Origin of the sequence: Streptomyces sp. NPDC058257, from assembly GCF_042881845.1 — a bacterium.
Taxonomy (GTDB): Bacteria; Actinomycetota; Actinomycetes; order Streptomycetales; family Streptomycetaceae; genus Streptomyces.
Genome location: NZ_JBHVXJ010000009.1, coordinates 140,762 through 255,727 on the forward strand (window position 1 = coordinate 140,762; position 114,966 = coordinate 255,727).

General features: G+C 68.9%; 93 protein-coding genes and 8 pseudogenes (2 of these 101 only partly in view). 40 read left to right on the forward strand and 61 right to left on the reverse strand.

Going from position 1 to position 114,966, the window contains the following annotated elements:
- Positions 1–247, reverse strand: the beginning of a protein-coding gene (locus tag ACFVXC_RS22475) for a long-chain-fatty-acid--CoA ligase (RefSeq protein WP_389907725.1). The gene continues 1,346 nt to the left of window position 1, outside the view; 247 of the gene's 1,593 nt are visible here — the first part of the coding sequence; the start codon lies at positions 245–247; its stop codon lies beyond the left edge, outside the window.
- Between the two features lie 211 nt (positions 248–458).
- Between ACFVXC_RS22475 and ACFVXC_RS22480 the strand changes: the two genes are divergently transcribed.
- Positions 459–1,631, forward strand: coding sequence for a TetR/AcrR family transcriptional regulator (locus ACFVXC_RS22480; protein ID WP_389907727.1), 1,173 nt, complete (start codon positions 459–461; stop codon positions 1,629–1,631).
- Between the two features lie 176 nt (positions 1,632–1,807).
- Here ACFVXC_RS22480 and ACFVXC_RS22485 read toward each other — a convergent pair whose 3' ends face one another.
- The gene (locus ACFVXC_RS22485) at positions 1,808–3,016 is read right to left on the reverse strand and encodes an oxygenase MpaB family protein (RefSeq protein WP_389907729.1); all 1,209 of its coding nucleotides are present in this window, start codon (positions 3,014–3,016) and stop codon (positions 1,808–1,810) included.
- 250 nt (positions 3,017–3,266) lie between these two features.
- Between ACFVXC_RS22485 and ACFVXC_RS22490 the strand changes: the two genes are divergently transcribed.
- From ACFVXC_RS22490 to ACFVXC_RS22505, 4 genes are read left to right on the forward strand one after another with little or no spacing between them, the layout of a single operon-like run.
- A complete protein-coding gene (locus ACFVXC_RS22490; RefSeq protein WP_389907731.1) occupies positions 3,267–4,913 on the forward strand; it encodes a succinic semialdehyde dehydrogenase in 1,647 nt (548 codons plus the stop codon).
- Positions 4,914–4,921: 8 nt separating this feature from the next.
- Positions 4,922–5,389, forward strand: coding sequence for a DUF4334 domain-containing protein (locus ACFVXC_RS22495; RefSeq protein ID WP_389907733.1), 468 nt, complete (start codon positions 4,922–4,924; stop codon positions 5,387–5,389).
- Positions 5,386–6,438, forward strand: a complete 1,053-nt coding sequence (locus tag ACFVXC_RS22500; protein WP_389907735.1) for an alcohol dehydrogenase catalytic domain-containing protein — start codon at positions 5,386–5,388, stop codon at positions 6,436–6,438. The genes ACFVXC_RS22495 and ACFVXC_RS22500 overlap by 4 nt, the downstream gene beginning before the upstream one ends.
- Before the next feature lie 51 nt (positions 6,439–6,489).
- The gene (locus ACFVXC_RS22505; RefSeq protein WP_389907737.1) at positions 6,490–7,653 is read left to right on the forward strand and encodes an acyl-CoA dehydrogenase family protein; all 1,164 of its coding nucleotides are present in this window, start codon (positions 6,490–6,492) and stop codon (positions 7,651–7,653) included.
- 78 nt (positions 7,654–7,731) lie between these two features.
- On the opposite strand, the gene ACFVXC_RS22510 is transcribed toward ACFVXC_RS22505, so the two are convergent.
- Complete coding sequence (locus ACFVXC_RS22510) at positions 7,732–7,953, reverse strand: hypothetical protein (protein WP_389907739.1); 222 nt, start codon at positions 7,951–7,953, stop codon at positions 7,732–7,734.
- Positions 7,954–8,479: 526 nt separating this feature from the next.
- A complete protein-coding gene (locus ACFVXC_RS22515; RefSeq protein ID WP_389907741.1) occupies positions 8,480–8,674 on the reverse strand; it encodes a hypothetical protein in 195 nt (64 codons plus the stop codon).
- A gap of 290 nt (positions 8,675–8,964) precedes the next feature.
- Here ACFVXC_RS22515 and ACFVXC_RS22520 point away from each other — a divergent pair, with 290 nt between their 5' ends.
- Positions 8,965–9,339: a VOC family protein gene (locus ACFVXC_RS22520; RefSeq protein ID WP_389908067.1), complete on the forward strand. Its 375-nt coding sequence runs from the start codon at positions 8,965–8,967 to the stop codon at positions 9,337–9,339.
- A 228-nt stretch (positions 9,340–9,567) separates the two neighbouring features.
- Here ACFVXC_RS22520 and ACFVXC_RS22525 read toward each other — a convergent pair whose 3' ends face one another.
- Complete coding sequence (locus ACFVXC_RS22525; protein WP_389907743.1) at positions 9,568–9,927, reverse strand: DUF6479 family protein; 360 nt, start codon at positions 9,925–9,927, stop codon at positions 9,568–9,570.
- A gap of 196 nt (positions 9,928–10,123) precedes the next feature.
- Positions 10,124–10,603, reverse strand: coding sequence for a VOC family protein (locus tag ACFVXC_RS22530; protein ID WP_389907745.1), 480 nt, complete (start codon positions 10,601–10,603; stop codon positions 10,124–10,126).
- Positions 10,604–11,101: 498 nt separating this feature from the next.
- Between ACFVXC_RS22530 and ACFVXC_RS22535 the strand changes: the two genes are divergently transcribed.
- Positions 11,102–12,406: a lipase family protein gene (locus ACFVXC_RS22535; RefSeq protein WP_389907747.1), complete on the forward strand. Its 1,305-nt coding sequence runs from the start codon at positions 11,102–11,104 to the stop codon at positions 12,404–12,406.
- A gap of 495 nt (positions 12,407–12,901) precedes the next feature.
- Here the strand turns inward: ACFVXC_RS22535 and ACFVXC_RS22540 are convergent, their stop codons facing one another.
- Positions 12,902–13,762 carry an SDR family oxidoreductase gene (locus ACFVXC_RS22540; RefSeq protein ID WP_389907749.1) on the reverse strand — a complete coding sequence of 287 codons (861 nt, stop codon included), beginning with the start codon at positions 13,760–13,762 and terminating at the stop codon, positions 12,902–12,904.
- Between the two features lie 89 nt (positions 13,763–13,851).
- On the opposite strand from ACFVXC_RS22540, the gene ACFVXC_RS22545 reads away from it, so the two are divergent.
- Positions 13,852–14,580 (forward strand): TetR/AcrR family transcriptional regulator, encoded by a 729-nt coding sequence (locus ACFVXC_RS22545; protein ID WP_389907751.1) that lies wholly within the window; start codon positions 13,852–13,854, stop codon positions 14,578–14,580.
- 255 nt (positions 14,581–14,835) lie between these two features.
- Here ACFVXC_RS22545 and yicI read toward each other — a convergent pair whose 3' ends face one another.
- Complete coding sequence (yicI, locus tag ACFVXC_RS22550; protein ID WP_389908069.1) at positions 14,836–17,073, reverse strand: alpha-xylosidase; 2,238 nt, start codon at positions 17,071–17,073, stop codon at positions 14,836–14,838.
- Positions 17,074–17,481: 408 nt separating this feature from the next.
- Here yicI and ACFVXC_RS22555 point away from each other — a divergent pair.
- From ACFVXC_RS22555 to ACFVXC_RS22580, 6 genes and pseudogenes are all read left to right on the forward strand, one after another.
- Positions 17,482–17,628: pseudogene (locus tag ACFVXC_RS22555) on the forward strand (xylose isomerase); the annotation flags it as partial.
- Between the two features lie 11 nt (positions 17,629–17,639).
- Positions 17,640–17,906, forward strand: a complete 267-nt coding sequence (locus tag ACFVXC_RS22560) for a hypothetical protein (RefSeq protein ID WP_389907753.1) — start codon at positions 17,640–17,642, stop codon at positions 17,904–17,906.
- A gap of 135 nt (positions 17,907–18,041) precedes the next feature.
- Positions 18,042–19,307 carry an ABC transporter substrate-binding protein gene (locus ACFVXC_RS22565; RefSeq protein WP_389907755.1) on the forward strand — a complete coding sequence of 422 codons (1,266 nt, stop codon included), beginning with the start codon at positions 18,042–18,044 and terminating at the stop codon, positions 19,305–19,307.
- Between the two features lie 10 nt (positions 19,308–19,317).
- Positions 19,318–20,277: a carbohydrate ABC transporter permease gene (locus tag ACFVXC_RS22570; RefSeq protein ID WP_389907757.1), complete on the forward strand. Its 960-nt coding sequence runs from the start codon at positions 19,318–19,320 to the stop codon at positions 20,275–20,277.
- 5 nt (positions 20,278–20,282) lie between these two features.
- On the forward strand, positions 20,283–21,155 hold the full coding sequence (locus tag ACFVXC_RS22575; protein ID WP_389907759.1) for a carbohydrate ABC transporter permease: 873 nt from the start codon (positions 20,283–20,285) through the stop codon (positions 21,153–21,155).
- 27 nt (positions 21,156–21,182) lie between these two features.
- Positions 21,183–22,562, forward strand: a complete 1,380-nt coding sequence (locus ACFVXC_RS22580) for a GH1 family beta-glucosidase (protein ID WP_389907761.1) — start codon at positions 21,183–21,185, stop codon at positions 22,560–22,562.
- A 62-nt stretch (positions 22,563–22,624) separates the two neighbouring features.
- Here the strand turns inward: ACFVXC_RS22580 and ACFVXC_RS22585 are convergent, their stop codons facing one another.
- The 7 genes from ACFVXC_RS22585 to ACFVXC_RS22615 all read right to left on the reverse strand — a co-directional run bounded on the left by ACFVXC_RS22585 (position 22,625) and on the right by ACFVXC_RS22615 (position 30,164).
- A complete protein-coding gene (locus ACFVXC_RS22585; RefSeq protein WP_389907763.1) occupies positions 22,625–23,869 on the reverse strand; it encodes an ROK family protein in 1,245 nt (414 codons plus the stop codon).
- 134 nt (positions 23,870–24,003) lie between these two features.
- The gene (locus ACFVXC_RS22590) at positions 24,004–24,975 is read right to left on the reverse strand and encodes a fumarylacetoacetate hydrolase family protein (protein WP_389907765.1); all 972 of its coding nucleotides are present in this window, start codon (positions 24,973–24,975) and stop codon (positions 24,004–24,006) included.
- Between the two features lie 90 nt (positions 24,976–25,065).
- A complete protein-coding gene (locus tag ACFVXC_RS22595; RefSeq protein ID WP_389907767.1) occupies positions 25,066–26,004 on the reverse strand; it encodes a VOC family protein in 939 nt (312 codons plus the stop codon).
- Between the two features lie 5 nt (positions 26,005–26,009).
- Positions 26,010–27,014: an amidohydrolase family protein gene (locus ACFVXC_RS22600; protein WP_389907769.1), complete on the reverse strand. Its 1,005-nt coding sequence runs from the start codon at positions 27,012–27,014 to the stop codon at positions 26,010–26,012.
- Positions 27,011–28,147: an FAD-dependent oxidoreductase gene (locus ACFVXC_RS22605; RefSeq protein ID WP_389907771.1), complete on the reverse strand. Its 1,137-nt coding sequence runs from the start codon at positions 28,145–28,147 to the stop codon at positions 27,011–27,013. The genes ACFVXC_RS22600 and ACFVXC_RS22605 overlap by 4 nt, the downstream gene beginning before the upstream one ends.
- A 50-nt stretch (positions 28,148–28,197) precedes the next feature.
- Positions 28,198–29,154 carry a cyclase family protein gene (locus ACFVXC_RS22610; RefSeq protein ID WP_389908071.1) on the reverse strand — a complete coding sequence of 319 codons (957 nt, stop codon included), beginning with the start codon at positions 29,152–29,154 and terminating at the stop codon, positions 28,198–28,200.
- Positions 29,155–29,165: 11 nt separating this feature from the next.
- Positions 29,166–30,164: a fumarylacetoacetate hydrolase family protein gene (locus ACFVXC_RS22615; RefSeq protein ID WP_389907773.1), complete on the reverse strand. Its 999-nt coding sequence runs from the start codon at positions 30,162–30,164 to the stop codon at positions 29,166–29,168.
- 136 nt (positions 30,165–30,300) lie between these two features.
- Here ACFVXC_RS22615 and ACFVXC_RS22620 point away from each other — a divergent pair, with 136 nt between their 5' ends.
- Entirely contained in the window at positions 30,301–31,218 is a 918-nt protein-coding gene (locus ACFVXC_RS22620; protein WP_389907775.1) for a LysR family transcriptional regulator, read from the forward strand.
- Between the two features lie 517 nt (positions 31,219–31,735).
- On the opposite strand, the gene ACFVXC_RS22625 is transcribed toward ACFVXC_RS22620, so the two are convergent.
- The gene (locus tag ACFVXC_RS22625; protein ID WP_389907777.1) at positions 31,736–32,245 is read right to left on the reverse strand and encodes a MarR family winged helix-turn-helix transcriptional regulator; all 510 of its coding nucleotides are present in this window, start codon (positions 32,243–32,245) and stop codon (positions 31,736–31,738) included.
- 128 nt (positions 32,246–32,373) lie between these two features.
- Between ACFVXC_RS22625 and ACFVXC_RS22630 the strand changes: the two genes are divergently transcribed.
- Positions 32,374–32,799 carry a Rid family hydrolase gene (locus ACFVXC_RS22630; RefSeq protein WP_389907779.1) on the forward strand — a complete coding sequence of 142 codons (426 nt, stop codon included), beginning with the start codon at positions 32,374–32,376 and terminating at the stop codon, positions 32,797–32,799.
- A gap of 219 nt (positions 32,800–33,018) precedes the next feature.
- On the opposite strand, the gene ACFVXC_RS22635 is transcribed toward ACFVXC_RS22630, so the two are convergent.
- Positions 33,019–34,275: an SLC13 family permease gene (locus ACFVXC_RS22635; RefSeq protein WP_389908073.1), complete on the reverse strand. Its 1,257-nt coding sequence runs from the start codon at positions 34,273–34,275 to the stop codon at positions 33,019–33,021.
- Between the two features lie 78 nt (positions 34,276–34,353).
- Positions 34,354–35,463 carry a PrpF domain-containing protein gene (locus ACFVXC_RS22640; RefSeq protein ID WP_389907781.1) on the reverse strand — a complete coding sequence of 370 codons (1,110 nt, stop codon included), beginning with the start codon at positions 35,461–35,463 and terminating at the stop codon, positions 34,354–34,356.
- A gap of 128 nt (positions 35,464–35,591) precedes the next feature.
- Between ACFVXC_RS22640 and ACFVXC_RS22645 the strand changes: the two genes are divergently transcribed.
- Entirely contained in the window at positions 35,592–36,557 is a 966-nt protein-coding gene (locus ACFVXC_RS22645; RefSeq protein ID WP_389907783.1) for a LysR family transcriptional regulator, read from the forward strand.
- Positions 36,558–36,888: 331 nt separating this feature from the next.
- Here the strand turns inward: ACFVXC_RS22645 and ACFVXC_RS22650 are convergent, their stop codons facing one another.
- A complete protein-coding gene (locus tag ACFVXC_RS22650; protein WP_389907785.1) occupies positions 36,889–37,863 on the reverse strand; it encodes a zinc-binding dehydrogenase in 975 nt (324 codons plus the stop codon).
- Between the two features lie 204 nt (positions 37,864–38,067).
- Between ACFVXC_RS22650 and ACFVXC_RS22655 the strand changes: the two genes are divergently transcribed.
- A complete protein-coding gene (locus ACFVXC_RS22655; RefSeq protein WP_389907787.1) occupies positions 38,068–38,967 on the forward strand; it encodes an LLM class F420-dependent oxidoreductase in 900 nt (299 codons plus the stop codon).
- Between the two features lie 335 nt (positions 38,968–39,302).
- Here the strand turns inward: ACFVXC_RS22655 and ACFVXC_RS22660 are convergent, their stop codons facing one another.
- The 4 genes from ACFVXC_RS22660 to ACFVXC_RS22675 all read right to left on the reverse strand — a co-directional run bounded on the left by ACFVXC_RS22660 (position 39,303) and on the right by ACFVXC_RS22675 (position 44,772).
- The gene (locus tag ACFVXC_RS22660; protein WP_389907789.1) at positions 39,303–39,710 is read right to left on the reverse strand and encodes a hypothetical protein; all 408 of its coding nucleotides are present in this window, start codon (positions 39,708–39,710) and stop codon (positions 39,303–39,305) included.
- Between the two features lie 718 nt (positions 39,711–40,428).
- The gene (locus tag ACFVXC_RS22665; RefSeq protein ID WP_389907791.1) at positions 40,429–41,655 is read right to left on the reverse strand and encodes an FAD-dependent monooxygenase; all 1,227 of its coding nucleotides are present in this window, start codon (positions 41,653–41,655) and stop codon (positions 40,429–40,431) included.
- Between the two features lie 108 nt (positions 41,656–41,763).
- Positions 41,764–42,867, reverse strand: a complete 1,104-nt coding sequence (locus tag ACFVXC_RS22670; protein ID WP_389907793.1) for an NAD(P)/FAD-dependent oxidoreductase — start codon at positions 42,865–42,867, stop codon at positions 41,764–41,766.
- 618 nt (positions 42,868–43,485) lie between these two features.
- Positions 43,486–44,772: a PAS domain-containing protein gene (locus ACFVXC_RS22675; protein WP_389907795.1), complete on the reverse strand. Its 1,287-nt coding sequence runs from the start codon at positions 44,770–44,772 to the stop codon at positions 43,486–43,488.
- Between the two features lie 377 nt (positions 44,773–45,149).
- Between ACFVXC_RS22675 and ACFVXC_RS22680 the strand changes: the two genes are divergently transcribed.
- The 4 genes and pseudogenes from ACFVXC_RS22680 to ACFVXC_RS22695 form a co-directional block, all read left to right on the forward strand.
- A complete protein-coding gene (locus ACFVXC_RS22680; RefSeq protein ID WP_389907797.1) occupies positions 45,150–46,328 on the forward strand; it encodes an acyl-CoA dehydrogenase family protein in 1,179 nt (392 codons plus the stop codon).
- A 464-nt stretch (positions 46,329–46,792) separates the two neighbouring features.
- The gene (locus tag ACFVXC_RS22685) at positions 46,793–47,425 is read left to right on the forward strand and encodes a DUF1345 domain-containing protein (protein WP_389907799.1); all 633 of its coding nucleotides are present in this window, start codon (positions 46,793–46,795) and stop codon (positions 47,423–47,425) included.
- Positions 47,426–47,699: 274 nt separating this feature from the next.
- Positions 47,700–47,843 (forward strand): annotated as a pseudogene (locus ACFVXC_RS22690) (serine/threonine-protein phosphatase); the annotation flags it as partial.
- A 35-nt stretch (positions 47,844–47,878) separates the two neighbouring features.
- Positions 47,879–48,204: pseudogene (locus ACFVXC_RS22695) on the forward strand (Dyp-type peroxidase domain-containing protein); the annotation flags it as partial.
- 1,019 nt (positions 48,205–49,223) lie between these two features.
- Here ACFVXC_RS22695 and ACFVXC_RS22700 read toward each other — a convergent pair.
- The 4 genes and pseudogenes from ACFVXC_RS22700 to ACFVXC_RS22715 form a co-directional block, all read right to left on the reverse strand.
- Entirely contained in the window at positions 49,224–50,141 is a 918-nt protein-coding gene (locus ACFVXC_RS22700; RefSeq protein ID WP_389907801.1) for an LLM class F420-dependent oxidoreductase, read from the reverse strand.
- Between the two features lie 459 nt (positions 50,142–50,600).
- Positions 50,601–51,497, reverse strand: coding sequence for an alpha/beta hydrolase (locus tag ACFVXC_RS22705; protein WP_389908075.1), 897 nt, complete (start codon positions 51,495–51,497; stop codon positions 50,601–50,603).
- A 646-nt stretch (positions 51,498–52,143) separates the two neighbouring features.
- Positions 52,144–53,145: pseudogene (locus ACFVXC_RS22710) on the reverse strand (glucose-6-phosphate dehydrogenase); the annotation flags it as partial.
- A gap of 22 nt (positions 53,146–53,167) precedes the next feature.
- Positions 53,168–54,631, reverse strand: a complete 1,464-nt coding sequence (locus tag ACFVXC_RS22715) for a sugar porter family MFS transporter (RefSeq protein ID WP_389907803.1) — start codon at positions 54,629–54,631, stop codon at positions 53,168–53,170.
- A gap of 108 nt (positions 54,632–54,739) precedes the next feature.
- Between ACFVXC_RS22715 and ACFVXC_RS22720 the strand changes: the two are divergent.
- Positions 54,740–54,850, forward strand: a pseudogene (locus ACFVXC_RS22720) (adenylyl-sulfate kinase); the annotation flags it as partial.
- Positions 54,851–55,057: 207 nt separating this feature from the next.
- Here ACFVXC_RS22720 and ACFVXC_RS22725 read toward each other — a convergent pair.
- A complete protein-coding gene (locus tag ACFVXC_RS22725) occupies positions 55,058–55,822 on the reverse strand; it encodes an SDR family oxidoreductase (RefSeq protein WP_389907805.1) in 765 nt (254 codons plus the stop codon).
- A 149-nt stretch (positions 55,823–55,971) separates the two neighbouring features.
- On the opposite strand from ACFVXC_RS22725, the gene ACFVXC_RS22730 reads away from it, so the two are divergent.
- On the forward strand, positions 55,972–56,895 hold the full coding sequence (locus ACFVXC_RS22730; protein ID WP_389907807.1) for a LysR family transcriptional regulator: 924 nt from the start codon (positions 55,972–55,974) through the stop codon (positions 56,893–56,895).
- Between the two features lie 488 nt (positions 56,896–57,383).
- Here the strand turns inward: ACFVXC_RS22730 and ACFVXC_RS22735 are convergent, their stop codons facing one another.
- From ACFVXC_RS22735 to ACFVXC_RS22775, 9 genes are all read right to left on the reverse strand, one after another.
- The gene (locus ACFVXC_RS22735; protein ID WP_389907809.1) at positions 57,384–57,824 is read right to left on the reverse strand and encodes an OsmC family protein; all 441 of its coding nucleotides are present in this window, start codon (positions 57,822–57,824) and stop codon (positions 57,384–57,386) included.
- 274 nt (positions 57,825–58,098) lie between these two features.
- Positions 58,099–59,634, reverse strand: coding sequence for an alpha/beta fold hydrolase (locus ACFVXC_RS22740; RefSeq protein ID WP_389907811.1), 1,536 nt, complete (start codon positions 59,632–59,634; stop codon positions 58,099–58,101).
- Positions 59,635–59,887: 253 nt separating this feature from the next.
- Positions 59,888–60,853: a DUF4331 family protein gene (locus ACFVXC_RS22745; protein WP_389907813.1), complete on the reverse strand. Its 966-nt coding sequence runs from the start codon at positions 60,851–60,853 to the stop codon at positions 59,888–59,890.
- Positions 60,854–61,215: 362 nt separating this feature from the next.
- Complete coding sequence (locus tag ACFVXC_RS22750) at positions 61,216–64,029, reverse strand: TIM-barrel domain-containing protein (protein WP_389907815.1); 2,814 nt, start codon at positions 64,027–64,029, stop codon at positions 61,216–61,218.
- Positions 64,030–64,124: 95 nt separating this feature from the next.
- Positions 64,125–65,966 (reverse strand): RICIN domain-containing protein, encoded by a 1,842-nt coding sequence (locus tag ACFVXC_RS22755; protein WP_389907817.1) that lies wholly within the window; start codon positions 65,964–65,966, stop codon positions 64,125–64,127.
- Positions 65,967–66,031: 65 nt separating this feature from the next.
- Positions 66,032–68,038: a hypothetical protein gene (locus ACFVXC_RS22760; protein WP_389907819.1), complete on the reverse strand. Its 2,007-nt coding sequence runs from the start codon at positions 68,036–68,038 to the stop codon at positions 66,032–66,034.
- Positions 68,035–68,940: a carbohydrate ABC transporter permease gene (locus ACFVXC_RS22765; RefSeq protein WP_389907821.1), complete on the reverse strand. Its 906-nt coding sequence runs from the start codon at positions 68,938–68,940 to the stop codon at positions 68,035–68,037. Before ACFVXC_RS22765 ends, ACFVXC_RS22760 begins: the two co-directional genes overlap by 4 nt.
- Positions 68,937–69,917: a carbohydrate ABC transporter permease gene (locus ACFVXC_RS22770; protein WP_389907823.1), complete on the reverse strand. Its 981-nt coding sequence runs from the start codon at positions 69,915–69,917 to the stop codon at positions 68,937–68,939. Before ACFVXC_RS22770 ends, ACFVXC_RS22765 begins: the two co-directional genes overlap by 4 nt.
- 11 nt (positions 69,918–69,928) lie before the next feature.
- On the reverse strand, positions 69,929–71,236 hold the full coding sequence (locus ACFVXC_RS22775; RefSeq protein WP_389907825.1) for an ABC transporter substrate-binding protein: 1,308 nt from the start codon (positions 71,234–71,236) through the stop codon (positions 69,929–69,931).
- A 171-nt stretch (positions 71,237–71,407) separates the two neighbouring features.
- On the opposite strand from ACFVXC_RS22775, the gene ACFVXC_RS22780 reads away from it, so the two are divergent.
- On the forward strand, positions 71,408–72,700 hold the full coding sequence (locus tag ACFVXC_RS22780; protein WP_389907827.1) for an ROK family protein: 1,293 nt from the start codon (positions 71,408–71,410) through the stop codon (positions 72,698–72,700).
- 160 nt (positions 72,701–72,860) lie between these two features.
- Positions 72,861–73,061 (forward strand): hypothetical protein, encoded by a 201-nt coding sequence (locus ACFVXC_RS22785; RefSeq protein WP_389907829.1) that lies wholly within the window; start codon positions 72,861–72,863, stop codon positions 73,059–73,061.
- A gap of 48 nt (positions 73,062–73,109) precedes the next feature.
- Here the strand turns inward: ACFVXC_RS22785 and ACFVXC_RS22790 are convergent, their stop codons facing one another.
- Positions 73,110–75,209, reverse strand: a complete 2,100-nt coding sequence (locus tag ACFVXC_RS22790) for a multicopper oxidase family protein (protein ID WP_389907831.1) — start codon at positions 75,207–75,209, stop codon at positions 73,110–73,112.
- Between the two features lie 294 nt (positions 75,210–75,503).
- On the opposite strand from ACFVXC_RS22790, the gene ACFVXC_RS22795 reads away from it, so the two are divergent.
- Together ACFVXC_RS22795 and ACFVXC_RS22800 are read left to right on the forward strand one after the other, a co-directional pair.
- Positions 75,504–76,694 carry a sensor histidine kinase gene (locus tag ACFVXC_RS22795; protein ID WP_389907833.1) on the forward strand — a complete coding sequence of 397 codons (1,191 nt, stop codon included), beginning with the start codon at positions 75,504–75,506 and terminating at the stop codon, positions 76,692–76,694.
- The gene (locus tag ACFVXC_RS22800) at positions 76,691–77,371 is read left to right on the forward strand and encodes a response regulator (protein WP_389907835.1); all 681 of its coding nucleotides are present in this window, start codon (positions 76,691–76,693) and stop codon (positions 77,369–77,371) included. The genes ACFVXC_RS22795 and ACFVXC_RS22800 overlap by 4 nt, the downstream gene beginning before the upstream one ends.
- A gap of 524 nt (positions 77,372–77,895) precedes the next feature.
- Here ACFVXC_RS22800 and ACFVXC_RS22805 read toward each other — a convergent pair.
- Positions 77,896–78,348, reverse strand: a complete 453-nt coding sequence (locus tag ACFVXC_RS22805) for a MarR family winged helix-turn-helix transcriptional regulator (RefSeq protein WP_389907837.1) — start codon at positions 78,346–78,348, stop codon at positions 77,896–77,898.
- A 92-nt stretch (positions 78,349–78,440) separates the two neighbouring features.
- Between ACFVXC_RS22805 and ACFVXC_RS22810 the strand changes: the two genes are divergently transcribed.
- The 3 genes from ACFVXC_RS22810 to ACFVXC_RS22820 all read left to right on the forward strand — a co-directional run bounded on the left by ACFVXC_RS22810 (position 78,441) and on the right by ACFVXC_RS22820 (position 81,298).
- Positions 78,441–79,154, forward strand: a complete 714-nt coding sequence (locus ACFVXC_RS22810; RefSeq protein ID WP_389907839.1) for an SgcJ/EcaC family oxidoreductase — start codon at positions 78,441–78,443, stop codon at positions 79,152–79,154.
- Positions 79,151–79,336, forward strand: a complete 186-nt coding sequence (locus tag ACFVXC_RS22815; RefSeq protein WP_389907841.1) for an SDR family NAD(P)-dependent oxidoreductase — start codon at positions 79,151–79,153, stop codon at positions 79,334–79,336. Before ACFVXC_RS22810 ends, ACFVXC_RS22815 begins: the two co-directional genes overlap by 4 nt.
- Positions 79,337–79,795: 459 nt before the next feature.
- Positions 79,796–81,298 carry an RICIN domain-containing protein gene (locus ACFVXC_RS22820; protein ID WP_389907843.1) on the forward strand — a complete coding sequence of 501 codons (1,503 nt, stop codon included), beginning with the start codon at positions 79,796–79,798 and terminating at the stop codon, positions 81,296–81,298.
- Between the two features lie 175 nt (positions 81,299–81,473).
- Here the strand turns inward: ACFVXC_RS22820 and ACFVXC_RS22825 are convergent, their stop codons facing one another.
- Positions 81,474–82,592, reverse strand: a complete 1,119-nt coding sequence (locus ACFVXC_RS22825; RefSeq protein WP_389907845.1) for a fatty acid desaturase family protein — start codon at positions 82,590–82,592, stop codon at positions 81,474–81,476.
- A gap of 7 nt (positions 82,593–82,599) precedes the next feature.
- Entirely contained in the window at positions 82,600–83,655 is a 1,056-nt protein-coding gene (locus ACFVXC_RS22830; protein WP_389907847.1) for a ferredoxin reductase, read from the reverse strand.
- A gap of 87 nt (positions 83,656–83,742) precedes the next feature.
- Between ACFVXC_RS22830 and ACFVXC_RS22835 the strand changes: the two genes are divergently transcribed.
- Both ACFVXC_RS22835 and ACFVXC_RS22840 read left to right on the forward strand, forming a co-directional pair.
- Entirely contained in the window at positions 83,743–84,882 is a 1,140-nt protein-coding gene (locus ACFVXC_RS22835) for a PucR family transcriptional regulator (RefSeq protein ID WP_389907849.1), read from the forward strand.
- 121 nt (positions 84,883–85,003) lie between these two features.
- Positions 85,004–85,342 (forward strand): thioredoxin family protein, encoded by a 339-nt coding sequence (locus ACFVXC_RS22840; protein WP_389907851.1) that lies wholly within the window; start codon positions 85,004–85,006, stop codon positions 85,340–85,342.
- Positions 85,343–86,176: 834 nt separating this feature from the next.
- On the opposite strand, the gene ACFVXC_RS22845 is transcribed toward ACFVXC_RS22840, so the two are convergent.
- The 4 genes from ACFVXC_RS22845 to ACFVXC_RS22860 all read right to left on the reverse strand — a co-directional run bounded on the left by ACFVXC_RS22845 (position 86,177) and on the right by ACFVXC_RS22860 (position 90,394).
- Positions 86,177–87,187, reverse strand: a complete 1,011-nt coding sequence (locus ACFVXC_RS22845; RefSeq protein WP_389907853.1) for a TauD/TfdA family dioxygenase — start codon at positions 87,185–87,187, stop codon at positions 86,177–86,179.
- A gap of 41 nt (positions 87,188–87,228) precedes the next feature.
- A complete protein-coding gene (locus tag ACFVXC_RS22850; RefSeq protein WP_389907855.1) occupies positions 87,229–88,398 on the reverse strand; it encodes a hypothetical protein in 1,170 nt (389 codons plus the stop codon).
- Between the two features lie 502 nt (positions 88,399–88,900).
- Positions 88,901–89,050, reverse strand: a complete 150-nt coding sequence (locus ACFVXC_RS22855) for a hypothetical protein (RefSeq protein WP_389907857.1) — start codon at positions 89,048–89,050, stop codon at positions 88,901–88,903.
- A 246-nt stretch (positions 89,051–89,296) separates the two neighbouring features.
- Positions 89,297–90,394 (reverse strand): amidohydrolase family protein, encoded by a 1,098-nt coding sequence (locus tag ACFVXC_RS22860; RefSeq protein ID WP_389907859.1) that lies wholly within the window; start codon positions 90,392–90,394, stop codon positions 89,297–89,299.
- A 200-nt stretch (positions 90,395–90,594) separates the two neighbouring features.
- Here ACFVXC_RS22860 and ACFVXC_RS22865 point away from each other — a divergent pair, with 200 nt between their 5' ends.
- Entirely contained in the window at positions 90,595–90,948 is a 354-nt protein-coding gene (locus tag ACFVXC_RS22865; RefSeq protein WP_389907861.1) for a hypothetical protein, read from the forward strand.
- Here ACFVXC_RS22865 and ACFVXC_RS22870 read toward each other — a convergent pair.
- Both ACFVXC_RS22870 and ACFVXC_RS22875 read right to left on the reverse strand, forming a co-directional pair.
- Complete coding sequence (locus ACFVXC_RS22870; protein ID WP_389907863.1) at positions 90,900–91,997, reverse strand: FAD-dependent monooxygenase; 1,098 nt, start codon at positions 91,995–91,997, stop codon at positions 90,900–90,902. The genes ACFVXC_RS22865 and ACFVXC_RS22870 overlap by 49 nt on opposite strands.
- 423 nt (positions 91,998–92,420) lie before the next feature.
- Positions 92,421–92,672 (reverse strand): annotated as a pseudogene (locus ACFVXC_RS22875) (phosphotyrosine protein phosphatase); the annotation flags it as partial.
- 296 nt (positions 92,673–92,968) lie between these two features.
- Between ACFVXC_RS22875 and ACFVXC_RS22880 the strand changes: the two are divergent.
- Positions 92,969–93,775, forward strand: coding sequence for a dienelactone hydrolase family protein (locus tag ACFVXC_RS22880; RefSeq protein ID WP_389907865.1), 807 nt, complete (start codon positions 92,969–92,971; stop codon positions 93,773–93,775).
- On the opposite strand, the gene ACFVXC_RS22885 is transcribed toward ACFVXC_RS22880, so the two are convergent.
- Positions 93,703–93,996: a DUF1330 domain-containing protein gene (locus ACFVXC_RS22885; RefSeq protein WP_389907867.1), complete on the reverse strand. Its 294-nt coding sequence runs from the start codon at positions 93,994–93,996 to the stop codon at positions 93,703–93,705. The genes ACFVXC_RS22880 and ACFVXC_RS22885 overlap by 73 nt on opposite strands.
- Before the next feature lie 911 nt (positions 93,997–94,907).
- Here ACFVXC_RS22885 and ACFVXC_RS22890 point away from each other — a divergent pair.
- Positions 94,908–95,135: pseudogene (locus ACFVXC_RS22890) on the forward strand (transposase); the annotation flags it as partial.
- 352 nt (positions 95,136–95,487) lie between these two features.
- Here the strand turns inward: ACFVXC_RS22890 and ACFVXC_RS22895 are convergent.
- The 12 genes and pseudogenes from ACFVXC_RS22895 to ACFVXC_RS22950 all read right to left on the reverse strand — a co-directional run bounded on the left by ACFVXC_RS22895 (position 95,488) and on the right by ACFVXC_RS22950 (position 107,658).
- Complete coding sequence (locus ACFVXC_RS22895; RefSeq protein WP_389907869.1) at positions 95,488–95,808, reverse strand: cupin domain-containing protein; 321 nt, start codon at positions 95,806–95,808, stop codon at positions 95,488–95,490.
- 268 nt (positions 95,809–96,076) lie between these two features.
- Positions 96,077–96,438 (reverse strand): annotated as a pseudogene (locus tag ACFVXC_RS22900) (transposase); the annotation flags it as partial.
- Positions 96,439–96,620: 182 nt separating this feature from the next.
- Positions 96,621–97,124, reverse strand: a complete 504-nt coding sequence (locus ACFVXC_RS22905) for a GNAT family N-acetyltransferase (protein WP_389907871.1) — start codon at positions 97,122–97,124, stop codon at positions 96,621–96,623.
- 39 nt (positions 97,125–97,163) lie between these two features.
- A complete protein-coding gene (locus ACFVXC_RS22910; RefSeq protein ID WP_389907873.1) occupies positions 97,164–97,424 on the reverse strand; it encodes a UTRA domain-containing protein in 261 nt (86 codons plus the stop codon).
- A gap of 130 nt (positions 97,425–97,554) precedes the next feature.
- A complete protein-coding gene (locus tag ACFVXC_RS22915) occupies positions 97,555–97,722 on the reverse strand; it encodes a hypothetical protein (protein ID WP_389907875.1) in 168 nt (55 codons plus the stop codon).
- A gap of 123 nt (positions 97,723–97,845) precedes the next feature.
- Positions 97,846–99,006 (reverse strand): acyl-CoA dehydrogenase family protein, encoded by a 1,161-nt coding sequence (locus ACFVXC_RS22920; RefSeq protein WP_389907877.1) that lies wholly within the window; start codon positions 99,004–99,006, stop codon positions 97,846–97,848.
- A gap of 44 nt (positions 99,007–99,050) precedes the next feature.
- Positions 99,051–99,974, reverse strand: a complete 924-nt coding sequence (locus tag ACFVXC_RS22925) for a thioesterase II family protein (protein WP_389907879.1) — start codon at positions 99,972–99,974, stop codon at positions 99,051–99,053.
- Positions 99,971–101,422: an FkbM family methyltransferase gene (locus ACFVXC_RS22930; RefSeq protein ID WP_389907881.1), complete on the reverse strand. Its 1,452-nt coding sequence runs from the start codon at positions 101,420–101,422 to the stop codon at positions 99,971–99,973. Before ACFVXC_RS22930 ends, ACFVXC_RS22925 begins: the two co-directional genes overlap by 4 nt.
- Positions 101,419–102,669, reverse strand: a complete 1,251-nt coding sequence (locus tag ACFVXC_RS22935) for an alpha/beta fold hydrolase (RefSeq protein ID WP_389907883.1) — start codon at positions 102,667–102,669, stop codon at positions 101,419–101,421. Before ACFVXC_RS22935 ends, ACFVXC_RS22930 begins: the two co-directional genes overlap by 4 nt.
- 58 nt (positions 102,670–102,727) lie before the next feature.
- The gene (locus ACFVXC_RS22940) at positions 102,728–103,696 is read right to left on the reverse strand and encodes a chlorinating enzyme (RefSeq protein ID WP_389907885.1); all 969 of its coding nucleotides are present in this window, start codon (positions 103,694–103,696) and stop codon (positions 102,728–102,730) included.
- Positions 103,693–105,537 (reverse strand): amino acid adenylation domain-containing protein, encoded by a 1,845-nt coding sequence (locus ACFVXC_RS22945; protein WP_389907887.1) that lies wholly within the window; start codon positions 105,535–105,537, stop codon positions 103,693–103,695. The genes ACFVXC_RS22940 and ACFVXC_RS22945 overlap by 4 nt, the downstream gene beginning before the upstream one ends.
- 405 nt (positions 105,538–105,942) lie before the next feature.
- On the reverse strand, positions 105,943–107,658 hold the full coding sequence (locus tag ACFVXC_RS22950) for a hypothetical protein (RefSeq protein ID WP_389907889.1): 1,716 nt from the start codon (positions 107,656–107,658) through the stop codon (positions 105,943–105,945).
- Positions 107,659–108,451: 793 nt separating this feature from the next.
- Here ACFVXC_RS22950 and ACFVXC_RS22955 point away from each other — a divergent pair.
- A complete protein-coding gene (locus ACFVXC_RS22955) occupies positions 108,452–109,564 on the forward strand; it encodes an acetate/propionate family kinase (RefSeq protein ID WP_389907891.1) in 1,113 nt (370 codons plus the stop codon).
- A 109-nt stretch (positions 109,565–109,673) separates the two neighbouring features.
- On the opposite strand, the gene ACFVXC_RS22960 is transcribed toward ACFVXC_RS22955, so the two are convergent.
- Positions 109,674–111,398 (reverse strand): PucR family transcriptional regulator, encoded by a 1,725-nt coding sequence (locus ACFVXC_RS22960; RefSeq protein ID WP_389908077.1) that lies wholly within the window; start codon positions 111,396–111,398, stop codon positions 109,674–109,676.
- 618 nt (positions 111,399–112,016) lie between these two features.
- On the opposite strand from ACFVXC_RS22960, the gene dnaK reads away from it, so the two are divergent.
- The 3 genes in view from dnaK to ACFVXC_RS22975 are tightly spaced (at most 7 nt apart) and all read left to right on the forward strand, a layout consistent with a single transcriptional unit that may run on beyond the window.
- Entirely contained in the window at positions 112,017–113,915 is a 1,899-nt protein-coding gene (dnaK, locus tag ACFVXC_RS22965; protein WP_389907893.1) for a molecular chaperone DnaK, read from the forward strand.
- A gap of 7 nt (positions 113,916–113,922) precedes the next feature.
- Positions 113,923–114,528, forward strand: a complete 606-nt coding sequence (locus ACFVXC_RS22970) for a nucleotide exchange factor GrpE (protein ID WP_389907895.1) — start codon at positions 113,923–113,925, stop codon at positions 114,526–114,528.
- Positions 114,529–114,534: 6 nt separating this feature from the next.
- On the forward strand, positions 114,535–114,966 hold the 5' portion of the coding sequence (locus tag ACFVXC_RS22975; RefSeq protein ID WP_389907897.1) for a DnaJ C-terminal domain-containing protein. Its footprint extends 522 nt past the window's final position; only the first 432 of its 954 coding nucleotides appear in the window; it begins with the start codon at positions 114,535–114,537; its stop codon lies beyond the right edge, outside the window.

Sequence of the window (114,966 nt, forward strand, 5' to 3'; positions counted from 1 at the left end):
CCGCGAACAGGCTTTCCACGAACCAGGGGTGGTTCAGCGTGAGCATGGCCACGCGGTCACCGGCGGCGACCCCGCGGTCGGCGAGGGCGGCGGCCAGTTGGAGCGAGCGGCGCGACAGCTGGGCCCAGGTCGTGGTCTTGCCGAGGTGGCGCAGGGCGGGCTTGTCGGGTCGCATCACAGCGTGGGTGGCCGTATGGGCCATCCAGTGGTGGCGAAAAGTCCATGCAGGAGCCGAATCAACGGGCATGCCACTCCTCGGGTTCCGGATGGGCGGGGGAGGGGTCGGCGGCCATTATGCCCGCGATACGACCGCTCAAGAAGCTTTTTGTTAATGAGGAATCACATCGCGGTGCAGGAGCGTCCGCACCGGGGGCAGGCGGAGCAGTGGCTTCTGACCGCGGATCGTCTTGTGATTCACTGACGCTCATGGCCCTGTCTTCCCGTTTGTGTGCCCGCCGGTGAGCGCCGATCCGATCGCGGCCGTGCGACCGCGCAACCGCAGGCAGCTCATCGTCGAGGCGGCCGGCCGGGTGTTCAGCGAGCACGGCTATCACGCGGCGTCCATGGAGGAGATCGCCTCCGCGGTGAGCATCAGCGCGGCGGCCCTGTACCGGCATTTCCCCAACAAGTACGCCCTGTTCGCCGAGTGCGCCAACGTCATGGTCGACCGGCTCGTCGCCGTGCTCGACGAGGTCGCGCCTGACGCCGGCCCTGCCGAGGTGCTGGGCGCCGTGACCCGGATCGCGGTCAACCACCGTGCCTCGGGCGGCCTCTACCGGTGGGAGGCCCGCTACCTCGAGCACGAGGATCGCCGGCTCCTGCGGGGCAAGTTCGCCCGAGTCGTCGCCCGGGTCGGCGAGAGTGTGCAGCGCGACTGCCCCTCGCCGCGGGCGGAGTTGCGCGCCGCGGCGTCCCTGGGTGCGATCGGGTCCATCACGACCCACCACGTCTCCATCGCCCAGCGCCGGGCCGAGGAAGTGCTGCTGGCTTCCGCCCTGCGCACGGCCGCGACCGATCCGGCGACGGCGCGCGGCCGGGCGCGCCTGGTCGAACTGCCCGCCCAGCCGGTGCCGCGCACCCGGCGTGCGCAGATCCTCGCCGCCGCCATCCCGCTGTTCGCGCGCGACGGGTTCGCCAAGGTGACCAACGGGCGGATCGCCGAGGCGGTGGGCCTGGTCCCCTCCGCCATCTACCGCCACTACCCCAACAAGGTGGACATCCTGGCGGCGGCCTGTCTGCAGGCGGCCGGACTCCTGGACCAGGCGGTCGACCGCAACCTCGACGGGGTGAGTGACCCGCACGACGCCGTGGTGGCACTGGCGGCGACCTATGTGGCCTACAGCTTCGAGCACACCGCGCTCACATGCGTCGCCGAGGCCGAAGTCATCGGTTTGCCGACCGATCTGCAACAGCCCCTGATCCGCGCACAGCGCGACCACATCGCCGTGTGGGAGCAGCAACTGCGATTGGTGCGACCTGAGTTGGACCCGCGGCAGGCGCGCGTCGTGGTGCATGCGGGGTTCGGCGTCGTGGTCGAGGCGGGCCGCCGACTGCGCTGGCAGGACACCCCCGAACACCGCAGCGCCGTCACGGCTCTGGTCGTGGCCGCCCTGGGGGTGGGCTGCCGCTGACCGCTGACCGCTGACCGCTGACCGCGCTCTGCGCCGCATCACCCCAGGAGCGACGGAGCGGAATCCGCGGTCGGCTCCGGGGAGGGCGAGCAACCCCCTGGGCCGGATCGGTGGGCGCAGGACCCCGCGATCCGTTCCGGGAGGTCGCGGGGCGTGACGCGCAGGGGGCCGTGGGTTCAGGCGCCGGGCCGATTGGCGGTGGGCAGGGTGATCGGGGTCCGTGTCGGCGAGGTGCCGTTGTTGAGGAACAGCATGGCGATGCCGCGCACGACCTGGTCGAACAGGTAGAGGCCGTCCGGCACGATGGGGGACAGTCCTTCACGGAACCTGACATACGTCGGCCAGGCGGCCTTGATCAGGACCCGCGACACCCGGTCGTGGGGCAGGTCGAGCCAGTCGGCGTACGTGTCGCTGATCAGATAGCGGACCATCTCGCTGACGAAGCCGGTGGTCAGGCCCAGGGTGGGGTCCTCGACGTATCCGAGGAGCGTCTTGGCCAGGCTGATGCCCTCGGGTGTGGGGGCGACCTTGGGCCACAGCATCTGGTCTGCCTGCGTCTGCGCGTCCGCCCAGGTGGCGGGGATGAACTGGTGCTGCACGCCGAGCAGATGGAGGGCGACTTGCCAGGCGTGCAGGTCGGCTGCCTGCTCGCGGGCGGACAGTTTGATGCCCCACTTCGACAGGTTGTTCTGCGCGACGGTGGCCACGGAATGGAAGGTGACGAGGATGTCGCCGTTGCTGATCGGCTTCGGCTGGTCCGCGCTCTCCATGAAGCGCTTCGACGTCAGCAGCAGGCTGCGGACCGTCGAGTGCACCAGGCGCGTCTTGTTGGCCGAGACCAGGAAGTGTCCCGACGGCTGCCAGGCGGTCGGGCTGTGCAGGTCGTAGCCGAAGGTGAAGGTCTTGGCCGCGCGTTCCTTCATGTCGGCGCCGCCGGCGGACCAGTAGACCGCCCTGGCTTCCCGGGGGATCACGGTGCTCAGAATCCCGCTGCCGAGGCTCTCGGACACGAACAGGTAGCTGTTGAGGCGCTTGTAGAGCTTCTCGGACGCGGCCAGCAGCGCGGGATCGGCCCATGAGGGCAACTGGTTGACCTGCTGCAAGTAGTCGGTCAGGTAGCCCGGCATGCCGGAGGGCAGGGGGTCGCTGTTGTCGACCCACGCTTCCCAGGCCTTGTTGACGGCCGGGATCGAGCCGTCGGCGAGGAGCCGTGCCGCCACGTCGTCCGTGTCCGGGTCCCAGACCGAGAACGGGTCGGTGACCGAGTCGGTTCCGGCGATCGAGCCCTTGGACGACCAGGACCATGCGCCGGGCGCGCTCGTCACGCTCGCGAGTCCCAGCACGGCGCCGATCGACAGAGCGCGCCTTCTGGTGAGATTGTCCATTTACTTGCCCGCCTTCCGTGTGTGCGCTACATCGTCTTGATTACCGGCCTGACATGGAGACTTCGGACCGGTCATGAGGTTGTTCCGTGCTGTGATTTTTGATTAACATAATGACGCGTCAGGTCATCGGCAAGACCTCTGCACGGTCCGGAAACCGCTGCCGTCGCCCCTGCACCACGCGGCAACGCCGTGACCTGGCTCAAGCGCCGCCGCATCCGACCCGCATCCGTCCGGCACCCCGAGGAGCCCCATGAACACGGAGCAGGACCAGACCGAAGCGCCGCCGCCCCCGCCTCCTCCGCCGACGTCACCGTCCGCGGCCGACTCACGGCCCGCCTGGGTCTCCGGCGAACTGCTCGAGCGGTGGTGCGCGTGGGTACACCGCGACCCGACCCGCCGGGAGCCGCACGCACCCGGGCCGGTGACCGCGCTCGCGCCGTGGGACCTGACGCCCACCGCGCCCGTCCCCCTCTGCACTCCGCAGGACGTCGAATCCGCGGCCCGCGCGGCCCGGTCCGCGCAGCGCGAGTGGGCGCGCACCCCGCCGGCATGCCGGGCAGAGACCGTGCTCGCCTTTCACGACCTGCTCCTTGAGCGGCAGGACCAGGTGCTCGACCTCATCCAGTGGGAGACGGGCAAGGCCCGCTACCACGCCTGGCAGGAGGTGGCGCAGGTGGCAGCCATCGCGAGGCACTACGCCCGCCGCGCCGCCCGCTATCTGGCCCCGCGTCGCGTACGCGGCATGGTCCCCGGCCTGACCAAGGTCAACGAGCTGAGAGTGCCCAAGGGCGTGGTCGGCATCATCTCGCCGTGGAACTACCCCCTGTACCTGGGGGCCGGCGACGTCCTCCCGGCACTCCTGGCCGGCAACGCCGTCGTCTCCAAGGCCGATTCCCAGACCGCACTGACCCTGTTGTGGACACGGGCGCTGCTGCACGAGGCGGGCCTGCCCGCCGACCTGTGGCAGATCGTCGTCGGTGACGGGCCCGTCGTGGGCACCGCCGTGACCGACGCCGTCGACTTCGTCTCCTTCACCGGCTCGACCGCCACCGGACGCACCGTCGCCCAGCGCGCCGCGCGACGGCTGGTGGGAGCCTCGCTCGAACTCGGCGGCAAGAACCCGCTGATCGTTCGCGAAGACGCAGACATCTCCGCCGCGGCGGCCGGCACGATCACGGCCGCCTTCGCCAACACCGGGCAGATGTGCATCCACATCGAACGCGTCTACGTGCACGAGAAGGTCTACGACGCCTTCCGTGCACAACTCGTCCGGGCCACGCGGGCGCTGCGCCTGGGACGGTCCTACGACTACGCGGCCGACCTCGGGCCGCTCGTCTCGCCGGCGCGGCTCGCCGCGGTCCGCGCCCACGTCGATGACGCCCTGGCCAAGGGGGCCAAGGCGCTTGCCGGGGGCCGGGCCAGGCCCGACATCGGCCCCCTGTTCTACGAACCCACCATCCTCGAAGGCGTCACCGCCGAGATGCACGCCTGCCGGAGCGAAACCTTCGGCCCGGTCCTCGCGCTGTATCCCTATGCCACCGACGACGAGGCGCTGAGACTGGCCAACCAGGGAACCTACGGCCTGTCGGCCTCCATCTGGTCCAAAGACACCCGCGAGGCCGCCCGCATGGCCGCGCTCATCCGCTGCGGATCGGTCAGCATCAACGACGGCGCCGCCGCCGCAGCCGGCAGCATCGAAGCCGGCATGGGCGGCACGGGCGACAGCGGCCTTGGCCGCCGCCACGGAGCCGAGGGCATCCGCAAGTACACCGAGAGCCGGACCGTCGCCGTGCAGCGCCTCATGCCACTGGGCCCGTCACCGAAACAATCGGTCGAAAGCTTCGTCAGCCGCACCAACAGCCAACTGTCCCTGCTACGTCGGCTGCGTGTCCGATGACCAACGACATGATCTCTGTACGCGAGCGGTGGCGAGCCCTGCGGACAGCGGCAGGTCCGGTCGACCCGGACGAGCTCGACGCCCTGTGGACCGACCTAGAAGTCGTCGACGCCTCATCAATTCTGGGCTCCTGGACGGGGTTCGCCTTCTCCACCGGCCATCCCATCGAGCAGGTGCTGACCCAGAGCCGCTGGCACGGCAAACGGTTCATCGCCCTGGACGACGCCAAACCGCTGATCTGCCGGGCCCAGGACGGCAGCCTCTACTCCGACACCACCGCGGGCCGAGGCGAGGCCAGCCTCTGGAACATCGAATTCCGAGGCGAAGTGACCGCCACGATGGTCTACGACGGCATGGCGGTGTTCGACCACTTCAAGTGGGTGGACGACACCACCCTCCTGGGCGTGATGAACGGCAAGGCCAGCGCGGTCTCCGCCGGCGGGCACCTCTTCTACTTCGGGTTGGAGCGCGAGTGAGAATCACCGCGCTGCTCTCGCGCGGCTCCGCGGCCGGCGAACTCGTCGACGCCGAGCTTGACGACCCCCGGCCCGACGAGGTGACCGTCCGGATCGAAGCGGTCGGGGTGTGCCACACCGACCTGCTCACCCGCAAGAAGCTCGGAGAGCAGCCCGCTGTCCTCGGCCACGAAGGCTGCGGCACCGTCGAACGCCTGGGACCGGCCGCCGACGGGCTCACCCTCGGGGAGCGGGTCGTGATCTCCTTCGCCTCGTGCGGAGGATGCGCACAGTGCCGGGCCGGCCTGCCCGGGTACTGCGCCTGGGCGGCCGCGCTCAACGGTTCGGGACGGCGGCTCGACGGATCGCCAACCTTGCGTGTGGGTGACGAGCCGGTCTTCGGGGCCTTCTTCGGTCAGTCGTCCTTCGCCACGGTCGCACTGACCGATGCCCGCTCCTGCGTCCCTGTCGGCGACGCGCCACCCGAAGTCGCCGCACCCCTGGGATGCGGATTCCTCACCGGCGCGGGCGCGGTGCTGAACGTCCTTCGCCCCCTACCCGGCGACCGCCTGCTGGTCATCGGCGCCGGTGGCGTGGGCGCCGTCGCCGCACTGACGGCGCTGTCCGAAGGTGTCGAAGTCGTCGTGGTGGAGCCCGTCGCGGCACGCCGCGCCCTGCCCGCCCAGTACGGCGCCACGACCGTCGGCTCCCTGAAGGAACCGATGCCGACGGTGACCCACGCACTGGACACCACAGGCCGCGCCGAGTCGATCACCCGCGCGCTCACCCTGCTCCAGCCGAGCGGGGTCCTGGCGCTGGTCGGCCTCGGGCCTGCCGAAGTCGCCCTCGACGTACGCTCCTTGATGCTGCGCGGGCTACAGGTGCGAGGCTGCGTCGAGGGCGATGCCGAACCCTCGGCCCTCATCCCGGAACTGATCCAGCGCTTCCGACGCGGACTCCTGCCCCTCGACCGCCTGGTGACCACCTACGCCCTGGCCGACTTCGACCGGGCGGTGGCCGACCAGCAGGCCGGTCGGACGCTGAAGCCGGTCCTCCTGCCCGGCACCTGACCGCGGGCACCATCCTTCCCTCTTCGACAATGATCTGGAACAGGAGTCCTGATGGCCGACGTGATCTCCGCCGAGCGGTCTCTGTACGAGGACGAGCACGAGCTACTGCGGGAGACGGCCCGCGCCTTCGCCGACAAGCACGCCGAGCCGCACGCCGAGCAGTGGAGGGCCGAGGGCAAGGTCGACCGTGAGCTCTTCCGCGAAGCCGCCCGAGCGGGGATCCTCGGCTTCAACATCCCCGAGGAACACGGCGGCGCAGGGGTCAGCGACTACCGCTTCAACGCGGTGATCGGCGAAGAGTTCTCCCGCCACGCCGCATCGGACGGGCTCGCCTCGCTGACGCTGTCCAACGACATCGTCGTCCCCTACTTCACCGACCTGACCGACGACGACCAAAAGGCCCGCTGGCTGCCGGGTATCGCCGCCGGAGAGCTCGTCGTCGCGGTCGCGATGACCGAACCCAAATCCGGCAGCGACTTGGCCGGCATCGCCACCACCGCCGTCCGCGACGGCGACGACTACGTGGTCAACGGCAGCAAGGTCTTCATCTCCAACGGCCAGAACGCCGACCTCGTCGTCACCGCCGTACGCACCGGACCGGACCGGCACGGCGGGATCAGCCTGCTGGTCATCGAGGCGGCCCGGTCCGGCTTCTCCCGTGGGCGCAACCTGGACAAGGTCGGCCTGCATGCCCAGGACACCAGCGAGCTGTTCTTCCAGGACGTCCGGGTACCGGCGGCCAATCTGCTGGGCCAGGAGGGCACGGGCTTCAAGGCCCTGATGCGCAACCTGCCCCAGGAGCGGATCTCGATAGCCGCCAACGCGGTGGCGTCCGTCGAGGGCGTACTCGAACGCACCCTGGAATATGTCAGGGAACGCAAGGCGTTCGGCCGCCCGATCGGCTCGTTCCAGAACACCCGCTTCGAACTGGCCGACATGGTGACCACCGCTCGGGTCGGGCGCGCCTACCTGGACGACCTGCTCGCCCGCCACTCGCGGGGCGAACTGAGCGCGGTGGATGCCGCGTCGGCGAAGTTCTGGGCCACCGAACGGTACGTCGACATCGTCGGCCGCTGCCTTCAACTGCACGGCGCCTACGGCTACATGCTCGAATACCGCATCGCCCACGACTACCTGGACTCGCGCATCACCACCATCTACGGCGGCACTACCGAGATCATGAAGGAGATCGTGGGCCGGGACCTGGGCCTGTAGGGATCCGTGGGCCAAGTGCTGCTAACTGACTTTCACCGCGATCCGCCTCTGGCTGCGCTTCCGCGTGCCGGGTGCCCCTTACTCGTCGGGATGGCCGTGATGCCCGAGCAGGCCAAGTGCCGTCAGCACAGTGACACAGAGCGTCATCCAGCCGATGAACGCGCCGCCGCCGTACAGCACCGCACCAGGCACCGGTGCCCCTGCCTCATGCGAAAGCACCCCTGCCACTACCGCTACCAGCAGCGACGATACGAAGGACAGGAGTGCGAGAAGTACCTGAATGGGAAAAGTCAGCCTCACCAGTCGATCCCTTCACCAAGGTGATCGACCAGTCGGCGGGCAGCCTCAGCTCGACCACCGCATGCGGATGGCCTGCTGAGGCTCTGCGACGATTAGAGACTCATCGTGCTCATTGCCTGTCGAGATGGAAGCACTGTCCCCCATCGGACACGTCGCCAGGGCTTGTGGCTCTCGAATGAGCAACGCAAAGCCTAGCGGCGGGTGTTGAAGATCGCCAGTATGCGCTGCTGGCACGGCTCGCCACGGACAAGGCCGATCCCCGCACTCCCCGCAAGCCATCTCCGCACGGCAGCAGACTCACGCCCATCAGTGCGGCGGCCGACACGACGAATATCAAATTCGCGCGCAGGTCCCTGATGCCATAGAGAAAGGTCAGGGGGGCATGACGGGCGCGGCGCCGTACTGCCTGAACGTCCGTGGGACATCGGTGACAGCGCGCACGCAGACCGGCTGGAGAACTGGAGTGAGCAGCGAAAGGCAGGAAAGCTCCTGGTGTCGCAAGCGCGTCCGGTCGTGCGGGGTGGGGTCAGCCGACGCCGTTCTCGGGATGGGCCGGCTTTTGCAGCCCCCAGTACTCACCCGAGCAGTCCGATGGCAGGGGAGGGAAGCGGTGGGTTTTCACGTCTGTGCTCCAGTGGTGCTCTCCACCGCAGTCACATTCGTAGATTCCGCTGGCAGGCACGATCTCTCCGGGGTGCCATGCCGCCTTCTCCTCGCTCATTGCTCCTTTCTACGACAGAACCGCGCACTCCGCGACCGGGCCGTCAGTGGAGCAGACCCGTGGCCCGAGGCGAGCTCATCAGATTCCCTGCCGTGCACGGCAGGGACCGGGGAAGGTAGGTCTGGTGCCTGGCCCTCAAGGGCCTGACCGGTCGGGCGAGCGGCTGTCCAGGGCTCCTCTGCGTGATCCGGCGTACCACCGTGCCTGTGTGCATGGCCGCGGGGGAGAGGGGTACGACCCTTCCCGTACGGAGTGTCACGGAAGTGACCCAAGGGAAAAGAGTGTCGGAAGTGATTCGAAAGCTGCAGGCGGTCGCGCTGGACTGCGCTGATCCGGTACGGCTCGCGGCGTTCTACGCGGAACTGCTCGGCGGCCGGGTGGTCGAGGATCCCGGGGATTCCGACTGGATCGAGGTGCACGGGTTCGAGGGCACGCCGCTTGCCTGCCAGCGGGTGGATGGTTACCGCCCGCCCGAGTGGCCCGGCCAGCAGCATCCGCAGCAGCTTCACCTGGACTTCGACGTGGACGACCTCGACGGGGAGGAGAAGCGGGCTCTCAGCCTCGGCGCCACCGTGCTGGAGCGAACCGACCAACTCAATCCGGAAGCCAACTGGCGGATCTACGCGGACCCTGCCGGCCATCCGTTCTGCCTCTGCGTGCACTGAGCCCAGCGAGCCCAGCCTGTGAGGCAGGGGCGGCTCGCCCGGAAGCTCGGGCGGGGCTGAGAGGCGGCACCAGACACCCGTCCGCGGTCTCCGGTCCGGGCACAGGGCCTCGTACCGCGTCGGGAGCTCGCGGGACGGGCGATGTCCGGGCGGCGCAGCCAGTGAGGCGCCGCCCGGAGAGCTGGACCCTGCGGGCCCGCGCTGCCCCTCGTCGAGTAGGCATGCCGGTCAGCCGAGGCCGCCGCTGCCGAAGCTGCCGCCACCCGGCTTCTTGTGGTCCTGCGGGTCCTGCGACGGGCTGCGGTGTGTGCCCGGAGTGCCGTAATTGCCGTCGAGTTCAGTCGGCCTGAGCCGACCGCCGTCGCGTGGCACTTCGTTGGGCTCCCGAAACTCCTGGACTTCCCGCACGGGGCCGTCCTCGGGCAGCTTCGGCTGCTCGTCCGGCCGCGGTGGCGCGGGTTCACGCGACCGAACTCGACGCCCCCACATAAAGGCGGCCAGAAGAACCCCGACCACGACCAGTCCGACGATCCACATGAGCAAGGCCGTGCCGGATGATGCGGCTATTTCCCACTGCATGGATTCCATAGCAGTGTTGTACCCGGCTTCCTCGACTCGTACCAGCCGAACCTATGAGAGGGGTCGGCTGATATCTGATCGCATGAATTCCTGCCGTCCATTGGCTCCCGGTCCGGAAGGAATTCCCGCCGCAGCGCCTTTCCGGCAGCGACAGAGCCAGATGGTGAGAAGAGTGTGCGCGGGCAGAACCCCGGGCCCGGTTATTTCACCCGCAAGGGCGAGGCAGCCGAATTAGCTTCCCTGTACTCCTGGCTGAAGGGGTTGGGTGAAGCGGTTGGGTGAAGCGCAGCATGTTGCCGGAGGGATCGAGGAAGACGCAGTCGCGGACGCCGTCGGCCCGGGCAATCGGTTCTTGCATCACTTCAGCGCCCGCGGATTCGATGCGCTCGAACGTGGCGTCGCAATCGGTGGTCGAGAAGACGAGACGGCTCAGCAGGCCGAGGGCCATCAGGCCCCAGAGCGCCTGCCGGTTCGCCGACGAGACGACCGGGTCCCCGGTGGGTGCTTCGAGGATGATGTGCGTAGTCGGCTGCGCCGGCGAGCGGACGCCGACTCGCCGCGTACCCGGGGGCCCAGCCTCGTCGCGGACCTCGAAGCCGAGGGCGTCACGGTAGAAGCCGAGGGCTTCGTCCACGTCGTGGACGGCCAGGGCACAGGACGCGAGCTCGAGATCCGTGCCGGTCACCGAAGGTCCCTGTCTGCGGCGGAGAGAAAGACGACATCGACAACGCTCGGCCGCTCCGGGTCGGTGTCGACGGCGATATGGGTGATCTTCCCGTCGTGGACGGTGAAGGTGAAGACGGCCTTCGGCTGGCCGCGATGCGACCAGACGGCCGCCGGGGTGCCGTCGACCAGGGCGAGTCGGGCCGCCTGAGCTCGGCCTGCGAAGAATGCCGCAACCTCGTGGGAGCCGCGGTGTCGCCGAGGCCGGGTTCCAGCAGGATCGCGGCGGCGGGGATATCGAGGTCGACGGGGTGCTCGCGGAGGTAGAGCAGAGAGAGGTAGAGCAGAGAGAGGTAGAGCAGGAGGGGTCCAGCCGGAAGGCGCAGCTGCCAAAGGGGGCGACCGCTCGCCAGTCGGCATAGTGCCGACGCGGGCCGCTGCACGCCTATGGCTGTATTACTGACGGGTCAGTACGGTGCTTCCCAACCCCCCTAGCCCACAGGAGAGTTGGGAGAGCCGCATGATGCCAGCCTCACGCAGACGATCAATGGCCGCGGGTACGGTGCTCGCGGTGACGGTGCTCGGGCTTCCCGGGTCCGCCGCAGCGCAGGGCGAGAACGCCCCGAACGCCACCCGCTCAACCCACTCCGCGGTGCAGGCTGCCGGGAAATCCCTCGGCGCCGCGCAGCACGGCAAGGGCAAGCACCACGGTCAAGACGGCCAGCATCCCCGCAAGCACCCGGGAAAGAAGAAGACCCCCGGCGCGCTCCTCAGCTCGAAGCCGTCCTCATTCCAGTACACGCCGGGCGTTCCGACCCCCACCAAGGCCTGGAAGATCACCTACCGGTCGACCTCCGCCAACGGACGGCCCAACGCGGTCTCCGGCACCGTGATCGTCCCCGATGACGGCAAGACCACCCCGCGCCCGCTGATCACATACGCCGTCGGCACGGTCGGTCTCGGCGACAAGTGCGCGCCATCCGCCGGATTCCCGGGCGGCACGACAGCCGAGGCCCCGCTCGTCAACGCCGCGCTGGTACGAGGCTACGCCGTCGTCGTCACCGACTACGAGGGCCTCGGCACCCCCGGCGATCACACCTACATGGTCGCGAAAGCCCAGGGCAGCGCCGTGCTCGACGCGGCACGTGCCGCCCAACGCCACTCCGGGGCGGCGAAGTACGGGGTGGACGCCAAGGCGCCCGTCGGCATCATGGGCTACTCGCAGGGCGGCGCCGCGAGCGCGAAAGCCGCCGAAATGGCGGCGACCTACGCTCCCGAGTTGAAGGTCAAGGGAACGGCGAGCGGCGGCGTTCCCGCCGATCTCACCAAAGTCGCCGACTCGCTGGAGGGCGGGGACAGTGCCGGATACCTGCTGATGTCCGCCGTCGGCCAGAACGCCGCCCACCCGCGCCTGGCCCTCGGCAAGTATCTCAACGCCGAAGGTCGCAAGCTTGTCCGAGTAGTGCGGAGCGAATGCGTCGGTACGGTCCTGGAGGCTGGACGCGGCAAGGCGATCGAGGACGTCACGACGTCCAACCCGCTGGAGCGGCCGGACTGGCAGCGGGTCATCGCCAAGCAGTTCATCGGCTCCCAGCGCCCGTCGGCGCCCACGTTCGTGTACCACGGGGATGCGGATGAGACGATCCCCTACGCGGTGGGCCAGAAGCTGCGGGCCGACTGGTGCGCGAAGGGCAACGCCGTGCAGTGGACCTCCTTCGCCGGGCAATCCCACGTGGGAACGGCCATCCAGGGCAACGGCCCGGCACTTGAGTGGCTTGGCCGACGTTTCGCCGGCGAACCCGCATCCGGCAACTGCGGTACCTGAGCCGCACGGCTCCTGATCGCCTCTCCGCCACCGTCCGGGGCAGCGGCGGAGAGGCGCAGATGTCTGTCGGCGGGCTCGGGCGTCGTTACGTCAGATGGGGCTCGCCCGCATTGCCCGGCCTGCCCACACCGCGGGCGTCGACGATGCGGGAATCCCTCGGCGCCCGCGCGCTTGGTGCCGGGTACTGGGCGTACTGCGCGTACTGGGCGTACTGGGCCCAGGTTCACCGCCGGGGGACGACCCGCCCCCCGGCCCGCGGCGATGGACGCAGCTCTCGGGGTGGCCGCCCGCGAGCGGCGTGCGCTGGTCGCCCGCCGTCACGAAGACCAGGTCGCCGAAGAGCTCGAACCAGGACGCGCGGCTCGTCTGCGGCGCCGGGGCTTGTGCCCGAGGTCGCCGGTCGGGTGTTCCACGTCCTCGGGCGGCAGAGGGCGGCAGAGGGCGAGCCTTGGTGGGTGGCGAGTCAGGCCGGACTGTCTGCGCGCCCCACTGGATCTATTCGGCCCAGGCACGCTCCAGCTGGCTTCGGAAGGTGGCGGGCTTTCGCCCGATCAGCTCGGCCAGCGTCGAGTCGACAGCGGTGAACTCGCCATTCCGCGCCGCGGTGAAGATGCTCAGCATCAGGTCCGCGACAGGGGCCGGGGCGCCGTGCGCCAGGGCCTGCTCTCGGAAGACGTCGTCAGGGAGGACGGAGCGGGTGAAGGGCCGTCCGGTGGTCTCGGACGCGATCTCGGCGATGGTGCCGAAGTCGAGCGCCGCCGGGCCTGTGAGCGGCGGGGTGGGCCCCTCGAAGCGGGGCTCCTCGGCGAGGATCACCGCAGTGGCCTCGGCGAGGTCGTCGTGGCCGGTCCAGGCGACGGGGCCGTCGGCGGGGAGGGCGACCTCGCCCGTGTGGCGGCTGGATTCCAGGAACTGCAGGGCGCTGGAGTCGTAGAAGCCGTTGCGCAGCGCGGTCCAGGGCAGGCCGGTGGCGTGCAGCAGATCCTCGGTCTGGGCGTGGTCCCGGCATGCCTGGAAGCGGGCGTCGTGGGCGGCGCCCATCTGGCTGGTGTAAAGGATGCGGCCGACGCCGGCCTGCACGGCGGCGTCGATGGCGGTGCGGTGGCCGCTGACGCATTCCTGGCCTGTGCGGTCCAGGGAGACGAGGAGCAGTTGCTCGGCGCCCTCGAAGGAGTGCACGAGTGACGTGGGGTCGTCGAAGCTGCCCTGCCGGACACGGACGCCGCGGTCGGCGAGGTCCCTGGCCTTGCGGGGGTCGCGGACGCTGATGCCGACGCGGTCGGCGGGGACACGCTCCAGGAGGCGCTCGACGGTGCGGCGGCCGAGCTTTCCGGTGGCTCCGGTCACGATGATCATTGATTTCTCCGTGGACTGTTTCCGATGGAATCACTACCACGGTAACACTGGTAATTCCGTTGGAACCAGTTCCTCGCTATCATCGCTTCATGGCTACGCGCGACTCAACCGACAGCCCTCGGCGCCGCATCGTCGAGGCCGCCGTCGAATTGCTGGAGAAGGGCGGTCCTGACGCGGTGAGCACCCGCGCGGTCGCGGCCGCGGCCGGAATGCAGCCGCCGGCGATCTACCGCCTCTTCGGCGATAAGGAGGGGCTTCTGGAGGCTGTCGCCGAGCACGGCTACGCGCAGTTCCTGGAGAGGAAGCGCGCGCAGCTCGACCCCGCCCCGCAGGACCCGGTGGACGAGCTGCGCCGCGGCTGGGACATGGTGGTCGAGTTCGGGGTCTCCCGCCCCGAGCTGTTCGCGGTGATGAATCGGGCCGTCGGCCGGGGATCAGACGCAGCACACCGCGCGGGCCTGGAGGTCCTCCACGGGCGGGTGCGCCGGCTGGCGGCCCGGGGCTGGCTGCGGGTCGACGAGGAGCTGGCCGCCCAGATCATCCAGGCAACCGGCCAGGGCGCGGTCATTACGTGGCACTCCACGCCTGCGGACCGCCGCAATCCGGCGCTGTTGACCGTCCTGCGTGAGTCCATGGTCGCGGCTGTCACTCGCGCTGAGCCGGTGGTCCCCGCCTCGGAGTCCGGTCCCCGCGCGGCGGCCCGCGCGCTGCGCGCCGCCCTCCCCGACGGCGCTGATGTCCTGAGCGACGCCGAGCAGCGCCTGCTGCGTGAGTGGCTCACGCGCCTGGCGGCCGACGGTCGCGCGCCACATGCCTGATCACGCGTCAGGCACCCTCGTGCGGGTTGAATCGTCCGAGGGGAGATTGTGCGATGAAGCGGCCTCCACGGGGTGAGGCAGTGGGTGACCACACGACTCCGGCAGGCTTGCCCTTGCCCATGACGTGCCGCCGTCCTTGATCACGTCTCCGCCGCCCACTGTTGACAACGCTCGTGGTCGATACAACTGCACAAGCCAGCGGGTCCCCCGCCCCGTGACGCCCGTCGATGACGGGGCATCACGGAGCTTCGGACTTCACAGACCGGCCGACCCCACCATGCGCGGAGCGCCGCGTCCTTCCGGCGGGGTCACGGTCACCGTCGTGCCCGACGGCTCGCGCGTCACCTGGTAGGCAGCGGCAGGGCGGCCGGTGTGGTCGGGGACATCGACCGTCACCTGGTGTGCGTCGGAGGTGACGAGCAGGGTGAGGTCGTCGAGCCAGTCTCCGTCGGGTCGTTGTGTGTCGGAGCCCAGCGGCAGGACCGCTCCCGGGCGGACGTACAGGGGCAGGCTGTCGAAACCGTGCCGCTCGCGGCGCCAGACCGGGCCCTGGACGTGTTCGCCGGTCAGGAGGTGGGTCCAGGTGCCCTGGGGCAGGTAGTACTCGACGTCGCCGTCGGCCGAGAAGACCGGGGCGACGAGCAGGTCGGGGCCGAGCATGTACTGCCGGTCCAGGCCGCGGGCGGTGGGGTCCTCGGGGAACTCGAGGAGCATGGGCCGCATCAGTGGCACGCCGGTGTGGTGAGCTTCGGCCGCGGCTCCGTACAGGTAGGGCATGAGCCGGTGCTTGAGCCTGGTGAACTGCCGTGTCACCTCCACGGCTTCCTCCCCGAACTCCCACGGCACCCGGTAGGAGCTGGAGCCGTGCAGGCGACTGTGGGAGGAGAGCAGGCCGAAGGCGAGCCAGCGCTTGAAGACCGCCGGGTCGGGGGTGCCCTCGAAGCCGCCGATGTCGTGCGACCAGAAGCCGAATCCCGACAACGACAGGGACAGACCGCCGCGCAAAGACTCCGCCATCGCGCCGAACGAGGAGAAACAGTCGCCGCCCCAGTGCACGGGATACTGCTGGCCGCCCGCCGTCGCCGAACGCGCGAACAAGGCAGCCTCGCCCGTGCCGCGTTCCTTCTCCAGGAGCTCGAAGACGGTGCGGTTGTACAGGTGCGTGTAGTAGTTGTGCATACGCTCCGGGTCGGAGCCGTCGTGCCAGAGCACGTCGGTGGGTATGCGCTCGCCGAAGTCGGTCTTGAAGCAGTCGACGCCCTGGTCGAGCAGCACCTTCAGCTTCGCCTGGAACCAGGCGCAGGCCTGAGGGTTCGTGAAGTCGACGAGCGCCATGCCCGCCTGCCACAGGTCCCACTGCCAGATGTCGCCGGTGGTCCGCTTCACCAGATATCCCGCGGCGGCGGCCTCGTCGAACAGGTCGGACTTCTGCGCGATGTACGGGTTGATCCACACGGAGATCTTCAGTCCCCGTCCCTTCAGCCGGGCCAGCATGCCCTCGGGGTCGGGGAAGACATCCGGATCCCACTGGAAGTCCGACCACTGGTACTCGCGCATCCAGAAGCAGTCGAAGTGGAAGACGCTCAGCGGAATGTCGCGCTCGGCCATGCCGTCGACGAAGGACGTCACCGTCTCCTCGTCGTACCGCGTGGTGAATGAAGTGGTGAGCCACAGTCCGAACGACCACGCAGGCGGCAGTGCGGGGCGGCCGGTGAGGGCGGTGTAGCGGCGCAGGACGTCTTTGGGGGTGGGGCCCGCGACGATGAAGTACTCCAGCGTCTGGTCCTGGACGCTGAACTGCATCTGGCCGACCGACTCCGAGCCGATCTCGTAGCTCACCTTGCCGGGGTGGTTGACGAACACGCCGTATGCGCCGGTGGGGGAGAGGTGCAGGCTGAAGGGGACGTTCTTGTAGGCCTGTTCGCTGTTCGTGCCGCCGTCGGCCTGCCACATGTCCACGACCTGGCCGTTCTTGACGAACGGCGTGAAGCGTTCGCCCAGACCGTAGACCTGTTCGCCGACGCCGAGCGCCAGCCGACCGGCCATGTGATGTTCGCCGTCGCCAGTGGTGAAGAAGGCTGTGCTCTTGCGGCCCGCCGATGTCACTTCGTGGCCGTCCGCGTCATGGAACGACAGCGTCCAGGGTGCGGCCTTGTCCAGGCGTGCGGTGAGGGGGCCGCTGGTCAGCTCGATGATGTCGCCGTCGCGGCGCACTTGGCCGACCCCGGTGTCGGCGCCCGGCAGGCCGAAGTCCGGGCCGAGGTGGCGTTTGCCCGCCAGGTGTGTGGTGCGTACGCCGATGACGCCCTCGGCAGGGGAGAAGCAGTCGACGGTCAGCAGGGGCGAGTTGAGGGTGTCGCCGCGCCGCTCGACGCGCTTGATCGCGGCGTGGGCGGTGAAGCGGTCGGCGTCGGCTCGGACGCTGCGGACCTCGGTCGCGTACGAGGCCTCGACCCCGTCGCGCATGAGCCAGAAGCCGTCGGTGAACTTCATGATCTTCCTCAGGGTGGTGCGGGGCGGCAGTTCGGGTCGCAGGAGCCGTCGGAGGCAGGGGGCGGCCGGTGCCAGGTCTCGGGTCGAGGGAGACAGGGCGGGCGAGGTGTTGTCGTGGAGCAGGGCGCGGCGAACTTCCCTGCCGATGACGGCGCTGGTCGGTGGCGTGGAGTCCCTCAACTGGCTTGTGATCTTGAAGGTGAAGTAGCTGCCCTCGCCATTTGATCGTACAGAAAACAAAACGGCAAGGGCTCTTCCTCGGTGCGATCGCGGAAGCGCTTCGATTGCTGATAGCACCATGTGATGACGCTTTTGTGGGACGTGAAGTTGGCTCCGGGGGCTAGCGTCGAAGCGCTTGGTGCCGTATTAGTCATGTCGGAAAACAAACCCGCAGCAAAGGGCCGCACCATGTCCGACCACTTCACCCCCACCCCCGAAGACACGTCCACGTTCGGTCTGTTGACCGTCGATTGGCGGGGTGACGATCCCTTCGGCGACGCCACTCGCCCGGCGCCGAACCTCGTCGACTCCGTACGCCGGCGCGCACCGACGGGGCCGACGGCGTGATGGAGTCCGCGAAGAACCGCATGCGCAACCCGCCGATCCTCAAGGGGAGTTCGGACGCACTCCGGTCCGCCCCTCAGGTGTGGCGAGCGCCGTATGACTCCCGCCCCGATCAGCCTGCACAACCCACAGCCACTGAGGGCCTGGCCGAACTCATGGCCGGCCAGGGCGCGTACGAGAACCACGACGTGAACGCCGCCGCCCGGCGCCCCATGGCCGTTGAGCGCCTCGACCAGCTCGCCATGGAGCACCTGCTCGGCGCGCGCTGATCCGTGCACCCCGCGATCGAGCCCGTACGGCCCAGGCCGGATCCGTACCGGGACCTACGAACACCTGCGAACACCCCCGGCGGGACACGGGCGTCCCGCCGGGCCGGCCACCCCTCCCAGGCAAGGGCAACCACCGTGACAGCAGCACACATACCGCAGCGCGCGCGTGTCAGGCGCCGCCGTGCCGGTCGGCGGGCGACGGTCCCGCTCACCGTTGTCTCCGCGCTCGTGGCCACCGCGGCGCTCGCCGGTTGCGGCCAGCAACGCGACGACGACGTCTACACCGTCCTCAACTCGTCGACCGACGACTCGTATCACGGCTGGGACGCCGCCACCCTGACCCGCTGCAGCAAGCGGCTCGGCATCACCATCGAGCAGCAGAGCGTGCCGGCCGCCCAGGTCATGACGAAGTCACTGCGCATGGCGTCCTCGAAGTCGCTGCCGGACGTCATCCAGTTCGACGCCTCCGAAGTGCCGACGTTCGCCGCGGCCGGCGGCCTGATCGACCTGCGCACGCTGGGCCTGTCCACTCGCGGCATCCCGCGGGGCATCGTCGACTTCGGCTCCTACCAGGGCACCTACTACGGGGCCGCGCGCACGGTGAACACCCTCGCCCTGTTCTACAACAAGGACACCTTGCAGAAGGCGGGTCTCGAAGTGCCCACCACCTGGGACGAGATGCGGCAGACCGCCAAGAAGCTCACCCGGAACAGGCAGTACGGCATCGCCCTGAGCGCGGGCGGGGCGGAGGACGGCGTCTTCCAGTTCGCACCGTTCATGTGGTCCAACGGCGGTGACGAGTCGCACCTCGCGAGCAAGCAGGTCGCCCAGGCGCTCGACTACTGGAAGGGCCTCATCAAGGACGGCTCGCTGTCCAAGTCGACCGTCAACTGGACCCAGGCCGACGTCAACGACCAGTTCATGGCGGGCAACGCCGCAATGATGATCAACGGTCCGTGGCAGGTCGAGACCCTCAACACCAAGAAGAACCTGGACTGGGGCATCGCCCGGATCCCCGTGCCGAAAGCGGGTGACGACTCCGTCGGCCCGCTCGGCGGCGCCGTCCTTACCGTGCCCAAGACCGGTGACACCGCGCGCGAGAAGACCGCCGCGAAGATCATCGGCTGCATGGCGGGCGAGAAGGAACAGATCACCTACGCGCGCAACAGCTGGATGGTCCCGGCCAACGAGAAGGCCGCCGCCCTCTGGCGCAAGGAAGTGCCCGAACTCGACGCTCTCGCCGACCAGGTGGCCACCGCGCGCTCGCGCACGGCCAAGGTCGGCGCGCGGTGGTCGTCCGTGTCGCTCGCCCTGCAGAGCGCCTTCCAGTCCGCCCTCACCGGGCAGTCCAGCGAGGCCGCGCTGAAGCGCGCCCAGCAGCGCGCCACGAGCGGGAAGTGACGTGACGAACATGTCGGCCACCACAGCCTCCGCGACCGCGCCCGCCGCCGATCACCCGGCGACCGCCACCAAGAAGCCCGACCCGGCACGCGTCCGGCGCCGCCGCAGGCTCTCCCAATGGGGCTTCATCGCGCCCGCGGTCCTCTTCATGCTGCTCTTCTTCGGCTACCCGCTCGTGCGCAACATCCTGATGAGCTTCCAGGACTACTCGCCCTCTACCTTCTTCGACGGCAAGGCCCCCTTCAACGGCACCGAAAACTGGAGCAAGGTCTTCAAGGACGACCTGTTCGGCAAGGCGCTGTGGCACACCGTCGTCTTCACCATCGGTTCCCTGATCGGCCAGTTCGGCATCGGCCTCGCGCTCGCCGTGTTCTTCACCAGGAGATTCCCGCTCAACGGGATGCTGCGCTCCTTGATCCTGCTGCCCTGGTTGGTCCCGATGGTCGTTTCCGGCGTCGTCTGGCGCCGCATCCTGGACCAGGACACCGGCGTCCTCAACTCCTTCCTCGACACTGTCGGCCTGGGCGGCGCCACGCCCTGGCTGACCAGCCCCGGCATGGCCCTGTTCTCCGTGATCCTGGTGAACATCTGGATCGGCATCCCCTTCAACATGGTGATCCTCTACGGAGGCCTCCAGGAGGTGCCCAAGGAGCTGCACGAGGCGGCGTCCCTGGACGGCGCGTCCGCCTGGCGCACGTTCCGCTCGGTCACGCTGCCCCTGCTGAAGCCGGTCATCACCGTCGTGCTGGTCCTCGGCTTCATGTCGACGGTCAAGATCCTCGACCTGATCCTCGCCCTGACCGACGGCGGCCCCGCCGACTCCACCCAGACCCTGGGCACCCTGACCTACCAGAACTCCTTCGTGCAACTGGACTTCGGCGCGGGCGCCGTCGTCGGCAACGTCCTGATCCTGATCTCCGCCGTCTTCGCGGTGTTCTACCTGCGCGCCAACCGCTCCGAGGGGAAGTGACCGGCATGGCGACCACCACCGTCACCCAGACACCCGCCGCCCAGAAACCTGCCGCCCAGGGGCCTGCCACCAGGGCGAAGCGCCGCTGGGGTGCCACCGCTGCCGGCGTACTCATCCTGTGCGTGATGCTCTTCCCGCTCTACTGGATGCTCAACACCGCCCTGCAGCCCGCATCCGGTCTCCTGGAGGTCCATCCCGTCCCGCACGGCGTGGACCTGTCCGGGTTCACCTCCGCGATCCGCGAACAGGGCGGCCACCTGCTGACCTCGCTCGCCGTAGCCTTCGGTGCCGTCACCATCTGCCTCGCGATCGCCGCCCCCGCAGCCTACGGACTCGCCCAGTTCCGCCTCAGCGGCACCCGCACCATCGTCTTCGGCACGCTCATCACCCAGATGGTGCCGGGCATCGTCATCGCCAACGCGCTCTACAGCGCGTACGTCGATCTCGGCCTGGTCAACTCCTACTTCGGCCTCATGCTCGCCGACGCCTCCCTGGGCATCCCCTTCGCCATCGTCCTGATGCGCTCCTTCATGGTGGCCATCCCCCGGGAGGTCATCGAGGCCGCCGAGGTCGACGGCGCGGGCCGGCTGCGTACCTTCGCGCAGGTCGTGCTCCCGATGAGCCGCAACTCCCTGATCACCGCAGGCCTGTTCTCCTTCCTGTACGCGTGGAGCGACTTCATGTTCGCCCTCACGCTCAACACCACCGACGACGTCAAGCCGGTCACCCTCGGCATCTATCAGTACATCGGCGCGCACGTCGGCGACTGGGGCTCCGTCATGTCCGCGTCCGTCCTGTCCGCGATCCCGGCAGCGGTGCTGCTCGTCCTCGCCCAGAAGTACATCGCCGCCGGTATCACCGGCGGATCCGTCAAGTAGAGCCATGTCCGTCAAGTAAGGCCATTCATGAGCGACTTGCCCCTCTTCCCCTCCGGCTTCGTGTTCGGCGCGGCCACCGCCTCGTACCAGATCGAGGGCGCCGTGCACGAGGACGGCCGAGGCCCCTCCATCTGGGACACCTACTGCCACACCCCGGGCCGCGTCGACGGCGGCGACACCGGCGACGTGGCCTGCGACCACTACCACCGCTACCCCCAGGACGTGGCCCTGCTGCGCGACCTGGGAGTCGACTCCTACCGCTTCTCCATCGCCTGGCCCCGCATCCAGCCCACCGGGTCCGGCCCCGCCAACGCCAAGGGCCTGGACTTCTACTCCCGGCTCGTGGACGAACTCCTGGCAGCCGGCATCGAACCTGCCGCCACCCTCTACCACTGGGACCTGCCGCAGGCCCTGGAAGACCAAGGCGGCTGGCGCGTGCGGGAGACCGCCGAACGCTTCGGCGAGTACACGCAGATCGTCGCCGAGCACCTCGCCGACCGCGTACCGCGCTGGATCACCCTCAACGAGCCATGGTGCAGCGCGTTCCTCGGCTACTCCGTCGGCCGCCACGCCCCCGGCGCACAGGAGGGCACCGGCGCCCTGGCCGCGGCACACCACCTGCTCGTCGGCCACGGCCTGGCGATGAAGGCGCTGCGCGCGGCCGGTGTCCGGGAGGCGGGCATCACCCTCAACCTCGACCGCAACGTGCCCGCGAGCGAGACGCCCGCCGACCTGGCGGCCGCCCTGCGCGCCGATACCCAGCACAATCTGGTGTGGACGGAGCCGATCCTGGCGGGCCGCTATCCGGCGACCGAAGAGGACACCTGGGGCGAGCTGATCACCCGCCAGGACTTCCGCCGCGAGGGGGACCTCGATCTGATCGCCCAGCCGCTGGACTTCCTCGGCATCAACTACTACCGCCCGATCGTGGTCGCCGACGCCCCCTACCGCGAGCCCGACCCCTCCCACCGCGTCGCCACGGACAACCGCTACAGCGAGACGCCCTACCCGAACGTGCGGCGCACGGCCATGAACTGGCCCGTGGTGCCCGAATCCTTCACCGACCTGCTGACCGCGCTGAAGGACACCTACGGCCAGGCCCTCCCGCCGGTCCACATCACCGAGAACGGCTCGGCCGAGCACGACGTGGTGGATCAGGACGGCGGCATCCACGACACAGACCGCGTCGCCTATCTCCACAGTCATCTGACAGCCCTGCGAATGGCCATGGACGCGGGTGTCGACGTACGCGGCTACTACCTCTGGTCGCTGCTCGACAACTTCGAATGGGCACTTGGTTATGCCAAACGGTTCGGCATCATACGCGTCGACTACGACACCCAGCAGCGCATCCCCAAGGACAGCTACCACTGGTACCGGCGGCTGATAGCGGCACACCGCGTCTGACACCCTCCCGCAGCGCTCGGCGCACCGACACCGCCAGGCCCCCCCTGCCCAGGGCCGGGATGTCAGTCCGCCGCGCGCTCCACGTACGCCGCCGGGTCCGCCAGGACCTCGCGCACCCCACGGGCCGCCGCGCCCCGCGCCGCGTCACCGGACGAGGACGAGGCCCGCAGCCGCTTGCTGCCCGGCGTCCACAGGCCCGACACCACCCGGGCGGTCAGCTCCTCGTCGGCGGCGGGGGCGAGCCACGGCATGAGGTCGCGGAAGACACCGCCCAGAATCACCGCGTCGGGGTCGATCAGATTCACCGCTCCCGACAGAACCCGGCCCAGCCGGCGCCCGGCCTCCTCGATCGCATACCGGGCCTGCGCCTCGCACTCGCGGGCCCGGCGCTCCAGCTCCGCGAGCCCGGCCAGGCCCGCGCTCTCCTCGAGACCCGCCGCCCGCAACAGCGCCGCCTGTCCCGCGTACTGCTCCAGACAGCCCCGCGCACCGCAGCGGCACTCGGGGCCGTCCGCCTCCACCACCACATGCCCGATCTCACCGGCGAACCCGTGGGCGCCCCGCAAGAGTTGGCCGTTGAGCACCAGGGCGCCGCCGATACCGATCTCGCCGGTCAGGTAGATGAAGCTGGTCACGGGGTCGTCGCCGTCGCCGAACCACAGCTCGGCCATGGCCGCCAGGTTCGCCTCGTTGTCGGCGCTGACGGGCAGTGCGCGGCGCGTGGGACGCAGCGCCGTCAACGCCTGCGCGAACAGCCCCTCCACGGCCACCCGGTTCCAGCCCAGGTTCGGCGCCTGGCGCACCGAACCACCGGAGACCAGGGCGGGCAGGGCCAGGACGGCACCGACGGGACAGAGCTTCTGTTCCGCGGCGGACTCAATGGCCCTAGTCGCGAGCCGCGCCGCCCGGGCCAGGACCGTGGCGGGCGGGGCGCCCCGGTTGTCGGTGCGTTCCACCAGGCGAACGCGGTCGGTACCGGCGAGGTCGATGACGCACACCGTCACATAGTCGACGTTGATCTCGACCCCGAGCCCGGCGGACCCGGTCCGCGCCACCTGCAGCGCGGTGCCCGGCCGGCCGGCCTGGCCGCTGAACGTCTTGCCCCACTCGGTGAGGAACCCGTCGGTCAGAAGCTGGTCCACGAGCGAGGACACCGCGGCCCGGGTCAGTCCCACCTGAGCGGCCACGTTGGCGCGCGTCGTCTCACCCGCGTCATGGACCGTGCGCAGCACCAGACTCAGGTTGTGCCGCCGCACGGTCGCCTTGTCGGCCTTGGCGGGCGTGGCGGAGGGATCGTTGCTGTTCATCGTGGGTCCGACCCTATGTGAAGGGCCGCGACGACCTGCACATCCATGGCGGGACCTGACCCGGAACCGATCACCGATCACCGGACCGAACACTCAGCGAGAACCAGGCCGTGAGCGAAGCAGGCACGTCCGGTTCACGGACGCTCCCGGCTTCGACGGCGCCCCGCCGGGAGCGGTATCGGCTCGGCGCCGGTGACGACGGTGCTGGTGAGGGTCCCGATGCCTTCGACGGTGAGGGTGACGGTGTCGCCGGGCTTGAGGGGCCGCGGGATCTGCTCGCCGCGCAGGCCCCACAGTTCGGCGAGGCAGCCGCCGTTGCCGCACGTGCCCGAGCCGAGGACGTCGCCAGGGACGACGCGGGTGCCGCGGGAGGCGTAGGCGACCATCTCCTCGAAGGTCCAGCTCATGTTGGACAGCAGATCCTTGCCGATCACCTGACCGTTGACCTCGGCGGTCAGGGCCAGACGCAGAAACCCTTCGCCGTCGCGGTACGGGTCGAGCTCGTCGGCGGTGACGAGATAAGGGCCGAGGGTGGTGGCCGTGTCCTTGCCCTTGCAGGGGCCGAGTCCCACCTTCATCTCGGCGGACTGGAGGTCCCGGGCGGACCAGTCGTTGAAAACCGTGAAGCCGATAATGTGGTCGCGAGCCTGCTCGGGAGTGAGGTCGCGGCCCTCGCGGCCGATGACGGCGGCGACTTCGAGCTCGTAGTCGAGGACGGCCGAGCCGGGCGGCATCGGGACGGCGTCGTCGGGTCCGTAGATCGCGTGCGGGTTGGTGAAGTAGAAGGTGGGCGCGGCGTGCCACTGGTCGGGGACGCCGCTGACACCGTCGACCGAACGGCGCACACCCTCCACGTGCTCCTCGAATGCGACGAAGTCCCGTACGGAGGAGGGCTGGAGCGGAGGCAACAGCCGCACCTGGGAGACGTGCGGGCCGGGCGGCACGTCGAGCGCGGCGGCACCGATCTGGAGAAGACCGGCCAGACCGCCGCTGGAACGGATCAGCTCGGCGAGCGACGCGGCGCCGGGCAGAGGGCAGAGGATGCCGTCCTTTCCGACGACGGCGACGCGGGTGCGGTGCTGGTGTGCGTAGGTGGCGAATCGCATGGGCACTCCTGGCGAGACGGCGCCGGGGACGCGGCGGTGAGCCAGGACATGGACAGGGCCGCCGCCGCGTTCCCGGAAGTCGGGGTGGAATCAGACCGGCGGGGCGACGAACACGCCGCGGTCGATGTCGTTGAACGACTCCTTGGCGACGAGTTCGTTCATCGAGTTGGCGGTGCCCCACTGGTCGGTGACCTCGGGCTGCGAGAAGTCGTAGACGTGCGGGTGCCAGGTGTCCTCGTCGAGCAGCTCCAACTCCGTCGTGTACTCGACGGTGTTGCCTTGCGGGTCGAGGAAGTAGGTGAAGGTGTTGTCGCCTGCCATGTGCCGACCGGGGCCCCAGATCTTCTGGTAACCGGCGCGCATCACCCGGCCGGAGCCGCGCATGTACTCGTCGAGGCCGCGCATCTCGAAGGAGACGTGGTGCAGCGCCGTGTGGGGGCCCCGGGCGATGGCCATCGAGTGGTGCTGGTCGCTGATCCGCATGAAGTGCATGACCTCACCCATGTGCGGCGAGGACAGCGTGTCCGAGAGGGTGAAACCGAGGTGACGCTCGTACCACTCCCGGGTGCGGTTCAGGTCCGGGGAGTTGAGGACGACGTGGGAGAGTTTGACCGGGATGGCCTCCTTCTCCTCGATCTGGCGGTGGCGGCGGACCTCGACGTCGGCGGATACCTCGATGGTGCGCCCGTCGACGTCGAAGAAGCGGAAGCCGTAACCGCCGCCAGGGGTATCGACCTTGCCGGGCTGCGAGATCAACTGCACGCCGCCGGCCAGCAGGCGCTCGGCCAGAGTGTCGACGTCCGCCGCCGACGCCGCACCGTAGGAGACGAGGTCAAGGCGCTTCTCGTCGGCCTTGCGCAGGCGTACGACGTACTGCTCGGGAGAGCCCTCGGCGGCGAGGAAGGAGATGCCGGAGTCCTCGGCGACCTCGGTCAGGCCCCAGACGCCGGAGTAGAAGTCGAACTGCTTGTCGTAGTCGGGCACGGCCAGGTCGACGTGCCGCAGGTGCGTGAGCAGACGTCCGCTCATGGGGATCAGTCCTTCCTAAGGAGAGTGGCCGCGTTGCCGCCACGTATGGCGTGGAGCTCGGTGTCGGACAGAGCGGCGGCACGCAGCGCTCCGACCGGATCCTCGGTGCCCATGTCGAAGGGGAAGTCGGAACCGAGCAGTACCCGGTCGGCCCCGGCCGCGCGCACCAACTCCCTCAGCGCGTACGGGTTATGGACGAGCGAGTCGAAGTGGAGACGCTTGAGATAGCTGCTGGGCAGGTGGGCGCAGCCCGATCCGGCGTCCGAGCGGGTCGTCCAAGCGTGGTCGGAGCGGCCGATGTGAGTGGGGAGGTATCCGCCGCCGTGCGCCGCGATGATCTTCAGCCCGGGATGGCGGTCCATGACTCCGGAGAAGATCAGGTGAGAGAGGGCGACGGCGTTCTCGGCTGGCTGGCCGACAGTGTTGGACAGATACCACTGGTCGAGGCGTTCATCGAGGGTGCAGCCGAAGGGATGCAGGAAGATGATCGCGCCGGTCTCCTCCGCCTGCGCCCACAGCGATTCGTACGCCGGGTCGGACAGCTCGCGACCGGGCGCGTGGCTGGAGATCTCGATCCCCGACAGCCCCTGGGCCAGCGCGTGTTCAAGCGCCTTCACGGCGGTCTCTGGATGCTGGAGCGGTACGAGGCCGAGGCCGCGCAGCCGGTCCGGCGCGGCCGAACAGTGCGACGCGGTGGCCTCGTTGGCCAGCCGGTACACCTTCTCGGCCGTATCCTCCTCCGCCCAGTAGTGGTAGTGCGAGGGGGAGGGGCTGACCAGCTGGACGTCCACGCCCTGGGTGTCCATCACCGCGAGGCGGACGGACGGATCGGTGAGGCGGGCGATGCGTTCGCCGATCATCGGACCGTTGACCTTCAGGGCGGCCGGCCCGTTGCGGCGGGCGTCGAGGGCCTTCGCCTCGGCGAGGCCGGGCAGGCCGTCCACCAGCGCCTCGACCTCGGGCAGCAGGACGTGGGCGTGCACGTCGACGGTGGGCGGTGTCGTCGTCACGGCAGCTCCCGCAGCATGGCCATGGTGCGGCCCATCAGGCCGGGCACGTCGGCATCACGGACTCCGTCGAGCTGCCACTGACCCAGCTGCACGGACGCCTCCACGACAGGCCGTACGCGGGTGATCCGCCGCTCGTAGTACGCCTGGAGCAGGGCGTCGTCCCAGGTGTCGGCGGCGGACAGCATCTGGGCGAGCACCCAGGCGTCCTCCATCGACAGGGCCGCGCCCTGGGCGAGGGTGGGCGGACAACAGTGCGCGGCGTCGCCGACGAGGACGACGCGGCCACGGTGCCAGGAACCCTCGACCAGCATCCGGTCGAACCAGGTGTAGTTCACCTGTGCCGGGTCGGTGATGTGCTCGGTGATCTCGGGCCAGTGTCCGCCGTAGTGCCGTGCCAGGGACCTCATCTCGTCGGCGTACGAGGCCGGCGGGATCGAGGCGCGGTCGCGGTTGGCCTCGACGACGTACGCGTAGAGCATGCTCTCGCCGGTGGGGCAGTAGCCGGCGATGTGGGCGGGGCCGCCGTAGGCGAGGTCGGTGCGGGTCACTCCGGCCGGGCGAGGGGCGGCGATCCGCCAGATCGCCATGCCGGTGGGCTCGGGCTTGTCCCGGATGCCGATGGCCGCGCGGGTGGCGGAGCCCAGGCCGTCGGCGCCGATCACCAGATCGTAGCGGCTCTCGGTGCCGTCGGTGAAGCGAGCGGTGACGCCGTCGTCAGAGGTGCCCTGCTCCAGGGATGTGGCGCGGACTCGGAGGCGTACGGTGGCGCCGCTGGCGCGCACCGCGTCGATGAGGATGCGCTGCAGCCGCGAGCGCTGCATACCGAGGGTGGCGGGCAGGTCGTCGCCGCCCGTGCGCAGGTCCTCGGCGACGTGCAGGACGGTGCCGTCGGGGGCGGTGATGCCCACCGCCCCGAAGCCGTAGCCGAACCGCTCCACCTGCTCCCACACGCCGAGTTCACGCAGCACGCGCAGGGCGTTGCCCTGGAGAGTGATGCCGGAGCCCGCGGTGGCGTTCCAGTCGTCCTTCGTCTCGATCAGGTCGACCGCGACTCCGGCGCGGCGCAGCAGGATCGCCGCGGCGTTGCCGGCCGCCCCGCCGCCGATGACGAGGACGGTGCGGGGTGTGGTCATAGGGGAACTGTTCATAGGGGAACTCCTGTGTTCCGCAGAAAGATTGAGGACTACTTGACGGCGAGCGGATTGACCGGCGAACCGACGGCGCCGGTGATGGGCAGGGGAGCGGCGGTGAGCCAGAAGCCGTACTCGCCGTCGCGTGCGCAGTCGGCGGCGAGTGCGTCCAGATCCCACATCTCACCGATGAGCAGGCCCACATTGGGGATGGCGACCTGGTGCAAGGGCTGGAAGGCGTGCTCGAACTCGTTCGGGCGGACCTCGAATCCCCAGGTGTCGATCGCGATCGCGGCGATCTCGGTGCGGTGCAGCCAGCCGGCCGTGGTGAACGAGAGGCCGGGTGCCGGACCGCCGGCATAGTCGCCCCAGCCCTCGCGCCGGGCGCGCGTGAGGCGTCCGGTGCGCACCAGCACGATGTCGCCCCGGCCGACGGTCACGCCGTGCGCCTCGGCGGCCCGGGTCAGATGCTCCTCGGTGATCGCGAAGGCGTCGGGCAGTTCACCGTCCTCGCCCACGACTCGGCCCACGTCAAGGAGGACGCCACGTCCGGCGACGTGCGGGGCCATGTGCTCGATGCCGGTGACGAGGTCGCCGTCGGAGGTGACGACCTGCTCGGCGGGGCGTCCGTTCCATGCCTTGCCGTGGTCGAATATGTGGCCGAGCCCGTCCCACTGGGTGGAGCACTGCAGGGGCATGGCGATCACGTCGTCGGCGCCACCCAGGCCGTGCGGGAAGCCCTGGTTGCCGAGGGCGGCGTCGGTGCCGGTGTCGAGCATGGTGTGCACCGGATTGGTGCGCCGCCGCCAGCCCTTCTGCGGGCCGTCCATGTCGAACCGCTGCGAGAGGGAGAAACTGACGCCCCGTCGTACGAGCGCCGCGCCCTCGCGGCGCTTGGCCGCGTCGAGGAAGTTGAGCGTACCGAGCCGGTCGTCCTCGCCCCAGCGTCCCCAGTTCGAGTACGCCTTGGCAGCCTCGGCGATCGCGCCCTCGGGATCGTTCCGGTCCAGAGGCCGGGCTCTCACGCCGCCTCCGTCACACAGCGGGTGCGCTGCGCGCCGAGTCCGGTGATCGAACCGTCCATCACGTCGCCGTCGCGCAGCAGCCGACCCCAATGCATCCCGTTTCCAGCAGGCGAACCGGTCAACACCAGGTCACCGGGAAGGAGTCGAGCGCTCTGTGAGGCGTAGGACACCATGCGCGCCACGTTGAAGATCATGTCCTTGGTGGACTCGTCCTGCATGGTCTCGCCGTTCAGCTTCAGGACCAGCCGCAGGTCGTCGGGGTCGGTGATCGACTCGGCGGGAACGATCCACGGGCCGAGCGGAGTGAACCCCGGCGCGTTCTTGCTGCGCAGCCAGTCGGTGCCGATCTGCGGCATGTCCCGGCGGAAGACGGTCGCGCGGTCGGTGAGATCGTTGGCGATCGTGTAGCCGGCGATGTGGTCCAGGGCTTCCTCGACCGACACCCGGTGCGCGGGCCTGCCGATGACGGCCGTCAACTCCAGCTCCCAGTCCGGCTTCTTGGCCCAGCCGGGCAGCACGACATCGTCGTACGGTCCCGTGATCGCGCTCGGCAGCCCGATGAATACGTACGGCAGATCCTCCGTGGTCCGCCGGTCCATGATCTTGGCCGCCTCCGCGCGCCGCTCGTCCTTCGGCCGGTCGTCGCCGGGGGCGCGGTGCGCGACGTGGAGGTCGATGACGTGCTGCCGGTAGTTGGCGCCGGACTGGAAGACCTGGCGCGGCTCGACCGGAGCGTGCACCTGGAACTGCGCGAGTGACCTGTGTGCCAGGGCGTCGTCGCCGGCCAGGGACCGCAGCCGCGGCAGCACCGCGGGCCAGTTCGCCAGGAGCCGTCGTACGGTCAGCCGCTCGTCGTCCAGGGCGTCGCGCAGATCGACGACGCGCTCGCGGGGCGTGACCAGCGCGGGGAACGCGGGACCGTCCGGGGCCGAGAGTGTTGCCAGGGCGAAAGGGCCGGCGAAGAGCGGGGATGCGGGGGCAGGCTTCACGGACATGTCCTCCTGATTGCGGTGGGACTAATCTGGACCCGCCACCAGTGATCAGGGAAATAGATTGTGTGGATGCCATTCATCCACCAGAGAGATTCCTGCTGGTCAGAGTCGCCCGAAGCCGTACAGCAAGGGAAAATCCGTGAACCTGGCCCGCCTGGACCTCAACCTCGTCGTCGCCCTGCGGGCCCTGCTGGAGGAGCGCAACGTGACCCGCGCCGGGCAGCGCGTCGGACTGAGCCAGCCCGCCATGAGTGCCGCGCTGTCCCGGCTGCGCCGTCACTTCGACGACGACCTGCTGGCCCGCGTCGGCGGCCACTACGAGTTGACCGCTCTGGGCCAAGTGCTCCTCGACCGCACCTCCACCGCCTACGACGTCCTTGAGCGCCTCTTCTCCAGCCAGGCCGAGTTCGACCCGGCCGAGGAGAGCCGTGAGTTCAAGCTGGTGGCGTCCGACTACGCGGTCTCCGTCTTCGGCGCCGAACTCGCCCGCGTCGTGCACGAGGAGGCCCCCGGCATCAGGCTGCGTTTCGCGCAGACCCCGCCCACCGTGGTCGACGACACGGCCTCCCTGCTCAGCGCGGTCGACGGGCTGCTCATGCCGCACGGCGTCATCAGCGGCTTCCCCGCCACCGACCTCTACGAGGACCGATGGGTTTTCGTGGTCGCCGACGATCACCCGTCCATCGCGGACCGGCTCACCCGGCAGGACCTGGCCGACCTGCCGTGGGTCACCTACCAGCGGACGTACGACGCACCGGCCGTGCGTCAGCTCGGGATGCTCGGGGTGGAGCCGCGTGTGGAGGTGTCCGTCGACAGTTTCCAGCTGCTGCCGCTGCTTGTGGCCGGCACCCGGCGCATCGCCATGGTCCAGGCCCGGCTCGCCCGCCTGCTCGCGCCGATCACCCCCGTGCGGATCGTGGAACCTCCCTACGAGGCGGTTTCCCTGCAGGAAGCCCTGTGGTGGCATCCGGTGCACACACACGACGCCGCGCACATCTGGCTGCGGGAGACCGCGGCACGCGTCGGTTCGAGACTGCCCCGGCCGCACGGCGGATGAATCAGGATGGTGACGGAGAAGGACGAAGGCGGCGTGCGATGAAGCCATCGCACCACGAGCCGGTCGGCTCCCGTGCCGCGCGCGTCCTGGAGGCAACGCCGACGAGACGTACACCCGCACCGTGATCTTCTCCGTGGGCGGAGGCCGAGATCGCGCGCCTCGTCAACGGCGTGGTGCGGTCGGGCAGCACGTCGATGTGCCGGCGCGTAGCGGCATCAGAGCGCGGGTGGCGTAGCGGCAACGGTGCAGGGGGCGGGAAGTCGTCCACCCGTGGCGTCGAGGGTGTCGTCCGCCGTAGCTGCATTGGCAGCAGACAGGCCGGCTTGGGGCCCGGCTGAAGCATCAACGCCCCGGTGCTACCCGCCAACGCGCGTGCCGCCGCCTTTCCCACACGCGTGGGGGCGGCCCCACGCCAGTGGGGCAGGGAGTGGCCGCGCCCCGAGGTCTGCGCTGTGCTGCTGGCGTGCTGACTTTCCCCCGGCACCTGCTCGTCTCAGGTCGTTGCCCGGGGCGGCTGTCATCCGAAGTCGTCGGGGACGATGCGGAGTTTGTCTGCGACGCGGGCGAGGGCCTTCTGATCGGTCGTGTTGAGCGAGTCGAGGACCATGCCGCGTACGGCGCGCAAGTGGGTGGGCGCTGCCAGGTGCACGATGCCGAAGCCCGCGTCGGTCAGCTCGGCGAGGGTGTAGCGGCCGTCGTCCGGGTCGGGTGACCGCACGACCCAGCCGCGCTGTTCACAGCGTTTGATGACGTTGGACAGGCGGGAAAGTGACCCGCTGGCGAGGAAGGCGAGCTCTCCCATCCGCAGCTTGCGCTGTGGGGCCTCGGAGAGGTGGCTGAGCACGAGGTACTCGAACAGAGTGAGGCCGTGTTCCTGCCGCAGCGGCGACTCCAGCTTGGCGGGCAGCAGCAGGACAAGCGAGATCAGCCCCGTCCACGCCGCCTTCTCCTGCTCGTCGAGCCATCGCAGCTCCTCATCGCCTTCGTGTTCGCTCATGCCGCCCATGGGTTCTTCCGTACTGCTCACGCCTCTTCCCGTCCTTCCGGCGAAGTCCACCATCACTTCACGCTTGAAGTTGTTGTTTGCTAGTCTGACTTTACGCGTGAACTCATGTCAGAGGAAACGCGCCCCTGTGGACTGGAAGAGGGAGCATTATGAGCACCGTCACCTTCGGCATCACTCCGGGCTTCGGCGAGAAGCTGCACGAGGCCCTCGGCTACAGCGGGGCCGTCCGCGTCGGCGACCGGGTCGAGACTTCCGGCCAGGCCGGGGTGGATGACGACCTGGTCTTTCCCGACTCGTTGGAAGACGAGATCGTCCAGGCTTTCGACAACGTGGAGCGCACGCTCGCCACGGTCGGCGCGACTTGGAAGGACGTCATCCACGTCAACTCCTACCACAAGGTCGCACCAGGAGATGACGCCATCGGCGACGACCACAACACAGTCATGGCCGATCAGTTCCGCCGACGCCTCGACGGCCGCGCGCCGATCTGGACCGAGACCGGCGTCACGGTCCTCGGTCTCGCCGCCATGCGCGTGGAGATCCGCGTCACCGCCATCGTCGGCTCCGGGAACTGAACCGTCGCCTCCAGTGACGGAACTGTCGGGTCGGCTCGTCCGCCCACAGCTTCACGAGCGCATGCGGGCAGCGTGGTCCGCTCGTCCTCACAGACATCGAGCATGGCGAGCGGCAGAGGTTGGCCCTCGACAACACAAAGGGGCCACGACGAATGCCTGAAGCGCCGCCGGACGCGGTGCTTCAGGCATTCGTCGTGGCTCGTTGACCGGTCGCCGGTTTCAGGACCATGGCAGGACGAGAGCGCCCCAGGCCACCACGGGCCCCGCGGCGACGATGCCGCAGGTGTAGCCGAGGACCTGGCGGTAGAAGCCGCGTCGTTCCACTCCCCGGGCGTTGCTCAGGACCAGTGCTCCATTGGTGGAGAACGGTGAGACGTCGACGATCGTGGTGGAGACGGCGAGGGCGGCTATCAGGCCCGTCGAGCTGAGGTGGCTGGACAGCAGCAGCGGGACGGCGATCGGGATGATCGCGGTGAGGATCGCGGTCGAGGAGGCGAAGGCGGAGGTGACGGCGACCGTGAAGCAGAGGAGGAGGGCCACGACGAGCGGGGCTCCGAAGTCGGCCGCGTGCTGGGAGATCTTCTCGATGATCCCGGCGTGTTCCAGCATCGCGATGTAGGTCATCATGCCGCCGACAAGCAGCAGGGTGTGCCAGCTGATGCCGTCCACCGCCTTCTCCTGACGCTTCATGTCCAGGAGGGCAAGCAGCGCTCCGGCGGCCAGGGCCAGGACACCGATCTGCATCTGGAGGCCGAGAGCACACACCACCAGGGCAGCCAGGGCGGCGAGGGTGGTCCACTGGTGCCAGGTGGCTCGCCGTGTGGCCGTGTCGCCGTCGGCCGCCTCCTGCTCGGGCCGTGCGGTCGGGTCCGCCGTCATCGTGCGGCGCCTCAGGGCGGCGAAAGTCAGCACGGACAGCAGCAGGTTGACGGCGAAGCTGGCGAAGAAGAGGGTCGCAGGGGCGACGGACAGGCCGGTGTCGTCGACCATGCCCAGTACCAGTGCCCCCGAGACGGCCATGGGGGAGAAGGCTCCGGCGTGGGCGCCGCTGATGACCATCATTCCTGTCATGAGCGGGTTGATGTCGTAGCGGAAGGCGAAGTTCATCGCGATGGGTACCAGGATCGCCACGGCGGCGGGGGTGAAGGTGCCCAGCGACGTCAGCACACCGGCCAGAAGGAACAGCACCCAGGGGATCAGGGACGTACGGCCCCTCACCAGGCGGACTCCGGCGGAGACCAGAAGATCGACCGTGCCGTTGCGGCGGGCCACGGCGAACAGGTAGGTGACGCCGACGATGGTGAGGAAGAGCTCCACGGGGAAGCCCTCGAATATCTGATCCTCCGTCATGTTCAGTGCGGTCGTACCGATTGCGAACGACGCGACGAAGGCCAGGATGCCGATGTTGATCGGCAGGACGGTGCCGACGACGAACATGACGAGCAGTGCGCCGACGGATACCAGCTCAGGAGACATCATTGTCCTCTTTGTCCTGCAGGGGGCGGGGCGGGGGAGAGGGCCCGGTGACTGCGGCTCACCGGGGAGGGGCAGAGGTCAGGCGGCGGTCGGCAGTGCGGGATCGCGTACGAGGATGCGGGCCTGGCACAGCACACGCGCGGCCCGGGCGACGGTGACCCGGTCCGGTCCGGCGCCCGAGGACTCCACGGACAGCACGCCTGCGGGGGTGCCGATGCGCAGGACACCGCGGTCGGCGGCAGTGGATGCCTCCGCCACCACGGTGCCCGCGGTGAGGTTGGCGGCGGCAACGGCGACCGCGGAGGTGAGGCCGATGGCCGGGTGCGGGGAGTTCATCGACAGCATGCGTACGGACACGTCGTACTCGTGCGCGCCCACGTGTTCGCCGAGGGTGGTTGTGTAGGCGACGGGAGGGCCGACGAGGCCGACCTTGGGCACCGCGTCACCGGGTGCGTCCCCGAGGTCCGCCAGGCCCATGCGCACTGCGGCGGTGTGCCGGGCCGCACGCAGCCAGGGCACCTCCGTGCGCATCTGATCCAGCGTCTCGGCTCCGGTCCTCTGGGCGCGCAGCGCGTCCACCAGGACCACCGGGGCTCCGGCGTCCACCATGCTCACGGTCAACGACTGCTGGCCGACCGGCAGTACCTGAGCCGGCCAGCCGGTCGGCAGCAGGCGACCGGTAGCGGCGCCCGAGGGGTTACGGAAAGCGAGCCCCACCGGCACGCCGCCGGCCAGCGTGCCGGGGACCGTACGGTCCCCGAACTCCTGCACCCGGCCTCCCGGGGTGTCCACCTCCGCTTCCAGGACGGCGCCCGTGTTGATGTTGCGCATGACCACGGGGGTGCGTTCGTCCCTGAGCGGCACCAGACCCTCGGCCACCGCGTAAAGGGCGATGGCTGTCGCGCAGTTGCCGCAGTTGCTGCCCCACTCGACCGTGCCGGTCCCGATGCCGACCTGGGCGAAGAGGTAGTCGATGTCGACGCCGTCGTGGGCGCTCGCGCCGACCACGGCCGCCTTGGACGTGGTGGGGGTGGCGCCGCCGATGCCGTCGAGCTGAACGGGGTCCGCCGCGCCATAGGCGTCGACCAGGATGCGCTCGATGCGGTCGCGGTCGGCAGGCATGTGCACCTGGGGGAAGAGCCAGCACTTGCTGGTCCCACCGCGTACGAGAGTTGCGGGAACGTGCATGTCAGAGCGTCTTTCTCTCAAGCGCACCGGGTGCGGGGCCGCTGCGTCGGGCAGACTCTCGCAGAGCCGTTGGCTTGAGCACAATGTCTCGTTTCTTGAGGAGGGTTTAGCTGGTCTAAAGTCGCTGCATGCTCAATGTCCGCCGACTCCTGCTTCTCGCCGAGGTCGCCGAGCGCGGTTCGCTCACCGCTGCCGCCGAGGCGCTGTCCATGACCACGTCCGCTGCCTCCCAGCAGATGTCCCTGTTCGAGCGCGAGGCCGGACAGCCGCTGATCGAGCGGCTGCCGCGCGGCGTGCGCACCACCGCGGCCGGCACCGCGCTCGCTGAGCGGGGCCGTGCCATTCGCCGTGAACTCCAGGCAGCGGAAGCCGACCTGGAGGCGTTCGGCCATCTGGACCGTGGTCTCGTGACTCTCGGATCCTTCCCGACGGCCAGTGCCTCGCTGCTTCCGTTGGCGCTGACCCGTTTCCGCCGGGCCCACCCGCAGGTGCGCACGGTCGTGCGTGCCGGTGTGCTGGCCCAGCTGAGGGAGATGCTGCACACCGGTGAGGTGGAGCTGTCGCTACTGTGGGACTACGAGTGGAATCGCGTCGACGACGACCAGTTGATCCTCACACCGCTCCTCGAAGATCCCACGGTGCTGGTCGTGCCGACCAGTTCGCCGCTGGTCGCCTCCGACCGTGTGCGACTGTCGGACCTCGCGGAACAGGAGTGGATCATCCGTGCCGAGAACCATCCGGTCGCGGACGTGCTCCGGCGTGCCTGTCGTCAGGCGGGATTCGAACCGCGCATCGCCTACGCCTCCCACGACTATCAGGAAGCGCAGGCGATGGTCGCCGCCGGCCTCGGCCTGGTTCTTGCGCCCCGACTGGCCCTGACCAACCGGCGCAGTGACGTACGCCTTCTCCCCTTGTTCCATGACCAGTCTCCCGACGCCGTCCCACCGGTCCGCCGCATCCTGCTGGCCACGCCGGCTCAGCGCGCCGCCACGCCCGCGGCCCAGACGATGGCCCGCGTCCTGCACGCCGTCGCGCGAGGGTTCACCGCCCCCGGCCTTGACCGCTCTCAGTTGGGTGCGGTGCGAAAGCGCTGACACGCCGTCAACCACCCATCGAACGGCAGGAGTGGGGCTGAAGACGGCCTCGGTGAGCCAGTCCAGGTCGAGAGTGAAGTCGCGGGGCGGGTAAAGGAGTTGGCGCAGACGGCGACCAGCATGGCGCGATGGCGTCGCGTTCACCAGAAAGCCGCGCCGCACGTTCACCCGCGGGTCATTCGGGCACGGGCACCGAGAAGTTCCGGGGACTCTCAAAGGGGAGGGCGGCGTGATGGAAGACCCGTTGTGAACGATCCGCGAAGTACTCCTTCACCGGCACATCCCGTGGAGTCTCGATTGCGTCGTTCCGGCTGCACGAGGGCAGGGGGCGTCAGGTGATACGCAGGATCACCTTGCCGGTGTGCCCGGGCCGGTCGAGGAGTTGCCTCGCACGTTCTGCTTCGCTGAGGTCGAGGACTGAGTCGACGACAGGACGCACGTCGTGGGTTCGCAGGAGGCCGGGCAGGGCTTCGCGCAGTCGGGCGGTGAGGGTGTGCAGTTCGTCGGCCTGGCGGCCGCGGAAGGTAGTGCCGATCAGCTGGATCCGGTGGGAGGCGAGCGTTTCGAGGTCAAGGTGGGCGTGCGTCCCGGCGAGCCGCCCGATCTGCACGATCCTGGCGCGGGGAGCGGCGGCGCCGAGGAGGCCGGTGAGGACGGGGCCGCCCAGATGGTCGAGGCATACGTCGAAGGCGTCCGGACCGAGCGCCTTGGCGATGTCCGCGGAATCTGTGTTGATGACCCTGGTGGCGCCCAACTCGCGCAGAAGGCTCGCCTTGGCTGTGGAGCGGGTGGTCGCGATGACCGAGCGGGCGCCGAGGGCTCGGGCGAGCTGAACACCGATGTGACCGACGCCGCTGGCGCCACCCGTGATGAGGACGCGGTCGCCGGGCCGGAACTGGGCAGCCCCGGTCAGGGCGTCGTATTCGGTGAGGAGTGCGCTGGGCAGACCGGCGGCGGCTGCGAGGTCCAGGGGCTCGGGCGCGGGCAGGAGGAGCCGGTGATCGACGGCGACCAACTCGGCGCAGGCGCCGCCCGTCTGAGCCATGACGTACTGACCGGGCGCGATGCCGGTGACTTGGTCACCGACCGTCCGCACTCGACCGGCCATCTCGAACCCGACGCGATCCGGCGCCACGTTCCAGTCGGCGCTGGAGGGGACGTAGGCACCCTCGAACATCAGGAGGTCGGCGCGGTTCAGCCCCGCGTTGGCGACCTCGACCAGCACCTCGTCCGGGGCGATGGCGGGCGGCGCGATGTCGGTCACGGTCCAGGTGGACGGTGTGCCGGAGGTAAGGAGTGCACGCATGGGGCGATTGTCGCCGACCCGCCGCCGTCAGGCGCCCCTACACGGGCAGCGGGCCTGACCACAGGAACGATGGTGCCCAGGATGTGCGGGAGTTCGCGCGGTTGACCGGCTCAGCCATCATCACCTGCTACACCAATCAGCCTCCTACAGGGCTCGTACTGCCCGGAACCGATCATGTGCAGTCTGGCGGGGTAGCCTCGATGCATGGTCAACATCAACTTCAGCTCTTCGGTCGGTATCTGGTGGACCAGCGATCGGTGGCCGATCGCCGACGTGATCTCCCGGGCACGCGAGATCGAGCAACTCGGCTACGGATCGCTGTTCTACGGCGAAGCCGGAGGCAAGGAGACCCTGACCCAAGCCGCCGCTCTGCTGGGCGGTACCGAGCGGCTGGTCGTCGGGACGGGCATCGCCAATATCCACGCCCGCAGCGCCCCGGCCAGCGAAGCAGGCGCCCGTACGCTGGGGGCGCTGCACCCGGGCCGGTTCGTGCTCGGGCTGGGCGTCAGCCACGCTCCGCTGGTGGAGCACAGTTATGCCGGCTCCTATGAGAAGCCCCTGAGCACCATGCGGGAGTACTTGCGGGGCATGGACGCGGTGCCGGACGAGATCGAACCCGGAGGACAGCGCCCGGCCCGGCTGCTGGCCGCGCTGGGTCCGAAGATGATCGAGCTGTCGGCCACGGCTGCCGACGGGGCGCACCCGTACCTGGTGACTCCGGAGCAGACCGCGAGGACGCGCGAACGGGTGGGGAGCGACAAGTGGGTCGTCAGCGAGCAGGCCGTCGCGCTCACCACCGACCGTGAAGACGGTCTGAGCCGGGCGCATCAGCACCTGCACATGTACTCGCAGCTGCCGAACTACCGTAATTCCTGGCTGCGTCAGGGGTTCGATGAGTCCGACGTGGTCGTGGGCGGCTCGGACAAGCTGGCTGACGCCATGGTCGCCATCGGCGACACGCAGGCACTGGCTGCGCGCGTGCAGCAGCACCTGGACGCGGGCGCCGACCACGTGCTCGTACAGGTTCTCGGCGAGAATCCCTCGTCCGACCCGTTGCCCACGCTGCGCGAACTCGCCCCGGCCCTCAACCTGCGCGGCGCATAGCCGGGCACGTCGTCGGACTCCCGGAGAGGACCGACAGAGAGGCGGCCCACCTGCGCGAAGGCTCACGAGGCGGATTGCCGCTCGGCCAGAGAGTGGCGACGGCCCGGGAGCCTTTCAGGCGATTGATCGCCCGCTCGACGGTGTTGCGCTTCTTGTAGCGGTCCTCGTCGACACTGCCCGCGAAGACGCCGCCCGGGGCGGAGCAGGGTCCCTGCTGTTCCGCGCGGCGCTCGGCGCGTCGGTGGCCCGGGGTATCCGGGTGCCCGCCTGCGTCCCGTCGTACGCCGAGACGCAGGCCCTGCCCGACGCCGCCGCCCCCTGGGCAGCAGGCCGGGTCAGTAGGCGACCTTGCCCGTTCCGTCGTTGCCGCCGGAGAACTCCAGGTAGAACTCCCAGCCGTTCGGGACGTTGGCGTCGAGCACCTTCCACTCGCCCGCCTTGGCGTACTGGTAGGCCTGGCAGCCGTGGCGGTAGCAGATCTTGACGTGCCGGTTGTAGTTCACCTTGATGTTGATGTCCGCGCAGTTGCTGGTGGTCCTGGCCCAGGCGGTACCGGCCGGCCAGATCGCCGTGGTGCCGTTGCCCTCGGCCTTGTAGTTCTTCGCGCTGCCGTAGCAGGACTGGATCTGGGCCCCGGACTTCGGCGCGTCGGCGCTCGCCGTCGCGGCGGTCGCGGCGGCCATTCCTCCCCCGAGCATGACGGCGGTCAGAGCGATCGGAGCCAAGCGTGAACGTATGCGCATGAGTGGTTCCCCCTGTTTCGGCTTCATCCGTGGTCACCGGCGTACTCGCCGACGAGCGGAGAAGTTACGCGACGCTGCGGCGGGACACGTCAACCCATGGGTGTCGATAGCGGGTAAACCTGGGCGTTAGCCGGGTGCGGAGTAAACCAGCGCGGCAGTGGGCGCCCCGCGCGAAGCGGGACGCCCACCTCTCAGCGGCTCAGGCCCTCAGGCACGTGCGCGCTTCCCGACGAGATGCAGGTAGCCGAAGGAGGCGATCGTGAACTCGGCCGCCGCGATGAGCTTCCGCACCGTGCTGTTCTTCTCCCGCTCCGGGAGTGCGTAGTGCGTCCAACTCTGCTACGAACCGCCTGAGTTGAAGCTCATTGAACATGGTGTCGCCGTGGCGGTTCACGGCACGCAGGATGCTTCCCTCCGGTGCCGACTCGCACAAGGCCAGGGACGTCTCCTTGTGCTCCTCGTAGGTCTTGGCCATGCGGGCCGTGCACTTGGTCTTCCACGTAGATGACGAGGGGGCCTTGACGGCGTCCTCGATCTTCTTCAGGCCCTTGAAGGCCTGAGAGACGAGAGACCGTGCCGCGCTTGGGGCAGCTGGACTCGGACCTCCCGGCCCCGGCACGGACAACCACACGGAGCGGACCGTGCCGCCTGACGCTCACGTTGCCGTGTCTGCGCCTGTCGCTGTACCGGGGACCCTGGTGGCCTTGCGCCGACCGGATTACGCCCAGGGAGCGGCGACATCCATGTTCTTCGCTCGCATGTCTTTGCTGGCGAGCAGCTTTCTGCATACGGCCTTGCCCAGGCCGGGCATGCGCATCAGATGTCTCATCCCGGCGCGTACAGCCAGTTCCTTGCGGTCCAGCGGGGTGAACATCCGCCGCCCGGTGACCAGCGCGCTGTCCTGCTGGGCTCGGACGAAAGGCCGCATCCGGGACTCCCAGGCCCGCAACGCGCCGCTCACATCACCGTGGTGGCGTTGCAGCATGGTGCCCAGCAGTTCCCCGCCCGCGATTCCGGCGGACACTCCCATGCCGGAGTACAGCGTCATGCACCAGGCGGCATCACCGGTCAGGACGACCCGGCCGCGGTGCCAGCTGGGCATCTTCACCTGCTGTACCGAGTCGAACAAAGCGTCAGGGGCCTGCTCATAGCGGTCCAGCAGGCCCTCCAGGAGCGGGCCGGCGGGTTCAGGTCCGAAGGCGGCGCGGATGGACTCGATGGGCGGTCGGCTGAACTCGGTGTCGACGTCCCGGGTGCGGTAGGAGAACAGCAGGCTCGGCGGCCGATCGGCGAAGGGAAAGGCCCATGCCGAACGCCCCGGCTCGGCCAGGATGAGCCCCTCCGACGGCCCGAATCCGTCGACCGGCCTGTCCAGGAGAGTGACACCGATCATGTAGTTGAGGGGGTGGAGATCGTATTGATGGGCAAAGGCCAGCTTCCGCACCGTGGAGCGCATGCCGTCGGCGCCCACGACGAGGTCGAAGCGTTCGACGACCGACGTGTCGGCCGCGGTGTCGCGCAGCGAGACCTGTGCGCCGGACTCGTCCTGGACAATGCGGGTGGGCACGGTTGCGTAGCGGATCTCCACGTCATCCGGCAGCGCTGCGAACAGACCCTGTTCCACATCGCCGCGCAGCAGGGGGCGAGGGCCCCCGGCCAGAGAGCCGAGGTTCACCCGGGGACGACGGTTCCCGCTCCGGTCCACGTCGTACAGGGCGACCTCCGGGCCTCCACGGTCACCGATCTTCTCCAGCACGCCCAGCCGCCGTGCCGAGGCGATTCCCGAACCGAACAGCGCGATGTAGTAGCCGCCCTCCCGCCGGGCGGGTGCCCGCTCGACCACGACCGGCTCCCAACCGATCTGCCGAAGGCGCACCGCGGTGGCGATGCCCGATATCCCCAGGCCGACCACCAGTGCCCGGCCCCCCTTCGCCGCATTCGACATGGCAGTTCCCTTTCATTGGCATGCTTGGAAATCGGCCTGGCCCGAACGGGGTGCACGGTGTACCGCGTGTGCCGCGCGATTCGAGCGTCAAAACGTGCTGAAAAGAGCTCACTTCGCGCCGGACAGCCAGGTGATGGCGGCGGTGCGAGAGCCGTACTTGGCGCCCAGCGTGGCGGCTTCCTTGACGACGACCGCAGGACGGCCCGCGAGGTACTGCCGCCGCGCACTGTCATCGCGCCGGGACAACTGGATCACACCATCGTGTCGGCCCAGGGTGAGCCCCGTCCCGAAGTACCCCATGGAGTACGGCCTGGGTTCGCGGCCCCGGATCAACCGGGCCAGAGTGTCGGCGGCGTGGGCCCCCTGCGGGCCCGCTGTCTGACAGGCCGCGCGGGAGCCGGGGACGGCGGCGCAATCGCCCACAACGAAGATCCGCGGATCGCTCACGCTGCGCAGATACGGGTCGATGAGGGCGCGGCCGCGGTCATCGACCTCCAAGCCGCTTCGTGTTGCGAGGTCGGGAATGGTGCCCAGGACGGCCCAGAGGGTCAGATCGGAACTCAAGGGTCGATCGGGGTCCGACCGCAGCCGCACTTGGTCGGCACCCTCTGCCTTCTCGCAAGGCGACACGGCTGCGACGGTGTCCTCCAGCACCGACACCTTCAGGCGCTCCAGGCCGGTGCGCACTCTGCGGCGGGCTCCGTCGGAGAAAGTGGCAGCCAGCCGGCTGCCCACCAGCCGTATGTGCAGGTCGGGTCGCGCGTCGGCGATCTCGGCGGCGGTCTCGATGCCGGTTGGGCCAGTACCGATGACGGTCACTGTGGAGCCCGGGGCAATACTCGACAGCCTCGCACGGGCCCTCTGCGCTCCCTCCCACGTGCCCACCGGGACCGTTCCCGGCAGCGGTGAGACCGTGCTTCCCACGGCCAGGACCAGGTGGTCGAACTCGGTGCACTCTCCCGTGTCCAGGACCACGCTGCCGTCACCTACCTTCGTCACGGCTCCCAGCCGTGTTCCGATGCCCTCACGCAGCATGCCCGCGAGCGGTGTCGCGACCCTGCCGGTACCGGCGATCTGCTGGTGCAGCCGCACACGTTCGATGAAGTCCGGGCGAGGATTGATGACGGTGATCTCCGCCTCCGGCACCTTCTTCGCCAGGCGGTTCGCCGCCAGGGTTCCGGCGTATCCGGCACCTGCCACGACGATTTTCACGGCTGCCTCCTGCGTCGATACGGGGCGGCCCGGGGTGGTCCGCCGTACGGGGTGATGCGCTGGTCCCGCTGCTGCCGGAGCTGATCGCGGGTGGCAGTTGCGGTTTCGTGTAGTACGACGAGGCAGGCCATCGGTTTGTGAGGCCGACGTTCAAGGCAACGCCGCCGTACGCGCCGTGGGCTACTGGGAGAAACCACCAACGGCTGGGAGGTACCGGTGATGGCTAAGCATCCGCAGAAGGGCCCGGGCGACGGCAGGCCGGCACGCGAGAAGAACTGGGGCGGGGAGACAACCGGGGAGGTGGCCGACGACGCGAGCAGCTAGGCAGATCGCGGCTCGATCTCCAGGTCAGACTCCAGGTCAGACTCCAAAGCCAAGAACAAAGGGCTGGCCCACCCGGCTCGGCCAGGCTTACAAGGACGCGACCGGCGGCAAGTAGATCTCTTGCCCAACCCGGGCCGGGCCTGCGCCTCTTGCCGGCGGGCCCGGTCGTCGGGCGGACCGTCGCAGGGCGCACGCGGCCGGGGCCGGCACCGAGCTCCTCCGGGCGCTCAACCGGCCGACTCGTCCGCTCACCGGCCTACTGAAGCGCCCGGTGTCTGCGATGGTGTCAGGCACTTAATGGGGAGCCGATGGCGGTCGCCGGGCAAGGACCTCGCGGGCGAAGTCGGCGAGGGACATTGCCTTGGCCCGGGCTGTGGTGCGTAGCCAGGCGAGGGCGTCGTTCGTGCTGATCTGCTGGGCGACGGCGAGGATGGTGACGGCGGTACTGATGTCGTCCTGATCGGCGGTGGACCTGGCCTGCTCGCTGATGTCGCCCCCCAGGTCGGCCAGTAGCACAGCGGTCGCGATCTGGGCGAATACCTCCGCGTCGGCGGGTGGTTGTGTGAGTCCCCTGCCGCGGTGGTAGAGGGTGAGGGTACCCACGGTCGTGGTGGGGGTGGACAGGGGATAGGCGAACGCGGCACCGACGCCGATACGGCACGCGGCATCCGTGAACAGCGGCCAGCTGGAGCTGAGCTGGTCGAGCACGGGTACCAGAACAGGCTCGCCGGTGGCGAACGCGGCCAGAGACGGGCCGCTGCCGGTGATCCACTGCAGTTCCTCGGCCTGCTGCCCCCACGAGGACGTGACAGCGAGCTGGACGTTGTGAGACCCGCTACCGTGCAGGGTGATCACGGCGGCGTCGGCACCGGGCAGTTCCCGTACCGCACAGCCGCACACCGCGGCGAGGCATCCGCTGCCGGGTAGGCTCTGGCGGGCGGCATGGGTGATCCTGTGCCACAGCGTGTCCCGCCGGGCGAGACCGGCCGCCGACATGCCACCGGTGCCGCCCGCACCCGTCGGCAGGTCAGCCGACTTCGCCCGTCCGGTCGCCTGGAGGGCGCGCTGGTGAAAGGCGAGGGCCAGCAGCGCGCCGCGCAGCAGCGGGGCCGGCTGCCCCGCACTCTCCGTTGCCCTGATCCCACCGGCGTGGCGCAGCGACTCGTATACCGTGGTGATGTCCTCGACATGATGCAGAGCGCCCACGACGCGGCCATCGGCGTCGACCAGCGGGGAGTTGACAGGACTCCAAGCCTTGACGCGGAAGACGCCGGGGGCGGGGGCCTGGGAATCGGGAATGTCGTAGCGCTGGATCCCCATGTCGTGAGCGGTGCCGCGGCGCATGACGCTCTCCAGCGACGCGCTGAGGTTGCGCACGCCGGTCGAACCGGTGTCCCCGGGATTGTCCGGGAAGGCGTCGAAAAGGAACGCGCCGATCAGTTCCTCGTGCGAGCGTCCGGTGGCACGCAGGTAAGCCGGGTTGACGCCACGGATGTAGAAATCCGTATCCAGCAGCAGATACGGCGCCGTGGTCACCTTGAACACGAGGCTCTCGGACGTGGCCCGCAGCGCGTCATGCATCAGCACACACCTCCCGGCATCGGACGAAGACGGCTGCTTGCACAGCGTAGCCACTCGAGCTGGACGCCAGCAGCCGTATGCAACACCGGTCACTTGTCCATGCCCTGGTTCGACCGAGGCTCCTACGGTGCCGGTCCACCGGATTCGACAACGCGCACTACAGAAAACGAACATCGTCGAACGGGCTGCCCCGCTCAGGCTCGCTACGCGGCTGGATGCGGATGCTGAAGGGCGCCGCTTCGATCCTCCGACGCGAGTGGCTGGTGAGGACGCAGACCGCAACAACCGTATGGGTGTGTGTGGTTGGAGCCTGCGGACCGGGTCGCCGCGCGGGTGCGTGAGACGATCGGGAAACAGGCCGCAAGGGGAGGGATTTCATGGGGGGCAAGGGCCGGCTGCATGTCAGTACGGAACTGGCGGGGGTGCTGGAGCGGATCGACGCGCTCGGCGGAATGCTCGATGAACGGGCTGATGCCGCCGAGGAGTTGGGGAGGCTGCCGGAGGACACGGCGCGGGCACTGTTGGACACGGGGATCGTGCGGGCCGAGCTGCCGCTGAGCCTGGGCGGGTACGAGTTCGCGCCGCGGCAGCTGATCGAGACGGTGGAGCGGGCGAGCTACCACGACGCCTCGGCCGGGTGGACCATGTTCGCGCTGCGGCTGATGACCGGGACCACCGCGGCGTACCTCGCAGGGGAGGCGGCGGCCGAACTGTTCCCCGACGTGCCGAACGGGAAGCACGCGCTGCTCGCCGGGCATGGCACGCGCCCCGGCCGGGCCGTCCCCGTGGAGGGCGGCTACCGGGTCAGCGGCGCCTGGCAGTTCGCCTCCGGGATGGCGCACGCCACCCACATCCACAGCGCGATCCAGGTCGAGGGCACCGATGAACTGCGGGTCCTGGCGATGCCGAAGTCGCAGGTGACCCTGGACGGCAATTGGGACGTGCTCGGGCTGCGCGCGACGCACAGCATCGATTACCACTGCACTGATGTGTATGTGCCGCACGCGTACACCTATGTCGCGACCACCAGAGCGCCGGTCAACGGCGGCGCCGTCTACCGCCTGGGCTTGGTCAACATGTCAGCGATCGGGCACACGGGCTGGGCCCTCGGTGTTGGCCGTCGGCTCCTGGACGAGCTGAAGCGGGTCGCCGCGGCGCGGACCGGCTCGCGGGGCGCCGCGGTCGACACCTCCCAGTTCCACGCCGAGTACGCGACGGCGGAGGCAAAGCTGCGGGCCGCCCGGGCCTGGGCGAACGCGGTCTGGCAGGACATCGAACAGACTCTGGACCAGGGCGAGTTGCCAAGCGCGGAGCAGGACACTTTGATCCGTCTCGTCCTGAACCACACGACCTCGACCGTGTACGAGGTGGGCCGCACCGTCCACCGCTGGGCCGGCTCGGCGGCGATCCGCCGCGGCCCGGTGGACCGCTTCCTGCGCGACCTCGGCACGGGCACGCAGCACATCACGTCGAGCCCGGTCGTGCTCCAGAACTGCGGCAAGTGGCTGAGCGGTGCTCGGCCGGGCGCCCGCTGGAGTTTCCTGGATCTGGCCTGACCGTCCGGGGCTGGCGCCCGGGGCCCCGCCCGGGGTCGGCCTGCCAAGGCTCCGCTCCCCGCCGTCGTGCGGTTCTGACGGACCCCCGCACTTCTTGCCGGACCAACTGCCCGGTAGCTGCTTCCCTCGCGTGAGCTGTTCCCTCGCGTGCGGGGACGATTGTCTGCGACCGCGGCAGGGTTTACCTTTTACGCCCCCCCCTTCCGGTCGGCCTGCCAGGCGCTGGGCCCGGCCGCCCGTCCCGGCACTCCGGCGGGCAGGCCGCACATCGCGAGGACACTCGCCTCGGTTGCCCAGCTGTGAGTCGAGCACCCGGTCGGCCCGGTTGTGGCCGCAGCAGGTTCGCCGGGAACCCGATGTCTGTACGGTGCCGTGCATGAGCGAGGGCATACCAGGGTTTGACCGGTGGCGCGAGTGAGCCTTCGCCAGGCTGACCGGCGACGGAGCGACTAGCGTTATGGCCTATGAGCGCCTTGTTGCCCGTTTCTGCGGTCTCGCGACTGGGCGGTGCCGTGGTCTTCGGGGCGGTGGCCGGCACGGTCGTCGGCGTGTTGAGCGACATTCCGATGGGGGTTCTCGCCGGTATCGCCATGACAGAGCTGCTCTTCCTCGTGGCGGGCTGGAGGGTGCTCTGGCCGATGAACGCCGAGGCCACCCGTGACAATGCCCGCCGCGAGGACTTCCGGCCCGTCGCCGAGGAGCTCGTGGTAGTCGCCGCCGCCCTGTCCGGCCTGGTCGCCATCGTGCTGCTGCTCCTGCTCGGCGACTCCGGCTCCGGCCACGCGGCGGCCGCGGTCGCCCTTGGAGGTGTGTTCATGTCGTGGGCGGCGCTCCATCTGATGTACGCCGCCCGATACGCGTACATGTACTACACGGCCGGGGGCGGGATCGACTTCAACTCCGACGACCCGCCTGCGTACCGGGACTTCCTGTACTTCAGCTACAACCTCGGCATGACCTATCAGGTGTCCGACACCGACGTCTCGAGTGCGACGATCCGTTCAGTGGTCCTACGGCACTCGGTGCTGTCCTACGTCTTCAGCACCAGCATCCTCGCCACGACCATCAACCTCGTCACTGGAATCGTCACCGGCTGATCCCGGCAGAGATACGCAGCGGCATGCGGGAGGCCCACCGCCGGCGCGAGCGTGCCCAGGCCCTCGCCGAGCTGGCGGACACCCTGCGCGACGCCGTGGTTCCCGCTTCGCGAACGAGTTGCCCACCGGCCTTGAGACGGCCGCTGTGTACCGCCCGAACCCCCGGTGCCGCGGGTGTGGGCGGCGACTGGTTCAGACCCGCGTGTTGCTCCGCGGTCGGGTACTCCTGGCGATCGGCGATGCCCGAGGCAACGGTCCGGACGCGGTCACCCGCATGGCCATACTCCGCTACGCCTTGGCCGGCCTCACCTTCACCTTCACCGATGAGCCGGTCGAGCAGCTGACCGACTGGTTCAACAATGTCGCCTGTGATGACGGCCCCGAGTTCACGGACACCGCGATCGTGGCCCGCTTCAACCCCAACGCCTCACTCCTGCGGTGGTCGTGTGCCGGACATCCCCAGCCTTTCCCGGTGACCTCCTTTTCCACGTACGAGCCCAACGCATGGATCCGTGCTTCGAACTGGCCCGCCTGCTCACCGAGCGGCTGGGCGCGGCGGCCACGGTCGTCGACGAGGTGCACGCCTTCAAGTACCTGGACGAGCGCGATCTGCTGGGCTTCGTCGACGGCAGCGAGAAGCCCGAGGGGGAGCCGCGGAAGACGCCGTGTACGACGGCGACGAGGACCCCGATTTCAAGGGAGGCAGTTAGGTGATCGTCCAGAAGTATCTGCACGACATGGCGGTCTGGAACACTCTGTCGTCGGACGAGCAGGCGCGGTGGAGACGGGTCGGAGACTGCTTGACCGAGCCAGGGTGAAGCTCAGCGCGGGCTGTCAGGCGTCCGCGTGCTCGCTGAACTGCTCAGAGGTGCTGACGGATGGGCGAGATCGCTGATCTTGTGACGGCCGCAACCCGCTGTGAAGGTGTCTGAAGGCCTCTCTATTCTGAACCTGTTCAGTCGGGTACGGGGCGGGGATACGGATGAACGCTTCAGCGAGGCGGTGGTCGGTTCTGATCGCCGCGTTGGCATGGGTCTGTGTTGCTTGCGCCAATGCGGGCGGAGAGGCAGCCCGTGTTGACCAGTCTGCGCTTGCGGGAGAGTGGAGCAATGCGGGTGGCGAGCGGCTTCGCCTGGGCGCCGACCGCAGTATGGCGTGGGAGGGTCTTAACAGTGCGGTGTTCGGAGGCATTTCATGCCCTGACCGGGCAGCCGGGCAATGGACGTTCTTCAGCCTGACCGACGACGAGGGTCTCTCTTTCACCGACGATGCGATCACAAGCGGCGACGCCGTCTCCTTGAACATCGATGACGCGGAAGACACTTGCGTCTTGTCAGCCGAGGTCCGGCGCGACGGGCAAGGGCTCAACCTTTGCTTGGCAGTGGACCCCGATTCGAGCTGTTCCACCGAAGAGCTTCTCCGCCGTGAGAGCTTGCCCTCTCATGTCCCACGGTCCAGTGATCTTCCACGGCTCCGACCATGCAGCCTGACGCCACGTGAGGGTCAAGCCTCACTTACGGCAGTAGGAGCCGAGCGCGAAGCAACGGCCCGAAGCGACTCCCGCAAGCCAGAGCGATGGTGTGGTGTTCAGAAGCCTGGAACCGAAGAGAGCAGCGCCGCGGCACCCGAGTGACAACAAAAGTCACTGACATAGATGACGATGCCCGCCCAGAATGACTCCCTCGAAATCTGACACAGCCACGGACCACGGACGGACGCCGATCGACGAGTGCGGCTCGCTGCCGCCCGAGGATGTCGCTCGTCGACGCCCGGGAGGCCTGGCGAACTCCTGCGTTCCTCAGGTGTTCGCCAGCTCTCCGAGCAATTTCCAAGTACGACGTCGGTCCGCCTCGCCGCCGAGTTCCGTCGAGGTGAACACCACCTCGGTTGCCCCGGCTTCTCGATACCGGCGCACCTCGGCGGCGATCTTCTCCTCGTCGCCGATGACGGCCAGGTCGACGGCTCGGCCGGCGCCGGAGAGCCCGATGACACGCTGGTAGGAGGGGAACTGCTCGTAGAACGAGAGAGCCCCGGTCGCGGTCTCCCGTACCGCCTCGGCGTCGGCGGTGACGACACCGGGCACAAAGGCCACGATCCGGGGCGCGGGTCTGCCCGCAGCCTCGGCCGCGGCGGTGACGGCTGGGACGATGTGCTCACTGAGCGCGCGCGGACCGGCCAGCAACGGCAGGATGCCGTCCGCGAGTTCACCCGAGACACGCAGCGCCTGCGGGCCCATGGCGGCCACCAGGAGCGGTACCGGTGGCTCGGCGCCAGGTACCTGCGCCGACAGCGGGGTGGTGGCGGTGATTAGCTCGCCGTGGAAATCGGAGCTCCCCGTCTCCAGCAGTTGGCGCAAGGCGGTGAGAAATTCGCGGAGTCGGCCGATGGGACGCTCGTGCGGGATACCGAAGGCCGCTTCGGTCAGCTGCTTCGTTCCTAGCGCGAGGCCCAGGTGGTAGCGGCCACCGGTCGCGGCCTGGGCCGTCTGGGCCTGGCTGGAGACAAGGAGGGGATGACGGCCGAAGACCGGAATCGCCGCGGTGCCCACGTGCAGTCCCGGCACCTCGCGGCCGACGATCGCGGCGAGCGTGGGGGAGTCGTAGGCGAAGGTTTGGCCGAACCACGCGGAACGCAGTCCGGCCTGGTGAGCCTCCCGCGCGAGTTGCACTGCACCGTCGACTCGGTTCTGAAGTGAAAGCGCTACTCCGATAGTCATACTCACGGCAACTATCAGTCGCACGGCCGCCATTCCGGCTCGTATGTGACAAGCTCATGGCGGCTTTGTAACGGCTGTCGGGCATCGAGGGCCTGATCGCCCTGGAGTCCGTCCAGGTCGTCCGCTTCGACGGCGCACAGGTGGCCCCCGGTGAGTGCTTTTCTGCTGATGGCTCTCGGCGGCGCGGTCGGTGCGGTCGGCGCGCCGCTAGCCGTCGATGACGCTGATGCCGTTCGAGTGGCCCCAGGCGTAGGTCTCTTTCAGTGGCCCGTGCGGGTCGCGGGTTCTGACGAGTCTTCCGTCGGGCCGGGTCCAGGGGGCTCCGGCGTCAACGCAGTGGCGGTGAAGGTCGGTGAGGAGCGTGCCGACGGCTTGGCCGATTGTCCACGACCTGTCCGGCTTCCGGCGCTCCCAGGACGAGGCACTGTTGGCTGCGACTTCTTCGAGTGCCCAATCCCCCTACTCTGCGAGCGTGTCCAGGATTTCTGCGGCCGGGATGGGATCCAGAGGACCGACGTGTGAAGCCCCGGGAAGATCGTGCACGCGGAAGCTGTTACCGGGTGTGAATGCGTCGGCTTCCGCGATCATTCTGTCCTGGAGTGCGGTGGCGATTGTCCGGTCGCTGCCGAAACGCAGGTAGGTGCGGGGAATGCGTCCCCAGCTACCGGCCCGGCCGACCGCGCGGCCCGCATAAGCGGCGACGGGCTCGTCGGTCTGCATGCCGGCCAGGAGCCGGCGGAATTCGGCGTCGGGGTAGTCCGCGCAGATCATCTCCTTCAGGAGGGCCAGCTCACGGCTGTCACCTGTCCGGAAGTTCAGCCGTAGTACACCGAGCCGGTCCGGGTCACCTACCGTCAGCTCGACCGGGCTGACGGCGTTCGCGTTCTCGGGTGCCGCCGTGCAAGCGTCCGCTGTGGGCAGGACGCGGCTGGGACAGAAGGCCGCCATGTAGCAAATGTGGTGAAGCAGATGCGGGACCGCATCGCCGACACGGCTGACCGATACGCCACCCAGGCTGTGCCCGACCAGCACCACCGGGCCGTTGCGTGCCGCCCGCCGCACGATGCCCGTGACGCGCGCTTCATAGTCCTCCAGCCCGAGGCCCTTCAGCGGGGAGGGCTCGGCCGCCATCGCTTTGAGGTCCTGCCGCTGATACGACTCCGGCACGAAAGCCTCCGCGCCATGCCGCGGCTGGTCCACCATGACGACACGGTGACCGCGCAGCGTCAGCTCCCGCGCGATCGGCATCCAGAACGCGCCGGCGCTGTGGGTACCGTGCACCAGCACGTAGGTGGTGAGCCCGCGACGCGGGTCCGCTGCGGCCGGCGAGGTTCCCAGCCCGCTGGCCAGTGCCATGCCCCCCACCGCGATTCCCAGCCCACGCAATGCCGTCCGCCGGGTGGCGCCTGTCCGTTCTTCGTTCGTCGCATTCATCATGAGCACGACGCTATGAAAGGCCCACTCGACTCACCAGCGGTCTAGCACCACCACGGGGATAGGCCCAACACCACCTTCCAGTGCAGACGTTCCGCGTGCTCTGGAGGCGTGGAACTCCCGTTATCACGGACAGAAGGTCATCCTGCTCGATAAAGCAGCTGGCCGCCCTCCACGACCGCATACGCCCCTTCGCGGCAGTCGTCGGCAAGAAGCGCACCGCCCTACCCGACCGCCGGGCCCAAGTAGGACGGGTTCTCCCAACTGACCCATTACAGCGCCGGACTGCTCGACGACCTTCACGCGGCCCGGGCTGGCGTCGCCCTCCCGCACAGTTCACGGGCGGCGGAAGACAGAGCCATGGACCTGAAGCTGCGGGCGCTGCCGGGCTCCTCGTACGCGGCGAGAAGTCGGGGAGCCGGCCTCGGTGACGCGAGCTGGTGCAGCGGGCGTACACGACGACGCCTGGAAGTTGGCCTTGCGGACGCTGGTCACCTCGGTCACCCGGAACAGTGCGGTGATTCCGTCCTCGCGTACTACCTGCACCGCGTCATCTGCGCGGGCCGCTCACCTCGGTGGCGGAAACCGCCAGTGCCTTCCCGCTGCGGAGGTAGAAAGGCACGCCCGCCCAGCGCCAGTTGTCGACGAACATACGGGTCGCGAAGTACGTCTCGGTCCTGGAGTCCGGCTCGACACCCTCGACATCCCGGTAGCCGTCGTACTGGCCGCGAACGGTGTCGGCCGGTTCCATCGTGCGGGTGGCGTGCAGCGCCCGCCACTTCTCCAGTCCCTGCGCCTGGGCGTTGGTGGCGCTCGGCGGGTCCATCACCAGGAGGGCCAGGACCTGCAGCATGTGGTTCTGGACCACGTCGCGCAGACAGCCCACCGAATCGTAGAAGGAGCCCCGCTCGGCGACGTCGAAGTCCTCGGCGAGAGTGATCTGAACGTTGTCCACGTACGAGCGGTGCCAGATCGGTGCGAGCAGCGTGTTGGCGAACCGGGAGACCATCAGACTCTCGACCGCGCGGTTGCCCAGGAAGTGGTCGACGCGCAGGAGGTGGTTGTCGTCGAAGTGGGCGCTCAGTTCGTCCTGCAGCTTGCGCGCGGAGTCGAGGTCGTCTCCGAACGGCTTCTCCACCACCAGGCGGGCGTCGCGGTTCAGGCCGGTCCCGGCCAGCGAGGCGGTGACCTTGGTGAACAGTGACGGTGGGATCGCCAGGTAGTGCGTCACGAACCCGAACCCTGCCACGGCTTCGCGCGGCCTGGCGAAGGTGGCGTCGTCGGCGAAGTCTCCGGTGACGATGGACAGCCCCGCCGCGAACCGGGTGAAGACCGCCTCATCGATGTCCGTGCCCGCAGCGACGACCGCCTCCCGCGCGTGCTGACGCAGCGCGTCGTCGACCCAGTCGCCGGCCGCTACCCCGATGACGGGCACGGTCACCTTGCCGGACTCGGCCTGCCGGTACAGCGCGGGCAGCAGCATCTTCTTGGCGAGGTCGCATGTGATGCCGAAGAGCACCAAGGCATCGGAGCGTTCCATGTCGGGAGGGCTGAGGTGGGAGTCGCTCATCGTGAGCGTCCTTTCGCGGGAGTCACCGCGCGTGGCCGTCTGCGGCCGGTGTCGACGCGTCGGCCTCGTGTCCGAAGCGGGACTGCAGTGCCGACTGGATCTGTTCGGGGTCGCGGCCCTTGGTCTCGGGCAGATAGCGGCCGACGAAGAAGAAGGCGACGGCGCAGATCCCGGCGAAGATCCAGAAAGTCTCACCCTGACCGATGGCAGCTGCCAGGGGCAGGAACGCCAGACTGACGATGAAGTTGGACACCCAGTTGACCGCAGTGGCCACGCTGGAGCCCTCCGCCCGGACGGACGGCGGGAAGATCTCGCCGAGCAGTGTCCAGAACACCGGTCCGAGACCCCCCGCGTAGGCGGCGATGTAGATGACCATGAACAGCAGCGTCAGCACCGAGCTCATGCCGACCACGAACGCGAGCCCGAGCATGAAGATCGAGACGGCCATGAGGGCGAGCGATACCAGGACCATGATCCTGCGGCCGGCCCGGTCGACCAGCCGGATCGCCGCCAGCGTCATGACCAGGTTGATCGCGCCGATGAACACGGAGTAGAAGATGGAGTTCGACGCGTTCAGACCGGTCTGCTGAATGATGGTCGGCGCGTAGTAGATGATTGTGTTGATGCCGCCGAACTGCTGTACGGCGGCGAGTGTGAGCCCGACGACGAGGGCCGGGCGCACGTCGGGAGTGAAAAGCCTTCTGGTTCCCGTGTCGGCCGTTCCGGAATTCCGTTCCTGCTTCTCGCGTTCTTCGGCGATCCGGTTCTGGGCCCGCGCGACCAGTGTGTCCGCCGTGGCTTCGTCGGTGACCAATGCAATTCCCTTGCGCGCCCTGTCGGCCTGGCCGTGGGAAATGAGCCACTGCGGAGATTCGGGGAGAAACCACACGGTGGCCGCCACCATGAGGGCGGCCGGAATCGCGCCGACGGCAAACATGGCCCGCCACATCTCGCTGCTCGAGAAGATCAGATTGACCAGATAAGCGATCAGGATCCCGAGCGTGATCATCAGCTGGTTCATCGTGAGCAGCCGTCCACGGATCTTGGTCGGCGAGATCTCGGACAGATACACCGGTACGGTGGCCGACGCCGCTCCGACCGCGAGGCCGAGGATCACCCGGCCCGCCATGAGCATCGGGTATCCGTTCGCTGTGCTCGCGATCGCGGTGCCGATGATGAAGACCACGCCGATCATGCCCAGTGCTTTGCGTCGACCGAGTCCCTCGGACACCTTGCCGGCCCAGGTGGCGCCGATCACCGCGCCGATGAGGAGCACGCTGACCACGCTCCCCTGCTCGAAGGAGTTCAGGTCGAAGTCCTGCTTGACGTAGAGCAGAGCGCCCGAAACGACCCCCGTGTCGAAGCCGAAGAGAAAGCCTCCCAGAGCAACAGCGGCCGCCCAGAGGGTGATCTTCCGCTGCCCCGCCGGGGACACCTCGGTGACTGGCCCGTGGGTACCTGGTTCTCTGGAGAATCCCTGAACCATGTCACTTCCTCATGTCTCGCTCATACCGTCCAGCCAACGTCACCACCTTTCGAGACATAGGGGGATGAAAACGAAGCAATCGAGTGGTGTGGGATTAAGTCCACCCTCGCGGTCCACCTGCGCGTCGACACCATAGAACAGGCCATCGCCCGCTCCGGCCTGGCCCAGCACCCCGTCGGACCGGCCGGCTACGTCATCGGATACGCCTTGGCCGAGGAACGGCGGCATTTTCAACATCGCCAACCTCACCAAGATGTAGGTTCTCAAATTCCGTGTCATCTTCTCAGCGGCCGTGTCATGTGGATGGCACTTATGACACCCACATGAGACAGCGCAGGTCAGAGGCCGTAATCCTCGCTAGTCCGGGAGCGGCGATGCGGGCGGGAGTGCGCTGTGGGCCGCTCCCGCCGGTGACGAAGACCGCTGTCACAGTTGGGAACCGCCGCCGTCCACGGCGAGTTCGGCGCCGGTGGTGAAGGTGGCGTCGAAGGCGAGGAAGGCGACTGCCTTGGCGATCTCGTCAGGGGTGCCCACGCGCAGCATGGGGATGTCCGCGGCCATCTGTGCCTTCGTCTGCTCCACCGCTTCCGGGGGCATCGTTTTGTCCAGGATCCCGGAGTCGATCGGGCCGGGGCTGACCGCGTTGACGCGGATCTTCTTCGGCAGCAGCTCGCGGGCCAGGCTGCGGGTCATCGACCGCAGCGCCGCCTTGCTCGCCGCGTATGCGCTGAGCGCGGGAAGGCCCAGCACATTCACGACCGAGGTGGTGAACACCACGCCGCTGCCCTCGGCCAGCAGCGGGACGAGTTTCTGCACCGTGAAGTACGGGCCCTTGGTGTTGATCGTCAGCAACTCGTCGAGGAGTTCCTCGCTTGTCGCCTCGAACGGTGCGAATCCGGTCACACCGGCGTTGGCGAACAGGGCATCGACCGTGCCGAACTCGGCTTTCACACGGTCGGCCAGCGCGTCGATGTCGGGCAACGACGACGCGTCGCTGCGTACCGCGCTCGCCTTGTCGCCGAGCTGCTCGCGGGCGGCATCCAGTGCGGCCTGCTTACGCCCGGTGATGAGCACCCGTGCCCCTTCGCCCACCAGAAGCCGCGCGGTGGCCAGGCCCAACCCGCTGCTGCCTCCTGTGATCACGACGTTCTTGCCCTCGTACTTGCCCTCGTACTTGCCCACGGTGGACATCCTCTGTTCCAGGAATCGACTTGCGGATCGTGTCCCTCCGAGGCGGCCTCGGAGGGACAGCATTGAGTCAACAGCCGTCTGCGGTAGGGCGTCCAAGACCTGTTTCGTGCCACGTCATGCAGGATCGGTATCACGAGTAGGGTGTCTGCATGTCCGATGGAGTTTCGCCCGCTCCGGCCCTCGATCCCGGCCTTGACCTCGACTTGAGGCTGGTGCGGTACTTCACGGTCGTCGCCGAGCATCTGCACTTCGCCCGGGCGGCGGCGGCGCTGCACGTGGCCCAGCCCTCCCTGAGCCGTCAGATCAAGCGGCTGGAGGACGTCCTCGGCGTGCGCCTGCTGGAGCGCACCACCCAGGGCAGCGCTCTCACCGCGGCAGGCGCGGCCTTCCTGCCCCAGGCGCAGGCACTCCTGCACTCCGCCCAGCAGTCGGTACGGGCCGCACGCGCCGCGGCGCAACCGCGCACGATCACCATCGGGTACGTCGAAGACCTCGTCATCACTCCCGCGGTGCGGGACCTGCGCCGCGGTCATCCTGACGCCCACGTCCGCACTCGTCATCTGGACTGGAACGAAACCCGCGCCCTTCCCGACGGCCGGGTCGACGTGCTTGTCGCCCGCGCGCCGCTTCCCATCCCGGACGATGACCTGAGTGTGACCGCCCTCTACGACGAACCCCGGGTACTCCTCGTGCCCGCATCCCACCACCTCGCCGGCAAGGAGTCGGTCAGGCAGGACGACTTTGCCGACGAAGCCCTGCTGACCTGTGCCGGCATGGCCGCGGTCTGGAGCGGATTCTGGCTGCTAGACCCCCGGTCGGACGGCAACCCGGCACCACTCGGTCCGCTGCTCGTGGACACCTTCGAGGACAAGCTCGAAGTCGTCGCGGACGGCCGCGCCGTCGCCGTGGTGCCTGCGTATGACCGGCGCTACACACTCCGGGACGATGTCGTCGCCATCACCGTCGACGACATCGAACCCTGTCAGGTGGTCGTCGCCAGCCGGGCAGACGACCGCAGCCCGCTCGTAGCCCACTTCCGGGAGTCCTCGCGCCGGTTCCTGGAACCCCGGTAAGAGGAAATGACACATCCCTGAGACGGCCGTCCAGCGCGACGGCCCGAGATCCCGAGATAAGGAGAAGGACACCAGGTCGCAGCGCCTGTCATCCATGCAGATCAGGATCGTCATAGACGGTGCGGCAGGATGATTTCGTGTTGCTTCGTCTCGTCTGCCTGACCGCCACCAACCTGTTCTCCGCACCGCGATTGCCACCGATGAGCGATCGCGAGAAGCACACTGAGATGCTCGCCCTACGCCACCAGATCACCGCCCTGGAGCGACAACTCGGCGCGGACCGCATCAAGTTCACTCCCGCGGACCGGGCGTTCCTCGCCGCTCTGCTGATCCCCCCAGTCACCCGCCGGATCCGGACCCTCGGCACCACTGCCCAACCCACCGCGGCGAGGATGCCGATGCTGGGGTTGCCGAGCTCGAGTTCGTGGGCCTGCCGTGTACGGCGCCGGAGCTCGCCGGCCTGCGAGCTCCGGCGCCACCTTCGGACGTCAGGTGCCGTCAGGGTTGTCTGACACGGTCACGCTGACCGGTGTGCCCGCCTCGACGGTGCGGCTGACCGTGCAGAGCCGGTCGTGTGAAGTCTTCACGGCCCGGGGCAGGATCGTGCGGGCGCGCTCCCCTGACGGCCCATCCGGGAACGCGACAGAGAAGGCGACCTCGAGCTCCGACATCCGGTTGCCGCCCTCGTCCTCGACCTTGCTGCCGCTCACGGTGACGGAGAACGTCGTCGGCTCCTCGTGACGACTCGTGGCCACCTCCACGTCGGCCGCGGTACAGCCGCCGATCGCCGCGAGGAACAACTCGACCGGCGTGAAGTCGGCACCCTCGCCGGTGCCGAAGCTCAGCGTGCCCCCGCGAGGATTGGTCACGGTGAACCGGCCCGGGCCGGCCCGCTCGATGGTGACAGAACGCAGCGAATTGTCAGTCATGGCGACGACAGTACTGTCACGCCCCGCGGCCCGTACTGAGGCCGCGCCCGCCCGTACGCCGTGCCGCGCCTGATCGCCCGGAGGACGGCTCCGCAGGGCAGGGAGTCCCCGGGAAGCGGGAGTGAACCGTGCGCTGTCGGCCGTTGCCGGAAATGGGAGGCGGCCACACCGGTGCCGCGGGGGCGGGGGCGGGGAGCGGGATTGGGACGACCCACGGTCAGGTGAGGGCTCCCGAACGGGCGGTGGGGGAGGCCGTGAGCCACGGGCCGGTGCGCTAGGCCCGGCAGGACACGTCATGCCCGGGTAGTCTGCCGTCGGCCAGATAGGCGTTGACGTGCGTGTCCGCGCACGAGTTGCCGTACTCGCCGTAGATCCCGTGCTGTTTGGCGCCGGGCAGGGTGACCAGGCGGGAGCGGGACCACTGTTCACGTACCTGCCGCGCTCCGGCGTAGGTGCTACGGGTGTCGCCCGTGGCGTTGACCAACAAGGCTGGGACGTCGTTGTCGACCACGGTCGGTGCTTCCGCCGGGCGGTCCCAGAACTCGCACGCTGTGATGTTGTACGACAGCGGGGCGGCGAAGGGGTGTTTCTCGCGGTTGGCCTGGATGTCGCGCCAGTAACTCTCGGTGCCGCGCTCCGTCGCGACATCTCCGCAGAGGATGGCGGCCTGCGCGCTGCCCTGCTGCGAACCGGCCTTGGTGGTCATGGCTGCCAGCAGCTCGGACAACCCCGCTCCAGGTTCGACGTGCTGCCCGTCGGCGGCGTGCGCGAGCGTTCGGGTCGCGGTGGCCAGGGCGGCCCGAGGCTTGTCCAGGTCGCTGCCCAGGCCGCTGAAGTAGACCAGGGGAACGAAGTGTTCGTCGACCCGGAAGTCGCCGACCCGTAGAGGCCTTTCGGCCGCGGCTTGCTGGATACGGCGGACGGTGGTCAGCACAGCGTCGGCGGTGCGGCCCAGGGCGTAGGTATCGTGGCGGGCGGCAGTCCAGGCGGCCCAGGCGTGCAGCGCCTGTTCGTTGGCTTCCGTGGAGTCGGCGAGGAGTGTCTGGGAGTATCGGTCGGGGTCGAGGACACCGTCCAGCACCATGCGGTCGGTGCGGCCGGGGAACAGCTCGGTGTAGACCTGTCCGAGGTAGGTGCCGTACGAGTAGCCGAGGTAGGAGATCCGCTGTGCGCCCAGCGCGGCCCGGACGACGTCCATGTCCCGGGCGGTGTTGCGGGTGCTGGCGTAGGGCAGTACCTCTGCGTTCGTCTCTCGGCACCGCTTCGCCAGGTCGCGCTGACGGGCGACCGAGTGCTTGAAGCCGGTCCGGCCCTTGCCGGCCGAGAAGACCGTGGAACCGATGTCCCAGCCGCAGTCCAGCGGAGTGGAGCGGCCGACGAAGCGCGGGTCCAGGCCGATGAGGTCGTACTTCTTGGCGACCTCTCCCATGGCTGCGCCGACCGTGAGCGGCATGTCGAGACTCGGCCCGCCGGGGCCGCCGTTGTTGAGCAGCAGCGGGCCGACGCGGTGTGCCGGGTCGGCGGCGCGGAGCCGGGATATGGCGACGGTGAGGGTCCGGCCGCCGGGGTCGGTGTAGTCGAGCGGCACGGTGAGGTCGGCACACTGGGCGCCGGCGTCATCGAGTTTCTGTCCTGTGGGGTCGTCGGGGCCCAGCGCGCAGTCGTGCCAGTCGACGTCCTGGGCGTGGTACTGCCCGAGTCCCGACGGCTCCTGGGCCGCATGCGACGCTGTGGCGGGTGACGTTCCCGCTGTCACGGCCAGCATCACGACACCGGCAACGGCCACTTGCCCACCTCTGGTCATTTGCATATACGGCACGCTAGGGGGCGCGATCGCCCCGTTTCGCTGCGGCCAACCCCCGAGTCGTGCCTAGGGTTAGCCCTACTGCGGGGGAGTGGCGTGGGGACCATCCGTCCCTGGGGGCTGGTACGCCAGCTTCAGTCTTGACCTCAGCCTCAGCTTCCTTCGCCTGCTGTGCTGAGGGCTGGGATGTAAGGGCAGGCACCTGTAGAGGTGACGCCATGGCCCCCGCTCACAGAGCAGGGGCCCAGCGTCTTTCGTGTCAGTCACGCTTGTGCGGATTTCCCAGGAAGGGGAAGTCGGTGCGCAGGTCGGTGTGGGGCCGCAGCCCGTCATGGGGCACGGCGCCGTTGCTGAGTTGGGCGACCCCCATGTTGATGACATCGTCGGTGAGGTTACGGCCGTTGGGGAATCCTGCGGCGCTTGTGTAGTCATACGTCAGAAGGTCGGGGAGCAAGCTTTCCGCGAGAGCGGTGGCCCGGTCCTTGGGGTGGCCCGCGTGCTCGAAGACATGCGCGAACTTATCGAGGAAACCCTCGCGGTCGTCGGACGGCTCCTGCTGATTCCAGACTCGCTTGTCGGCGTCGTTCTGGTTGAAATTGTTGTCGATCCCGGGCTGCCCGGCCCGGTCGCCCTGGACCAGTCGGCCCTCGTGCGGGACCAGGACTCTAGCCCAGACACCCACCTGCGGGTTCGGGCCGAGAGTGCTGTTGGGGACTTCCAGCACGATGCCGAACACGTTCTTGTCGGCGAAGAAGTCCTTGCCGGTCCAGTGGAACTTGTCGTTCGCGCCGACCGGATCGGCGAAGAACGGGTCGCTGCGGAGCCCGGCGAAAAGCCTGAAGTCGCCCGCCACGGTGATCTGCGGCTCGGAGCCGAAGGTCACTTGCGCGTCGAGAAGGACCGTGTCCCCGGCGTCGAGGTCGGCCGCAGCCTCCCGGCCGGTCGCCAGTTGCAGGGTTGCGGTCTGCGCGCTGTCCTGCACTGGTGAGAAACGTATACGGAAGGCGATGTCGGTGACCGCGTCGGCGTCGGTGTCCACGCCGACTTCGTAGACCGACTCGTGGTCGACGGCGTCGTCGGTGATCGGCGAGGTCGGATTGATGTTGATCACCAGGATCGTCTTGCTCGCATCGCCTGGCTTTTGAAATACGTAGAGATCGGTGATGTGGCTCCTGGGATCCAGGCTCGTGGGACTGATGCCCAGGCCGGAGACGTGGTGTGCCATTCCGGAACTCCTGTCGGGTGGCTGTGGCGGTGCAGTGGTGCATCGGGCCGTACGGCGCGGAAGACTCAGGCCCCCGGCGCTGCCCTCCCATCCGGGACGATCACCCGTTGCCGACCTGCTTGCCGGTCGTTGCGTCCCTCCTGGCTTGAGGAACGTCGAGAGCAACGGTCTTCCTGTCGCCGTCGGCTGCATATCCGTCATCCGGCGTATTCGCGGTGGCCGGGCCGGCGACCACATCCGGTCACCGACACCGGAGCCACATCATGACCACCTCCGAGGTGAGCGCAGGCCGCCACGGCCACAACGCCGTAAGCCCCCGCCGGTGTGCCGAGCCGCCCCGACCTCGCTACTCCTCGAACCCGCTACTCCTCGATCTTGATCACGGTGCGATCGGCGGTGGGCAGTGGGTCCGTGCGTACCGTCAGCACCCGCTTCGCGGCGTCGTACTTCCACGTGGTGCGCTGTCCGTTCACGGTGACCGTCGCCGGGCGATCGGCGTTCACGTACCGCAGGGTCCAGGTGCGCTCCTTCACACGCTTGTCGTACGTGCCGCGCTGCGGGTCGATGGTGACCTCGCCGTCGGCCGTGTGGACGCTCGTGGTGGCGTGCTCGCCCTTGGCGTACTGGGTGCCGTCGCCCGCGTCCTCGTACAACCGGAACGAGCGGTGGCCGTCAGCGCCGACCGTGAGGGTGAGCCGGTCCACGGGGGACTGGTCGGCGTAATCCTTGTACTCCTGCTGCGCGAGGACGCCGCCCGAGCGGATCAGGACCGGCATCTCGTCGAGCGGCGTGGTGATGTCGACCGACTTCGGGCCGGTGTAGGTCTTGCCCGTGAAGTAGTCGGTCCAAGTGCCCGGCGGCACCCACAGCCGCGACTTGCCGCCCGGCTTGGTGACAGGAGCGACCAGAACGTCGTCGCCGAGCGTGTACTGGGTGGCGTTCTCGTACGCGCCTTCCTGCTCCGGGTAGTTGAGGTACAGCGGTCGCGCGATGGGCAGGCCGGTCTGCTGCGCCTCGCGGGCCAGGGAGTAGACGTACGGGGTGAGCGCGCCGCGCAGGCGCAGGAACCTCTCGCCGGACTTGCCCGCCTCACCGCCGAACTCCCAGGGCAGGGAGGCCTTTCCGCCGGAGTGCACCCGGTCGATCGGCGAGAAGGCGCCCAACTGCATCCACCGCGCGTACAGCTCGGGATTCTTGTCCTCCGGCTCCCCGTGGAAGGAGCCGACGTCGTGGCTGACGTAGGGCAGACCGACATTGCCCTCGGCGGAGTTGATCCGGGACGCGAAGCCGAGGGTGTCCCAGGTGGGGTAGGAGTCGCCGGTGAAGTGCATCGTGGAGCGGTGGTCGGCCCAAGGGCCCGGGGCGATGCCGCCGCCCAGGCGCTGGTAGGAGGCGCCGATACGGGAGAAGGCGAAGCCCCGCTGACCGGTGGCCTCGGCGGTGTGGGCCGCGTACAGCTGGTTGATCAGGGTGTCGGGTGTGATGCCCTTGCCGGTCGCGGCCGAGGCGTCGCAGCACCAGTCGTTCCACCACAGGCGTACACCCTGCTGGTCGTAGGGGGTGTGCAGGTCGAAGAAGGCCTTGGCCTGGGCCGGGTCCGACCAGTCGAATCCGTAGCAGTCCGCACTCGAATAGCAGGAGATCTTCGGCAGTTTCCCGCCGGCGGTCTCCATCGTCTTCGCGAAGGCCGGGTCGGAGGCGTCGATGGAGGGGTGGGTGTTGAGGGCGATCGGCAGACCGCTGTCCTTGGCCCACTTCATGAAGGCGTCCGGGTCGGGGAACAGGTCTTTGTTCCAGCCGCTCCAGCCGTTCCACCAGCCGGATCCCTTGTAGTCGGTGTCGACGACCAGGGCGTCCAGCGGCACCTTGCTCGAACGGAACTTCTCGAGCAGCTTCTTGTAGTCCTCGAAGGAGTAGTCCTTCCAGCGCGAGAACCACACGCCGAACGCCCAGCGCGGCAGCAGCGGCGCCGGGCCGGTCAGGGCTCGCAGATCACGCAGGCCCTGCTTGTAGTCGTGGCCGTAGCCGAAGAGATAGCCGTCCTGGTACGCGTCTTCGGAACGGTCGGTTCGGGGTGTGGGCTGCTTTCCGTCGCCGTTGGTGAGGGCGGTGGCGGAGTCGTCGAGGAGGTACCAGCCGTCGCGGGAGAGCACCCCGTCGTTCAACTGGTAGGGCGCGGCGGGGGTGTTGTCCAGGCCGCGGGTCCAGCCGCCCAGGTTGGCGGTGTTGCCTTGGGTGGCGGGGGTGGGGAAGGCGGTGCTCGCGGACTTGGTCAGGGCGAAGGCGTCGATGTTGGCCTTGCCGGTGTCGCCGTCGCGCTGGGCCAGGGTGATGTCGGCGAGGCCGCGCTTCAGCTTCACCGTGACGGGCTTCGATATCTGGTACTTGTCCCAGTCGCCGGTCGGTTCAAGGCTGACGCGCCGCCGCTCGCCGCCGGCCTCGACGGACATCGTGCGATCGGTCGACTGGCCGTCGGAGGCCTTGGCGTTGGAGTAACGCAGACGCAGTGTGTACGTCCCGTCCGCGGGCACGCCGCGCACCCGCACCTTGGCCGCCGCGCCCTCCTTCTCGTAGCCGTCCACGACACCACGGCCGTATGCCTTGGTGGTGTGTCCGGGGAACGACCACTTCGCGCCGCCCTTGGCGGTCCCGTACTCGGCGTCGCACACCGCGCCGAAGGCGCAGGTCGAGGTGGATTCGCCGAACTGCGGGTGGCCGGTGGTGAGTTTGTTGCCCGCCTTGAGGCGGACCTCGGTGTTGTCCTGGGCGAACGGACCGGAGCCGAGCCGGTAGCGCAGCGTCAGTCCGCCGGTACGGATGACCCGGTGGCCGTCCTCGACCTTCGACGTGTACGCAGGCGGGTCGAAGTCGCGGTGGACGGCGTTGACCGTCGCACGGTCCTCGAAGCGGCCGTCCTTCGCGTACTCCATCCGTATCAGGGTGGGGGTGAGCACCTGGAAGCGGACCGGACCGTCCACCACCGTGCCCTTGGCGGCCTGCCGCACCGTGCCCTTGGCGGCCTGCCGCTGTGACACGCTCGCGTCCGCGGTCAGCGCCTGCGCGCCCGTCGTCGCAGCCAGTGCGACCAGCGCGCCGACCACCAGGGCGGCCGTGGCCGTGCGTGCCGCCGTGCCGGTGCCGTGTCTGCTGCCTCGCCTGAATCTTTCAGTTCGCATGCCGCGTGGGTCTCCTGGCGATCGTGAGTCGGGGGGTGTCGGCTGGTGCGGGACCGGGGAGGGCCCGCCTGGACGTGCCGGGCGGGCCCTCGGTGTCAGTTCTTCTTGAGCGTCAGGATCTGCTCGGCCGCGGTCCGGCCGTCACCGACCGGGCCTCCGGTGCGGTCGGACCAGGCCCGGGTTGGCGTGGTCTCGGCGAGCCGGCCCGCGTTCGACGACATTCCGATGACCAGGCCGCTGTAGCGGTTGACCAGGTGGAAGGTTCCTGTGGACCGGTCGTCGGCGGTCTTGCCGGGAAGGACGAACCACTGCTGGCCCACGCCGGGCTTCCCGCCGGGCGCGCCGGTCACGGTCGGCTTGGCGGCCCAGGCACGGCCGGCGTCCTTGGTGGAGTCGACGCCGAGCAGCTTCTTGGTGGCGGAGTTGGCGATGCGGTACGAGCCGTCCCCGTTCGGGGTGAACACCCACCGGTTGCGGGTGGATCCGTCATCCGCGGGCCGGGAGGTGGTCGCGCCGTTCTCTCCGGTCTGGGCCAGAACGCGTCCGTTGCCGTTGCTGATGGTGTACGCGGCGCCGGCGGTGACGGGTGAGGCCGGGTCGCTGGTCCCGATGGTGGTGTCGTAGTACTCGCCGTCCGCGTTGTTCGAGCAGAAGAACGAGCAGTAGCTGCGGAAGGTCTTGCCGACGACCGTGGACCCGGTCTTGCTCACCGGGTCCAGCATCCAGCGATACCAGGACCCCGACTTGTAGCCGCCCGAGTCACCGACGAGCTTCCACTTCTGGGTGGCGAGGTTGTCGGTGACGTAGAAGCGCTGCGGCTGCGTGGCGTCCTGCTTGATGGGCTCGGGTTCGCCGACGTACAGCCCCAGATGGGCGTTGTAGGCGATGTTCATCGTCAACAGGTCGGACTTGGCGGGCAGTTCACCGGCCGCCTGCTGCTCGGCGATGGTGCCGTCGTTGGCCGGGTCGTAGTCGTGCTCGACGGGTGTGTAACCCGTGCTGTTGTCGGCGTCGACCGGCTCCATGTTGGACTCCAGGCCGCCGATGCCGGGCTGGGACCACGAGCCGTCGTACCACTTCTTCCAGGATCCGGGCTTCAGCTTGCCGGACATCGGGGCGCGTGCGACATGGGCCCGGCTGGCGTCCGTCCAGCCGCCCGGCACACCGCCCTTGGGGATGGCGCGGGAGTTGTAGTAGACGTAGAAGTAGCCGGATGCGGTGTCCACGAAGAGCCGCGGGTCGCCGTTGCCGTAGTGGTACAGGTCGTTGGGGAATGCCGCGTCGTCGCCGCGCTTGGTGCTGTAGGGCGAGGTGAGGACGTGGTCCTTGATGTCCCAGGTCTTGCCCTGGTTCTTGGAGACCGCGTAGTCGATCGCGTCGTAGTGCAGGCCGTCACTGAAGGGCGAGGGGGTGAACTCGTTGTGCACCAGGCCGTACCAGTCGCCGGTGTCCGGATCCACCCACACGCCCATCAGGTCACAGAAGTTCTTCTGCGAGTAGTGCGAGGTGTCGGGGGCGTACGTGGCCTCACGGCCGGTGGGACTGTTGTTGCACCGCCAGGTGGTGTCGTTGTTCTTGTCCTTGGAGTTGGCGGGATTCACCGCGTCACTGAGGGCGGCGTCACGCGTCGCGCTGTCGAAGTCCTTGCCGCGGTAGAACGACCAGGTGCGACTGTCGTCCGCGCCGTACAGGGCATGGGCGGACTGGTAGTGGAATGAGCCGTCCTTGTCTATGTAGGTGCTGGCGGGCGTGTCGTCGGGGTTGGTCCACGGCCCCTTGGACCCGATGGTGACGCTGTACGTCGGATCCGCGGAGGCCGACGCGGAGCCCGCGGGGGAGCCCGACGCGGATGCCGGTACGGACGCCAAGGTGCCGGCCAGCGCCGCGGCCGTCGCCGCGAGCGCGGCGACGATCCTCGTCCTGGAACGAACGGACACAGGTACTCCTCTCGTGCTGGGCCGCCGGGGCAGCGGCCCACGGATGGATGGGCTCACCCATGGGTTCACCAGTCGAAGACCGCCCAGCCGCGGTGCGGCAGTTCGTGCTCGAGCTCCAGCGGGCCATCGGTCGGCCGGGTGGCGGCGCGTGCCGGCACGTCAAGCGGCGCGAGCAGCGTGGCCCGCACGGATGAGGGGGGCGAGGGCAGGTCGATGCGTGGACGGGCGGGATCGGCGCTGCCGTTGACCACCGCGAGGCGGTGCACGTCGCCCGCGCGCGAGGCATGCGGGATCAGGTGCGGGGCGCCGCTCACCAGCGGCAGTCGGGGGGTGTCGCCTTCCAGGAAGCGGACCGAGGCGTGGAGCAGTCGCTGCCCTTCGTCGCCGCGGGCGAGTTCGGCGGGCGCCGTCGCGGCAAGGACCGCGACCCGTCCACCGAGCGCGTTGACGAAGTGGCAGCGGCCGGCACCCCAGGTTCGGCCGTCCGGCGTCCGGATCCGCGTCAGGACATGGGCGCCGGCCAGTGGTTCGAGCCGGGCCAGCGCGGGCTGGACGTCGACGCTCAGCTGCGCGCCCTCGTCCGTCGCCCCGGCCTTCTGCGCCACCTGCTCGACGGCGTACGGACCGGGTGGCACCCGGTCGGAGCGGGCGACCAACTGCCCGACCCGTACGCCCAGCAGACCGGCGAAGCCGCGCTCGGCGAGGATGTGCGCGGCCCCGCCGTCCAGGAGCAGCCCCCCGCGCAGGAGCTCGCGGATCTCGTCGTCGTCGAAGACATCGGCGAGACGGCCGAACAGGGCCTGGACCGGGGCGCGTTGTGCGATCACCGGGACCCCGTAGCCGAGGAGGAAGTCCGCGGCCGCCGCGGGGTCGGCCTCCAACTCATCGAGACGCCCCGTCACGGTCGGCAGCCGGGCGGCGGCGTCCTGCCGCCAGGGCAGTCCCACGCCGAGCGGGACGGCCCGCTCCGGGCGGCGCGCGGCCAGCCAGTCCAGGGCCGGCCGTGAGCGGCGCAGCAGCCGGTCGACGCGCGGGAAGCCGTCGGCTCGCTCGGCGTGCGTGGGGTGGACGTTCAGGAGCAGCGCGTCGGCCCCCGACAGTTGGGCGGTGACCATTTCCGACCACGTCTGGGTGTCGGACTTGGACCATGAGGTGTGCGGCCAGTTCTCGATCTCGGGCTCGCAGGCCACTTGGCGGGGGCGCAGGGTGCGTTGCAGCTCCAGGGACCAGAGTGCGGAGGCCAGTCCGCGCGCCGGGGCGTCGGAGTAGGGCGCGAAGTGTGGCCGGTGGGTCACCCGGCGGCGTACCGACAGTGCGGTGAACAGGGCCGCCCAGTCGCGCCCCTCCACGGAGTGCAGCGCGGGCTGCGAGCTCATGAGACCCAGCTGGGATCCGCCCTCGGAGCGCTCGTGCACCACCCGCGCGAGGCCTTCGGCGACTTCGAGCTGCGCCGTGCGCCACACCTGCTGCAACAGGGCGCGCCAGGGGTGGGGCGGGCCGGGAGCGGTGACCGCCGCGACGACCTGTTCCCGGGTGACCGGCTCGCCGACGAGGGCGGCAAGACGCTCCAGCATGAGCGGCTCGAAGCCGCCGCCCCAGGTGAGCGGGGCGTGGTTGTGGATGCGGAAGTCGTCCTCGGCCCACAGCACCCGGAAGCCCAGACCGGCGAAGAGCCCGTAGTGGGCGTACAGCCAGCTGCGCCACTTCGGGCAGGCGAACGACGCCTGGGCGGTGGCGATTTCACCGGTCGGTGAGACCATGGGCGCGAAGCCGAGGCTGTCGACCCGGCCCCGGTCGGCGTGCCCGACGGTGACCCAGGGGTTGAGACTGACGTCCAGACCGGCGTCGGTCAGCACCCGCCCGGCCTCGGCCGCCGCCGCGAACCAGCGTGCCTCGTCCAGGCCGGCGAGATGGCCGGTGTGCAGCTGCTCGGCCCCGAGCAGGAGCACCACCTCGTCGACGCCGTTCTCCCCGCACACCTTGGCCAGGGACCTCGCCCGGTCGCCGATATCGTCCCCGGGGCTCAGCTGGAAGCGCAGGTGGTAGCGCGCCCGTCGGGCGAGGGGGCTCACTTGAGGCTCCCCGCGACGAGCCCGGAGCGCCAGAAGCGCTGCAGGCACAGGAACAGGACGACCAGCGGGATGACCGAGATCAGCGCGGCCGTGATGACGACGTTGTACGGCACCGCCGAGCCGATGCCGCGCTGTGCCTGCCAGCCCACGATCCCGACGGTGACGGGCTGCAGCTTGTCGTCGGCCAGCATGAGAACCGGCAGCAGATAGTTGGTCCAGATGGTCACGAACTGGAACAGGAAGATCGTCACCAGGGCGGGCGACATCAGCCGCAGTGCGATGGTGCCGAAGATCCGCGCCTCGCCGGCGCCGTCCACCCGGCCGGCCTCGAGCAGTTCGTCCGGCACGGAGGCGGCGGCGTAGATCCGGGCCAGATAGACCCCGAACGGGCTGACCACGCTGGGCAGCAGCACCGCCCAGTAGGTGTTGACCAGGTGGACCGGCGAGAACATCAGATAGAGCGGGATGGCAAGCAGCGGCTGCGGAACGAGCACCGCGGCGAGCACCACGTTGAAGGTCAACTCGCGCCCACGGAAGGAGTATTTGGCCAGGGCGTATCCGGCGAGTGCCGAGATCAGGGTGCTCAGTGCGGCGCCGCCGACCGCGTACACGGCGCTGTTGAGCAGCCAGCGGGAGAAGATTCCGCCTTCTTCGGTGAACACGGCCCGGACGTTGTCCACGAGCGCGAAGTCGCCGAACCAGAAGCCGTTTCCGGTGAAGAGGCCTGAGCTGGTCTTGGTCGCGGACACCAGCAGCCACCACACCGGCAGCAGGAAGTAGCCGGCCGCGAGCGTCATCACGGCAATGACGATCCACCGGGACAGGGCCAGGGGCGGCCGGGGGCCGCGCACCGGCGCGGCGGGCGTCTGCTCGGCAGGTCGGTTCAGGGTCTGGAGTGTCACAGGGCCGCACCCTTGCGCTGGACGAACTTGAGGAAGCCGAAGGACAGCACCAAGGCGAGGAGCGCGAGGATCACCGACTCGGTGGCTGCGTAGTTGAAGTTGCCGGCGTTGACCGCGGAGTAGGCGGCGGAGATCGGGGTGTAGGTGCTGGACAGGTTGGGGGCGACATTGCGCAGGATGGACGGCTCGTTGTAGAGCTGGGCAGTGCCGATGATGGAGAACACGGTGGTCAGCACGAGCGCGGGCCGGACCATCGGGATCTTGATGCGCCAGGCGATGCCGAACGCTGAGCAGCCGTCCATCCTGGCCGCCTCGCTGAGCTCCGGCGGGATCGCCTGCAGCGCCGCGTAGATGATCAGCATGTTGTAGCCGGTCCAGCCCCAGGTCAGCATGTTGCCGATGACCGGGCCGAGCATCCCGTCGGAGGTCAGGTCCAGATGCAGGCCAAGCTTCTCGGCGGCCGCGCTGATCGGGCTGAGCCGGGGCGCCACCAGGAACGACCACATGATCGCCCCGATGACGCCGGGCAGCGCGTACGGCAGGAAGTACGCCAGCCGGAAGAACCGCTTGAACATCGTCTGCTTGGCGTCGAGCAGCAGCGCGAGGGTCAGCGCGAGGCCGAGCATCACCGGCACCTGCACCGCACCGATCAGCAGTACCCGCAGCAGCGACGTACGGAACTCCGCGTCGCCCAGTGCCGTGGCGTAGTTGCCGAGGCCGGCGAAGGTCGTGCTGGGCGCGGTCAGGCCGAGGCCCGAGCGGTGCTGCTCGTACAGGCTCTGATGGATCGTGTAGCCGATGGGTGCGAGGTACAGGCCGACGAACAGCACGGCGAAGGGCGCCAGGAACAACAGGGCGGCCCTGGCCCGGCGTCGGCCGTGCCGTGAGGGGTGGCGCGGCGGTGCGGGGCGACCGGGCGGTGCGGCGGCCGTGCTCGGTGCGGGCGCCGCGGGCGCTGCGGATGCGGAGAGGGTCACAGCAACTCCAGTCAGGGGGTGGTGACGTTCAGGCCCTGGCGCTTGAGCTCACCGGCCGTCTTCTTCTGTACGGAGGTGAGGAGATCGGGCAGCGCGGCACTGCCCTTCCCGGCGCGTCCGAGGCTGTCGGTGAGGTCGGTCGAGGTCTGCGTCATCGTGGGACCCCACTGCCAGCCGGTGTCGACGTGCGGGGTCTCCTTCTTGAACACGTCGTAGATCTTCTGGCCGCCGTAGAAGGGGTCCGGCTTGGACAGTGCCGGGTGGCTCAGCCCGGCGGTGGCCGCCGGATAGATGCCCGCGGCCTTGATCAGCGTGCTCAGGCTGTCCTTGTTGGTGCTCATCCACATGGCGAACTCGGTGGCCTGCTCGGGGTGTTCACACCCCTTCATGACCGCGGTCGCCGAGCCGCCGTCGTTGCCGTACGCGGGCTGGTCCGCGTCCCACACCGGCATCGGGGCCACGGCCCATTTCCCGGAGGTGTCCTTCACGCTGGAGGCGAGAATCGGCGCGTTCCAGACGGCGTTGACATCGGAGAGGATCTTGCCGCCGGCCATGTCCTTGTACAGCGAGGGGTCGAAGCTGGGGTCGGCCTTGAGCAGCTTGTCGTCGATGAGCCCTTGCCAATAGCCGGCGACCTTGGCGTTGGCGGGGCTGTTCAGGGAGACCTGCCAGGCGTCGCCCTTGGTGCCGAACCACTTCGCGCCGGCTTGCCAGGCCAGGCCCGCGTAGTTGTAGGCGTCGTTGCCGAAGGTGCCGAGATAGACGTCGGGGTCCGCGCGGTGCACCTTGCGTGCGGCGGCCCGGTACTCGTCCCAGGTGGCGGGCGGCTTGTCGATGCCGTACTTCGCGAACAGGTCCTTGCGGTAGAACAGCGCCATCGGAGCGGAATCCACCGGGGCCCCGAAGGTCTGGCCCGCGATGCTCACCTGGTTCCAGGTCCACTGCGCGAACTTCTTCTTGTACGGGGCGGCGTACTCGGTGATGTCCTGCAGCGCTCCGGCGGCGGCGAAGCTCGGCATCGTCTCGTAGCCCACCATCGCCAGACACGGCGCGTTGCCGGCCTTCGCTGCGGTGAGCATCTTGGTGTAGCCGCCCTTGGAACCCGACGCCGTCTTCTGGAAGTTGACCTTGATGTCGGGATGGGTCTTGTTGAACTGAGCAACGGCCTCCTCGTAACCGGGCGACCAGCCCCAGAAGTCGAGCGTGGCCTTCTGCCCGGCGGTGTCGGAGCCGCCGTCGCCGGACGAGCACCCCGCCGCCGCCATGATCACAACACTCGCGGCGGCCAGCGCCGCCCTCCGCATCCGTCGGGACCTCATCGTCACCACTCCTCGGCCGTAATAAGTTCGGCTAGGATCTAAAATAAATAGTGGCTCGTCAACGGGTTGGGAGTGGGCAATTCCGCCGTCGGTCGAGAGGCGCCTGTCGTACGCTCCCGGCAACCGCGTAACTTGACGGACAGCGCCCGTACGGAACAGGAGCAGGCACTGGTGAAGGCAGATCTACGTGGAGCAGGCGTACGCGACTTGGGCAGTGAGGGCCCGGCGCGGGCGAACGACCGCGCCTCGCTGCGCCGGTCCAACCTCGGCCTCGTACTGCGCCTGCTGCGCGACGCGGGACCGCGCCCCCGTACCCAGATCGCGGCCGAGACAGGCCTGCCCAAGGCCACCATCACCAACCTGGTCGCGGAGCTGGTGGAACTCGGCCTGGTCCGGGAGGGCGAGACCGAGCGCCATGGCTCCGTCGGCCGGCCGAGCCGCACCGTGGAGATCGACGGCCGCACCATCTGCGGCATCGGCGTGGAGATCAACGTCGACTATCTGAGCCTGATCGCCTTCGACCTGCGCGGCGAGAACATCACCGAGCGGCACACACCGCTCGACGCCCGGGGCAACGCGCCCGACGCCGTCCTCGACCGGATGGCGGAGGCGATCCGTGAAGCGCACGACGCCCTGCGGGCGCGGGGAGTTCACCCGGTGGGGGTCACCATCGCGGCTCCCGGGGTGATCGGCATCGACACCGGCGTTGTCTCGTACGCGCCCAACATCGGCTGGCGGGACGTCGCCGTCGTCGAGGGCCTGCGTACCCGCCTCGGCCCCGGGGCACCGCCGATCCGGCTGGAGAACGACGCCAAGCTCGGTGCCATCGCCGAATATCTGGTCGCCGCCGCGGACGACATCCACGACCTGATCTACGTGACCGGCGAGACGGGCGTCGGAGGCGGCATCATCTCCGACGGCCGGCTGCTGCGCGGATCGGCCGGATTCGCCGGCGAGATCGGCCATATGCCCCTGGACCCGGGCGGACAGCCGTGCGCCTGCGGCCGTCGGGGCTGCTGGGAGACCATGGTCGGCCTGGCCGCCCTGCTGCGCCTGGCCGCACCCGCCGACGACCCGGTCCACGACCCCACGATCGATCTGCAGCAGCGACTGGCCGAGCTGCGCCGCCGCGCCGATGCCGGAGACCCCGTCACCCGCGCGGCGCTCCAGCAGATCGCCGACGGCCTCGCGCTGGGGCTCGCCCTCCTCACGGACCTGCTCAACCCCCGCGCCGTCGTCCTCGGCGGCCACTTCGCCTACTTCGGCGACTACCTCATCGACCGGGTGCGCAGCGAACTGTCCGCACGGGTCATGGCTCCCGAGGCCGGCCGTTGCGAAGTCATGTCGTCCACCCTGGGATTCAGCGCCGCGGCGCGCGGCGGCGCCCACCTGGCGCTCGATCGGGTCTACCAGGATCCGAGCGGAACGTCCGCGGCGGCCGGCACGGACCGTACGCTCCACTAGAGGTGGGCCCCGCGTCCACTTGAGGTGGGCCCCGCGTCCACTAGAGGTGGGCCCCGCGCGACGTCCACTGAAACCGGCTCGACGGCGTTGCCTCAGGAGGGTGGACCTGCCTTCAGCTCTTCGTAGGTCGCTTCGGGGGGCCGTACGTCCGCTGTTGGCGATGATGCGGCCGCCGAGGCCGAGCGCCGACAGCGCGAAGACCGCGGCGACGGAGACGTCGTTCATCACGACGACGCGCTCCGGCGGTTCGGTGTACGTGGTGGCGCACCCGCAGTTCTCGGGCGCGGTCGTGGCGCCTCTCGCGCGGTCCGCCTTCGGCGCTGGCGGCGGTACCGCAGGCAGGGGCGGTGGGACACAGTGACACGGCCGGCGCGGCGGCGACGGATTGGTTCCGGCCCATCGGAACCCCTCACTCGGGCTTGTTGCCAACGGGGCCGCCGATCTCGTACGGCGTGGTGACCTTGTCGTACGCAAGGTGCATGACCATGCCGAGCTTGCTGTGCCAGAAGTTGTGGCAGTGGTCCATCCAGATGCCGGGGTTGTCGGCCTTGAAGGCGACCTGGACTTCCTCGCCGGGCCGGACGAGCACGGTGTCCTGCCACATCGGGCTACCGGAGGCCCGCTTGCCGTTCTTGCTCAGCACCAGCATGTGGTGGCCGTGCAGATGCATCGGATGGTCCTCGTTGCCGCGGTTGACGAAGGTGGCGCGGGCCAGGTCACCCTCCTTGATCATCAGCATCGGGGTGTCCGGGAAGACATGGCCGTTGATGGTCTGCTTCAGCCCGAAGCTGCCGTCGTAGAAGCCAAGCCACTCGTCGAAGACGAGCTTGTAGTCGCGGTCGAAGTCGCTGTCCGGGCGGAGTTCCGTCTTCTTCGGGCTGCCGTAGCTGTACGGGTCGAATTCGGGGCCGCTCAGGTCCGCCTTCAGTTCCCCCTTGCCGTCCGGCGAGTAGACGATGCCCGCGTCCGGCGCGCTGGCGTCGGTCACCCGCACCGGTCCGTCGGGCATGGTGAATTCGAGGTCCATCCGGTTGCCGCCGCCGAGCACCAGCTTCTTGCCCTTGAGCGCGGTCGGCTTGTGCACGTCTGTGCCGTCCAGGGCAGTGACCTTGTACGGGACGCCGTCAAGGGCGAACTCGCGTGTGGCACCGCTGGTGTTGGCGAGCCGTACCCGCACCTTTTCGCCCGGCTCGGCGCGGCGCCGCTCCAACTCGTCGGAGGCGCCGATCGCGGACACCGGACCCTTGTCGGTCCGCCAGTCGTGGGCGAGGACGCTGACGTCCTTGTCCACCGGCCGGGTCTGCTTCTTGGGCTCGATGATCAGGGCGCCGAAGAGACCGCGGTCGACCTGCTCGGAGGCGGCCTGGTGAGAGTGGTACCAGCGGGAGCCGGACTCCTCCACGCGGAAGCGGTAGGTGAAGGACTTGCCGGGCAGCACCGCGTCCTGGGTGGCGCCGGCCACGCCATCCTCGCCGTTGGGGACGTCGACGCCGTGCCAGTGGATGGTGACAGGATTCTTGCCGGGCAGCTCATTCCGCAGTTTGATCTCGACCAGATCGCCCTCGGTGACCCGCAGTTGAGGGCCGGGGATCTGGCCGTTGTACGTCCAGGCGTCGACCGTCCTGCCGGAGGCCAGCTTTACCTTCTTGGCCTGCGCGGTGAGGGAGAAGCGCCGGTCGGGCGTCCCACCTCTGGGGCCGCGCAGTTCATCGACGGACACCTCGTGCGACCCGCTGGTGCCCGGGGGCATGTGATGGCCGCCGGCCATGTCGTGGTGCTGCCCGGCTTCACCGCCGCCCCAGTCGGCGTTGCCCTTCATCATCGAGAAGGTGTGCGGAAACCGGCTGCCGGCGATCCCGTAGTTGACCAGCCCCACCACGGTGCCGAGCACCACCACGGCCGTACCCAGCCGGACCGCAAGCGACCGCCGCCGGGGGACCTCACGGCCGGTGAACAGGCGTTGCAGCCGCGCGTTGGCACGCCAGACCAGCAGCCCGGCGACCACGGCGGTGATCAACCCGTAGGCGACGAGACTCATCCAGAACGGCCGGTCCGGTGGCAGGAAGGTCTGCGCGAGGCAGGCGAAGCCGCCGAAGGCCGCGAGCCGGGGCGGCACGACATGGCGCGGGGACCGGGCGCGCGACTGCTCGTTCAGCGGCACCAGAGCATCCGGGCCGGGCAGCCGCAACCGGGCGGCGGATACCAGCCACGGCACCGTCCAAACGGTGGTGGCGATCACGCCGGGGAGCAGCATGACGAAGGTGGTGAACAGCCGCCGGTCGCCGACGAACGCCCACCCATGGAGGGCAAGCAGCCCGTACGTGACGAGCCTGGCCGCGGTGAACAGCAGGGCGACGGCCACCAGCACCAGCGCGATACGGGACATCCGCCGCATGCTGCGGGCGGTGCGGCGGCCTGGCTGAAGGCCCGTCGTGACGGCGGCCATCAGCCAGGCGGGGAGCAGGACGATGCCCAGCGCGATCTCGAATCCGGATGCGGTTACGTACATGGCCGTCATCCCCGGCCCTGCGACCGCCGGGCCGCGGCCGACGGCGGCTGTGGTGGGCGTCTGCGTAGCCGGCGGAGGTCGTGGGTGATCTGGTCGCCGAGGCCCCGGAGGCTGCGGCGCTCTGCTGTGGTGGGTTCGGTGATCTCAGGCATGCCGTCAGCGTGGTGGCCACCGCATCGGCCGGGCATCCGCCGATCCTCGCTCTCTTCCTCAGCGGAAAGTCGTGGGGCGGGCGATGCCGCGTACAACTATCGATTGACGCGTACCCTCCCGCACCGCGGCTAGCCTGCCGCCATGACATGGGACAGCCGCCTCGCGGCCCACCGGGAACGCCTGCGGCCGGTGGAGGGCGCCCTCTTGGCGCTGGCCTTCGCCGCGGCCACGGCCGCCATCGACGGGATGCCCGCGAGGTTCGACTACCTTGCCGCGCACCCGCCGCTCTTCGTGGCGATCCCGGTCGGTCTTGTCGTCGGGCTCGCGTCATGGTTCCGTCAGCGCCGTCCCGAGCTGCTTCTGCTGGCCGCGCTGGGCGCCTATGTGGTGCTGTCGGCCTGGATCGTCGTGGTGTTCGCGCAGTACACCCTGGCCGACCGCACCGCCTCCTGGCGCCGGGTCGCCGTCGCCTCCACGGTCGCCGTCACGGTGGTCGGCCTGCCGATATGGCGGGGCGGCGGTTTCGACGCAGCAATCATGAGCGTGGGCATCTGCGTCTTCCCGGCCCTGCTTGGCCTGTACACGGGCGCCCGCCGCCGCCTCATGGCCGAGCTGCGCCAGCGCGCCGAGCGGGCCGAGCGCGAGCAGCAGCAGCGGGTGCTACAGGCCCGCAGCGACGAGCGCGCCCAGATCGCCCGGGACATGCACGACGTCGTCACCCACCGCGTATCCCTGATGGTGCTGCACGCGACCGCTCTCGAGGCGACCAAGGGCGCGTCCGCCGTCGACATGGCCAAGCAGATCGGCGCCATCGGCCGCGAGGCACTGACCGAGCTCCGCTCGCTGGTGGAGGTCCTGCACACCCGGCCCGAGGCCCCGCTCGCCCCGCAGCCCGGCCTGGCCGAGCTGGAGACCCTGATCGCCGACTCCCGCAGCCTGGGGACGCCGGTCACCCTCGAACTGACCGGAGAGCACGGCACCACCCGACCACCCGAGCTGCCGGCCCTGATCGAGCACGCCGTCTACCGGGTGGTGCAGGAGGCCCTGACCAACGTCCACAAGCACGCCGCCGACGCCGAAACCCACGTCCGAGTCCACTGCACCCGCCAGCTGTTGCACCTCACGGTGATCAACCGGCACGGGATCGGCGGCAACCCCTCAGGCCTGCCCAGCGGCGGCCACGGCCTGCTCGGCATCGCCGAACGGATACGGCTCGTCGGCGGGGAACTCACCTCGGGCCCGACCCCGGACGGGGGCTTCGAGATCGCCGCCGAGATCCCGATGGACGACGTACCCCAGAAGCAGCCCACCCACATGGAAGCCAGGCGATGAGCGAGACGACGACCCGGGTCCTGATCGTGGACGACGAATGGATGGTGCGCTCCATGCTCAGCACCATCATGGCGTCCGCCCCCGACATCGAAGTGGTGGGCGAGGCATCGGACGGCAATACGGCGGTGTCGATGGCCGCAGCCCTGGAGCCGGACGTCGTCCTGATGGACATCCGGATGCCACGCTCCGACGGCCTGACCGCCACAGAGCGCCTCACCCACTCGCCCCGGCCGCCGCGCGTCGTCGTGCTGACCACCTTCGATCTGGACGAATACGTCCAGACAGCGCTACGTCACGGGGCGGTCGGTTTCCTGCTGAAGGACGCCACCGCGGATGACATGATCGCTGCGGTGCGCAGCGCGGCCTGTGGCGACGCGATGCTCTCCCCGAAGGTGACCCGCCGCCTCATCCGCCGCTTCACGGAGGAGGACGGCCCCTCCGCCGGGCGGCAGCGCCGCCGCTCCGAGGCCCGCAGCCGCTTGGAGGCCCTGACGGACAAGGAGCGCGAGGTCCTGATCGCCCTGAGCGGCGGCCTCTCCAACACCGGCATCGCCGAGGCCCTGCACATGAGCGAGGCCACCGCGAAGACCCACATCAGCCGGATCCTGTCGAAGCTCTCCCTCTCCAACCGCGTCCAGGCGGCGATCCTGGCGCACCATGCGGGGCTCGTGGACTAGGAACTTCCCCGGCCATCCATCGATCGCGACGTCCCCTGCGGTCCCGTTGGTTCTCGTCATGCAATTCCAACAGCCGCCGCGCGCACTTCAGTTACGCCCGGCCGCTGTACGGCCCGGCCGCAGGTGAGCGGTGCAGTTCCCGTCGGGCCGTTGATGCAGCCAGCCTTGGTCAGCCAACTTCGTGAGCTTTCCGCGTATGGTGCCCCCGCTCGAAGAGCTTGGGAGAGGCTCGAGCTTGCCCCTCACTCCGGCATCCATGCCCAGGCCCTCGCCGATCTGCCGGGTGAAGGCGGAGCCTTCGTGCGCTCGTCAGCGAGCTGCCCGCTCATCCGCTGCCACACCCGCTCGGCCACGGCAAGCTCACCCCGCTCACCCCGCGCATCCGACAGCCGATCGACCAACTGCTCTTCGAGTCCGTCCAGCTCCGCACGCCGCGCAGTGATCCGCTCCAGCACTTCGGGATCGACGATGCGTCGGAGCGCAGAAGCGGCGCCGCGACGACGGACGGGAAACCACAAACCCATTCACTGATCGCGCAGTTGCTCGGCGGCCTCCTGATACGCCTCGGCAGCGCGAGTGAAGTAGTCGAAGAGGACGTCGAGTTGCTCCGGCGTGTAACTGCCGAGGATCTTCCCGATCTTCTGGCGGGCGGGGGCCATGACGCGGTCGAGTTTCGCAGGTTCGCCGATCGGCTCGACGGTCACCTTGCGCCGGTCGACGGGATCGGGCACGCGGCGCACATAACCCGCTTCCTCCAGGCGGTCGATCAGGCGGGTGGTCGGGCCGGTCGTCAGGCCGGTGCGCGCGGCCAGCACCCCCGGGGTCATCGCGCCCGTCAGCTGCAGGATGTTCAGCGCGTACAGATCGGTCGCGCCGAGCTCGCAGGCCCGGGCGCTCGCATGGCTGTGCAGGAGCACCGCACTCAGGTACTTGCGGTAGATCTCGCCCGCATCGGGGCGTATCGACGGCGTTGACAAGGATTCCTCCACTCCCTAATCTCTTCTTAGAAGAAGAGACATCTTCGACGCAGTAACTTCTCTTGAGAAGTTACCACAGGGGGGACATATCCATGAACGCCACCAGCACCTCGGACCCGAAGCGGACCGGGCTCACTGAGCACCCCGAGCAGGCCGGGCCCGTCACCGCCCCGGCCCCGAAGAGCCGCCGACGCCGACGCATCAAAATCATCCTGGGCGTCACCGCGCTGACGCTGGCCGCCGCCGCGGGCGGCGGATACCTGTGGCTCAACGCCATCTCCGACGCGAAGAACCTCGGCGTGAGTGACTGCAACGCGGTCAAGCCCGAAGTCACCGCCACTCCTGCCGGCGCCGCGACCCCCGACGACCGACGGGCCGTCTGCCACACCCTGCGCTCGATGAAGGACGCATGGGCCCAGCACGACGCCACCGCGTACGGCGACCAGTTCGCCAAGGACGCCACCTACACCAGCTACGTAGGCACCGCCTACCAGGGCCGCCGCGATATCGCCGAAGGCCACCGCGCTCTGTTCGGCGGTTTCCTCAAAGGCACCAAGCTCGCCGACTCCTGGCTCAGCATCCGCTTCTACGGCCCCGACACCGCCGTGGCCACCAGCCGCGGGGACACCTACAAGGGCGGGGAGCCGAAGGCGGCCGACCTGTCCAAGACTCAGACATACACACTGGTCCGGCAGGACGACGACACGTGGCGCATCGCCGCCTTCCAGAACACCAAGCGCCAGCGCGTCATGGAACGCATATCGTTCCTCTTCTCGCCCGACACGAAGCCCGAGTCCGAGAGGTGAGCACCCGCGCCGACAAGGACTCCGCCACACCGACCGCGCTGGTTACCGGTGCGAGCGCGGGCATCGGACGAGAGTTCGCACGCCAGCTGGCGGCGCATGGCCACCGCGTGATCGCCGTGGCCCGCGACACGGACCGTCTCCGGTCGCTGACCGACCAACTCGGCCAGGGGCACACGTCGTAGCGCTCCTTGGAGGTCGCTCCGGCGGATTCGGTGCAGCGGGTGCAGCGGGTGCAGCGGGCTTGCGCCCGAAGTATTCGGCTCAAAGTGTTGTGTAGGCAACGGGATAGAGCTCTGTCTGGCCTGGGGATACGCTGATCCGCTCGCACTCTGCGATGGACTTCGATCAGGCGGCACATCACGCCGCTGGCCCGCAGGTCGCGGCGGCGGGGGACCGGCACGAGGTCTGCGGCGAGTTCGGCGAATACAGCCCGTCAGCAGGCTGTTGCTGCGCCGTACCTTGCCGTGCCACGGCATGCCACCGACCTCGACGCAGACCACTGGCGCCGCGAGTTGCCGGGCACACCCGATCCTGACCAAAGCCTTGACAGGGCTGGACATGATTTCCAGACTCATGTCCGCAACCTCGTGTTTACGTAAACATCGTGCGCGCATCCCCCACATTCCGACAGGGAGAAACCCATGTCCGCGAAGGCGCAGAGGAGAACACCGAGGCCCGTGGGGCGGCAGGCGAGAGGCGCGACCGCCCTTCTGCTCGCCGCCCTGGCAGGGCTGCTCCTCTCACTCCTGTCCCCCCTGGGCTCGGCCCAGGCAGCCCCCGCCCCAGCCCCCGCCGCCGTCACCATCACCAACGGAACCCAGTTCACCGACCCGAACGGCGACGTCGTGCACGCCCACGGCGGTGGTGTGATCAAGGTGGAGGGGTACTACTACTGGTTCGGCGAGAACCGGAACGAGGACAATACCTTCCGGTATGTCTCCGCCTACCGCTCCACCGACCTGAAGACCTGGGAGTTCCGCAAGAACGTCCTGACCCAGAAGACCGACCCGGAGCTGGAGAGCGCCAACATCGAGCGCCCCAAGGTCATCTACAACAAGGCCACCGACACGTTCGTGATGTGGATGCACAAGGAGAACGCGAGTGACTACGGCGAGGCCCGCGCCGCCGTGGCGGTCTCCTCCACTGTCGACGGCGACTACGCCTGGCGGGGCAGCTTCCGGCCGCTCGACCACATGTCACGGGACATCACCACGTTCGTCGACGACGACGGCACCGGCTACATGATCTCGGCGGCGAACGAGAACGCCGACCTGCACGTCTACCGGCTGTCCGGGGACTACACCAAGGTGGACTCGCTGGTGCGCAAGCTGTGGGAGGGCCGGTCGCGTGAGGCCCCGGCCATGTTCAAGCGCGACGGCCGGTACTTCCTGCTGACGTCCGGCGCCACCGGCTGGTCCCCGAACCAGCAGAAGTACAGCAGCGCCGAGAGCATCACGGGTGACTGGACCGAACTGAATGACATAGGCAACGGGAAGGCGTACGGCTCGCAGACCGCGTACGTCCTGCCGGTCCAGGGCACATCGGGTACGTCATACCTCTACATGGGCGACCGCTGGGGCAACTCGATGGGAGGCAACGTCAACGACTCCCCATACGTGTGGCTCCCGCTGGACTTCCCCACCAAGGGGACGATGACGATGGACTACTACCCGCAGATTTCCGTCGACGCGGAGGCCGGCAAGGTGAGCGGCACCGGAAGCTGGGAGACGCTCGCCGCGGAGCACAGTGGGAAGTGCGCCGACATCGCCGACGAGTCTCTGGGTGATGGCGCGACCGCGGTCCAGTGGTCCTGCTCCCGGGGCAGCCTCAACCAGCAGTTCTGGTTCCAGGACTCCGGTGACGGCACGGTCCGCGCGATGCTCCGGCACAGTGGGAAGTGCCTCGACGTCCGTGACGCCTCCACCGAGGACGGCGCCGCCGTGGTCCAGTCCGCCTGCGGCGAGGGCGACAGCCAGCGCTGGACCGTGCGGAACGCCACCGGGGGCGGCGTTCACCTCGTGGCCCGGCACAGCGGCAAGTGCCTCGACGTGCAGAACCGGTCCACCGGTGACGGGGCGCCCCTGATCCAGTGGGCCTGTGACGGCGAAGCCACCAATCAGCGGTGGGAGCGCGCCGGTTCCTGAACCTTCCGGGCCTCTGCGCCCGTGGGCTCGTCCGGCACACCGCGAAGTGCCGGACGAGCCCACGGATCCCATGTCGTACGGTCTGATGTCGCTGCCGCCCACCGTCCGCGACGGATCTCACCGAACCCGGCGGCGCCGCCGGTACGGCCGAAAGATCTGAACCAAATACCGAGAGTCAGGCCGCGACGAGCTCCTGCTCCCGGTCCGGCGCCTTGACCTTGGGCTTCTTGTTCGGCAGCGAGAGCCGGACGACCTTGTGCCACGCGGAGAACACCTGCTTGGGCAGCGGGCCGGTGACGTACTCCAGCCCGTACTTTTCGAACAGCGCGCGCACCTTCACCGCGACCTCGGCGTACCGGTTGCTCGGCAGGTCCGGGAACAGGTGGTGCTCGATCTGGTGCGACAGGTTGCCGGTCATGAAGTGCATGGCCTTGCTGCCGCTGATGTTCGCCGAGCCCATCATCTGGCGCAGGTACCACTGGCCGCGCGTCTCGCCCTTGATCGACCGGCGCTCGAAGACCTGCACGCCCTCGGGGAAGTGCCCGCACATGATCACTGAGTGGGTCCAGATGTTGCGGACCAGGTTCGCGGTGAACGTGGCGGCGAGCGTGGGGAGGAACGACGGGCCCGACAGCAGCGGATGGATCACGTAGTCCTTGAGCACCTGCTTGCGGATCTTGCGGCCCACGGCCTTGGCCCGCGCGCGAAACTCCGGGTTGTTGCGGCGGCGCTTGTGCAGATTCTTGCCGAGCTCCAGGTCGTACGCTGCGATGCCGTACTCGAAGAAGCAGGCGTTGATGAAGTTCCACAGCGGCTGGCCGAGGTAGAAGGGGTGCCACTTCTGGTCCTCGTCGACGCGCATGATGCCGTAGCCGAGGTCGTTGTCCTTGCCGATCACGTTGGTGTACGTGTGGTGCAGCTCGTTGTGCGAGTGCTTCCACTGCTCGGACGGCGAGACGTGATCCCACTCCCAGGTGGTGGAGTGGATCTTCGGGTCCCGCATCCAGTCCCACTGGCCGTGCAGGATGTTGTGGCCGATCTCCATGTTGTCCATGATCTTCGCCACGGACAGCCCGGCGGTGCCGAGCAGCCACGCGGGCGGGAAGATCGAGAACAGCAGTACACCCCTACTGACCAGCTCGAGCTTGCGCTGCGCCGAGATGACCTTACGGATGTAGGCGGCGTCCTTCTCGCCGCGGCCGGCGATCACCTCGTCGCGGATCGCGTCCAGCTCCCGGCCCAGCTCCTCGATCTGCTCCGCGGTCAGGTGGGCGGTGGGGTCGATGGCGGTCAAGGTGCTCCTACCGTTCGATGTCGCAGGGGCCCGCCGCGGCGGACACGCAGGTCTGGATGAGGACGCCCGGCTCGGCCTCGGTGATCTCGCCGGTGCGCAGGTCGCGGACGGCGCCCGCCTTGAGCGGCGTGACGCAGCCGAAGCAGATGCCCATGCGGCACCCGGAGGGCATGAGCACGCCGGCCTCCTCGCCGATGTCCAGCAACGGCGTGGCGCCGTCCGCGTCGACGGTCTTGCCGGTGGTGCTGAACGTGACCTCGCCGCCGTCGCCGGCGACGACGATGCCGGGGCGGAAGCGTTCGGTGTGCAGGCGCTCTTGGACGCCGTGCTCGGTCCAGTGCTCTTCGGCGGCGTCGAGCAGACCCGCGGGCCCGCAAGCCCAGGTCTCGCGCTCGGCCCAGTCGGGCACGAGTTCGTCGAGACGGGCGATGTCGAGTATGCCGTCTGTGTCGGTGTGCACCTCGATGAGCCGCAGTTTCTTGTCCGCGACCAGGTCGTGCAGTTCGTTGCGGAAGATCACGTCTTGGGGCTGTGGCGCGCAGTGGACCATGACGACGTCGTCGAACTCGATGTCGCGCAGCATGCCCATCACGGGCGTGATGCCGCTGCCGGCCGTCAGGTAGAGCACCTTGGCGGGCTTGGCCTGCGGCAGCACGAAGTCACCGGTCGGCTGGTCGAGCTGGATCAGCGTGCCCGGTTTCGCCCTGCGGACCAGGTGGTTGCTGACCTTGCCTTCCGGGATCGCCTTCACGGTGATCGTGACGCGGCCGTCCTGGCGGTTTGTCGGCGAGGTGATGGAGTAGGCACGCCACAGGCGCACCCCGTCGACGTCGATTCCGATCCGCACGTACTGACCCGCGGTGTGGCCGCGCCAGCCCCGTCCCGGTCTGATCACGATCGTCGCGGCGTCACCCGTCTCGGGGTGTACGGCCTCGATGCGCCCACGCAGGTCAGCGCCCGCACGCAGCGGGCTGGCCAGGTCGAGGTAGTCCGACGGCAGCAGCGGCGTCGTGACCATCTCCAGCAGTTTCCACGCCCTGCTGCGGAGGGCTGCACTCGTCATGACTTCAGCTTGCTGCGCCTCAAGGCGTAAAGTCCTGACCGCAGGATGTAAATCTGGTCGGCCAAATTGTTCGCAGGGAACAAAAACGTGAGCCATGCAATCCGGAGGGCCAGCGAACTGGCCCTGGATGAGACGACGGTCACCGCACTTCGGGCCGCGCTGAAGACCACCGCCGACGAGGTCGTGCAGGCGATCATCGACGAGGTCCCTTCCTACGCCAACGCCCTTGCGGGCCGCATGGGCGCCACCATCCGCCGAGCCGTCCGCACCGCCCTGGGCCACTACCTGGACCTCGCGAGCGGGAACGCCACAGGCGGCGACGCCGGCGACGCAGCCTACGAGCTGGGCCGCGGTGAGGTGCGCGACGGCCGTTCGATGGACGCCCTACTCAGCGCCTACCGCGTCGGCGCCCGCGTGGCCTGGCGATGCCTGGCAGCGGGTGCCGTACCCGCGGGTCTGCCCGCCGCCGAGGTCGCCAAGTTCGCCGAGCTGACCTTCGCCTACATCGACGAGCTCTCCGCCGCGAGCGCCGCGGGCCACGCCGACGAACTGGCCGCCCGGGGCAGGGCCCAGGAGCGCCACCTGGAAGAGCTGGCCCGCGACCTCCTCGCCGACGCGAGCCCGGACGTGCTGATGGCCTCTGTTCAACGGGCCGGGTGGCAGCCTCCGGTTTCGCTGACCGCGGTCCTGCTGCCCGCCGCCCAGGCCCGGCCCGCCTACCGCGCGCTCAACCCGAGCACTCTCGTCCTCGACGATCTGCCGGACGCCATCGGTGTGCTGCTCGTCCCTGATGCCGACCGATCACATCTCTTGCGGCAGCTCACCGACCGCACCGCCGTGGTCGGCCCGGCCCGGCCATGGACTCGCGCGTCCGCCTCGTACGCACGAGCCGTACGCGCGCGCTCCCTCTCCTCTGATATTCGCGACACCGAGGACCACCTGCCCGAGCTGATACTGAGCGCCGACGCGGACGCGTTCGCAGACCTGCGTGCGCGAGCCCTCGCACCGTTGCAAACCTTGCCTGTCGCGACCGCACGGCGGCTGGAGGAGACCTTGCGGGCGTGGCTGCTGCACCAGGGCAGACGGGACGGGGTAGCGGCGGCGTTGTTCGTCCATCCCCAGACCGTCCGGTATCGGATGTCGCAGCTGCGCGAGCTGTTTCCGGATCTCGCATCGCCACACCGGGTCCTTGAACTGACGCTGGCGGTCGGTCTTCGGGTCACCTGACGCGTACGACGCCCCGTGCCTCCCTTCCGGCAGGCCAGCCGGACGACCGACCGGGCCGGTCTGGCGCACCGCGCGAGGGATGATAGGGATGGAATGACGGAACGTGAGGTCAGGAGCTTCCATGGCAAAGCGGGTTCACCGCCCCCGTGAGGACGCGGAGTTCAATTTCATCCTCGGGATGAGCGGAGTTCCGGTCCTCGCATACTTCACCGGGACATGGCCCAAGGCAATCGAGCCCTGCCGAGTGATGGACCTCGTCGTGGATGGCATCGCCGACGACTACACGGGCCGCCTGACGGCCGTCCGCACCGACATCACGCGTTGTCCGGCCGCAACCGAGCGATACGGGATCACCGCGGCCCCGTCCTACGTCCTGCTGAAGGAGGGAGAGGCGGTGGCTCACGGCACGGGGCCTATGACCATCGCCGAGGTACGGACGTTCCTGGACGGCCACCTCTGAGCGGCCGAACTGCGGCACGTGGCCGCGGCGCCCGTCACGTCTCGTCTCTCGTCTCGTCTATGGGAGCTGCGCCGCCTGAGACCTGTGGGGCCGAGAACACCCCCACAGGTCACCTACCAGTAACGCCGTCCAGGACAGTCCCCTCCGGCAGCGCCATAGCGGCCATCGCCAGGTCCATCCACACGGAGGCGACCTCCCGGCCGGATCGGGCCTGCAGGCGCACCCGCTCCGCAGTGCGATGCGCGAGCATCCTGTGCCCGGGTTCTCCAGCCTTTGATGTGTCTCATGGGACACATCAGGCTGGGACACATCAGGCACCGGCGCCGTGGCCGCTGTGTCAGTGTGTACCTCGGTGACGAGGTTCGGCTGGACGGTGTCGAATCGAGCGTGTCCCCTGTGCCACATCCAGTGCTGATCTGAATCCCCGTTCATGGGTGATCGGCTCCGGCAGGAGCGAGTACAGCCCCCTGCTCGCGCCGCGCAGCCACGGGCAGGGGCATCGTGCGGCCGATGAAGCGCAAGTGTGGGTTGAGTACGTGACAAGTGGTGGGAGCGTCGGATCCAGAGCGCTGGGGGCCGCTGCCGGCTGAGGAGGCCCTGGGCGTACGAGACCTGCCGGAGGCGGAGGTCAGGATCGGCTGAAGCCGGGCGCTCCTGTGCGCGTGTGACCGGACGGAATACCGACACAGGGTTGCCGAATTCCGTGCGGTCCAAGGAATTCAGCAGCCTGGAGAAGAATTCGAAGCGGAATTACGCGACGGACATCCGAATAGTTCTGGAGTCTTGTCGTCGCGCGGTCGCCAGTTCATCTTCCTGTCCCGCTCTTCAGGCTGGTCAGCGGGCGAGTATGTGGCCGTCGTGGGGGCGATGGTCTCGGGAACGGCGCAGGTCGATGGTGACGTAGGTGCGTTGCAGCCAGCGGTCTGCTCCGTCGTAGCGGGGGTTGAAGGAGGTGCGGCCGTGGACAGTGACGCGGTTGTCGATGATGACCAGGTCGCCGGGTGCCAGGCGCAGGGTGCGGGCGGTGGCCTCGCAGGCGCGGCCGAATTCGGTCAGCGCCGCGGTGGCCCGGGGGGTGAGCGGGGTGGTGACGAGTTGGGCCATGCGTACGTCGGGATCCTCGATCGCGCCCGACAGCACCGGTCGGGGGCTGACGTCGGGTTCACTCGCGGCGGTGGCGGGGCCGAAGGAGGGTGGTGGTGTGGTGATGAACTCCGGTGCGAACAGGGCCTGGCGGCTGGCTGGGGTGAGAAGCGGCAGCGCTTGTCGGATGCCGGCGACGCGCATGCCGGCGCGTCGGTCGTGGTCGGCGCGCAGGCACAGGAAGATCACATAGTCGGGTGGGTGGGGGTGGAAGCCGTTCTCGGTGTGGAAGGACAGCGGCACCGATCCGGCGTTGCCGTGGAAGGTCTCCTGCCCGGGCACGGGCACGACGTCCTGCACGAGAGCACCGGATTTCTCAGCCCGGTAGGCGAAAGGCTCGCCGAGCCCGCAGGCGACCATGGTGAGTACCGCGCCCGGGACGCTGGCCTGGCGCTGGACCGAGTTGGGTACGGACGGTGTCGCGGGCAGGGTCGCCTGGCCGACGGGCAGGCCGCCGACCACCAATGTGCCGTGCGGGCCGGTTTGCCTTCGAAACCGGCGCACCTCACGGCGCAGCCGGAGCGGAAGGTCCTCCCAGGCGTCCCGGGCCCGGGCCACCCACTCCGGACTGTCGACCTGGTCGTGCCCGCCGGTGCACAGGGTGCGGACCAGCCGCTCGCACGCGTCGGTATCGGCCGGATCGAGTGCCCAGTCGGCGGCTACGGCAGAGCGTTGAGTGGTGCTGGGCGTCGTCTTGGGCATCAGGGTCTCCTGCCGGAGGTGTGGGCGGCGGACACGCGGTCTCACGAGTGACGCAGGCCGGCCACGGCGTCGTTGATGTAGTGGTCCCCGAACCGGACCAGGCAGGCGTACTGGGCCGCGCGGCGATGCCGCATGTGCCGCAGCTCTGCTACGGCGTTGTCGGGGCCTTCTGGTTTCTGAGCGATGGAACGATGCAGATGCACCATCGAGTACGCGAGGGTGACGTGCCGTTCACCATCCACGATGTCGGCCTCCAGGAGAGCGCCCCGTGCCTCGGCCAGCTCCGGGGCTCGGACCGCCAACTGCTCATAGGGGTCGGGAAGCACCGACAGCAGCTCCTTCATCGCCGCCCGGAACAGCTTGTATCCGCGATGCTGGCGCCCGCTCAACGGAACGTCCACCGACGGAGGCGCCATGGTGTGGCGTATCGCCGCCATGTAGTAATCAGTTGGGACCGAACTGGCGTGGGTCATGGCCGCTGGGAAGCCCCGCACGTAGACCGTCGCATCTGCCAGTCGCAGCAGAGCGGCATCGGTGTCGCCGTGCCGCAGATGGCAGGTGGCGTCGGCCACGGCGACTGCGGCGCAGATGTTGAACAGGACATGGACCTGGTGCCCGATGAGCCACCGGGCACTCCACACACTCTCCAACGACGCCCCCGCAGCAGGCTCGGGGGCGGCCACCGGCGATAAGGAGTCAGCGGCGTCAGGCGCTGCGCCGGTGAGGTCGAGCACTGACTGCCGCATCCCAGCCACCTCCAGCGCCAGGTCGGCACCCGACAGCGGGGCCTCACACAAATCTTCGAGACCGCGGTGGATGACCAGGACACCGTGCAGGGCGTGCTGCTGATCCGACAGCTCCACCTCACGGACCCGGAAGAAGGACTGACTGGTTGACTCTGCCGGTAGTTCCTCACCGGCCACGGCCGGATCCTGAGCCGACAGCGCGGCCGCCAACTCATCGGCAGCCGCGGCGGCCTGCCGCAGCGCGGCAATCCGCTCGACTGGTCGGGCGTGGGTCGCCAACCCGGCCAGCACGCGCGCGGTGCGCTTCGCCTCAGTATCGACCCGCGGGCCGAGCACCGGGGCGGACCGCCCGCCTCGGGGCTCACGGAAAACAGCGACAGCAGGGTGACCGGCAACCGGCGATAAGCCCATGGTGGAAGTACTACGCCAAGAACGCTCCGCACGAAACCCGATCTGCGACACCATTCCCCGTGCGGTGCCCTGGGGTTGGCCGACGAGGTCAGCGGCCGGGGCCAGCATGCCCGCGGGTCCGGGCGGCCGAGCTGTCGGCGAGGCGGCTCTCCCAGACGGCGAGGATGTGCGGGGCCCGGTGGAGTGGCGCGGCCGACTGCCGTGCGCGGACGGTCCGGTGACGGCGGCCGGTGGATCCGACACTGCTGGCCGAACACCGACGGGGGCACGGCGCGTTGTACGGCGCCCTGAACAACGGTGGCAGCGACGCCGCCCGGCCGCGGCGGGTGGCTACCCCGGTAGACCGCACTACAAGTGAGATCGGCCGTCGCGACCCGGGCGACGCCGGAGTGGCTATGAAGGTGTGTGGGGGCTCTGGTTCACTTCGTCTGGTCGCGTACGCAGCATGACGTCGTCCTTCTCGTGACGGCGGCTGAGATAGCCCGGGAATCGCCCGGCCGGTGGGTGGGATGGGACCCAAACACCGCCTTGCCGTTATAGGCCAAGGGGCAGAGTGCTACTCGTCGTTGCCCGCATATGGGACGAGGAGAGCGGCGAAGGAGTGGATCTGGTCGGCCAGCGTAATCATCTCGGGACGGGCGCCGGGCAGTTGGTCACGCAGCTCTCGCCCTCTGTCGTCGAGGCGGTCGGCGTAGAGGGCGAACAAGCCGGTGACGGTGCGGCGTGGCAGAGCCGCGTGGTCGGCCTCGACGTGCCCTTGGTTGATGTGGCGGACCAGAAGGACGGCGGTGTAGCCGTGCTCGCGGTTTCCTCAAACAGGTGGGTAGCCGGGGCGGTCAGATCATCCGCGCGCCGCGTGCGCAAATGGCCGAGACTGAGCTCCAGCAACGTACGACTGCTGTGCGCTTCGCCCTTGCTCTCTTGCTCTCTTGCTCTCTTGCTCCACTCAAGGTCACGTCATGCAGATCCGTGGAGCTTTGTCTTCGGTTCCGAGCAGGTCATAGTAGTTCTGTCCGAGAGCGATGTTGCGAAATGCCTCGTTGTTGAGGGATTTGTTGATCCGGCTGGTGACTTCGAGTTCCTTCTTGTAGGTCTTGTAGTTCTTGCTGCGGGAGGCGACGAAGTCGGTGCCAGGGATCGCTCGGGTGGGGTAGGCGTCAAGGAAGGCGGTGTATTTCTCCCGGGCTCCGGGCTTGGTGAAGTACACGTCTTCCAGGACACGCCAGCTGAGGTCCAGAGTGAGGCGGGGATATTCGTCCAGGAGTTGCTTCATGATGTGGATGTGCCGGTCGGGGTCCAGGTTGGTGAGTTCCTTCGATAGACCCATGTGAGCCCAGACGATTTTGTTGTGCGGGTAGCGTTTGAGGACTTCCCGCATCAGGTGGAGGTACTGGGTCGGGTGCTGATTGTTGCCGAGGTCGGAGTGGATGGTGAGGGGGTTTCCGCGCTCGCGCAGCTGTTTCATGAAGGGCGCCCAGCGGCCGATGTCGCTGATGTCCGCAGGCTCGTGGCGGTTGGGCAGGATTGCCTGTTTGATGAGGTTGACCTCACCCATCCACCGGAACATGCCGGGGAACTCCGCGTCCAGCAGACGGACCCCGGCCGGAACGGTCTCCGGGTTCGCCAGGTCGGGGAACGTCATGGACAGGGTCAGGCCGACGTCCTTCGGCTTGAATTCCACAACGTTCTCGGCGTTGACGAAGTCGTTCTTCATGCTGGGCAGAACGGGAGTGTCGGGGCAGTCCAGGTAGTAGGTGCAGGAGGAGTCCACCGGAAGTTTCTGCCCGATACCAAAGACGCTCGCATGGTGAACTCCGCTCTTCTTCAGGTAGCCGACCATCTCGCTGAACGGAATGGCTTCGCCACCGAAGGGGCGGAAGTGCAGATGACCGTCGACCACCGAGGTGTACGGCTGCTTCTGACGATCGAAGCAGTGGCCGTCAGCGGCAGCGGCAGCGGCCCCGGCGGACGGCCACAGCACGGCGGCCGCCGCCACCCATGCCGCACCGGCAATGACAGACTTTCGTTTCATTCGGTTCAGTAGATGCATACGGAGGGCTCCCTCGCCGTCGGCCGGCCTCGCTGGTGGCCGCTGCCATGGTTGATCAGTGACGAAGGGATTGTGTGACTGTTCCCGGGCGCGGCAGTCGCACCCCGCCGGGACAGTCATCGGAGGTGACCGCAACGGGCTACAGATGTGCGATCTGGGCCGATCCTGGACGATGTGAGGTGACGGCGGGGGCGCGGTACGTGCTGGTGGACGGAGCCCTCGGGAAGGGTGACCGGGAGGACGACCTCCGCGGGCGCTGCTCGGGGGAACTCCGGCGCCACGGTGTGAACCTGCCGGTCATCACCGACCCGTACAAAACCATCGTGTCGATCTCGGGAGGGCTGCCCGGCCGCACACCCGATCTCTCCGCGGCCCGACTGCACCGGACCGTTCCGGCCATGTCCCGCCTGGGCCACCCCCGCGGCGTTGGCGAGGCGCTCACCGACCAGGGCCAACGGCACCCAGAAAAGGCCCACCCCTCAGGAGAACTCCTAGTAGGCCGCGCTCAGGCGGTGGGCACGGTGGTGGTCATCCAGTGGGTGAAGGCGGCGTAGCGTTCGGCGGATTCGGCGGCCCCGTTGGCGTGCTCGACCGCGGCGGAGTGCTCGCGCACCTGCTCGAACCGGGAGCGGCGGGCGCTCTCATAGCGGGCGAGGGCGGCGGCTGTGTCGGACCCGCTCGCCAGTTCGGCGCGCAGCACTCCGGCGTCCTCGATGCCCAGGGTGCCGCCCGCCGCGATGTGCGGGGACAGACCATGCGCGGCGTCCCCGATCAGCGCGACCCGGTCGGTGGTCCAGCGTGGCAGCTCGGGGACGAGCATGATCTGACTTTCCAGGATGGACTCCTCCGGCGTCGCGGCGATCATCTCCAGAAGCTCGTCGTGCCAACCGGACTCGGCCACGTTGCGGGCCCGCCGCAGGGCCCGCTCCCTCTTGCCGCCGACGAGTTCACCGGCGTCGAACTGGCCGACCCACCACATGGTCTGGCCCTGCGCGACCCGCGTGTAGCCGCCTCGGGTCCGCGCGGGGCCGATCGTGACGAACGTGCCCTCCGGCCGTTCGTCCCCGGAGGGCACCACGGCCCGCCAGGCGTAGTTGCCGGCATGCGCGACCGCCGCGCTGCCGGGCACCAGGGTGGCGCGCACGTCGGAGTACACACCGTCCGCTCCGATCAGCAGATCCGCCCGCAGTGGCGCACCGTCGGCGATGTGCACTTCCACGTGTGTGTCGTGTTCGGTGAAGCCGGTGACGTGTGTTCCCAGGCGGACCTGGTCCCTGCCGAGGGTGTCGACGAGAAGGTTGTTCAGGTCCGGCCTCGGCACCATCAGGAACTGGTGGGCGGCCGGATCGTAGCCGACCGCGCGCATCGGCTGTCCCGCAGCGTCAAAGAACCAGGCGTCGACGGTCTTGCCCATGCGCCGGACGTCGTCACCGACGCCGAGGGTGTCCAACTCCCGCAGCGCGTTGGGCCACAGGGCGATGCCGGCCCCGGCAGCCCGCACCTGCGGCGCGTGTTCCAGCACGATGACCTCATGCCCGATCTGCCGCAGCGAAGCCGCGGCGGTGAGCCCCACCAGACCCGCTCCCACGATCACAGTGCGCATCGTTGCTCCTCTTGCCGTCCGGTGTGGTGGTGAGACCAGCCGACGACGGGGGACGGCGAACCCGGCGCCGGACCGTCGGACTCGGCGAGCCTCGCTGTCTTCGTGCAGCAACCGTAACACTAACGGTTAGCATTTAATAACCGTTATGTTTTCCTATCGGTTAGGACTGTGCCACGGCGACGGCCTCGCACAGGACGTCGGTGACGGCGTGGGTAGTGCGGGGGGTGCCTCGGTTCGGAGATCCACCCACGGCCTCCCACGTACCGGCCGTCGGTGTCTGTCACCTCGGGTGCGGGGCACCTGAGCACGGCCTCGTGGAGACAGTGGGTGTACGGCAGTGGAGGCCAGGTCGCGAAGGTTCCGGCGGGAACGGTGAACTCGATGGTGTTCCGTGCATGGTTGTCGAGCACGGGCCCGAGCGGGATCCCCCCAGCCCTTCAGCAGCATCGTGATCACCACGTCGGACGCCTGGACCGCCTCGACGGTCGGCACCTTGGGCACCTCGGCGGACAGATCGATCCCGGCCTCGGCCATCGCCTCGATGGCCGCCGGGTCCACGGTCTCGGCCGGAGCAGACCCGGCCGAACGGACCTCCACCCGGCCGACGGACAGGCGCGTGAGGAAGGCGGCGGCCATCTGGGAGCGTTCGGCGTCGTGCACGCACACGAGCAGCACGGACGGCCTGTCGGAGACAGGTCACACACGCGAGCGGTTTCTTCTTCGAGGGCAGCCGACTGGCCGGTCACCGGGGCGGATTGAGGACCCATCTTCAAACCGGTGAGAGGCCTGACCGAGATACGGGTCAAAGGGGCAACGGGATGGATGGCTGCCGTGGGACGAGGTTTGTGACGGTTCCTGTGATCCCTCGTCGTATGTCAGGGGATACCCGCGTGTCAGGGGATACCCGCGCTGCTCTGCCAGCGGCAGAACAGCGGCCGGTCCGGGCTCGACGATCACTACAGTCCAGTCTCATGACGACGATTACGACGCGTACGATCGAGTACCCGGCCGACGGTCTGACGATGATCGGGCACCTCGCGCTCCCGGCCGGTGTCGACCGCCGGCCCGCAGTGCTGCTCGGACCAGAGGGCACAGGGCTCAGCGATGTCGAGCGCCGCCGGGCCGACGCTCTCGCCGAGCTGGGATACATAGCGCTGGCCTTCGACCTCCACGGCGGGCGCTATTTGAGCGACCCCGAGGAGATGCTGGCCCGTTGCATGCCACTGCTCTCTGATCCCGACCGGATGCGGAGCATCGGCCATGCGGCGCTCGACGTGTTGCGTACAGAACCGCGGACCGATTCCGACCGGATCGCCGCCATCGGCTACGGCACGGGGGGCGCCATTGGGCTGGAACTCGGGCGTGACGGCGCCGACCTGCGTGCGATCGGGACAGTCAACGCAACTACGACGGGCCGACCGGGCGAGGCAGCGCGCATTCGCTGCCCGGTGTGGGCCGGGGTCGGGTCGGAAGACCCAATCATGCCGCCCGCCCAACGGGACGCGTTCACCGCTGAGATGCAGGCCGCGGGCGTCGACTGGCGCCTCGCGGTCTACGGTGGCGCATTGCACGCCTTCCACCACCCGCCGGTCGACCACCCCGTTGTCCCTGGCGTCGGCTACCACCCGCGCCACGCGCAGCGAGCCTGGCGCGACGTCGTCGACCTGCTCGCCGAGTGCCTGCCCGTGACGGAGGATGACCTCGGTCAGTCGATGCCTTCGACAATGCGGAAGTCGCGCTCGACGCCGTCGGAGAGGGCGACCAGCGCCTCCTGGTAGGCCGCACTCTCGTGCGCCGCGACGGCCTGCTCGAAGCTGTCGAACTCGATCACAACAGTGCGCTCGGCGATTCCAGCGTCGTGTGCGACGACCCGACCGCCACGGACGAGGAGTCGCCCGCCCCCGGCCTGGACGGCCGGAGGGGCCAGCTTGTTGTAGGCAGCCAGCTTCTCAGGGTCTGAAATGGTGCGGTAGACACTGACCCAGTAGCCCTTGGGCATGGAACCTCCAGCGTTGGGATGAGTGCAACTGACTTACGGGTTGGTCTCGGACGAGCGTAGGCGGGCGTGAGCGAGGCTTGCCAGCGTCGTGATCGTCATGGCTCCGATGCCGACCAGCGCCGCGGTGGCGTAGGCGTTGTCGTCGGGGGGAGGTGGCCGGGGCCGGTGCCCACGGCGAGGGCCAGGCCGCCGCCGCTATGTCGACGGACAGCGGCCGACCCCGCACTGCACCAGGTCAGGCGCCCTTGCCCTGAGCATGCGTCCACGCGTAAGGCCAGCACCGCACGGAGTGAACCAGATCCCTGACTCACCGACACAGCCACGGAGAGGTTCCTGCGCGAGGCCGTACCTACGGGCGGTATTCACAAGTGCGCAAGTGCGCAAGTGTTCAACGCGTTCACACCCAAACCGCAGGCCCTGTCACGGTCATGGACCGGATTGGGCGCGGGGTGCTGTGCCCGAATCAGAACCTGGCGTACTCACGCAGGGCACTGAGGAGCACGGTTGCGTCCGCTCGCGCTGGGCCAAGGCCCCGACGGACCTGGGGCCGGGTGGACGGCCCTGCACCACCCTGCGGGTCGGTGCGGTCTGGTGCGAGTCACACGCAAGCGTCGGGCGGCACAGCCCTACGAGGCGCCGAGGGAGCGCCTTCGGTTGGTGACCAGGGTGTGCCAGCGGTTACGGGTGGTGTCCGGGGTATCGAGCCAGCGCGTGGAAGAGGGGATGAGCAGGGCCGGACATGAAAGCGGCGATGTCCACGGAGTACGGGTTCTCACCGCTGGTGGTGAGGGTGGGCCGCCGCTGAAGGCCGGTGTCGGTTAGCTCGTCGCGGACGGCGTGGTGGAAGGCGACGGCGAGTTCGAGCAGGACCTGGATGGCGGTGAGTCCGGCGAGGTCGGCTTCGGTGCGCAGCTGGGGCGTTCGGAGAGCGCGACCTGTCGGCCACCGACTACGTCTGGGCCGACGGCATCAACCTGCGGATACGCTTGGAGGAAGCGAAGGCCGCCGTCCTGGTCGTCATGGGCGTGCGGGCGGACGGCACCAAGGAATTGATCGCGATGACGGGCGGATACCGGGAATCGTCCGATTCCTGGGCGGGCCTGCTGCGGGACTGCCAGCGACGCGGCATGCGCGCTCCGACATGGACGATGAACTCGCCCGTCTCCTGCGGGGCGAGTGGCCGTGGCCAAATGCTTCCCGGCCGCGGAGCGTCACGCCGACCTGATCCGCACCGCCTTGTTCGAAGTCGTGCCTGCGGGCATGGCCCTCACCCGCCTGATGGGCGCCTGCGAAGTCAGCAGTTGGCAGACCGGACGTGGTCTGGCGTGCTGCGCGATCTCTGCGCGGAGCGTGGCTGGGCACCCGTCATATGGAGCCGTGACCTGGGCTATCACTTCTGCGCGAACGACGCCGAACTGGAGGAATGGGAGCGGGCCTGGCTGGACGCGCTCCGTCCGCCCGCCCCGGTCACCACTGGGTTCGTGCACCGCGTCAGTTCTGGTCGGTGGGGCGGGTGAGGGTGGTCTGGTCCGTGGCTCCGGAGCGTACTTCGAATCCGTCGAAGCCTTCCGGTCCGGCGGTGACCTGGTGAGGACAGTTGCCCGGAATGAATACGACCTGGCCTGCGGTTTGTTCGGTGATGGCGGTCAGGTCGGTGCCGCTGTGGATGCGGGCGCTGCCCCGGATGAGGTACACCACGGTCTCTTCGGGGCCGTGGTGGTGGACGGCGGTCGCGCCGCCGGGCGGCATGGAGATCCATACCGCGTTGAGTCTGCATGATCCGGTGGCTTGCCGGGAGACGAGTGCGGTCATGTGCACGCCTTGGTCTCCGGTCCATTGCCGCCCGTCCTGGACGAGTCGCGCCCTGTGCATTGCGCCTCCGATCGCTCCGGCACTGCGCAGGCATTGCCGGTGATGTCCGTGGCACACGTACCCCGCGTTCCGCTGCTCAGCGGCAGTGAGTGCGCAGTTCATCTGAACGAGTGGTGAAGCCGGGCGGGGGCCGTGCGGGAGCCGTCCTGGGCTGCGTCGCCGGCGCCTGGTGGTGGGGGGAGTTTTGTCCTGCGGATGTCGCAAGGCGCGCGGAGGGTTCGCCGTCGCGTCCTTCGGCCGTGCGGACCGGGTGCCGCAGTGGGCCGGTGAGCTGGGCGAAGACGCCGTCCTGCTGCGAGCTGGCGAAGTAGTGGCAGGTCGTGGGCCAGGGTGGGAACCGTGGGGCAGGTAGCGCCGGGGGGCGCCGGTGCGGTCCACGTACAGGATCGCGTTCAGCAGCGAGCGCAGGTCGTGCTCGGGCGGGCGGCCGATATTCAGGCCTCGGCCGCGGCGCTCGGCCCGCCAGGTGGTGAGCACCGGCTCGATCAGCTGCCAGCGTTCGTCGGACAGGTCGCTGGGGTGGCCGCCCCGCCAGCGGCCAAAGAGCGACGGGCGGGCGCGGGTTGGGATCAGACAGGAGGGCTTGGGATCAAACAGCCCTCGGGCGCCTCACAGTGAATTGGTGGCCCGCCTCTCACTTCAGTGCCGCCCTGCCAGCCTCCTCGGACTGTCAAGTAACGGCATCAACCAGGGTGAAACGCTCAGTGAGTCGCGGTTGCCGATCGTGTCGGGCGTCGCGGGCCACCCCCAAATCAGTGCCTGCCCACGGCCAAGGGCTCATCAGGGCGTGTGATGGCGTCTGACGACCTCTGTGCAAGCCAGCCGGACCGACGGTGTGAAGGTGCCTCCGTCCGAACGTGCTTGAACCCCAGACACTCGTAGTAGGCGTGCAGTCCCGTGTTCGTGCGCCAGGTGTCGACGCGAACCCAGTCACGTCCCTCCAGCGCAGCAACGCGGGAAGCCCAGTCAATGATTCGGGCACCGAGTTGCCTGCCCGCAGCCGATCTCGCCACAATCAGTTTGCAGAGGTAGAACGCGGACTCCGGCTTGTCGTCGTCGTTCCAGAAGTCGCGGTCAATGGGTCCACGACTGACGGTGGCAAGCGCCGATCCCGGGTCGCCCACGACAACCCACGCCCTGCCGTCGTCGATCGTGGCGTGCCATTTTCTGATCGCACTCTGCCCAGGCTCGGGGTCATTCCACTGATCTGAGCCTTGCACGCACAGCCACTGCTCAGCTTCCGTCCTCAGTGCCATGAGTGCGGTACGTCCTCGGCTGTGGCAGGGCGAAGGTATTCAGTCGGCATCGACTTCATAGAGGATCTTGTGCCTGTCTCCTGGGAGGATCGTGAACATGCAGCGAAGAGGTTGCCCGTCTTCGTCGTCACCAGTCTGGGTGTGCTCGGCGACCGGAGTTGCGGAGGAGAGCGCCAGCAACTCAGCCTCTTTGAGGGGCGGCATCCGTACGGCGATCTCATCGCAGTACTTGGCTTGAACGAGGCCGACGGATGCGAGGACGCCACCGGGCGCGGACACTGCGCCTGCCGGAAACTCCATCGGTGCAGTTCAGGCGGCGTGTTGGTACGTGTGGAGGGCTCCGGCCAGGGGGTCTCTCCGGCGCACTTTCAGTTGGGTGATCTGTGCGTGGGGGAGTGGTTCGGGGGCGCCGCGTAGGGTGCTGCCTGGTCTATCGCTTGGTGGAGTCGGTGGAGTCGGTGGAGCCGGTGGAGGTGTCGCCGTTGAGACTGTCGTCGACGAACCCGACGGGGTCGGCTCCGTCACCTCGTACTGGACCGAGGCGCCCCCCGCCACCACGCAGGACCGCCTCACGGACACCCCACGCCGGCGTCGACACGACGCCGTACCTGATCGGTGGCACGGGGCCTCGGCGCGGGGTTCGTGGCGTATTCGGTACGACGGGAGCGGCAGGGCCCGGCCTACTCAGGGGCGGCGCCCTTCTCGGTCCGTCCGTGGGCCGTCACGCCCCCGGCAGATCCCTGGCGATGATGTCCCGCATCACCTCGCTCGGACCGGCGGCGATGGTCGCGGCTCGGGCGTCGCGGTGCACTCGGGCGGCCTCGGAGCCGTCCTGATACCCGTATGAGCCCTGCAGTTGCAGGCTGGTGTCGGCCATCCGGCAGGCCAGTTCTGTGGTGTACAGCTTGGCCATCGTGCATTCGGTCATGGGGAGCGCTCCCTGCTGGAGGCACCAGGCCGTGTGGTGGACCAGCTGGCGGGCCGCCTCCAGTTCTGTCACCAGGTCGGCGAGTTTGTGCCGGGGCGCCTGGAGACCGGAGAGCGGCCCGTCGAAGATCGTGCGTCCGCCAGTGAAGCGGAGGGTCTGTTCGAGGCAGCGGTCCATGCCGCCCAGTGCCAGGGCCGCGGCCGCGAGTCGTTCGAGCTGGAGTCCGCGCATGAGGTAGAAAAAACCGCTGTCCTGCCGCCCGATGAGGTGCCCGGCGGGCGCGTGCACCTCGTCGTACGTCACCCTCGCCGTGCCGGCGGCACGCCAGCCGAGAGTGGGCTGCGGCTCCACGGTGACGCCCGGTGCGGCGGCGTCGACGACGAGCAGCGACAAACCCGTCCGGCCGCTGTGCCCACCGCCGGACACGGGGGTGGTGCGGGCCGCTATGACGTGGAAGTCGGCCGTCGTCCCGTTGCTGACCATGCTCTTCGTACCGCGCACGACGTAGTGGTCACCCTCCCGCGAGGCCGTGGTGGAGAGCCCCGACAGGTCCGAACCCGCACCGGGTTCGGTGAGGGCGAGGGCGGCGACGCGTTCGCCCCGGATGGCCGGTGTCAGGCAGGCGGCGCGCAGCTCCGGGCTGCCGGCGGTCGCCAGGTAATGCGTCGCCATATAGGCGTGGACGGATACGGCCGCGCGCAGGCCGCCGTATCCGGTGCGGCCCAGTTCCTCCAGGAAGACGATCGAGGTGAACAGATCGCGGTCGGTGCCGCCGTCGTCGCGTGAGTAGAGCAGTCCGAGGAGTTCGTGGTCCGCGAGCGTTTTCCACAGCGTGCGCGGCAGGTGGCGCTCCCGTTCCCAGACGTCGGCGGCGCCCGCCGTCTCGGCCGCCAGCAGGCCACGCACCTGAAGCCGGAAGGCGTCGTGCTCGGCCGTGAAGTAGGGAGATCGCATATGTCCGGGCCTCTCCGCACGGTGGGATCGGGGGTAGGGCGATGTCAGGTGGTGTGGGTGCGGTGGGCGGCCGGCTCCGGCGGGTCCCACGCGGTCGTGACGCGCTCCGAATTCGCCGGCAGTTCGTCGTGCAGCAGCGTGAGGAAGCTCTTCGGGTGTTCATGGAGGGAGAAGTGGCCACCGGGCAGATGGTGCGTCCGCATGCCCAGCGGCGCGTATCGCCGCCAGCGGGCGACTGTCGCGGGGGGCGCCATGGAATCGTCGGCGGCGTCGAAAGCGGTGAGCGGTACCGGGAGGGGGCGCGGTTCGTGCTGCGGCCAGGTCCGGGCCAGTTCCAGGTCCGCGCGGAGCATCGGCTCCAGCAGCGCGAGCAGAGCGCGGTTGCGCAGGACCTCGGGGGGCGAGCCGGCCAGCGCGGCGAGAGCGGCGGTGAAACGTTCGCCGTGCAGCTCGTGGAGAGTGGGGTGCGGCGACGGCACGTCGGGGGCGCGGCAGCCGGCCAGGATCAGGCGTTCGGGAAGCCGCAGAACGGGCGGTGTGCCGGAAGGACTTGGGGCGCCGGGCGACGGCGACACCATGGACGGCGGGTCCGTGGACCGCGCCCGCGTCGTCAGTTCGTACGCGAGCATGCCGCCCAGGCTGTGGCCGAACAGAACATACGGCGGTGGTATCTCCCGGGCCAGTGCGTCGGCCACCTCATTCACCAGCGTCGTCCACGAGGTGTACGGGCGTTCCCGGATGCGGCTCTCGCGGCCGGGCAGCCGTACGGTGACGAGCTCCACATGCGCGGGAAGGCTCATCGGCCAGTTCCGGAACACCGAGGGGCCGCCGCCGGCGTGCGGCAGGCATACGAGTCGCAGGGCGGCGTGCGGGCGCGGCCGGGGCCGTTGTATGAGGCCGCTCGGCGAAGGCGGGTACGGCGGCCCCGGTCCGTCCGAGGCGGGTGGCGGCACGGCGGCGGTCGTCATGACGTGCCGGGGTGGTCGGGGTCCGGTGCGCCTGTCGCGTCGATCGCGGCGGCGAGTTCCGCGAAGCTGTCGGCGGTGAAGACGGTGTCCGGTGCTAGGACATCCTCCCCGAGCCGGGCCTCCAGCTGTGTCAGCAGGCGGACCGCGGTGAGGGAGTTCCCGCCGAGCGCGAAGAAGTTGGCGTCGGGGCGCACGCTGCCGGGGCCGAAGATGTCCGTCCAGATCTCGGCGAGTACGGCGGTACCGGGTCCGGAAGGCAGCCGCGGCGGGCCGCCGTCGCCCGGGGCGGGCGCGACCCTGCGGGCCTCTTCGAGATCGGCCACGACGGCGAAGCGCCCGGGCACGGCTTGGCCGGGGGTGCTCCGGGCGGCGAGGTCCCGGAGTTCGCGTTCCAGGACCCGCAGGGTGGGGCCGCCGGGTCGGCAGACGGCGTTCGACGCCGCGGGCGGCAGGCGCCGGGAGCGACGGTGCGTCGCGTAGGCGTAGACATTGTGACAGGGAGTCAGTACGAGCCGGGGGTCCTGGTCGTGGGCGACCTCGAAGCCTCGCCCCCGCAGCAGTGAGACGAGCTCCCGCAATCGTCCGTCGAGGTCGTGCACTTCCATCGCGATGCGGTCGATGCGGTTCCACGACTCCTCGTCGATCCCTGCCAGAACCTCGGCCTCGGCCTTCTCGACGTCGATCTTCAGCAGGTCGATCCGCTCGAGGCGCTGTTCGGCGATCACCCGCGTGAGGGTGCTGACGGCACAGCGGCGGGTCTCGGCAGCCATCCGTTCGGCGGCGAGCCTGCCAAGGCCCGGGCCCTGGGCCGCCTCGTCGCCGGTGACGAGGTAGCGCCGCAGTACCTCGATGTCCTCGTCGGGCCGCGCGAAGCGGCCGGACATCACGCTGTTGCCGGGGTAGTAGGTGAAGTCGCTCTCGCCCGTGACGCTGCCCAGGGCGCAGTTCAGTACGGTGACGTCAAGGCCGTACAACTCGGCGTTGAGTGCGACGGCCGAAGCGAGCTCGGCGACGGGCTCCACGGCGATGATCCGGGCGCCGGGGCCGGCCAGGCCTACGCGGAGGGTGAACATGCCGATGTTGGCTCCGACGTCCAGCACGACAGCCCGCTCCGGCAGGGTGACGCCGTGTCGCAGATAGGCGTTGTCGGTGAAGATCTCGCGGTACAGGAAGTCGGTCTCCGTGCGGCTGACTCCTGCGACACGGAGGTCATCCGCCGGTTCGTGCCAGCCGAGCCGCTCCGCCCCCTGTCCCAGCCTCCCGGCCGCCTCCAGTGCGGCGGCCCGGTGCAGGAGCGCGGCGCCGTCCGGGTCGGGCAGCAGACAGACGGTACGGTCCGGGGTCCCCAGGACATCGGCGTCCAGGACGGCGGGGTGGGTACGGAAAGCCGCTGCCAGGGCCCGGTCCGCGCCGGCGGCCGGTGCGACGGGGGCGGTCAGGTCGGTCATGCGTCCCTCTCGGTCGTCTCACGGAGGTCCAGGATGAAGTCCGACAAGAGGCGTACGAGTCCGGGTTCCGCGCCGAAGGCCGTCAGGTGGTCCCCGTGCGGCATCATCCGCAGCGTCGCGCACGGCAGACGCGCGGCGACCTGAACGGACCCCTCTGGGTGGGCGGTTGTGTCCTGTTCGCTGGATACGACGAGCGTCGGCTGCCGCACTTCCTTGAGCAGCGGACGGCAGTCCGTGCCCATGATGACGCCGTTGAGCAGCCCGTAGCGGTACATCAACTCCGGTGAGGCGTAGGGGTGGAGAAGGTGGTGCGCGACATCGGGACGCAGCGCGTCCAGGGTTCGTGGCCCGCGCATCATCCGATGCAGTCCCTCGGCATGCCGCGGGCTGCGGCCAGCCATCGCCAATAGGCCCCCGATGTCGTGCTGGTGGGTCGTCTTGGGGGCGTCGCCGCCGAGTTCGTAGTCGCCGTGCCACAGGCTGAGCGAGGTCACCCGGGGCGAGACCGCGGCGGCTGCCAGCGCGATGGCCGCCCCGCCGCACAAACCCATGACGTGTGCCTCGCCGATGCCGAAACCGTCGAGGACGGCAAGCACGTCGGCCGCCTGCGCGGCGAGGTCATGACCGTTCAGGGCGGGCAGCCCCGGGCCGTCCCCGGCGGCGAACATGCCACGGCTCTCCCAGGTCACCACCCGACAGGTCCCGGACAGCGCCCGCAGCCAGGGGACCGCGAGACCGACGGGCATGCCGCAGGCCATCACCATCACCACGGTCGGCGCGTCCGCCCCGTCGGCCGAGTAGCCGCGCAGCGGGGTGCCGTCGTGGGCGAGCAGCGGGACGGGCCGGCCCGGCGGAGCGGCGTGCAGGATCCGCACGGCGTCATCCACCGCGAGGGCGTCCGCGCGGACCACCGTCTCCGGTGGCACCGTGCCGAGGGCGCGGGCCAGCCGCCTGCTGACGGCGAGTTCCACGGACCACAGCTCGTCGCAGGGCGCGACGATGGTGAGCGCGGGTACGCGCAGCCGTGCGGCGAGCGCGTCGAGCGCCGTCTGCAGTGCCTGCACGGAGCCGGGGCCCAGCTCCGGGGGCGGCGTCACACGCAACCGCTCGGAGACGGTGCCCAGGAGCGGCTCCAGATCGAGCAGGGCGGCGGCGAGTTCGTGCAGCAGGGCAGCGTCGGTGCTCTCCGGCGACGGGGTCCGCGCCGCGCCGGGCATGGTGTCCGGTATCTCTGGCATCTCCGGCATGGTCGATTCGCCTCCCTCGCCCCGGGCCCGCGACCGCGTGTACGTCGGTGCGGGCCCCTCAGACCGCGTCCGGGCCCCGGAACGGGCGACCGCGCGTGGTGTGCGTCGCGATCCGGTTGTGGGTGCCCGTGTTCTCACCGTTCCCGCCGTTCTCGCCGTGGACCAGGACCGCGCCGTAGCGGTCGAGGCTCACTCGCCCCCCGTACTCCTCGATGGCGTCCGTACCGGGGTAGATCTGCACGGAGGCGGGGACATAGCGGGAGGCGAAACCCATCCGCATGTCGCGGCTCCGGCCGCTGTGCGGGTGGGAGGCGTGCATCAGGGTGGACCAGAAGACGATGAACTGGCCGGCCCGCATATCCATGTTCACGGCCATCGACTCGTCGGGCGTCCAGTCCTCGTCGATCTGCAGCTCGCGGTAGTCGTAGCCGAAGAAGCCGCGGCGTGTGCCGCCCTTCTCCACGGAGTTGACCTTGTCGGGGACGTAGTGCATGCGCTTGGTCTCGTCGTAGAACATGGTGCGGTGGGTACCGGGGATGAACTGGAGACACCCCATGTCCACGCTCGCTTCGGTGAAGGCGCACCAGACGGTGATCGTGCCGCCGAAGTCGGAGCCGTCCGGCCACTGGATCTGCGGGGTGCCCGAGGCGTTGGCGAAGGTGTCGGCCTGGTGCCAGTCGGTTCCCTCGTCGCCCGGGTACTTCGGGAAGAACTCGGTACGCCAGCACAGCACGTCAGGCCCGAGGATGCGGCTGACCCGGTCCACGATCTCCGGCCTGGTGATGTGGGCGGCCAGGAAGTCCGAGTCGAGATGCCGGTCGTAGTTGGCGATGTTGGTGGTGCCGGACACCGCGGCCTCGTCCCGGTAGACGGCGTCCTTGCGGTCCAGCAGCCGCAGCCGTTCGTGCCGCCAGATGTCTTTGATCTCGTCTGGTTCGTAGAGCGTGAACGGGCCCGCGTATCCACGTGCGTGGAAGTCCGCCAGCTGTTGTGCGTCGAGGGCGAAGCCCGCTGCCTGCGAAGTCATCCGAACTCCTCGGTTCGTGGGAGGGGGCTGCCGGGTGCGGCGGCGTCCACGTGGGAGGCGAGGCCGCGTACCGTCGCTCCCTCGATCAGCACGGTGATGTCGAGGTCTGTGCCAAACGCGGTGTTCACCTGTTCGAACATCCGCAGAAGAGTCAGCGAGGTGCCGCCGAGGTCGAAGAATTCAGTGTCGGGGCCGACTTCCTCGGCACCGACGTCGAGGACGGATCGCCAGATCGCGGTGACGCGCGCCCGCGTCGTCCTGGAATCCGCGGCGCCGGCGTCCGTGCTGCCGGTGCCCGGCCTGGGCGCGCCGGGCTCGGGCCGGTGGCCTTCCTGGTCCAGGGCGCGCAGCGCGACGCGGTCGGCCTTGCCCTGAGGAGTGAGCGGCAGCGTCTCCAACTGCTCGTACGCGGAGGGCCGCAGGTGGACGGGCAGGCTGCGGGCCAGGTCGCGCAGTTGGGCGGCGAGCTTCTCCGACGCGCCGTTGACGGACGCTTCGGCGGGGACGACATAGGCGATCAGCCGGACGTCGTCCTCCCCGTAGTCGCGGGGCAGCACCACGACGGACGCCACCAGGGGATGCCTGCCGAGCAGGGCCTCCACTTCCCCGGGTTCGACCCGGAAGCCCCGGATCTTGATCTGGTCGTCGGTGCGCCCCAGATAGCCGTACTGCCCGTCGTCGAGGCGGACCACGCGGTCTCCGGTGCGGAGGGTTTGGTGCGGGTTCGTGGGGTCGCCGGGCAGGGTCCGTAAGGAGAAACGTTCCTCCGTCAGTTCCGGGCGATCGAGGTATCCCTCGGCCACCCCGGGCCCCTCGATGTACAGCTCCCCCGGCTGCCCGTCGGGGACCGGCTCGCCGTCCGGGTCCCGCACCTGGAACGTGAGGTCCGGCAGCGGGACGCCGATGGGGCTTGGACCGCCCGCGTCGAGATCCGCCCGCAGCAGGCGCCGGTAGGAGGCGTGCACGGTGGCCTCGGTGATGCCGTACATGTTGACCAGCATCGGCCGGTCGTCGCCGTGCCGGTCGACCCAGTCGCGCAGCGTCGCGGGGTCGAGTCGCTCGCCGCCGAGCACGACCGTACGCAGGCAGTCCAGCGGGAAGGGAGATCGCACGTCCACCGCGGCCAGCCGCCGGAACGCGGCCGGCGTCTGGTTGAGGACCGTGACCCTCTCGGAATGCAGCAGTTCGTGGAAGGCGGCGGGGGCGCGGGCGGTGTCGCGCGGGACGACGACCAGCCGTCCGCCGTGCAGCAGGGCGCCCCAGATCTCCCACACGGAGAAGTCGAACGAGGCCGAGTGGAAGAGCGTCCACACGTCGTCGGGCCCGAACCCGAACCACCCCTGGGTCACCGAGAAGAGGCGCGTGACCTCCTGGTGCCCGACCAGGACGCCCTTGGGCTCCCCCGTGGATCCCGACGTGTAGATGACGTAGGCGGGACCCGCGCCGCTCGGGCGTACCGCGTCGGGCCGGGTCGCTCCGCTCGCGGGCAGCAGGTCCAGGCGGACGGTTCGCACGTCGAGGCCGGTGAACGCCGAGGCGAGGTCCGAGGTGGTCACGACGACCGCCGACGCGCTGTCGCCGACGGTCCACCGTGCGCGCTCGGCGGGATAGTCCGGGTCGATGGGCACATAAGCCGCACCGCATTTGAGAATTCCGAGCAGACCCGCCACTGTCCCGGACCCACGGGCGACGTACAAGCCCACACGACTGCCCGCCGCGACACCGGAGGACTGCAGCGCACCGGCGATCACATCGGATGTCGCGTCGAGTTCCCGATAGGTCATTTCATTGTCGCCGTCGGTCACCGCGATGCGGTCCGGGTACTTTCGGACTACGGCCACGAACAGATCGGACAGGGAAAACTCCGGACCCTCAGATGAAGTTCCGCCGACCGCTGCGCCGTCGGCCACGACTTGCGCTGCTGGTTGCACTCACGTGCCCCCTCAAGAGAATTCGGAATGCGGTAACGGATAACACAGAATATTACGAGGCATTACGAGCGACTTGATTGGCGCGAGCTGTCAAACGAGGCTGACATTTCCTACGGTCGAGCGTCAACCCCTCACTGACAGCCAGTCAGGGTTGGCCGGTACCGGTTGAAATGCATTGCTCGGGAATCGCAATGGCTTCAGGAGCCCCTCGTGAATCCCGCCGAATCCGGCCGGTCCGGCCGGGCATCAACGGTCCCCCGAGCCGGGCGGCCGCGGTCCGGGACGCCTCACCCGCGCCGACGCAGTCGGCCGCGGTCATCCGCGGCCGCGCAGGACGGTGCCCACCAGCCCCTCGTCGTACAGGTGTTCCTCCAGCGCCAGGACGGCCTCCGCGGCCTCCTGTGGCTCCTGACACGCGACCGCGATCAGACCCCACCGGGACGGCACCGAGGTGATCACCCGGGTGTAGTGCCCGGTGTCCACGGCGGCGACGGCGGCTTTCAGCCGTCGCAGATCCGTTCCCGCGGTGGGCCGGACCACCTTCGTCGCCGCGTGGACGCCCGCGCCACGTGCCTCGCGCGCCTCCCGGAGGAAAGCCCGGACGTACTCGGCGCCGTTGGACGACAGATTCAGGTCCTGCATGCCCACCACGGGCCGCTCGCCGAACCGTCCGCCGATCCGGGCGATCGCGAAGTCGACCCCGCCCTTGATGAAACCGAGGCTCCGGCCGTTGCCCTCGAAAGCGCCAAGGAGGTCCCGCATCCCCTCCCGCACGAACCGGAACTGCTCCACCGTGACGCCGAGGTTCCGACAGGTGTGCTCGTCGATGAAGACGCTGCCCTCCCAGACACTGCCGCGGGTGATCTGGATCGTCGCCCCGTCGGCCAGCCTCCCGGCGACGACATGGGCGGACGGCGCGAGGATGAAGTCGTATCCGTCGATCGCGTGCCGCAGATAGTCGGTGTGCGCCTCCAGGACGTAGTCCTCCTCAGTCTCCATCGCCTGGCGCGCCAGCGCCCCCAACGCCTCGTCGTCGTCCAGCGGGACGGCGGTGCGAATCCTGCTGCCGGTCAGCCCCGTCGCCGGTTTGAAGCAGCCCAGGGGCAGGCCGTAGCGCTCGCGCAACAGCCGCGCCGCCCCCGCGACACGCGCCGTCACCTCGGCCGGTCCGGCTCCGGCCCGGCTGATCGAGTACCCGGGGACCCTCGGAAGCACGACGCCGAACTCGCGGTGGAACGCCGTCAGCCGTGACTCCGACGCGAGCAACTCGTACGGATCCGCCCGCCGACCGCCGTCGGCCAGCCCCTCGGCCTCTCCGACGGTGGGGTACAGCGTCGTCTTGTGGTTCCATCGCCGCCCGATCTCGGGGCCGTTGGCATCCACTCTCAGCCGGTCCTGGCCCACCGTGCGCCGCAGCCAGACCAGCAGGATCTGCGCCTCCAGGTCGAGCGCGAAGAGCCGGACCACGGCATGCGGAGCCTCACGCAGCCGGCTCACGATGCGGTGCAGGCCGGTCCGCTGTCCGGACTCGGCGTACCGCACGGCCTGGGTCAGCAGGGCATGCGTGAGGTAGTAGAACTCAAGGCCGGGAACCTCCACCGCTTCGGCCTCGCTCGTCGCGACCGCCTGCCGCCAGGGCTCGGTGCGACCGACGACGAGATCGCCGGGTCCTGCGAGGTAGACCGCGCGGGCTTCGTTGTACGCCGCGAAGTCGTCCGGCGACGTGCCGTCGACGACATGTGCCAGATCCGCTTCATAGCACTTCTTCAGGCTGGTGGCCGCGCCGATGACGACGGCGGGCAGCTCGCCCCGCGCGGCTCCGAACGGCTCCAGTTCGACCTGTGCCGCCGTCGGCACCTCGGACAGGTCGAGGCCCAGCAACCGTTGGGAGACGGTCTGCAACTCATCCCTGGAGAGCACCACGGGACCGGTGCAGAAGCCCTCCCACGGCAAGGTCCGCCCGTCGGGGGCGACGACAGAGGCGGAAGCGCTGACGGACGTCGGGACGGAGGAGCTGGTAAATGCCTGCAACGTGGTCTCCTGACAAACGATGAGAGAGCGTGACCGGTAGGCAGTCAGGCCCGGTCCGGCTGGTACGCCCGACAAGAAGCAGAAGTGCTGACGACGAGTCGGCACCCGTATCCGTCAACGACCCGAGGCCCTGTCGGTATGGGTGTTCCGCATTTCTGACGACCCTCGCCCACTTCGACAGAAACCCCTCCCGAAGAGCGTGATGAGCGGGTTGAATTCGGAATCGACGGGAAACCCTCAACTTTCGACCGATCCGATCATGAAGAAGGCTCCCGATCGAGCGCCGTGCACCAGAACCACTTTGAGCCATTCAGGGCCCGGGACTTCCAGAACGGCTCCGCCACGCAACCGAGTTCTGAGTTCCACCGGCCGGACCATACCCACCACCGGTCGGGAGAACCACGTGCCGCTGTCTGCTTGTACGACGCGCGTACGGTCCGCCACTTCGCACGACCGGGGAATGACGTGATGACGACCGCACAGGCCTCGGCACTCCTGCTCGGCTGTCGATCCGGGGGTGGGTAGTTGGTGTGCGGGGTTGGGTGCGAGCTGCGGGACTGCCCCTCTGTTCCGTTGCCCTACCTCGGCTGTAGCGGTGATTGGAAGTCGCCAGTGTGTCGAGCGCCCTGCTGATCGCCACGCCGGATTGTGCTGGTCTGTTGGCTCGCTCAGCGGAGCGTTCTGTTTCCATCGCGGTCGGATCGGGTACCCAGTTCCGGGGCGTGGAAGCCCGTTACGAAAGTCATAAAACCTCTTTCGAAGTATGTTGCGGAACGAGGGAGAGGATCGGTGTGTGCGCACACGAACCAGCCCGGTACTGGTGGCCGACGCGGGGTCATCGAGTCTGCGTCTGACCGTCTTCGGGGACGGTGGTCAAGTCCTCAACGAACACCACAGTGACTCTCCGCCTGGCGAGGGGGCAACCGGATCGCTGCGGCAGTTGCTCAAGGAAGGGCCGGCTCCTGCAGCTGTGGGTCACCGCATCGTCCACGGCGGATCGGAGCTGCGCAGCCACACTCTGCTCGACGAGTATGTGCGTGCCCGCTTGGACCGGGTGGCAGACCTCGCGCCCTTGCACGTCCCGCAAGCACTGACCGTTGTGGACGCGGCTCGGGATCTGCTGCCGGTAGTTCCGCACGTCGCCTGCTTCGACACCGTCTTCCACGCCGGCTTACCAGTCGCCGCACGGGAGTACGCGGTACCTTCCAGCTGGCGCGACGCGTACGGACTGCGCCGCTACGGCTTCCACGGCCTGTCCTACGCCTGGGCGCTGGCCCGCACCGCTGAACTCCTCGGTCGCCGTCCCGAGCAGCTGCACCTGGTGATCGTGCACCTTGGCGGGGGCTGCTCCGCCTGCGCGGTGCGTGATGGGAGCAGTGTCGACACAACGATGGGCTTTACGCCCTTGGAGGGTCTGGTGATGAGTCATCGCAGCGGCAGCGTCGACCCTGGCGCCCTGACCTGGCTGCTCACACGGAAGAATGTGTCTGCGAACGAGATCGAGGACGCTCTGAACCACAGGTCCGGTCTGCTGGCCCTCTCCGGCACTTCGGACGACACGCGCGACTTGGTCCGCAGCCGGGCTGGAGGCGACGAGCGTGCCGCACTCGCCCTTGACGTCTTCACCCACCAGTGCCGTCGCGGCATCGCCGGCATGGCCGCATCATTGAGCCGTCTGGACGCTCTCGTTTTCACCGGCGAGATCGGCGAGGACCAGCCTGAGGTGCGTGAGGAGGTGTGCGCCGGGCTGTCTGTGTTCGGCCTCACGGGCGGCCTGCGACCACTGGTCGCCGAACGTCCCGAAATCATCAGCGAGCCCGGCGCGCGAGTTCCCGTCGTGGTCGTCCCCACCGGAGAGGCTCAGCAGATCAACGTGGAGACCCGGGCTCTCTTGGCTCTCCGCTGAGGCGGGCCGACGACACCGTCATGTCGGCATCCGGAGACCACGTACATGGCCTGACGCTTGCGCACGTACATGGTCTGACGCTTGCGAGGGATGTCTCTTGCACGAGGCATCAGCCGGATCCGCCCAGCACGATCTTCCACACTCGGGTCGCCACCTGGAGGTTGAGCCGGTCTTCGACGTTCGCGAGGTCGTTGCCGCTGATGTCGCGGATGCGCTGGAGCCTATAGCGCAGTGTGCTGCGATGGATCGCGAGGGATGCGGCGGTCTCGTCGTAGTTTCCGCCGCAGTCGAAGTACCGGGCCAGGGTCTCCACCATGGCCGCGTGGTGTCGGGTGTCGTAGTCCATGAGTTGCCCGAGCCACTCGTGGACGAACGCCTCCAGTTCCCGGTGGTCGTTGCCAGGTCCCAGGATGCGGTAGAGGCCGAGGTCGTCGAAGAACGTCATGCCGTATCGCTTGCGGGAGTGGCGGCGCACTTCCAGGGCGCGCTGCGCCTCCTGGTAGCGCCGGGGGATTTCATTCGGAGAGTCGCACGGGGCGCTCACTCCGATCGTCCCGGACGCAGTTCCCGTCTCCAGGGCGAGCGCCTCGTACAGCGCTCGGGCGTGCGGCCTGTCGTCAGCCACCAGGACCACGTGGTCGGAACGTCGGGTCAGCAGTGAGTGCATGCCCACGGCAGAGGCCGCCCGGCCCACGGTCTGCGCGAAGGAATCGTCCGAAGCTCGGTCCGACCACTGCACCACGACGATGTAATGGCTGCGGTGCAGGTCATGTCCGACTGCCTCGGACCGGGCGTAGGCGCTTTCCTCGTCCGTCCCTGCCAGCAGGTCGTCGACCAGCTCGCGGTGCAGCCTCAGCTCCACTTCTGCCAGGTTGCGCAGGTGCGCCAGCTCCAGGGCGAGCGACGTGGCGGCCTGCTCCAGCGCCAGTACGGTGTGCTTGTCCGCCTCGCCCTGGGGATCGACCAGAGCCAGTAGGCCCAGGATCTCGCCGTGCGGGCGGATCAGAGTGATCAGCCGGCCCTTGATCCGCGTCGGCCCGGCCTCCCGGGCGACGGCGTGCAGCAGTTCGTCCTGGCGTACGGGGTCTGGTTCCGGATAGGGGTCGGGCCGGCTGGGACCGGCCCAGGATCTCAGCCGACCGAAGCGGTCCTCGACCAGAGCGGGGAGTCCAGTCAGCCCGTGCAGTGCGCGGGTGACCGCTTCCTCGCCATCGTCCGAGGCGGCGACGTCGGCTATGAGTGTGTGAAGGGCCCGCCGGTACGCCAGTTCAGCTACGACGGCGATCAGCTGCTGCTGGAGAGCTGTGCGTTCCTCCCTGAGCCGGTGCAGCTCCAGGGCCTCCTCGCGGCGTCGGCGGTGTGCGACCGCGGCTGACAGCGCAGCAGCGGTGTGCTGGACGAGTGTGGCGAGCAGGGACTGCTGGGCTTCGGTGGGGCGGGAGCGGGACGTCACTACGAGGTAACCGTGGAGTCCCTCAAGGCCGCGCAGTCCCAAGGCTTCGCCCCGGGGCCTGCCGGGTACGGTCACCCGACCGTCCTGCCCGGCCAGCTCCCGTACTCTCCGGTCCACGGCCAAGGCGTGATCCTTCCGGTTCCTCGGGCTGGGGACGAGGTCACCGTCCGCTTCGAGGTAGCCGGCCTCGGCGCTGTACGGCCCGATGGCGGCTATGTCGTCCATGGCCAGGCGCAGGATCTCGCTTTCGTCCAGGGTGTCGAACAGGGTGCAGGACAGCACTGTGAGTTTGTGGAGGGCATGGTCGGCGGGGAGCTGAGCAGGTGGGTGGGGCTCTGCGCGCGCGGCTGCGGGGGGCCGCCGGGGGCTGTCCCGCGACATACTGCCCTCGCGGTCGGAGCGGCGGTACAGGTTGTGCGGCCGACTCCTGACCATGGGATCACTCCCGAGCTCTCAGGGGCGAGGCAAGCGTTTCGGCCACCCGCCCGCGTGCCATCCCGTGCGAAATGTTCGTATCTCACTCTAGTGCTCGTGGGGTGACTGGGCTCGTGCATCTTTGACCGGCCAGGCGCAGGCGCGAAACCACGCGACTCGCCATGCTGGGATGCGTTCGAAGTCCTCCGCGTGTAATTCCGTCAGGAGGCGCGGGGCGGCGGCGGAGCAGCATTACAGGCTGGCTGTCTTGTACGGGACGTACGGTCTTGCTGTTCGGGCTTGTGAACCGGCTCGGCCCCGTCGTCTTCAGTCTTGCTCCTCGCGCTTACGGACTGATCTTGAGAGTGCCGGTCATGGAGCTGTTCAGCTCATGCCCTTGCCCGCCCTGCTGGTGTGGCTGCCGGGGTCGTGCCTCGCTCCGCTCGACGAAGCAGAGCCGGTACGAGGTGGTCGCGGCGATGCAGTACGTGGCAGGCCGTGGACCACTCGCGGAGGTCCTATTCGTACCTGAACGAAAGTGAACCGGAGAAGCGGCACAGGCCGCAGCACCGGGAGGAGTTCCTCATGGCCAGGGCAGTGGGCATCGACCTGGGTACCACCAACTCGGTGATCGCCGTGTGGGAGGGCGGCGAGCCGTCTGTTGTACCCAACACCGAAGGCAACCGGACGACACCGTCCGTGGTGGCCTTCACCGACACCGGCGAGCGTCTGGTGGGCCAGATGGCCCGGCGCCAGGCGATCCTCAACCCCAAAGGCACCATCTACTCGGCCAAGCGATTCATAGGCCGGCACTTCGACGAGATCTCCGACGAGGCGAAAGCGGTGGCGTACGACGTCGTCGAGGGCGACGGCGGGGCGGCCCGCTTCGAGGTGCGCGACAAGCTTTACGCGCCTGAGGAGATCAGCGCACAGGTGCTGCGCAAACTCACTGACGACGCCTCCAAGCAGATGGGGGAGCGCGTCACGGAGGCGGTCATCACGGTGCCTGCCTACTTCAACGATGCCCAGCGCACCGCCACCAAGGATGCCGGTCGGATCGCGGGTCTGGAGGTGCTGCGGATCATCAACGAGCCGACGGCGGCAGCCCTCGCGTACGGCATGGACAAGAAGCAGCACGAGACCGTCCTGGTCTTCGACCTGGGTGGCGGCACCTTCGATGTGAGCATCCTCGACGTCGGCGACGGCGTGGTGGAGGTGCGTTCCACCGCCGGGGACAGCCACCTGGGCGGCGACGACTTCGACCGGCGTCTGGTGGACCATCTCGCAGACGGCTTTGAGAAAGAGAACGGCATCGACCTGCGTAATGACCCGCAGGCGCTGCAACGGCTGTTCGAGGCGGCGGAGAAGGCCAAGACTGAGCTCAGTTCGGTGACGCAGACGCAGGTCAGCCTGCCGTTCATCACCGCGGACGCCTCGGGCCCCAAGCACCTCACCGACTCGGTCATGCGGTCCACATTCGAGCAGATCACCGGTGACCTCGTGGAGCGGTGCCTGGGGCCGGTCCAGCAGGCGATGGCTGACGCCAAGGTCGGTGAGAGCGACATCGACGAGGTCATCCTCGTGGGCGGCTCCACACGCATACCGGCGGTTCAGGCCCTGGTCCGCCGGCTGACCGGCGGCAAGGAACCCAACATGAGCGTCAACCCCGACGAAGTCGTGGCCCTGGGCGCCGCGATCCAGGCCGGGGTGCTCAAGGGTGAGGTCAAGGACGTCCTGCTGCTCGATGTCACCCCCCTGTCGCTGGGCGTCGAGACGCGCGGCGGAGTGATGACGAAGATCATCGAGCGGAACACCACCATCCCGGTGCGGCGTACCGAGACGTTCTCCACTGCCGAGGACAACCAGCCGGCCGTCGATGTGGTGGTCCTCCAGGGTGAGCGCGAGCGTGCTGCCGACAACCGGGTGCTGGGCCGGTTCCAGCTCACCGACATCCGGCCGGCGCCGCGAGGCGAACCGCAGATCGAGGTCACCTTCGACATCGACGCCAACGGCATCCTCAATGTCAAGGCGCGCGACGGGGACACCGGCAAGGAACAGGGCATCACCATCAGTGAAAGCTCCAATCTGGACGGCAGCGAGGTCGAGCGCATGGTCCAGGAGGCCGAGCGCAACCAGGGCCAGGACCGAGAGCTCCGCGAGGCCGTAGATGCCCGCAACGAGCTAGACGCCGTCGCGTACCAGGTCGAGAAGCGCCTGGCCGAACTGGGTGACGCAACTCCCGCGCACGAGAAGGCACGCGCCGAGATGCTCGTCTCCGACGCCAGGGCGGCGGTCAAGGAAGACGCGGGCGTGGAACGCGTGCGGCCACTGACGTCCGAACTCCAGCAGGTCCTCGCCGGACTGGTTGCCCAGCAGGGTGCCACTGCCACGAGCGGCCCAGGCCAGGACGCCGCCACCGGCGGTCCCGCGAGCGGCAGCAACGGTGACGACGATGTCATCGACGCCGAGTTCGACAAGGACTGACGCCGCCATGCCCTGCCACCCCGAAGAACCCGATCGGGCCACGTCGGTTGAACCGGCCCCGGAAGGTGCCGCACGCCCTTCGCGCGAGGACTCGCGTCAACCCGGCCCGCGTCCACGGCCGCAAGCGACGAACGACGAACCGGTACCCGACGCCGTCGGCCCTGCACCCGCGGAGAACGAGCACACGACCGCGATGCTGGAACTGGAGGACCGCTGGCGGCGCGCGCTCGCCGACCTCGACAACCTCCGCAAGCGTCACGCCAGGGAACTGGAGCGGGAGCGGACGGTCGAGCGTTCCCGTACGGCTGCCGCCTTCCTGCCCGTCCTTGACAACCTCGAACTCGCCCTGTCCCACGCCGACGCCGGTTCAGACGCGATCGTGGAGGGCGTCCGGGCAGTCCGCGACCAGGCGGTGAACGTTCTCGAACTGCTCGGCTACCCGCGGCACGCGGAGACCGGCGTCGCCTTCGACCCGGCCCGGCACGAGGTGGTCAGCGTGGTCCATGATCCCGACGTCGAGCCGGGCACCGTCGTGCAGGTGCTGCGCCCGGGCTACGGCGACGGCGAACGGCAGCTCAGGCCCGCCACCGTGACTGTCGCGAAGCGGGAGTGACTTGTCATGGCACGGGACTTCTACGAAGTGCTGGGAGTATCGCGGACCGCGAGCCAGGACGAGATCCAGCAGGCATATCGCAAGCTCGCCCGCAAATACCATCCCGACGTCAACAAGGATCCGGGGGCGGAGGAACGCTTCAAGGACCTCAACGAGGCACACAGCGTCCTGTCGGACCCGAAGACCCGGGCACGCTACGACCGCTTCGGCGAAGACTTCCGCAAGATCCCTGAAGACTTCGACGACCGGGTCGCTGCCGGAGCGGGTGGCGGCTTCCGTACCCAGCGCACCGCAGGCGCGGGCGGCGCCCGAGTCCGGTACACCACCGGCTTCGGCGATGACTTCTCAGCCGAGGACGTCGACATCGAGGATCTGCTCGGCTCGCTCTTCGGTGCAGGCGCCGCCTCCGCAGGCGTACCGGGGGCAGATCAGGAGGCC

Excerpts from the sequence above, each read along its gene's own strand:
- ACFVXC_RS22505 (WP_389907737.1), top strand. The coding sequence starts at position 6,490 with ATGGCCGACGTGATCTCCGCCGAGCGGTCTCTGTACGAGGACGAGCAC.
- ACFVXC_RS22490 (WP_389907731.1), top strand. The coding sequence starts at position 3,267 with ATGAACACGGAGCAGGACCAGACCGAAGCGCCGCCGCCCCCGCCTCCT.
- ACFVXC_RS22930 (WP_389907881.1), bottom strand. The coding sequence starts at position 101,422 with ATGACCGACCTGACCGCCCCCGTCGCACCGGCCGCCGGCGCGGACCGG.
- ACFVXC_RS22615 (WP_389907773.1), bottom strand. The coding sequence starts at position 30,164 with ATGTCCGTGAAGCCTGCCCCCGCATCCCCGCTCTTCGCCGGCCCTTTC.
- ACFVXC_RS22810 (WP_389907839.1), top strand. The coding sequence starts at position 78,441 with ATGAACGCCACCAGCACCTCGGACCCGAAGCGGACCGGGCTCACTGAG.
- ACFVXC_RS22730 (WP_389907807.1), top strand. The coding sequence starts at position 55,972 with ATGTCCGATGGAGTTTCGCCCGCTCCGGCCCTCGATCCCGGCCTTGAC.
- ACFVXC_RS22675 (WP_389907795.1), bottom strand. The coding sequence starts at position 44,772 with ATGCATGACGCGCTGCGGGCCACGTCCGAGAGCCTCGTGTTCAAGGTG.
- ACFVXC_RS22595 (WP_389907767.1), bottom strand. The coding sequence starts at position 26,004 with ATGAGCGGACGTCTGCTCACGCACCTGCGGCACGTCGACCTGGCCGTG.
- ACFVXC_RS22725 (WP_389907805.1), bottom strand. The coding sequence starts at position 55,822 with ATGTCCACCGTGGGCAAGTACGAGGGCAAGTACGAGGGCAAGAACGTC.
- ACFVXC_RS22570 (WP_389907757.1), top strand. The coding sequence starts at position 19,318 with ATGTCGGCCACCACAGCCTCCGCGACCGCGCCCGCCGCCGATCACCCG.
- ACFVXC_RS22560 (WP_389907753.1), top strand. The coding sequence starts at position 17,640 with ATGGAGTCCGCGAAGAACCGCATGCGCAACCCGCCGATCCTCAAGGGG.
- ACFVXC_RS22795 (WP_389907833.1), top strand. The coding sequence starts at position 75,504 with ATGACATGGGACAGCCGCCTCGCGGCCCACCGGGAACGCCTGCGGCCG.
- ACFVXC_RS22910 (WP_389907873.1), bottom strand. The coding sequence starts at position 97,424 with ATGGAGTTTCCGGCAGGCGCAGTGTCCGCGCCCGGTGGCGTCCTCGCA.
- ACFVXC_RS22585 (WP_389907763.1), bottom strand. The coding sequence starts at position 23,869 with ATGAACAGCAACGATCCCTCCGCCACGCCCGCCAAGGCCGACAAGGCG.
- ACFVXC_RS22635 (WP_389908073.1), bottom strand. The coding sequence starts at position 34,275 with ATGTCTCCTGAGCTGGTATCCGTCGGCGCACTGCTCGTCATGTTCGTC.
- ACFVXC_RS22665 (WP_389907791.1), bottom strand. The coding sequence starts at position 41,655 with ATGTCGAATGCGGCGAAGGGGGGCCGGGCACTGGTGGTCGGCCTGGGG.
- ACFVXC_RS22740 (WP_389907811.1), bottom strand. The coding sequence starts at position 59,634 with ATGCAAATGACCAGAGGTGGGCAAGTGGCCGTTGCCGGTGTCGTGATG.
- ACFVXC_RS22885 (WP_389907867.1), bottom strand. The coding sequence starts at position 93,996 with ATGCCCAAGGGCTACTGGGTCAGTGTCTACCGCACCATTTCAGACCCT.
- ACFVXC_RS22785 (WP_389907829.1), top strand. The coding sequence starts at position 72,861 with ATGATGCGGCCGCCGAGGCCGAGCGCCGACAGCGCGAAGACCGCGGCG.
- ACFVXC_RS22515 (WP_389907741.1), bottom strand. The coding sequence starts at position 8,674 with ATGAGCGAGGAGAAGGCGGCATGGCACCCCGGAGAGATCGTGCCTGCC.
- ACFVXC_RS22750 (WP_389907815.1), bottom strand. The coding sequence starts at position 64,029 with ATGCGAACTGAAAGATTCAGGCGAGGCAGCAGACACGGCACCGGCACG.
- ACFVXC_RS22655 (WP_389907787.1), top strand. The coding sequence starts at position 38,068 with ATGGTCAACATCAACTTCAGCTCTTCGGTCGGTATCTGGTGGACCAGC.
- ACFVXC_RS22960 (WP_389908077.1), bottom strand. The coding sequence starts at position 111,398 with ATGTCGCGGGACAGCCCCCGGCGGCCCCCCGCAGCCGCGCGCGCAGAG.
- ACFVXC_RS22970 (WP_389907895.1), top strand. The coding sequence starts at position 113,923 with ATGCCCTGCCACCCCGAAGAACCCGATCGGGCCACGTCGGTTGAACCG.
- ACFVXC_RS22540 (WP_389907749.1), bottom strand. The coding sequence starts at position 13,762 with ATGATCATCGTGACCGGAGCCACCGGAAAGCTCGGCCGCCGCACCGTC.
- ACFVXC_RS22735 (WP_389907809.1), bottom strand. The coding sequence starts at position 57,824 with ATGACTGACAATTCGCTGCGTTCTGTCACCATCGAGCGGGCCGGCCCG.
- ACFVXC_RS22705 (WP_389908075.1), bottom strand. The coding sequence starts at position 51,497 with ATGGCACTGGCCAGCGGGCTGGGAACCTCGCCGGCCGCAGCGGACCCG.
- ACFVXC_RS22525 (WP_389907743.1), bottom strand. The coding sequence starts at position 9,927 with ATGGAATCCATGCAGTGGGAAATAGCCGCATCATCCGGCACGGCCTTG.
- ACFVXC_RS22630 (WP_389907779.1), top strand. The coding sequence starts at position 32,374 with ATGAGCACCGTCACCTTCGGCATCACTCCGGGCTTCGGCGAGAAGCTG.
- ACFVXC_RS22580 (WP_389907761.1), top strand. The coding sequence starts at position 21,183 with ATGAGCGACTTGCCCCTCTTCCCCTCCGGCTTCGTGTTCGGCGCGGCC.
- ACFVXC_RS22920 (WP_389907877.1), bottom strand. The coding sequence starts at position 99,006 with ATGCGATCTCCCTACTTCACGGCCGAGCACGACGCCTTCCGGCTTCAG.
- ACFVXC_RS22685 (WP_389907799.1), top strand. The coding sequence starts at position 46,793 with ATGAGCGCCTTGTTGCCCGTTTCTGCGGTCTCGCGACTGGGCGGTGCC.
- ACFVXC_RS22650 (WP_389907785.1), bottom strand. The coding sequence starts at position 37,863 with ATGCGTGCACTCCTTACCTCCGGCACACCGTCCACCTGGACCGTGACC.
- dnaK (WP_389907893.1), top strand. The coding sequence starts at position 112,017 with ATGGCCAGGGCAGTGGGCATCGACCTGGGTACCACCAACTCGGTGATC.
- ACFVXC_RS22935 (WP_389907883.1), bottom strand. The coding sequence starts at position 102,669 with ATGCCGGAGATGCCAGAGATACCGGACACCATGCCCGGCGCGGCGCGG.
- ACFVXC_RS22925 (WP_389907879.1), bottom strand. The coding sequence starts at position 99,974 with ATGACGACCGCCGCCGTGCCGCCACCCGCCTCGGACGGACCGGGGCCG.
- ACFVXC_RS22895 (WP_389907869.1), bottom strand. The coding sequence starts at position 95,808 with ATGACCGCACTCGTCTCCCGGCAAGCCACCGGATCATGCAGACTCAAC.
- ACFVXC_RS22880 (WP_389907865.1), top strand. The coding sequence starts at position 92,969 with ATGACGACGATTACGACGCGTACGATCGAGTACCCGGCCGACGGTCTG.
- ACFVXC_RS22905 (WP_389907871.1), bottom strand. The coding sequence starts at position 97,124 with ATGGCACTGAGGACGGAAGCTGAGCAGTGGCTGTGCGTGCAAGGCTCA.
- ACFVXC_RS22830 (WP_389907847.1), bottom strand. The coding sequence starts at position 83,655 with ATGACGAGTGCAGCCCTCCGCAGCAGGGCGTGGAAACTGCTGGAGATG.
- ACFVXC_RS22820 (WP_389907843.1), top strand. The coding sequence starts at position 79,796 with ATGTCCGCGAAGGCGCAGAGGAGAACACCGAGGCCCGTGGGGCGGCAG.
- ACFVXC_RS22745 (WP_389907813.1), bottom strand. The coding sequence starts at position 60,853 with ATGGCACACCACGTCTCCGGCCTGGGCATCAGTCCCACGAGCCTGGAT.
- ACFVXC_RS22715 (WP_389907803.1), bottom strand. The coding sequence starts at position 54,631 with ATGGTTCAGGGATTCTCCAGAGAACCAGGTACCCACGGGCCAGTCACC.
- ACFVXC_RS22575 (WP_389907759.1), top strand. The coding sequence starts at position 20,283 with ATGGCGACCACCACCGTCACCCAGACACCCGCCGCCCAGAAACCTGCC.
- ACFVXC_RS22845 (WP_389907853.1), bottom strand. The coding sequence starts at position 87,187 with ATGCCCAAGACGACGCCCAGCACCACTCAACGCTCTGCCGTAGCCGCC.
- ACFVXC_RS22840 (WP_389907851.1), top strand. The coding sequence starts at position 85,004 with ATGGCAAAGCGGGTTCACCGCCCCCGTGAGGACGCGGAGTTCAATTTC.
- ACFVXC_RS22790 (WP_389907831.1), bottom strand. The coding sequence starts at position 75,209 with ATGTACGTAACCGCATCCGGATTCGAGATCGCGCTGGGCATCGTCCTG.
- ACFVXC_RS22660 (WP_389907789.1), bottom strand. The coding sequence starts at position 39,710 with ATGCGCATACGTTCACGCTTGGCTCCGATCGCTCTGACCGCCGTCATG.
- ACFVXC_RS22645 (WP_389907783.1), top strand. The coding sequence starts at position 35,592 with ATGCTCAATGTCCGCCGACTCCTGCTTCTCGCCGAGGTCGCCGAGCGC.
- ACFVXC_RS22680 (WP_389907797.1), top strand. The coding sequence starts at position 45,150 with ATGGGGGGCAAGGGCCGGCTGCATGTCAGTACGGAACTGGCGGGGGTG.
- ACFVXC_RS22775 (WP_389907825.1), bottom strand. The coding sequence starts at position 71,236 with ATGAGGTCCCGACGGATGCGGAGGGCGGCGCTGGCCGCCGCGAGTGTT.
- ACFVXC_RS22850 (WP_389907855.1), bottom strand. The coding sequence starts at position 88,398 with ATGGTGTCGCAGATCGGGTTTCGTGCGGAGCGTTCTTGGCGTAGTACT.
- ACFVXC_RS22485 (WP_389907729.1), bottom strand. The coding sequence starts at position 3,016 with ATGGACAATCTCACCAGAAGGCGCGCTCTGTCGATCGGCGCCGTGCTG.
- ACFVXC_RS22870 (WP_389907863.1), bottom strand. The coding sequence starts at position 91,997 with ATGCGCACTGTGATCGTGGGAGCGGGTCTGGTGGGGCTCACCGCCGCG.
- ACFVXC_RS22940 (WP_389907885.1), bottom strand. The coding sequence starts at position 103,696 with ATGACTTCGCAGGCAGCGGGCTTCGCCCTCGACGCACAACAGCTGGCG.
- yicI (WP_389908069.1), bottom strand. The coding sequence starts at position 17,073 with ATGAAGTTCACCGACGGCTTCTGGCTCATGCGCGACGGGGTCGAGGCC.
- ACFVXC_RS22800 (WP_389907835.1), top strand. The coding sequence starts at position 76,691 with ATGAGCGAGACGACGACCCGGGTCCTGATCGTGGACGACGAATGGATG.
- ACFVXC_RS22535 (WP_389907747.1), top strand. The coding sequence starts at position 11,102 with ATGATGCCAGCCTCACGCAGACGATCAATGGCCGCGGGTACGGTGCTC.
- ACFVXC_RS22860 (WP_389907859.1), bottom strand. The coding sequence starts at position 90,394 with ATGCATCTACTGAACCGAATGAAACGAAAGTCTGTCATTGCCGGTGCG.
- ACFVXC_RS22590 (WP_389907765.1), bottom strand. The coding sequence starts at position 24,975 with ATGCGATTCGCCACCTACGCACACCAGCACCGCACCCGCGTCGCCGTC.
- ACFVXC_RS22640 (WP_389907781.1), bottom strand. The coding sequence starts at position 35,463 with ATGCACGTTCCCGCAACTCTCGTACGCGGTGGGACCAGCAAGTGCTGG.
- ACFVXC_RS22605 (WP_389907771.1), bottom strand. The coding sequence starts at position 28,147 with ATGACCACACCCCGCACCGTCCTCGTCATCGGCGGCGGGGCGGCCGGC.
- ACFVXC_RS22545 (WP_389907751.1), top strand. The coding sequence starts at position 13,852 with ATGGCTACGCGCGACTCAACCGACAGCCCTCGGCGCCGCATCGTCGAG.
- ACFVXC_RS22495 (WP_389907733.1), top strand. The coding sequence starts at position 4,922 with ATGATCTCTGTACGCGAGCGGTGGCGAGCCCTGCGGACAGCGGCAGGT.
- ACFVXC_RS22700 (WP_389907801.1), bottom strand. The coding sequence starts at position 50,141 with ATGACTATCGGAGTAGCGCTTTCACTTCAGAACCGAGTCGACGGTGCA.